The organism is Sorangium sp. So ce117, assembly GCF_051524395.1.
In the GTDB taxonomy this organism is placed as follows: Bacteria; Myxococcota_A; Polyangia; order Polyangiales; family Polyangiaceae; genus Sorangium; species Sorangium cellulosum_B.
Genome location: NZ_CP150309.1, coordinates 3,113,162 through 3,195,000 on the forward strand (window position 1 = coordinate 3,113,162; position 81,839 = coordinate 3,195,000).

Consider the following 81,839-nt stretch of genomic DNA (forward strand, 5'->3'; position numbering starts at 1 on the left):
CCGCGGTCCTCGGCGTGCAGCAGGAACACGAGCCGGAGGATCGCGGTGAGCAGGCCGCCGTGGAGGTGCTCCGGGCCGCGGGCGAGCGCGTCCTCGAGCGCGCTCGCCCCGTCGCGCTCGGCCGCGTCCTCGAAGCCGCGGAGCAGGACACCGAGCGCGTCGAAGGCCCGATCCGCGAGCGCGCCCGCGACGTCTGCCTGCTGCGCCCTGCTGTCCCCGGGGACGGGCTGATCCATGCCGAGCGCCAGGAGTGTACGCGAGCGCCGGGCGCTTTGCTGCAGGTTCTACCTGCGCGCGGCGTTCAGGGCTTGATCTTCGCCGCGAGCGCTCGGGCGACCGCCGGCCTCGCCTTGATCGCCTGCTCCCAGCGCGCGAGGTTCGGATAGGGCTCGATCGCGACCCCCATGCGCGCGGCCCCGGAGATCCACGGAAACGTGGCGATGTCCGCGATCGAGTACTCGTCGGCGAGGTACTCGGACTCGGCGAGGCGGCCGTCGAGCACCTTGTAGATGCGGTCCTGCTCGTTCTGATAGCGCTCGATCGCGTAGGGGATCTTCTCTGGAGCGGCGCTGCGAAAATGGCCGAGCTGGCCGAGCATCGGCCCCACCGCGCCCATCTGGAACATCAGCCACTCGATGACGCGCGACCGGCCCGGCTCGCTCGCGGGCAAGAGCTTGCCCGTCTTCTCGGCGAGGTAGATGAGGATCGCCCCCGACTCGAAGACGGTGACTGGCCCGTTCGGGTGGTCGTGATCCTGCAGCGCGGGGATCTTCCCGTTGGGGTTGATGCGCAGGTACTCCGGCGTCTTCTGGGCGCCGGACCCGATGTCGATGGGCTTGATCTGGTAGGGGAGCCCGAGCTCCTCGAGGAGAATGACGGGCTTGTAGCCGTTCGGCGTGGTCCACGTGTACAGGTCGATCATGTGGTGCTCCCTCCCATCGGCGGTGCCCCCGGCACCCGTCCCGGTAGCCGCGGGCATGGTCCCCGGGTGACCCGCGGAGGTCAAGCGAGGGCTGGGGTCCTCGCGCTCCCCCTCGCGCGGCACGTCGATTTCACCGGAGTGAACCGTCCTCGCATGCCCTTCGAAATCCCGCCGCCGCTGCTCGAACGCCTGCGCGCTCGACGTCTTGAACAACGTCAGCTGCGGGCGACCCGCAGTGCTTCCGGCGCGCCGCGCGAGCAGGCGGGCGGCAACTTCATCGATTCCATTCGACACCTCTTCTCCGGAGCTTCTTCCGTCGATCAGGCGGCCGGGCAGTACGTCGCGGCCATGAACTCTTGGCAGGACGAGGTTGAAGACAAGTACGACGCGTTCTTGCTCGACCCCGGCATGGGACCGATGACCTACCTGACCTCCGACGGCCGCGTTCTCGAGGATCTTCGTGGCTGGGACGGCGATGGGATCGTCGAGGTCGGCGGTTTGCACGCACATTCCGCGCTGATCGCCGGCGCCCGGAAGACGGGCATCGTCGAGCTCCTCGAGCTGATCCCGCAGCCACCTCCGGGGTCGTCGGTCTGCTCGAAGTGCAACGGCAAACGCGTGGCTGAACCGGCCCCCGGATTCGGAATCGAGCTCCCCTGCAACGAGTGCGACGCGCGCGGCTGGATCGATGCTGGCTGACTCCCGGAGTGGCTCCGCGCTCCACGCCTCGCGCGCAGGTCGAGCCGAGCGCCTCACCGGCGAAACACGCGTGACGCCCTTGACGCCCTTGACCAGAGGGCCGGTTTGCTCTTCGTTTTCCCCGACCATGAAGCTCGTCATCCGCTCCGCTGGCGTCTGGGGGCATCCCAATCTCCGGACATGGGCGCCCGACGATCCCGACGCGTTCGCCGAGCTCGTGATGCTGGACATCGGGCCCAGAAAGGGGGCGGGCGCGGATTCCTTCACCCTCAGGGTGGCCACGCCCGCCGGGCTGGACCGGCTGGAGGCTCGCGATGGCATCCTGGCCACCCGCCCCCTTCTCGTGATGCGCCGGTACGACTTCGACGATCTCTGGCGCTGGCTCGAGCAGACCGTCGCGTCCTGCGAGGCCGAGACCTGGCCCGCCTGCGTCGAGAACCTCCGGCGCTACTTCGGCTGGGAGTACGAGAGCTACCGGGAGCCGTGACACGACGCGCGCTCTCGTGTTCGCCCCCGCTTCACGCCGCAGCGCCGGCGTTCGGCGCGCGCGGCGGCTCCTCCGGCCCGGCCGTCCTGCCGGCGCTCGCGGCCCCCGGAAAGGCGATCGCCGCCGGTGTCAGGCGCATCTACGCCACCGCGCTGGACACCATTTGCGCCTTGCGGCGCAGAGCCGGTCTGTGAGATTTTGTGTGGGCGAGGTCCCACAAGGTGACGAACTGGACAGCGCTGGTCCCGCGGCTTCGGTCGAATCTTCTGACCTTTGCGCCGCTTGTCCGAGGACAGAGAAATGAGGCTGACAATCTTTCTGGAGGAGTACGCGAAGCACACGGCGCTCAACATCGGGCAAGTGATGCAAGGCGTCCGGTACTTCTACTCTCATCCGGACTGTGATGATGTCGCGCCGCGAGGGACGTTCAAGCACTGTTTCTTGTCGATGTCCCTTCGAACGAAGCGAATCGCGAACGACCTCTTCTTCTCGGTGATTCCACCTCACTGGCATCACACGCCGGAGGAGCTCCGCGAGATGCGACCGATCCCGATCAAGAAGTGGTTCTTCTATGGATATTCAGCCTGGCAATTTGACGAGTCCGGGGAGGTCAGACCCGACCTCGACGGAACAGAGGATCGAAGATGGGATCCACGATGCCAGAAGCCACAGACTTGACGGGTGGAGCGCCTGACGGCGGTTTGCGGCGGACGGCGCTTCGCGCCGCCGCTGAAGCCGAGCGCCGGGCGGACCAGCGTGACGTGCGCTCGAACGCGACGCAGCGCGAGCGAGGGGGCCCACGGTAGGAGGACAGGGAACGTAGAGGTGCCCGGGGAGGCGCGCGAATGGCGAGAGAGTCCTGGTGGCGCTGGAAGGAGGTGCTTGCCGCTTTGACGATCAGCGTGGCTGGGCTCGCCATCGTCCTGAATGATCGCTCACCTGGCTGGCTCCGCGCAGGCGTCTACGTCCTTGCGGTTGTCGGACCGTTCCTGCCTCTGCTCGCGCTCATCCCGTGGCATTTCATTGCCAAGCGTCGCGGTCTCGTTCCCCGGAGTCGTGTCCCGTGCGTGGTGTCGCTCTCGGACGGGGCCCTCCATGTCAGGCGAGGCGACACGTGCTCGATCCATGCGCTGGGGATCATCGTGCGCGCGCGCTTCGCGCGGAATGACAACTGGACGGAGTCGAAGATGCTGGAGGACGCGCTGGGGCTCTTCGCGCTGGATGGACGCGAGATCGAGCGCCTGCCCGGGTCGGCAGCCGACCTCGGTGCGCTGCTGGTCGAGCTGGAGGCCCGCGGGATCCCGGTCGAACACGTCCACGTGAGCGCCCCGGCGGTGCTCGATTGAGGCCATTATCCATGAATGTACAACCCTACAAGCTCGGTTCGCTGGCACCCGATGACCGCTGGGTCGAGCATCGATACCCGGACGCGTGGGATCTCCAGCGCACCACGGGTCCCGATCGCCTGGTGCTCGCGCCGGCCGAACGCCAGATCGACCTCATCCTCGATCTCCTCCGAACGTTGGAGTTTCCGCTCCAGCCCGGAGACGACCCGTGATCGCGGTGGCTCTCGGTGTCGCCGACGCTGGCCGACCTGGGCCTGCTGCCGATGAGAGGGTGAGCGCGCGTCCCCGCTCGCGGCAGAGGCCCCGTTCGGCAGGAAAGGGGAGGCGATGCTTTCATGGGCTGAAGTGAAGCCTCTGATCTCGCGGATCGTCGGCCCGCGACTTGCCGATCTCGGGTTCCACAACCCGGGCCGTGCCATGTGGCGGCTTCGCCCGTACTTCGTCGACGTCGTCTGGTTTCATTGCCCTCGCGCCGGCATCTTCCAGGTCGAGTTTGGCTGTGGGCTGCGCAAGGCCGTTCGAAACAATCCGGCTCCCTGGCATTGCCAGTTCCGCACGCAGCCGGGGCATTCGTTCAACTGGGAGGAACTACCCTGGTCGTTTCGCCTGTCGGAATCGGAGCAGGTCGAGGTGCTTCGGCTATTGGCCCCTCGGGTCGTGGCAGCCGCAAGGCGGTGGTTCGCTCACTTCGACACGATCGAGAGCGCCATCCGCGCGCTGGAGAGCAATCCGGTGTCGGGGCCGCGGAAAGTAGCGCTCTGCGCCCCAGGTAGTCCCGCATTCAACGAAGCGATGTCCGAGCTGCGCGTCGCTGCGGCCGGCGTGGCCGGACAACCCGCTGCGGCGGACGAGGCCGGGGCTCTGCATCGCCCTCGCCGCTGAGCGCGAACGTTGTCGCTCAGGATGAGCGGCGCGCGTGCCACCGCGTCGTGAACCGAGCAGCTACGGCTGCTCCCCCCCTCTGGCAGCGGACGCCCACGGGGAAGGCCGCGGCTTGCCCTCGCCGGCGCCGAGCGCGCCGGCCCCCGCGAGCTCGCCCTGCGGCGGCGCGCCCGGCAGCGCCGCGCGGGCGCCGCCTTCGGCCTCGAGCGACGCGGCCGCGAAGAGCTCCTCCGGCGAGAGGATCCGGTCGATGTCGAGCAGCAGGAGGAGCCTTTCGCCCACCTTGCCGAGGCCGATGAGCTGGCCCTGGTGGGCCCGCGCGCCGAACGGCGGCGGCGGCTCGATCGCCGCCGCGTCGAGGTCCACGACGTCGCCCACGGCGTCGATGAAGAGGCCCATCCGGGTGAGCTCGCCGTCGAACTCCGTCTCGACGATGAGGATGCAGCTCCGCCGCGCGATCACCGACGCCGGGAGCCCGAGCCGGACGGCGAGGTCGATGACCGGGATCACGCGCCCCCTCAGGTTGAGCACGCCGAGCACGGCCTGCGGCATCCTCGGCACCCGCGTGATCGCGGTGATTTCGACGATCTCCCGCGCGCGGAGGATGTCCAGCGCGAGCTCGTCGCCGCCCACGAAGAACGAGATGTACTGCGACGATCGAGGCTCCGGCGCGGCGCTCACGGGACCTCCGCGCGCGCGGAGGCGGCCCGACCCGCGCCTCGCGGCGGAAAGCGCTCGAGCTCGGCGTCCTCGTGCAGCGCCGCGGGGGAGCGCAGGGCCCCGTTCGTCCTGGCCCGGGCGAGCGTCGCGAGCACGGCGGCGCCGTTCGAGGCGCCCGGCGAGGCCGCGGAGCCCTCCCGGGAGGGCGGCGGGAGGCGCCGCGCGTCGCCCGCGCCGGGGGCGCGCGGCACGCGGGGGCGCTCGGGGAACGCGAGCTCGTCGCCCACCTGGAAGAAGCGCAGCATGCCCGAGAGCGCATCCGCCTGGGCCGCGAGCTCCTCGGCCGTGCTGGCGAGCTCCTCGCTGATCGCGGCGTTGCGCTGCGTCACCTCGTCGACGCGGCGCATGGCGCTGTTCACCTGGCCGACCGCGTCGGCCTGGCTGAGCGAAGCGGTCGCCACCTCCTGCGTGAGCGCCGAGGTCTGGCGGATCGAGGGCGCCATCTCCTCGAGCAGCCGCCCCGAGCGATCGGCGACCTGCACGCTCGCCGACGCGAGCGCGCCGATCTCCTTGGCGGCGGCCTGGCTCCGCTCCGCGAGGCGGCGGACCTCGCTCGCGACCACGGCGAAGCCGCGGCCGTGCTCGCCGGCCCGGGCCGCCTCGATCGACGCGTTCAGCGCGAGCAGGTTGGTCTGGTACGCGATCTCCTGCACGATCGAGACCTTCTCGGCGATGTCGCGCATCGCGGCCACGGTGCGCTGGACCGCCGCGAGGCTCTGCTCCGCGGCGGCCGCGGCGCCGGTGGCGAGCTCGCCGGTCTGCTGGCTGCTCTCGGCGTTCTTCTGGATCGAGCCGCTCACCTCCGAGAGGCTCGCCGACGTCTCCTCCACCGCGGCCGCCTGCTCGCTCGTGCCCTGCGACAGGTTCTGCGAGGTGGCCGAGATCTGCGTCGAGGCCGCGGCGAGCGACTCCGCGCCCGTGCGGATCTCCAGGAGGACGGTCGAGAGCTTGTCCGCCATCTCCGCCATCGCCTCCTCCAGCTGCCCGAGCTCGTCGCGGCCCGAGGCCACGCCCCGGTGTCGCAGATCGCCGTCGGCGATCCGCCTGGCGAGCCCCACGGCCGAGCTCAGCGGGCCCGTGATGCTGCGCGAGACGAGGACGCTGACGAGCACGCCGACCGCCAGCGCCACGAAGGCGATGAGGCCCATGTCCCGCGAGGCGCGCTGCGCGTCGCCGCTCAGGGACGCCTGCAGCACCTCCATGTCCCTCGTGCTCGCCTGGGCGAGGCCCTCGGCCGACTCCTCGAACCGGTGGATCTCGTCCTTGTAGCCGGTCATCACGGCGTTCGCCGCCTGGGCCGTGGGCACCTGCCCGGCGAGCGTTTCCTGCATCACGCGGCGAAAGCCGACGATGTAGCTCGCCAGGTCGCGCCGCATCGCGGCGACCGACTCCCGCTCGTGGGGCAGCGTCACGAGGCGGTCGAGCTCGTCCAGCCGGCGCTGGATCTGCGCCTCGATCTCGTTCCATTTCTCCTGATACCCCTGCTGGACGGGGCGATCGCCGATGCTGAGGAAGCAGTCTTTCTCGTAGCGGCGGAGCTCCATGAGGTCGCGCTCGATCTGCGTCGCGATCGCGAGCTCCCGGACGTCCGACACCAGGATCTCGTGTGTCTTCTCCGCGACGGAGGTCAGGCCGAGGTGCCCCGAGATCGCGATGGCGACCATGAGCATCGCCATGAACGCGAGCGAGAGCGAGAGACGCAGCGCAATCCTGAGCCGGTTCATCGTGTCCTCCCCTCCGGATCCATCGCCCTTTCCCGCGCCTCCGAGGGGGGAGCCCGCCATCGAGCCCTGGGCGCGAGCGCGCCGCCGCCGGCGCGGCCGCGGGTGAGGTCGTGCATCAGCGCGTCCACATCGAGGATCAGCGCGAGCCTGCCGTCGGCGAGGGCCGTGGATCCGGTGATGCCCCGGGTGCGGCGGAAGAGCCGGCCGAGCGGCTTGATGACCGTCCTGCCCTCGCCGTCGAGCGAGTCGACGACGAGGCCGGCCTGGCCCCCCTCGTGGGCCACCACGACCACGCTCTCGCGGGCCGGCGCAGGCCCGGAGAGCCCGAAGAGGTCGCGGACGCTGGCCCGCGCCGCGATCCGGGCGCGGCTCATCCCCGCGCCGTCGTCGGAGACGCGGAGCGCGATGCCGCCGCCCTCGTGCGTGGCGCGCAGGGTGATGGTCCCGCGCGCGTCCTTGCCGCACGCCTTCCGCACCTCGGGCGGCTCCAGGCCGTGATCGATGCCGTTGCGGATGAGGTGGGTCAGCACGTCGCGGAGGCGCTCGATCACCGCGGTGTCCACCTCGACGTCGCCGTGCACGACCACGAGGCGCGCGAGCTTGCCGTGCGACCGGGCGAGATCGCGCACGGCGCGCTCGTACTGCCGGAACCAGGGGCCGACAGGCACCATGCGCGCGCGGCGGATCGCCTCCTCGAGCCTGGTGTTCAGCCGATCGAGCTCCTCGAGGCCGTCCCGCAGCGAACATCTGCATGAGCGCGGCCCGCTCGGCATCCATCGCGATCACAGGGGCTGGATGGCGGCGCTGCCGTCGTCCGTGCGGAAGATGAGCTTCCGGCCCTGGCTGCCGCCCGTGTCCTGCTGGACGACCCGGATCCCGGCGGCGCGCAGCACCATGACCCCGACCGCCACGTTCTGGTGTCCGAGGTGCGAGTCCCGCTCCCGGAAGGCGGAGATCATGCAGGCGCCGCCGACGATCCGTGCCTGGAGCGAGCGGGGCGTGGCGCCGAGGGCCGCCAGACGATCGAGGAGCTGCTGAAAGGCGGTGTCTCCGAAGCGCCCGAGCGGCAGCGTGAGGTTGGGGCAGCTGGGGAGCACGTAGTGGTTCATGCCGCCCACGCCGAGCGCCGGCTCCCAGAGGCAGATCGCGACGCACGAGCCGACGATCGTGGTGATGATCGTCGGCTCGCCCGACGCGAAGACGTTGCCCGGCGTGAGGTAGTGGGGCTGCGGGCTGCTCGGGGGGGGCGCGCTCAGCCGCGCTCGTCCAGCGCCGTACCGCTGCGACGGGGGCTTGAGCATCGTCATCGCATCTCCAGGGCGCCGCAGCGCTCCCGCCCCGCGCAGAACGGCTCGGCCGCCAGCGTGCCGAGCGCTTCGAGGAGACACTTGTCGATCGGCCCGAGCTCGGGTTTCTGCGAGAGCAGGTGGAAGACGGCGATGACGCCGACCACGCGCTCGTCCATCGTGAGCGGGACACAGGCCATGACGTCGCCCTCGCCGCGCGCGCAGGGGGCCTGGGGAGCGGCCGGGTCGCTGCCGAGCGCGGCGCCCTGCCGGAAATACGGCTCGATCCGCCGCGCCACGCGCCCCACGATGCCCTCTTCCGGCGCTACCAGGACGGCGGACGACGGAGCGACGCCGTAGGCCGCGACGACCCTCGCCGCCCCGCTGCCGTCGATCTCGAAGACGGCGATCTCCTCGGAGCCGACGAGGTTCGCGATGATGTCCTGGAGGGCGCGGCACGCCTCCTCACGGGTCCGGAGCGGCAGGAGCCGGCGGCTCGCGACATAGAGGCTCGCGAGCTGCGAGCGCTGCTGTTCCTCCTCGGCGCATCGATCGGCGGCGAGCGCGAGCGCCGCCTCGGCGCGGACGGCGCGGGCCTCGAGGCGCCCGCGGGCCCTCCGGACCCGGACGAGCAGCCGGCCGAGCGCGCGGGCGCGCCGCGCGAGCCGCTTCTTCTGCCCTTCGAGCGCGCTCACGTGCGCTCGTGACGATCGCTCGCGGCGCACCGCGTGCTCCACCCCGCGTTCCGCTTGTCCATCACGCGACATGTCGGTCTTCACCTCATTCGCCTAGACAGCTCTTGACCTTCTCGAGGAGCTCCAGGGAGTCGATGGGCTTCGTGATGTAGTCGGAGCAGCCACAGCGAAACCCCTCTTCCCTGTGCGAGACCTCGCCTCGGCTCGTGACGAGGACAATGGGCGTCTCCCGCGTCGCCTCCTCCGATCGCAGCCTCCGGCAGGCCTCGAATCCATCCATGGCAGGCATGATCACGTCGAGCAGGATCAGATCAGGTCGCTCGGCGAGCGCCCTGGCCACCGCCGCGCTGCCGTCCTTGGCAGTGACCACGTCATAGCTCTTCCGGAGGATCATCTGCTCCATCATCAGGACGGTCTCCGAGTCGTCCACCAGCAGGATCTTCTTTCGAGACACCACCGCCTCCCCTCGCAGGCAACGAAGGCCACTCGAGCGCTCGCCCGCGCGGCTCGCACGCCCCCTCTCCCCAAGGGGCGTCGCCTTTGCCCAAGGTACGCTCGGGTCACGCCTCAAGTAAACATCAATCGAGGCAAGAACACTCGGACATACAGCATCTTTCTATTGCGCTGGCGGGCCGGCAGGCCGGCCCGCCGGCCCCGACCTCCTCGACAGCGCGGGTGCGAGGGCTGGACGCCACCGCGAGAGCGTCGGTGTCTGGCGGAGGCGCAAAGACCCTTTGGAAGAGGACGCAACAAAGCCATCGTGTTGTACGGCCGCTTACGACGTGGGCGGACACGCCAGAGCTCCGGGCTCCCCTGGGTCGGGAGACGGTGTTCTCTGGTGAGCGCAGGCGCTCAGTTGCAGCGTTCGACGTGGACGTGCCCGCACGTGCGCCGTGGCCAGATCGAAGCGCCGCGAGCCGTCAGGGGCGGAGGTGATGGAGCAGGCGCGCCCTGCGTCGCCTCAGGGCAGTGGCCTGGCAGCGTTGGCTCTCTCGACGAGCTGTCGAGTCGCAGCGTCGACTTCTTCGAACGTCATGAATGAGCCCGCTTCATGGCGCGACCGGCTCCCAGCGGGCCAGCGGCCCTCCGGGAATGACGCCTCCCGAGAGGGGCACGCTCGATCTCACGGCGAACGCGCCGTCCAGCGTGTGAAGGACGCCGGGCCCCGGGCGGTGGAAGCGCGGATCGACGGCCAGCCCGCGCGCGGCCCACTCCGCTGGTGTGTAGACAACGATGTCGTCTCGATCCGGGCGCGTGAAGGCGGGAGCGTAGCCGCCCAGATGGATCAGGGGCGCCGCGCCGCCCGCGAATCCGTCCTCGATCTGCAGCTCGATCGGGTCGTCCGCCGCGTAGATGACGAGCGCCCGAAAGCGCGCCCCGGCCGCCACGCTGACCAGGGTCGCCTCCTCGAGGGCCAGACAGAGGAACGCGTCGGGGTTGTCCGCGGTGATCTGCACGGTCCGCGGGGCGCTGTCGCCGCCTCGGCCCAGATAGCTTTGCACCTCCAGCTTGTCCGGCGTCGCGGCCGCGAGGGTCACCTGGTCCACGTCGGAGTCCGGCTGTACGAAGCGGCCGGTCGCGCCCGCGTAGCCGTTGAGACCGAGCGCGGCCGCGGTCGAGCGACAGGCTTGCACGCGGGCGGCGGCCTCGTCCGCGTCGGTCGCCGACAGCGCGAGGAGCGCGCCGTCGGCGCCGATCTCGATGCCCAGCGTGGCCGGGGGCAGCGGCGCGAGCTCGGTCACCGCGCCGTCGGCGAGGCTCACCGCGAACAACGTGTCGCGCAGCACGAGCACCCGCTGGTTTGCGGCGTCGAAGGCGAGATCCGCCGCCCCGGCCAGCCCCGTCTCGAACCGCGGCACCACCGTCTTCGCGGCGGGATCGATGCTGAGCAGAGAGAACGACCTCGGTCCACCGAGCGCGTAGAGCCGGTTCGTCGCCCCATCCCAGGTGAGCGGACCCACGGCGCCGCTGCCATCCACGGCGTCCTCGATGGCGCCGGTCGCGAGCGAGTAGGACGAGATCGACCCGGCGCGGTTGACGAAGAGCGCCCGCGGGGTCGCGCCGCCCGACAGCCCCGTGACCTCGAGCTCCGCCAGCGGCAGCGCGCTGCCCGAGCCCGGATCGAGCGTGGCGAGCACCGAACGCCCCTCGAAGGAGCCCGCCATCACCAGCGTTTCGCTCGCCGTGGGCGTACGGCCGCACGTCCCGCCGGCGCCCTGCTCGAAGTTCGCGGCGCAGAGGTCACAGCGCTCCCCCGTGTATCCGAGGACGCAGACGCAGCGCGCGAAGCCGATCGAATCGTCGCAGCTGCCGTGCTCGCCGCAGCGGACGCCGGCCCCGTCGCAGGAGGGCAGGCAAGCGCCCGTCGTTGAATCCTGCAGGTAGCCTTCGGCGCAGCTCGCGCAGCCGATCCCGCCGTACCCCTCGGCGCACCCGCAGCGGGCGCCTGTCTCCGTGTCGACGCAGATCTGGTTCGTGCTGCAGGTGAAGCCGGAGGCCGCGCACGTGGGCACGCAGCCGGTCCCGCTGTCCCGATAGCCGAGCGCGCAGCGCGAGCAGTCGTCCCCGGTGTGCCCCGTCGGACATTCGCACAGCGCCGTGCCGCCCGCGTCCGAGCAGCGGCTCGGCGCCTTGCAGTCGAGCTGGGCCTCGGCGCAGGTGGGGCGGCAGTCGCCGTTCGCGTCGTTGTCCTGGTAGCCGCTCTCGCACTGATCGCACAGCCGACCTTCGTACAGCGCCTCGCACGCGCATTCGTCTGCGCCGGCAGCCGCGACGCACGTGCCGTGCGGACCGCACAGCTCCGGGTTGACGGCGCAGTCGAGGGGGATGAGCGCGCAGCGGTTGCCGACCTGATTGTAACCGGACGCGCACGTCGTGCACTCGGTGCCGACGAACCCCTCGGTGCACACGCAGGTCGGGCCCAGAGCCGAGCTGACGCACTCCTGCCGGGCGCTGCACATCTCGACGCCGCAGCTCAGAAAGCCCGAGACCGAGTCCTCGCACCCCTGAACGGAGAGGAGCAGGAGCGGCCAGGAGACGCGCAGGGCCCTCATGGCACCTCCGCTACCCACGCAAGCGCGTTGCCCGCTGGCTCGTGCGCGAGGCGAACCTCGAGGGTGGCCTGAGACGCCCAGTCCATCAGCGCGAGGGTGGCGGCGCGCCGTTCGGGGAAGTTCGTGATGCTGTCGAGGGCCAGCGCCTCCCACGAGGCCGTGTCGTGCTCGGTGATGCCTTCGAGCGGCCCCGAGACGCTGAGTCCCTCGTCGGTGTGGACGATGAAGCTGTAGCTCGCGTCGGCGGGGCGCGCCGTCGCGTCGACGCTCACCGCTCGGCCCGGCGCGGCGACAAGGAGGAAGCCGGCCCGGAGGCTCGCGGACAGCGCTATCTCGAGCTCGGCCGCCCCGCCGCCGTCGTCGACGACACACACGGCCGCGTCGGGGTGGTCGACGGCGATGGTCACCGCGTCGATCGGCCGGGTGCCCAGATCGGCCACGATCAGCGCCGGATCCGCGCCCTCGTACGCCAGCGTGAGCGGCGCCGTGCTCCCGCCGCTGGCGTCGACGACGCGTTTCGCGTGCCACGCGGGGACGGCGCCGAAGCGCGTGAGGGCCCCGGCGCAATACCGCAGGAGTCGATCCTCACGGCTCTCCGCCTCGCTGCCGAGCAAGTAGGCGCGCGCGCTTCCGGGATCGAAGGCCATGGCGAGCCAGTCGGAGCCCTGCGTCCGACCGACGAGCTCCGGCGCGGAATCAGCGAGCTCGAAGGCCGCGCCCGCCTCGTCCAGCCCGAGGATCCTCGCGCGGCTCGGGTCGTACTCGAGCGCGCGAGCGCCTACCGCCGAGAGCTCCTCGGCCTGGAACGTCTCGAGATCGATCTCGTGAATGGCGTTCGCCGACGCGGAGAGCGCCCTGTTTCCGGCTGGATCAAGCGACAGCGCGCTCCCGAGATCGGCGTCCGCGCTCGTGAGATCCGTGACCGCGCCGGAAGCGAGGTCGAGGGTCGCCAGGCGCCCGCCGTTCAGCGCGAACACGCGACCGGAGCCCGCGTCATAGGCGACGTCGGTCACGGTGCTCGGCACGCTCGCCAGAGGGCGGAACGACCAGCCGGGCGGGACGAGCGCGCCGAGGACGCGCTCGGAGCCGACGACGGACAGCGTCAGCAGCGCTGGCGCCGAGAGCGCGGCGACGCACTGGCCGGCGTCGTTGGGCGTGAGCCCTGGCTCGCAGCGCTCGCAGCTGGCGCCCGTGTGCCCCGGATCGCAGCGACAGGCGGCCCCGCTCGCCGTCTCCTCGCAGACTCCCGCCTCACCGCAGTCGACGTCGGGGGCGTTGCAGGTCGGGACACAGTCGGACCCGACCAGCGCGGGCCGGTAGCCCTCCTGGCACGGATTGCATTCAGGCCGGTCGTCTCCCGGCGCGCAGGTGCAGATGCGGCCTTCGCCGCAGCTGAGCGGCGGGGCCTCGCCGCCGTCGTCTGCACACCCGACGACCAGCGCCAGGGTCATCGCCCAGAGCCCGTAGCGCAACGTCATTTCCCTATCCCGACGGTGACCATGAGCCAGAACCTCCACGCGCTGTAGTCGTACGTCTGCTTCGCTCGCCAGCTCGGCCCCTCCGCGTCGATCCCGAACAGCCGATAATCGACATGCTGGACAAGGAGCTCGGCGCCGATGGTGTTGAGGCGCGACGTGCGGAAGACAGGGCCGGCCTGGAGTCCGTAGATCCAGCTGAAGCGGGTCGGATAGGTCACGTCGCACTCGCTGACTTGCCCGCTGGCCCGCAAGTCATCACACAAGCTCTCGTAGGCCTCGCCGTCCCTGCCTTGCGCGCTGCCGTCGTGCGCGAACAGGAACTCCGGACCGGCGAAGGCGCCCAATCGGAGCGCGAGGGACTCCGTCACGGGGAGCGCGGCGCCGAGCATGAACGGGGTCGCGAACTCCCAGCCGATGCCCCGCTCCGGCACGGTGGGCTCTCGTCCTTCGAGGGTCGTGCCCGTGGTGAACCAGAAGCCAAACCCGAGGCTCACGGGCTCGGGCCCGAACATCAGATCGAAGCCGAGCAGCACCGGCGTGTGATCGTCGACGTCCTCCCTCCCGGCGCGCAAGGACAGCGGGCAGCTGCCGGCGCACTGGCCCTGAAAGTCCAGCGTGCCGCTCCCGTAGGCGCCGTAGCCGAAGCGAAACACGGACAAGGGCACGCTCCGCGGCTTCCTCTTCACCGGAGCCGCTGGCTTCGACGGCGCGCCAGCGGTGGGGGCCGGCGGGGGAATGAACGGTGGTGGCCCGGGCGGGTAGGGCTGGGACGGATAGATATACGGGTACGGATACGGATACGGATACGGATACGGCTGGGCGGCGCTCGGAGGAGGCGGCGCGGGCTGCGCCGGTTCAGGCTGTGCGGGGGCGGGCGGCGGAGCTTCCGCGGGCGCGGGCTGCGGCGGTGGAGGCGGCGCGGCCGCGGGCTGTGCCGGTGCAGGGGGCGCGGGGGCGGGCTCCATGGCGCTGGAGTCGGGGGCCTGAGCGAACGCCCGCGCGCTCATGATCAAGCCGAGGCACTGCACGTGCCAGAAGACCCCCCTTCGCGAGGTGCGCCGCCGTCGGGTTTTCACCACTTCCTCATCCTACACCGGTTTCCGCCCGCCTCTACTACATGCCGATCAGAGCGGCGGTCACCCGCACAGGAGACGGGCCCAGATCGGCGTTTTCGGCGCGCAAGCGCACTCTGGTGCGCTGAGCACCGAAAACGTCGAGGTGGGCCCGTATCCGAAGCGGGTGACCGTCGCTCTAGAGCTCGGGCGCGAGCTGAAGCAAGCGCCAAGCCAGCGCCGTATCTGCTGCAAAACCCGCCTCGCGCCTCGCGAAGACCACGACATCCGTGTCGTTGGCTCTCTCGACGAGCTGTCGAGTCCCAGCTTCGACCTCTTCGATCGTCATGGAGGCCCACGCTACCCTGTTCGACGCTGGAACCTCGGTATCCTGGGTGAGCTCGGCCTGGCGTGCTCTGTTCGGCGCCCCGCGTCGCGGCCCCGGAGCTTGGCCGAGCGACCGGCCGGTGGTACCAGGACACGATGGACGTGAGAGCTCGGGCGCCCTCCCAGGATCCTGCGCGCACGGCGCTGCTGATCATCGACATGCAGAACGACTTCCTCGCGGAGGGAGGCGCGTTCTCGAAGCGCCACTGCGATCCGCACCAGCTCGCGCAGACCGTGGCCTGGCTCGCGCGCGCGGCGCGCGCGCAGGGGCGGGTCGTGGTGTGGGTGACGTCGGTCTACGGCGAGATCGACGCGGCGCCGGACGCGCTCCGCGGGCAGACGCACACCGGCAGCGCGTGCTGCGCCCGCGGCACGTGGGGCGCCGAGCTGTTCCCGGCTCTGGTCCCGGTGCGCGCCGAGCGCCCCGCGGGGACCGCGGAATGGCATGTCGAGAAGCGCTGGTATTCGGCGTTCCGTGAGACCGAGCTGCACGCCCGGCTGGCGCAGGCGGGCGTGACCGCCGTGGTCCTGTGCGGCGTCGCGACCAACGTGTGTGTCCTCGCCGCCGCCCGCGACGCGCGCGGGCTCGGCTATGACGTCGACATCCTCGGGGACGCGACCGCAGCGGGGACCGCGGGCAAACACGCCGTGGCGCTGCGCGAGATCGAGGGCCTCGGCGGCCGGCGCCGCAGCTGGGCCGACCTGCTCTCGGACGGACCCGGGCCGGTGCACATCGCCGGCATCGGCGCGGGCGAGACGGCGCTGTGGTGCGGCGCCCTCGACGAGCGCCTCGCCGGGGACGCCGGCGCCTTCGCCGCTGTCGAGCGCGAGGTCGCCTGGACGACGATGCGCCACCGCGGAGGGGAGGTGCCCCGCCTGGTCGCGATCCAGGGCGAGCGCTCGCCCGACGGCGCCATGCCGCTCTATCGCCACCCGGTCGACGAGCAGCCCGAGCTCTGCCCCTTCACCCCCGCCGTCGACAGCATTCGCAGGGAGGTCGAGCGCCGCGTCGGACACCCGCTCAACCATTGCCTGCTCCAGCTCTACCGCACGGGACGCGACTGGATCAGCGAGCACTCCGACAAGACGCTCGACCTCGTGCGCCCGTCGTTCATCGTCAATGTCTCGCTCGGACGACAGCGCACCATGGTGCTCCGGCCCAAGCGCGCCGAGGACGGGAGTGCTGTACAGAAGGTCCCTCTGCCGCACGGCTCGCTGCTCGTCATGGACCTGGAGACGAACCGCCGTTTCTATCACGCCATCCGGCAGGAGGGGGACACGGAGGGCGAGGGCGGCGGCCCGACGTCGCCATCGCGCATCTCGCTCACGTTCCGGCACATCGGCACGTTTCACGATCCGGCGACCGGCGCTGTCTGGGGCGTCGGCGCGCCCGCGTCCGATCGCCCCGAGGCCGAGGCGCGCGCCCGAGCCCGAGCCGCGGTCCCCGAGCCGGAGCGCGAGGCGGCGGAGCGCGGCGAGGCAGAGCGGATGTTGCAGCTCTTCCGCGCCGAGAACGTCGACCCCACCTTCGATGTCGCCGCGTACCGCCCGGGCTTCGAGGCGCTCAACTTTCGCACGCTCCGCGCGTCGCACGAGCCCGGGGGCGACCGATGAGCGCTCAGCGCACGGTGTACTTCGTGAACGGCTCGATCTCGAGCTGGCGCGTCCTGATGGCGGCTCACGAGAAGGGCCTCGCCTTCGAGGCGCGCCGCCTCCGCGTGATGCGGGAGCCCCGCGAGACGCGCACCCCGGAGTTCCTGGCCCTCAACCCGCGGGGCCAGGCCCCGGTGCTCGTGGAGCCCGACGGCACCGCCATGAACGAGTCCCTGGCGATCCTGACGTACCTCGAGCAGCGGTATCCCGACCCGCCGCTCCTCCCGCCGCTCGCCGAGCCCGGGGCGCTCGCCCGCGCGCTCGCCTTCGCGCAGGAGTCCGAGGCCACGGCGTGTGTCTACGATCCGCTGGAGAGCCTCTTCGAGGCCGGCCCGGAGGCCGTGTCGCGGGACCGGCGAGCCGCCATCCTGGGCGCGCTCTCGGGCGTGGAGCGGGAGCTCGCGCTGTGGGACGCGCGGGCCCAGAAGACACGGTTCATCGCGTCGGACGCCTTCACGCTCGCCGACTGCGCGTTCTACCCGGTGCTCGCCTACATGCAGCGGCGCGGGCTGTCGCTCGCCGGTCATCCGGCGCTCGACGCCTACGAGCGCCGCGTGCGCGGTCGCCCCTCGGCGGTGGCCTCGTACCCCGAGGGCTGGTCTCACGACCGGGCGCGCCCGGACCTGTTCGCGCAGGCGCGGGCGCTCGCCGCCACGACGTAGCGCGGCCGCCCCGCTGATCGTCGAGTCGTGGAAGCTGCTGAGCGTGATCAGACAGAACAGCCGATGATCGCTCTGCCCGACCGTGCGGCCAGTGCTCGAGGACCGCGCCGGGCGGGCTCATGGGCGGCGTAGGCAGCTCTCCGGATCGCGACCCGGGGACGAAACGTGATGACGAGCGTGCCGTCCTGCTTGTAGCCCCGCGTCTCGAACGAGACGATCCCCGTCGCGTCGCCTTCGCGGACGAGCTCCTTTGCGAGCACTGTGCTCTCTCCGTAGACCGTGTCGCCGTGGAAGACCGGCGCGACATGGTGAACACCGATGTGAACGTGAACATGAACGTTTACCTGAACTTGAACGTGGTCGTGGTCGTCAACGCTGGGACGAACTTCAACCGTGCGGCCCTTCATCTGGGCTGAAGTCGGCTATTCTCACTGAATCTTCCGGTGCCTGTCATTCGACCGGGGCTCACCGACTCAGATCGACCGCCGTCCCATTGCGCGGTGAGCCGAATAGTTGCACCACCTTGTTCTTGACATGAAAGCGCGCACGGACGTCTTATTGCGCCGCGATACCATCTGCCGTTCCGGTGAGTGTAGATCCAACCGATGAACGTTGATCATGCTCGCTCCAGGAGGTCCATCCATGCGAACGCTTGCCGCTCGAACCGCCCGCGTTGCCCTCGGTCTTTGCCTCACAGCCGCTGCCTGCGGGCAGCCCGAGCCGAACCTGTCCGGGCAAGGAGGTGCGGGCGGCTCTGGCGGCGAGGGCGCGACCAGCAGTGGCGAGACGACGTCGAGCTCCAGCTCGGGCGTCGGCGCGACGTCGAGCTCCAGCTCGGGCAGCGACGCGACGTCGAACTCCAGCTCGGGCGTCGGCGCGACGTCGAGCTCCAGCTCGGGTACGGGTCCGGACGAAACCCCTGTCGAGAACGAGAGCGCCGATTGCGAAGTTGCTGCGCTGCCGGAAGCAAGCGCTCTACCCAAGATCTCCAGGTTGCCCGACCCGTTCACGAAGCTCGACGGAACCAGTGTTTCCACCAGAGCAGAATGGCGCTGCCGGAGGCAGGAGATACGCAAGCAGGCCGAGAAGTACATCTACGGCGAGAAGCCGACGCCTGACGTGGTGACCGGCACCGTCACCGAGAGCAAGGTCTCTGTGCATGTGGAGGCCCAGGGCAAGAAGATCGACTTCAGCGCCGACATCGTGCTGCCCTCGAAGGGGGAAGCGCCCTTCCCCGCGATCATCAACGTGGGCGGGAAAGGCGGGTTCGGCGGCATCACGCTAGGTGAGAGCCGCATCCTGGATCAAGGCGTCGCCGTCATCTACTACAACCACAATGAGATCGGCAGGGAGGGCACCGCGGAGCAATCCAGGGGAAAGCCGAACCCGGGGAAGTTCTATGATATCTACGGCGGCGATCACTCCGCGGGTCTCTTGATGGCATGGGCCTGGGGCGCCAGTCGGATCCTCGACGTCCTCCAGGCGTCGGGGGGCGACATCATCGATCCGACCGGGATCGGCGTCACGGGGTGCTCGCGCAACGGCAAGGGGGCCTTTGCCATCGGCGCCTTCGATGATCGGATCGCCTTGACGATCCCCCACGAGACGAGCACCGCCGGAGTCCCGGCCTACCGCATCGCCGACGTGCTGGGCAAGGAGCGGACGGACCACAACTACTTCGGGCTGAACTGGCTCAGCAACAATTTCGAGCCATTCGTGTTCAAGAACAATGCCTCGAACGCCGTCAAGCTCCCGATCGACACCCACGCCCTGATCGCGATGATGGCGCCGCGCGGCCTGCTCGTCCTCGAGAACCCGCACCAGGCTCAGATGGGCGCCCCCGCCGGTCATACGGCGACGGCGGCCGGAGCAGAGGTCTACAAGGCGCTGGGCGTCGAGAAGAATGTCAGTTACCACTCGAAGGTCGCCGAGACGGCGCATTGCTCTTACAAGAACGAATACACCGATCTCCTCGCCAAGAATATCGCCAGATTTCTGAAGCACGAGGGCGAAGCGCCCGGGGAATTCGTCGTGGGCTCGGGCGGCTCACTCAGCATGGCGGACTGGGTGGACTGGCAAGCCCCAGCGCTGGAATGATGGCGCTGTTAGGAGCGCGAGGCCCCGATCGAGCCGATGGCGCCGAAGCGCGGAGCAGGCTGTCAGACACCGCCTCGGAGAATCTGAAGTCACCCACAGCCTGACCTGGGCGGCGCCCGGCTCCGCAACCGCGTGAGTCCGATGGATTCAGGGTGCTTGAGCCGGCGCGGTCGTCGCGAGGGGTGGCTCACCGGAGCGCGCCTGCGCTCTGACGCCGCTGTCATGCATCGTGCCGGAATGGCGCCTCGATGCGCGCCCGAACCAGACGAAGCCTGCGTCGCGGCGTTGGCACTGAAGCTGCACGCTGCGCGGCAGGACGCGGGGCGAGGACGTGTCGCGATCCTGCGCGAACCTGTCCGCCCGACGTTCGAAGGAGGGATGGCATGAACCGATTCTTTGGCTTCATCATGACGGTCGCGTCGGGCATCGTGATGGTCGGCTGCGCAGAAATCGGCGCGAGCGACGTGGGCTCTTTCGACGGCTCCGGCGAGTTCGGCGCGACGCCGGGGGGCGTGAAGGATATGGGCCTCGCACGGGGCCTCGTCGAGAACGGCAGGGTGCCGCCGGCCGAGGCGTTCGTCGTCGAGGCGATGTTCTCGGAGCACGATTTGCCGCTCGAGGGCGCGCCGTGCGCGACGCTCCTCTGCGTGCGCGCCGCAATGGGGATCGCCCCGGACGCGCAGGGCGAGAGCGCCGCGTGGGTGCAGGTCGGCATGTCGTCGACGATCGATCCCGAGACGTTCAAGCGGCCGTCGATGGCGATCGTCGCGACGGTCGACGTATCCGGCTCGATGTCGTGGGGCTACGGCGATGGCGAAGGCGGGATGCCCGCGGCGATCGCCCACTCACTCCTCGGGAACGTGGCGAGCAGCCTCGACGCGAACGACCGCTTCGCGCTCGTCACGTATGGCTCGTCGGTCAGCACGCCGCTCGACTGGACGCAAGGGGACGACCCCGAGATCAAGGAGACCATCGACGAGCTCTCGGAGAACGGCTCCACCAACATGGAGGCAGGCCTCATTCGGGCGTACGAGCTCGCGCGCGAGGCGAAGGGCACGGCCGACGAGGTCCGCGTCATGCTCTTCACCGACGTTCAGCCGAACGTGGGAGCCACCGGCGGCAGCGAGTTCGAGCGCCTGGTCGCGGAGGGCGCGGAAGACGGCATCGGGATCACCGTCTTCGGCCTGGGCCTGGGGCTCGGCGTCGAGGTCATGAACCGGATGTCGCACCTGCGCGGAGCCAACGCCTTCAGCCTGATGAACGCCGACGAGGTAGGGCTCTTCATGGAAGACAACTGGCCGTGGATGGCGACGCCGATCGCCCATGATCTCAGCCTCGTCGCGACCCCTTCGCCGGGCCTCTCTCTCACCCACGCGTATGGCTTCCCCACAGGGGAGGCCGGCGCGACGTCGATCGCCTCGCTCGACGTGGCGAGCGTGTTCCTCAGCAAGCGCAAGGGGGCGCTGCTCCTGTCCCTCACGCCGGCGTCGCCGGAGGAGATCGCCGGGTCGGCGGTGGAGGTCGCGCTCAGTTACGTCGACCGCTCGGGAGAGCCGGTCACGAGCTCCCTCTCGGCGCGTTATGACGGCGAGGCGCTCGACGAGCGCGGCGTGGTGATGCCGCAGGCGAGCGTCGACAAGACGGTGGCGCTCGCGCTCCTCGTGCAAGCGATGCACGACGCGGCGCAAGCGTACGGCTCGGACCCCGCCGCGGCGATTGCCACCCTGGAGCCCGCGCTCGAGCGCTTCGCGGCCGACGCGGCGGCGATCGGAGACGCCGGCATCGACGCGGAGGCGGCGTTCTGGCCCGCGCTCCTGGACCTCATGAAGGCGGACGCCCCTCGAGGAGATCTTTATGGTGATTTCAGCGACAACTGACGCTCTCCGTCGGCTCGCGATACGGCGCCTCGTGCCTGCATCTGCATCCCCCGAGCGGTGACGACCGCGGCCACGAGCGCGACGATCGTCGTGACCAGGAGCGGCGCGGCGCCGTCGCCGGACATGTGCGCCCGGGAAACGTTGTCGAGGTGGATGCCGAGGTGCGCAGCGCACGCGACGAGCACGCTGCCGCCGGATCGGAGGTGCAGCGCCGTCATCAGCACGCTGAGCGACGTGATGAACACGAGGCTGAGCGCCGACGACCACCAGGGGACGCCCGGCAGACACAGGGCGGGCAGGTGCCAGAAGGTCCACGCGACGCCGAGGACGAGGCTGGCGCGCACGGGTCCCTGCGCCGGAAGGAGCCGCCGGAGGGCATAGCCGCGCCATCCCAGCTCCTCCCCCAGCGGGGCGAGCACGGCGATACCGCGGTGTTCCGGTGTGACAGGCGTATATAGGAGCGTCGCCGGAAGGCTCCCGCCGGCGAGCGCCAGCAGCGCGAGGCCGAGGAGGTGCAGCGCCGCCGGCATGCACAGCGCGAGCGGCGCGTAGCCCCAGCCCGCAGGGGCGGGGTGGGGTGACAGGAGCCCCGAGAGCCCCGCTCGGCCACCCTCCTTCCAGGCGCACACCACGGCCGCGAGCGAGGGGCCGACAGCGCCGAGCACGAGCGGCGCCATGGCGACGCCGGGAGGAATGTCGGCGCCCCACTGCTGGAGCAGCAGGGGCAGCTGGCAGAGCCATGTGATGGCGTACGCGAGGACGAAGAACCGGGCCACGGAACGAGGCATGGACCGGCGGGACAGCGGCGCGCGCAGGATGTTCCGCGCGCGACTCGCGACGGAGAAAGTCGCCCCGCTCGACACGAAGGCCGGGATCGGGTCGCAGGGGGCCGGGCTCCGCTCGGAGCTCCCGTCCCGAGCGCGAGCCTCGCGCCGCCGCATGTGTAGTCCGCTGTCAACCCCGCAGCACGAAGTCGATATCGCCCGTGTCTGCGTAGATCCCTGGAGGAGGTGATGCGCCGGCACGCGGTGCCCTGGATGCGCCGTGGTCACGAATGTGCGGGACGGCCGTCGTCAAGGCGCCTTTGCGACGCGCTGGCGCCGTCGACGGCTGTAATCGTTTGTCATCGTCGCTGTGACGGCACCTGTGATAGGCGTGTTTGCCGGGCGATCGGATCTGCACCTTGCCCCCGTGCGCTCCGGTGCGAGCGCCCCGAGACCCAGGAGGAACCATGCGCCGTCGCGGCAAAATTGGCTTCTTGTTATTCCGTACGCTTGGCTTGTTACTCGGCTGCGTGCTGCTGCCCGATGCGGCGCACGCGGCCACCACCGCGATCACGTACACCATCGGCCACGCGGACTGCGGCGTGAACAGCTTCGCGCTGTACATGAACGGCGCGCTGCTCGACACCGTACCCAGCTCGAACGACTGCGGCTGCAACAGCACGCCGCTCCAGGTGAGCATCACCGATCCGGCGTTGCTCGAGCTCTACAACCCCGCGAGCTGTAACGACTTCCAGGTCGAGACGGTCGGTGACGATACCGTGGCGTGGGGCCACGTGCGCGTCGACGTCGCGTCGGACGAGGGGGCGGCGTCAGCGTGCCTGTTCGACGGCGACCCGGCCAACGCCAACCCGAGCTGCGCCGATCGGGAGCTCTGCGGCAGCTACACCTTCAACGTCGGCTCCGTGGGGCGTGCGGACGTGGATGGCGACGGCCTCGCGGTGGGCGCGGGCCAGGGATGCGACAACTGCCGCGCGACCGCCAACCCGGATCAGGGCGATGTGGATGGCGACGGGTTCGGCGACGCCTGTGACGCCTGCGCGGGGCCCGGGGGGTATGACAGCGACGGCGATGGGCTCTGCGATGGCGCGGACAACTGCTACTACTACAACCCGGACCAGAGCGACGGCGACGGCGATGGCGTGGGCGATGCCTGCGACGGCTGCGAGGGGCCGGGGGTGTCTGACAGCGACGGCGATGGGCGCTGCGACCGCGCGGACAACTGCCTCTACGCCTACAACCCGGATCAGAGCGACGGCGACGGCGACGGCGCGGGCGACGTCTGCGACAACTGCGCGGAGGCGCCGAACCCCGGCCAGGAAGACGGCGATTGGAACGGCCGCGGCGATGCGTGCGATGCCTGCTACGCCGCCGGGAGCACCGACTGGGACGCCGACGGGGTCTGTGACACGGCCGACAACTGCGTGGGCTATACCAACCCCGACCAGGCGGACAGCGACGGCGACGGGACCGGCGACGCCTGCGACTACTGCGCAGGATCGGGTTCGTACGACAGCGACGGTGATGGCGCCTGCGATGGGGCAGACAATTGCTACTACTACAACCCGGACCAGAGCGACGCCGACGGCGACGGCGTGGGTGATGCCTGCGATTACTGCGCGGGGCCGGGGGTGTCTGACAGCGACGGTGATGGCGCCTGCAACGACGCGGACAACTGCTACTACGCGTACAACCCGGACCAGAGCGACGGCGACGGCGACCGGGTGGGCGACGTCTGCGACAACTGCGCGGAGACGCCGAACCCCCGCCAGGAAGACAGCGACTGGAACGGCCGAGGCGACGCGTGCGACGCCTGCTACGCCTCCGGGGTTTTCGACTCGGATGGCGACGGGGTCTGCGACACGGTGGACAACTGCTATTATGCCTCCAACGCCGACCAGGCGGACAGCGACGGCGACGGGGTGGGCGACGTCTGCGATAACTGCGCGGAGACGCCGAACCCCGGCCAGGAAGACAGCGACTGGAACGGCCGAGGCGACGCGTGCGACGCCTGCTACGCCTCCGGGGTTTTCGACTCGGATGGCGACGGGGTCTGCGACACGGTGGACAACTGCTATTATGCCTCCAACCCCGACCAGGCGGACAGCGACGGCGACGGGACCGGCGACGTCTGCGATTCCTGCGCAGGATCAGGGGCGTACGACAGCGATGGTGATGGCGCCTGCGATGGCGCAGACAACTGCTTCACCTATTACAACCCTGACCAGCGCGACACGGACAGCGATGGCATCGGCGACGTCTGCGACTACTGCGCAGGATCGGGGTCGTACGACAGCGACGGCGATGGCTCCTGCGATGGTGCAGACAACTGTTATTATTACAACCCTGACCAGAGCGACGCGGACGGCGACGGGATCGGGGACGTCTGCGACTACTGCGCAGGATCGGGGTCGTACGACAGCGACGGCGATGGCTCCTGCGATGGTGCAGACAACTGCTATTATTACAACCCTGACCAGAGCGACGCGGACGGCGACGGGATCGGGGACGCCTGCGACTACTGCGCGGGCCCGGGGATGTACGACAGCGACGGCGATGGGCTCTGCGACTCGGCGGACAACTGCTACTATGCCTCCAACCCCGACCAGAGCGACGCCGACGGCGACGGCCTGGGCGACGCCTGCGACAACTGCGCGGAGGCGCCGAACCCCGGCCAGGAAGACAGCGACTGGAACGGCCGAGGCGACGCGTGCGACGCCTGCTACGCCTCCGGGAGCACCGACTCGGATGGCGATGGGGCCTGCGACTCGGCGGACAACTGCTACTATGCCGCCAACCCTGACCAGAGCGACGCCGACGGCGACGGGGTGGGCGACGCCTGCGACAACTGCGCGGAGACGCCGAACTCCCGCCAGGAAGACAGCGACTGGAACGGCCGAGGCGACGCGTGCGACGCCTGCTACGCCTCCGGAGATCCCGACTGGGATGCCGACGGAGTCTGTGACACGGTAGACAACTGCGCGGGCTACACCAACCCCGACCAGGCGGACAGCGACGGCGACGGGCGCGGCGACGTCTGCGACTACTGCGCAGGATCGGGGTCGTACGACAGCGACGGTGATGGCTCCTGCGATGGGACAGACAACTGCCACTACTACTACAACCCGGACCAGAGCGACGCGGACAGCGATGGCATCGGCGACGTCTGCGACTACTGCGCAGGATCGGGATTGTACGACAGCGACGGCGATGGGCTCTGCGACGGCGCGGACAACTGCTATTACTTCTTTAACCCGGATCAGAGCGACGCCGACGAGGACGGCGTGGGCGACGTCTGCGACAACTGCGCGGAGACGCCGAACCCCGACCAGGAAGACAGCGACTGGAACGGCCGAGGCGACGCGTGCGACGCCTGCTACGCCGCCGGGGAATCCGACTGGGACTCCGACGGGACCTGCGACTCGGCGGACAACTGCGTGGACAACACCAACCCCGACCAGGCGGACAGCGACGGCGACGGCGTGGGCGACGCCTGCGACTCCTGCGCAGGATCGGGGGCGTACGACAGCGATGGAGATGGGCTCTGCGACGGGAATGACAGCTGCCCGTTCAGCTACAACCCCGACCAGGCGGACAGCGACGGTGACGGCGACGGCGACGCCTGCGATCCCTGCGGCGCGATCATCGACAACGGCAACGTCCAGCTCGGCGTCAACTGCGAGGGCCACCTGAACCACCCGTTCCCCGGGGATCCTCTGGGCTTCGGGTACCTGGGGCTGCGTTACCTCCCCACGACCAACCCGTCGGTCGAGCCGGGCGCGCAGGCCGAAGGGTGGGGCGTCGGCGACGCCACCTCCGGGGTGACCGGTTACGCGAACGTGTCCCGGGACGGCGGCGCCGTGAACATGACGGTCCTGGGCTTCTCGTCCACGGGGAGCACCGCTGTCTCCACGGTCCAGGTGGGCTCGACGTTCATCGTCACGCACGACTACCGCCCGTCGGCGCTGACGCCCTGGCTCTACGAGGTGGTCGTGACCATCGACAACATCAGCCCGGATCCGGTGGATCTGCGTTACCGGCGCGTCATGGACTGGGACGCCTATCCCACGCCGTTCGACGAGTACGTGACCATCGACATGGGGACGGCCTCGGAGCTGTTCCGCACGGACACCAATGGATTCAACAGCGCCAACCCGTTCTCGTTCAGTAGCTATCAGCCTGGCCCGGTGACCGACGCGGGCCCGACCGATCACGGCGCGCTCTTCGACTTTGACTTCGGCGAGCTCGCGCCCGGCGAGAGCAAGGTCTTCAAGACGTTCTACGGCGCCGCCGGCACCGAGGACGACGCCCGGAGCGCCCTGGCCGCCGTCGCGGCCGAGGCTTACTCGTTCGGCCAGCCGAACACCTCCGGCGGACCGGAGCTCGGGGAGCCGAACACGTTCGTCTTCGCTTATGCGAGCGTCGCCGACGCGCCTGTCTGCGGCGACGGCATCGTCGACGACGGCGAGGAGTGCGACGACGGCAACACCGACGGCGGCGACGGCTGCGACGCCGACTGCACCGTCGGCTGCCCCGACGCGGACGGCGACGGCTATTGCGATGTAACCTGCGTGACGATCCGGCGGGGCGTCCACGGCCAGGTGGCGGACGCGACGATCTGGGCGCTGTACCCGAGCTACAACGAGGGCGGCTCACCCTACCTCCACACGGGGCTGAGCAGCGGCGCGGAGAAGAACGCGCTGTATCGCTTCGCGCTCGACTCCATCCCGTACGGCGCCACGGTCGAGTCGGCCACGTTCAGCACGACGCTCTACAGCTCCGGCACGGGCGAGATCCGGGTGCACCGCGTCAACGGCGCCTGGGAGGAGTCCACGGTCACCTGGAGCGGCTTCGCCGACGGCTTCGAGCCGGCTGTCGAGGCGACGTTCGTCGGGGCGTCGTCGGGCGTCGCGACCGTCGACCTGACAGCGCTCGTCCAGGCGTGGGTCGACGGCGTGCACCCGAACCACGGTCTGCTCCTGGAGGAGGACCTGACGGCGCTCACCAGCTACCGTTCGAGCGAGCACGGCATTGTGACCGACCGCCCCTCGCTCGAGGTGTGCTTCTACTGACCGCCCTCTGACCCTGGCCGCTTCCGCCGCCGGCAGCGACCGCCACCGCGGCCAGGGTCATCTCCGATCGTCGCCAGGGGCTCACCGCCCGCGCGTGCGCCCGAGCAGCGAGCGCAGGATCTCCTCCGCATGCGTCCACAGCAGCGACCCTCCCGCCTCCGGGAGCACGCGCCGCTCTGCCGCGCTCAGCCGCCCGGCGAGCGACGCCCCGAAGTCCGGCGAGTGCACAGCGCTCGTGTCCCGCGCGCCGTACCACAGGTCGACCGGCGCGCGGATGCTCGCCGGATCGAACGGCCACGGGCTCATCGTGAGCACCGTGTCGCGCGCGTAGCCGGCCGGCCCCTGCGAGAACGCCTCATCCATCGCGCGCCGGTAAGCGCGCTCGAACACCGGGGCGGTGTACACCGCGCGGTCGACGTTCGCGAGCGTCGAGATGACGAAGCCCCACATCGCCTCGGCGCTGAACCCGGCGAAGAACGCCTCCGCGCGCCCAGCGTCGGTCGCCACCAGCTCCACGAGCCGCCGCACGTCCTGCGCCAGCGCATCGGCGAACACCGGATTCGCCAGCTCATCGGTCCCCGCGACCACGGCCACGCCCGCCACGACGCCGGCCGCGGCGCAGGCCAGGGCGAACGGCGCGCCCGCCGAGAACCCGACGGCCGCCACGCCGGACAGCTGCCGCGCCTCGAGGAAGCGCCGTATGTCCTGCGCCCAGTCGCCGAGCGTGCGGCCCGGGGCCTGGTCCGACGCCCCGAGCCCCGGGCGATCCACGGAGATCAGCCGCACGCCGAGCCCATCGACGACGTCACCCCCGAACCCCATCGACCGGCCCGTGGCGCCGCCGGGGCAGAGCAGCACGGGGATGCCGTCCTCCGGTCCCCACTCCGCCCAGCCCAGCCGCCGGCCGTCTGGAAGCGCCGTCTTCCCGAGCCGGACCGGCTCCACCACGCCGCTGATCATGGCCCCAAGGTAGTTGACCTGCACCGACGATGCCAGGCGCTCCGCGCCGCTCGACGGCGGCGGTGCGCGGTGCGCAGTGCGCGGTTACGGATGGATGTTGAGCTCGTAGACGCCGGATTCCTCGAACGCGCCGTCGACCGCGATGACGATGGTCTGCCCTGCGTCGAGCGACACCGTCACCTCCGACGTGAACAGGTGCAGGTCCTCCCCGTGCACGTCGTCGCTGCACGCGATCTCCTCGCCGTAGCAGTTCCCGTCGAAGACGGCGAGCACGGTGTCGTAGTCGGAGCCGACCGTGTCGATCGTGTACGTCCCCGCCTCCGGCGCGGTGAACAGATAGACCACCTCAGGCGCGTCGATGCCGCCGCAGCTCGCGTCCACCTTGGCGAGGCTCCCCTTGGTCGTCCCCGTCGCGGTCTGGGAGGCGAGGGGCGCGAGCTCGATGGGCTTATCGCACGTGCCGGTGCCGTCGAAGAGGTCCACGTTGAGCATGTAGTCGCCCTCCGCGCCGTGGCTGTCGACGCTGATCAGGGCGGTCTGGCCGGCGTCGAGCCACACGAGCTTGCTCGAGTCCCTGCTATCCTTGACGCAGGCCATCTCGTCGCCTTTGCACCCGCCGTCGCGCACGGACAGGATTGTATCGACCGTGGAACCCACGGTGTTCATGCGGTAGAAGCCATCTACAGGCGCGGTGAAGCTGTACGTCGCCTCGCCGCCGGGCACCGTGGCGCAGGAGGGCGCCAGGAGATCGGGATAGCCCTCGGTGCTGCCCGTGACCGACTGCGGGACCACGGCGTCGAGCGCGAAGAGAGGGCACGGCGGCGCCTCCCGCTGGGTGATGTTGAGCGTGTAATCGCCGCTCGCCGACACGCTGTCCACGGAGACGATCACCGTCTGGCCGGCGGAGAGGAACAGGCTCGCCCGCGAGTGGGTGACGACCCCCGCGGGGTCCACGTTGTCATTGCACCTGAGCGAGGGGCCAGAGCACGAGCCCTTCAGCACGTCCAGGACCGTATCGAGCGCCGAGCCCTCCGTGTCGAAGATGTAGAGCGCGTCGGCCGGGGCGGTGAAGCGATAGGTCGCCTCGGGGGCCCCGCGAGAGGCGCAGTCCGGCGCGAGGTGATCCGCGAGATCCGCGGTCGTGCCCGTGACCGTCTGCGGCACCATCCGGCCGAGATCGATGAGCGGGCACTGCACCTCGTCGACCTCGAGCCGGTAGTCGCCCGTCGGGCCCGCGGTGTCCACAACGAGGATGACCGTCTCGCCGGCCGCGAGCGAGAGCGTGATGAGCGCCGGCTCGAACAGGCCGTCGACGCACGCGACGAGATCGCCGGCGCACGAGGCGCGGCGCGCCTCCATGAGGACGGGGAAGCTCGAGCCGCTCGCGTCGAACGTGTAGATGCCCTCGCGCGGCGCGGTGAAGCCGTAGGTCGCCTCGCCCCCGGTCGAGAAGGTCGCGCAGGCCGAGATCAGGTTGCGGAGGTGCTCGTTGTTCCCGGTCACCGTCTGCGGCAGGGTCGCGCCGATCTGGACGCCCGGGCACGGAGGGGCCTCGACGATCTCCAGCGTGAAGCTCGCCAGCGGGCCGGCCGGATCCGCCACCGCGACGAGCACCGTCTGACCGGCCTCGAGCGTCGCGAACGCGTTCGACTCGCCGGCGCCGTAGCGGCAGTAGAGCGAGCGGCCCGTGCACGCGCCGCCGTCGCGGAGCTCGACGATCAGGTCCGACGGGGCGCGCCCGCTGAACACGTACGTGCCGTCCGACGGGGCCGTGAAGGTGTACGTGGCGTCCGGGGTCGCGCTGATGTCGCAGTCGGCGGACACCGTGTCCTCGCGCAAGACGGTCGTGCCCGTCACCGTCTGCGGGACGACGGGATCGAGGGCGGTCGGCGCGCACTGGACCGGCCCGGGCTCGGCCACGCGGAGCGTGAAGTCGCCCTGCGCGCCGCGCGCGCCGCTCACCACGACGAGGATGCGCTCGCCCTCGGCGAGATCGACGGAGATCTGCGACTGGACGCTCCCCGCGTTGTCGTTGCAGGCCAGCTCCTCGCACGTGTCCGCCCGCAGCGCGCCGAGCGCCGTGTCGTACGGGGCCTCGAAGGTGTCGAACAGGTATGTCCCCGCGTGAGGCGCCGTGAACAGGAACGCCTGATCGGCCGCGCCAGGCCCCGAGCAGGTCAGCCAGCGGCCGTCGTCGGCGCCGGTCGTCGTGCCGCTCACCCGCTGCGGGACGGCGGAGCCGATGTCCTGGGAGGGCTCCGCGCTGCACGCGCAGGTGCCGCCCTCGCAGGGGCGCCCGGGGTCGCAGGCGCGATCGCACCGGCCGCAGTGCTGCGGATCTGCCGCGAGATCCACGCAGCTGCCGGCGCAGTCGGTGAGGCCCGGGAGGCAGGCCTGCCGGCAGACGGATCCGGAGCACGCGCGGCCCGGTGGGCACGGCGCGCCGCACTTGCCGCAATGGTCCGGATCGGTGCGCGTGTCGACGCACTCGTCGCCGCAGCGCTTCACGTAGCGGCCCTCGCGGCACTCGGATGGCCCGTCGCCGCCACCACCGTCACCGCCGCCACCTCCGCCGCCACCGTCACCGCCGCCGCCGGTCCCCAGCGGCTCGCAGGCGCCCTTCACGCACGCCTCCCCGGCCCGACATTCCTGGCCGCACGCGCCGCAGTGCTCCGGATCGGCGTGCAGCGCCACGCAGGCCCCGCCGCAGACCGAGTAGGGAGCCTCGCAGCGCGGCGCCGGAGCGTCGTCGTCGCCGCCGCACGCCGGGGCCGCCGAGAGGAGCGCGGCAGGCAGCCAGAGCGCGGCCCTCGAGAGCGCGCGCCCGAAGCGAAATCCGTGTCTGTTCATCGAGATCCCCCTGCGGCACGCGCCGTCGACGCTCGCGGGCCGGCGGAGAACGCGAGCGCCTCTCCGACGTTCGGCTCCCGGGCTCCGCGCTGGTGGTTGATGGCTGACGTGGCCGCTCCGCTCATCCGACCCTGTCGTCGAGGCCTCGCTGCGCCGGCCGGCGACCCGACGGCACCTCGGCCGGGTAGGCCGCTCCACGATCGTGCCTCACGTCGCGAAGCGAGGTCAAGGCGCGCCGTCCGGCAGGCTCTTCGGTAGTGCTGGCCCGCGCCCCAGCCCCAGCTAGAGAGCGACAACCGCGCCACCCCTTGCTAGAACCGCCCGCATGTCGCGGCCCGCGCGCCCTGAAGTCCTCGCTCCCGCCGGTGATCGCGCCGCCATGGAAGCCGCCGTGCGCGGCGGGGCCGATGCCGTCTACTTCGGCCTCCGGGGGGGCGCCGCGGGCGGCGGCGCGGCGTCGCCCTTCAACGCCCGCGCGCGGGCCGCGAACTTCGACGCGGCGGAGCTCGAGGAGGCGGTGCGCTTCCTCCACGCCCACGGCGTGAAGGGCTACGTCACCCTGAACACGCTGGTGTTCGACGACGAGCTCCCGGCGGTCCGCGGCGCGATCGAGGCGTGCGCCGCGGCCGGCGTCGACGCGGTCATCGTCCAGGACCTCGGGGTGATGCGCCTCGCGCGGGCGCTCGCGCCCGGGCTCCCGATCCACGCCTCCACGCAGATGACCTGCACCGACGCGGCCGGCGTCGAGCTCGCGCGATCGCTCGGCGCCGCGCGCGTCATCCTCGCCCGGGAGCTCTCGCTCGACGACATCGCCGCCATCCGCCGGGCGACCGACGTCGAGCTCGAGGTCTTCGTCCACGGCGCGCTCTGCATCGCCTACTCGGGGCAGTGCCTGACGAGCGAGGCCATCGGCGGCCGCAGCGCCAACCGCGGCGCCTGCGCCCAGGCCTGCCGCCTGCCGTACCGCCTCGTCGTCGACGGCGCGCTGCGCGACCTCGGCGACGCGGCCTACCTCCTGTCGCCGGAGGATCTCGACGCCACCGACGTCATCCCCGACCTCGTCGCGCTGGGCGTCGCCTCGGTGAAGATCGAGGGGCGCCTCAAGGGCCCGGAGTACGTCGGCGCGACCGCGCGGCTCTACCGCGCCGCGATCGACGCGGCGCTCGGCGAGGGGGCGGGTCCGGGGCCCGCGGAGCGCGAGGCGGCGCTCCAGACGTTCTCGCGGGGCTCGGGCCCCGGCTTCCTGCGCGGCGTCGACCACCAGCGCCTCGTCGACGGCCGCACCTGTGATCACCGCGGCATCGAGGTCGGCGAGGCGCGCGGCGCCGCGCGCCGGCGCGGCCACGAGGTCGTGGTCGTCCGCGCCGCCCGGCCGCTCGCGCGCGGCGAGGGCATCCTCGTGGAGGGCGGGTTCGCCGGCGAGGGCGAGATCGGCGGCCGCATCTGGGGCCTGTGGGCGGCTGGCCGCGAGGTCGAGCGCGCGCCCGCGGGGGGCGACGTCGAGGTCTGGCTCGGCCCGGACCGGCCGCTGCCGGAGGACGTGCTGAGCGGCGCGCGGGGGCTGCACGGGCGCCGGGTCTTTCGCACGAGCGACCCTGCCGGTGCGCGCGCGGTCCGCGAGGCGCTCGACCGCGCCCAGCGCCGGGTGGCGATCGACGTCCGCCTCGAGGGCCGCGTCGGCGAGCGCCCGCGGCTCTCGGCGGCGACGGAGGGCGGGGCGTCGGCCTCGGTCGAGCTCGACACCCCGCTCGGCCGCGCCGATCGATCGCCGCTCGACGAGGCCACGCTGCGGAAGCAGCTGGATCGGCTGGGCGACACGCCGTTTTCCCTGCGCGGCGTCGGCCTGTCGCTCGACGGGCCCGCGCTCGTGCCGCCGTCGGCGCTCAACCGCGCCCGCCGGGCGCTCGTCGCGGCGCTGATCGAGGCGTCGCACCGCCCCCATCCGTCGGCGCCGCTCTCGGCCGAGGGGCTCGTCGCCGGGGTCGCTCCGCCGGACGCGCCGCCGCCGGCGCCGGGCCTCTTCGTGCTGTGCCGCAACGTGGCGCAGGCGCGGGCGGCGCTCGACGCCGGCGCGAGCGGCGTCTACCTCGATTTCCTGGAGATGGTCGGCCTCGGCGCCGCGGCGCGCGAGCTGATGGCGGCCGGGGCCTCCGTCGGGGTGGCGCCCCCGCGGATCCGCAAGCCGGGCGAGGAGAAGATCGACCGCTACCTGCTCTCGCTCGGGCCGGCGGCGATCCTGGTCCGCGGCCTCGGCGCGCTGCTCGACGAAACGTCGGGCGTGCCCCGGATCGGCGATTTCTCGCTGAACGTCACGAACAAGCTGGCCGCGCGCGAGGTGCTCTCGCGGGGGCTCGCCGCGTTCACGCCGTCGTTCGACCTCGACGCCGCCCAGCTCGAGTCGCTGCTCGACTCGCCGTTCGGGCCGTTCGCCGAGGTGGTTGTGCACCACCCGATGCCGCTCTTCCACATGGAGCACTGCGTGATCGCGGCGACGCTGTCCGAGGGCAAGGATCACCTCACCTGCGGCCGCCCGTGCGACCATCACGCGCTGTCGCTGCGGGACCGGGCGGGCATGGATCACCCGCTCGAGGCGGACGTGGGGTGTCGGAACACGGTGTTCCACGCGGCGCCGCAGAGCGCGGCGCACCTCGTGCCGAGGCTCGCGAGCTGCGGCGTGCGGCGGTTCCGGATCGAGCTGGTGCGGGAGGACGCCGAGGGGGCGCGGCGGGTGGTGGAGGCGTACCGGCGGCTGCTCGCCGGGGAGGTGGCGCCGGCCGAGGTCGCGCGCGGGCTGCGGGCCGAGGGCAGCTACGGGGTGGTGCGCGGGTCGCTGCGCGTGCTGCAGGCGTGAGAGGAACGGCCATGGGCCAGCGGGGGCGACGAGCGGCGGTCCGATCAGAACACGAGCACCTCGCCGCCTGACGCGAGCTGGCACGCGCCGTCCTGGGGATCACCGCCGGTGCGAAGGATCTCGGACGGGTCCGGCTCACGGTAGACGCCGGAGAGCGCGATGTCGACCATGCGCAGGATCGCGCGATCGAGCTTTGTGACGAAATAGCAGGGGATCGTCGGCTCCTTGTGCGCCCCGCCAACCCCGGAGTCGTCCGTCAGGAAGAGGTATCGGCCGCCCGTGAGCTGCGCGGCAGAGCGCATGCTGAGCTCGGTGAGCTCATCCACGCCGCTCGACGCGACGGGATAGACAGCCACCCCGAGGTCCTTCAGGGCTCGTATCCCGCTCGCCATCGCCGCGGCGTTCTCGTTGTGGTGGGGCGCGTCCGCGACCCAGAAGGCGAGGCGCGCGGTGTCGCCGCCCGTGCGCCAGGAGAGGTCGGCCGCCTTGGAGAGCGCCATGTCCGGCGCCTCCGGGAAGTCGCCGCCGCCGCCGGCTGCCTGCTCGGCGAGCTTCTCCTGGAACTCGTCGGGATCGGAGCGGAAGTCGAACCACCGGACGATGTAGTCGTCCTCGGTGTCCTTGTACACGACGAGCGACCAGCGCTGCTCGGCGTTCGGGTACCTGGCGAAGATGGAGTCGGAGAGCGCGATGAACTCCGTCTGGAGATACGTGATCTCGTCGCTCATGCTACCGGTCGTGTCGATGACGAGCGAGACGTCGAGCGTCTCCTTTTTCCCTGGAGGCGCCGCGAAGAGGCTGTGCGCGGCCTGGTGATCGGCCTCGGTGAAGGGCAAGACGCCCGGGAGCGGCTGCGAAGAGAGCGTGCTCCGGTACGAGAGGAAGAAGTCGAAGTTGCGATTGTCGTCCCAGACGCCCGCGGTGAGCGTGCCAGGATCGATGCTGGCTCCGCCGCCTGCTCCGCCTCCGCCGCCTCCGCCGCCTGCGCCTCCGCCGCCTCCTGTGCCCAGGCTTCCGCCGGGGGAGCCTCCGCTCGGAGGACCGCTTTCATCCGACACACCTCCCGAAGCGGCTGAGCCGACAGCAGCGCCTGAGCCGAAGCTCGTGTCGGGGTCGACGCCTGGGTCAGCGCCGGCGCCCCTCCCGGGGATCTCCCCGTCACCGCCCTCTGCTGAGCTCGATCCGCCCGAGCACGCTCCCAGCGCGAGAAGGCCTCCCACCATGAAAGCGAAGCGGAAACAGGTGTGCATGTGGATCTCCTCGGCCGCCAGGGTCGTCACGCGCCGACGTCGGACGCGGCCGGGGATGCCTCGATGCACGGCGCGTACCGGGGCTAGAGACGAGTGATTTCATGTGCTTACGTGGCTGCGCGTGGTGCGTTCTGTGCCAAGGCGCGCCGGGGCGCGCCGAGGAGCAGCAGGCGCGCGCCGCTGGGATCGCCGCCGAGGTCGTGGGTGATGTCGACGTGCCGCGCTGCGCGGGGTGGGTGCACGGCGAACACCTGTCGACAGCCCGAGGCGCCCGGCCTGGCGCCACGCCGGGGACCTGCTCCCCGCGTTAGACCCCGTAGAAATCGTAGAACTCCTGCGCTGGAGCGTGGACTGCGAGCACCTGGAAGGGGAAGCACTCCTCCAGGCGATCGAGGCTCGTGCGCTGCGCAAGAGACCTCAGGAATGGACGGGTCATGGATTCCTTGACCTGGCCGTGATGATCAAGGAACTGACCCCAGAGCGTCATGCTCTGGTATCGGCCGGGAACCACGCGAGCGGACGAGCCGTACGCCGGCGGGAACAGTCGGCGGTACGCGTCGAGGTTGTAGAGCCACGAGCCGCCGGTCACCAGGTTGACCTCGCTCGCCGTTCGTTTCATGTGCTCGACGAGCGCCGACAGGTCAGCCCGCCGCCGCTCGACCCGCGCGGCGCCGAGAGGCGAGCTGCCGTCCGTCTCCGCGTTCCGGAAGTGCAAACGAGCGCGATCGACGCTCGACAGGGCGTAGGAAAAACATCCACAGGTCGCGACGACGGGCGGCGCGGTCGTCGCCTCGGGATCCTTCAGATAGAAACGGTACGTCCACTCGCGGCCCGCTTCCCCGCCTTCTGCGCCCGCCAGGCCGGCTACATAGGCCTGCCACGCCTCGTTTTGCGCGTCGAACTCGCGCCCGAGGCCGAACCGGACATAGAGGTTCGTGTACTCGAAGAGGGCGCTTCCCAGCGACATCCCCGACAAGGCCCGCACCTTCTCCGCGAACGAGAACTGCAGGTCGAAAAACGCCTTGGAGAACACCACGCTCGTCGTCGGCCTTCGGGGTTCAGCGTTCAGCTCTTCGGAGGTGCCGACCTGAGCGTCGCGTCGAACAGCGCGAGCAATGTCTGGTAGTGGCGCTCGGAGGCGGCCTGGTTGTACACCGCTGAATCGGAGGGGACCCAGCTCGAAAGAGCGGGCTGTATGCCGCGGCCGTCCTGGTACACGAGCACCGCGGGCCAGGGACCTTTGCCAGCGTCGGGGCGGAAGACAGACGCTTCGGTCTGGCCATCCCGGGTCTTCAACGTGGCTGTAGCTCGTGACATCTGTTCCTCCTGCGTTTGGCGTGTGGATTACTCTCCTCCTCTCGCCTTGGCAAGCACAGTTGTCGCTCTGCGCCTCGAGCAGCGGAGTTGCTGATCTGCTGCTCCCCAGGCAGCAGCGTCGCGCTCCGAAGACGTCGTGTGAGCGTTCACATGCCCGATGTCAACTCGAAACGGCCGCCAGCGACCGTCCTCGCGCCCCGATGGCAGACAGGTCTCCTCCGGAGCGTCGCGTCAAGAGGGGCGATCGCGGTAACGCGCCCGCGCCTCTTGCCGCGGCGCTCCGGAGGAGCCCCGCCAGCCTCGCGCTCCCTCGGGCTCGGGGACCTTGCGGACCGGTCGATTGGAATTGACGCTGCCCATGTGATCGTTCACATTGCTGCCGAGGAGTATCCTTGTCGCTGCGCCTTGCTCGGGCCGCCACGCGTACCGAGGCCTTCTTCGTCTGATCGATTTTTGCACCAACTCCGTTCGCTCGGTCGTCGCGGAGGCGATCGCCGAACGATGGGGATTGGCATCGAGCCGAGGGTGCTCCACCAGAGAACACCGCATCCGCGCTTGTTCGGCGGCTGTCGTGACATCTCGAGTGCTGTTCACCGGAGATGATTCCTTCAAAGATCCGGCGGTGCTGGCGACGCTGCCGGAGGACAACCGTCGGGGCGGCGTGATCTATGTTGAAGAACATGAACCCACAAAACCACGTGTCACGGAGGATGTTCCTGGCCATCCTGGGCTCGGCGTCCGTCGCCGCCGGCTGCTCCCGCGAGGAGAGCGACGCCACGCGCGCCGCCCAGAAGCCGGCGTCGGGCGCCGATCCCGCGGGGCGGAAGCCGAAGGCGCTGACCGAGATCGTGGTCGGCTTCTCGCAGACGGGCGCCGAGAGCTCCTGGAGGATCGCGCACAGCAAGTCGATCCAGGGGGAAGCGGAGAAGCGCCACGTGCAGCTCCTCTTCGCAGACGGTCAGAACGTGCACAACAACCAGGTGAACGCCGTCAACGGGTTCATCACCAAGGGCGTCGACGTCATCGTCATCGCGCCGCAAGAATCCGTGGGCTGGAAGCCGACATTGAAAGAGGCCAAGCGCGCCGGGATCCCGGTGGTGCTCACGAGCCGGGGCGTGGACGCCGAGGAAGATCTGTACGAGACGGTGATGGTCGCGGATTTCGTCTGGGAGGGGCGGCGGGCAGGGGAGTGGCTCGCAAAGCAGACGAACGGCAACGCGCGGATCATCGAGCTCGTGGGCACGCCGGCGGCGGACGTGGCGGTGATGCGCAAGACCGGCTTCGCCGAGGCCATCGCGAAGCATCCGGACATGAAGATCATCGCGAGCCAGAGCGGTGACTTCACGCGCACCAAGGGAAAGGCCGTGATGGAGACGCTGCTCTCGGCCCACAAGGGCGAGATCAACGCCGTCTACGCTCACAACGACGACATGGCGCTCGGGGCGATCCAGGCCATCCAGGCGGCAGGGTTGAAGCCCGGGCAGGATATCCAGGTGATATCGATCGACGCCGTGAAGCCGGCGTTCGAGGCCATGATGGAGGGGAAGCTGAACGCGACGGTCGAGTGCAACCCCCTGCACGGCCCCCTGCTCTTCGATACGATTGACAAGATCGTGCGTGGCGAGAAGGTGCCGAAGCGCACGATCGTCCCTGGCCAGATCTTCGAACGCGAGCAGGCGGCGGCGGCCATCGGCTCGCGGCCCTACTGAGGAGAGATCGGCGCCGGCGCCCCGCTGGGGCGGCGCGGGCGCCATCACGCTCGTGAGCTCGCTCGTCCGCGGCGCTCACGTACGGAGCAGCAGCCGCATGCCTGTCTCGAAAGCCTTGCTCTCTGTCGAGGGCCTCAGCAAATCCTTCCCCGGAGTTCGCGCTCTGCACGACGTGCACGTCGAGGCGCGCGCCGGCGAGATCCAGGCGTTGATGGGGGAGAACGGGGCCGGCAAGTCGACGCTGATCAAGCTGCTCACCGGCGTCTATTCTCCCGACGCCGGGACCTTGCGCCTCGGCGGCGCGGTGATCCGGCCGACCTCTCCCCGACACGCGGAATCGCTGGGGATCAGCGCGGTGCACCAGGAAATCAGCCTGATCCCGCACCTCTCCATCGCGGACAACATCATGCTGGGCCGGCAGCCTCGGTCCTTCGGCCTGATCGACGGGCGCGCCGTCCGCGCGAAGGCGCGTGAGGCCCTCGCGCGCCTCTCGCTGGACCTCGACGTGTCGCGATCGGTGGCGGCGCTGCCCACCGCGCTGCAGCAGATGGTCGCGATCGCCCGTGCGCTCGCCGTGGACGCGCGGATCCTGATCCTGGATGAGCCCACCTCCAGCCTGGATGAAGCGGAGACGCTGCGGCTCTTCGACGTCATGCGGGGGCTGAAGGCGCAGGGGTTGGCGATCCTCTTCGTGACTCACTTCCTGGATCAGGTCTACGCGGTCAGCGATACGATCACGGTGCTCAGGAATGGCTGCCTGGTGGGGCAGTACGCGAGCAGCGAGCTGCCTCGCCTGGAGCTCGTCCAGGCGATGCTGGGCGTCAAGCTCGGCGCGAAAGACAGGGCCGCGCCAGCCGGCCCTGCCGGTCCGGGAGGGGGGGCGAGCGCCGCGGAGCCGGCGCTCGCCGCGCGCGGCCTCGAGAGAAAGGGGGTCATCGGACCCATCGAGCTCGCGCTGCGGCCCGGCGAGGTGGTGGGGCTGGCGGGGCTGCTCGGCTCTGGTCGAAGCGAGACCGCCAGGATGCTCTTCGGGATCGAGCCCGCCGATCGCGGCGAGCTCGCGGTGAACGGGCGTGCGACCGAGATCAAGACGCCACGGCACGCGATCCGGGCCGGCCTCGCGTACTGCCCGGAAGACCGCAAGGTGGATGGCATCATCCCGAACCTCTCCGTGCGAGAGAACCTCCTGCTCGCCTTGCAGGCCTCCCAGGGGGCGCTGCGGGTGCTCCCGCGCCACGAGCGGGAGCGTCTGGTCCAGCACTACATTAAGACCCTGAGCATCAAGACGCCGTCCCCGGAGACGCCCGTCAAGCTGCTCTCGGGCGGCAACCAGCAGAAGGTGCTGCTCGCGCGCTGGATGGCCATGCAGCCGCGGATCCTGCTGCTCGACGAGCCCACGCGCGGCGTGGACATCGGCGCCAAGCTGGAGATCGAGGCGCTGGTGAAGTCGCTCAGCGAGAAGGGGGTCGCCACGGTCTTGATCTCGTCGGAGCTCGAGGAGGTCGCGCGCAACTGCTACAGGGTGGTGGTCCTGAGAGACCGCAAGCAGCAGGGCGAGCTCGTGGGAGAGTCCGTGACGCCTTCGTCCATCATCCAGGCCATCGCCCATCAGAAGGAGGCGCCGCCCGATGCTTGAGAAGATCACGGAAGCGGCGCCCACCAACGCCAACCCCACGGGCATCGGGATCCTCCTCTTCACCGCGTGCGCGGGCGCCCTGCTGCTCCTGCGCAGGCGCCGCGAGGCCTGGCCTTTGCTCGGCCTCCTGGCGCTCCTTCTGTTCAACTCCGTCCTGTCCAAGAACTTCTTCTCCATCGTCGAGCGCGACGGGGCCTATTACGGGACGCCCATCAACCTGCTCAACCAGGGCTCGGAGGTGATGCTCCTCGCGATCGGCCTGACCCTGGTGATCGCCGTCAGGGGCATCGACCTGTCGGTCGGCTCGGTCATGGCGCTGTCCGGCGCCACCTGCGTGATCCTGATGAAGGAGGCTCACTTCGGGCCGCTCCTGGCTGCGTTCGTGTCCCTCGCCGTCGCCGCCGGCGTCGGTCTGTTCAACGGCGCGCTGGTGACGGGGCTGAACATCCAGCCCATCATCGTGACCTTGATCAGCATGGTCGGTGTCCGCGGCGTCGCCATGCTCATCACCCACGCCGAGCCCGTGACGCACACGGACGCGACGTTTGCGTTCATCGGCAACGGTCACGTCGGCGGCTTGCCGTTCTCCATGGTGCTGGTGGCCGCGGTGTTCGTCGTCGCCGCGCTGCTCTGCCGGAGGACGGCGCTCGGTCTGTTCATGGAAGCGATCGGCGACAACGAGCGGGCGAGCCGGCTCGCGGGCGTCGGCGACCGCCGCATCAAGCTCTGGTTGTACGGCTTTTCCGGCCTGTGCGCCGGCATCGCCGGGCTCGTGGCCGCCTCGTACATCTCCACGGCCGATCCCGATCGCGTGGGGCGCCTGCGGGAGCTGGATGCCATCTTCGCCGCGGTGATCGGCGGTACGGCGCTCACCGGCGGGCGCTTCTATCTGGGGGGCACCCTGATAGGAGCGTTGTTGATACAAACGCTCTCCACAACGATGTACATCCAGCACGTCCCCTCCGAGATCGAGCCGATGCCCAAGGCCGGCGTGATGCTGCTCAGCTGCCTGCTGGTCTCGGAGGAGTCGCGCCGGCGGCTCATCGAGCTGCTCGGGCTCAAGCGGGGGCAGTAGCGATGCTCAGCTGGGATCGGCGGGATCTGCCGCTCGTGGTGACCGCGGTCCTCCTGATCGCGCTCTACTCGGGGGTGCTGGTCTGTTACGACGCGGCGCGGAGCCTGCGTTTCCTTGTCGACCTGATCAAGGGGAACGCGGCGATGGGCCTCTGCGCGGTGGGCATGACCTTCGTCATCCTGTCGGGGGGGATCGACCTCTCGGTCGGCTCCGTCGTCGCGCTCACGACGGTCCTCGTGGGCACGCTGGTGGCGGGTGGTTGCCACCCGCTGCTGGCGTTCTGTATCGGCCTCGCGGTGTCGGTCGCGTTCGGCGCGATGACGGGGCACCTGATCCATCGCTTCTCTCTGCCCCCGTTCCTCGTGACGCTCGCGGGCATGTTCTTCGCCCGCGGCGCGGCGTTCCTCGTCAGCATGCAGCCCATCGGCATCGATCACCCTGCGCTGGACTGGATCGTCGATGAGCTCGGCTTCGCGCTGGCGATCCCGGGCCTGGACCGCACCTGGGTCCCGGCGACGGCGCTCCTGTTCCTTGTCGTCCTCGTGCTCGGCGTGGTTGTCGGCCGCAGCACGAGCTTCGGCCGGAACGTCCTGGCCATCGGGGGGGACAGGCAGGCGGCGCTGCTCATGGGGGTGCCGCTGGGCGCCACGACGGTGTGTCTGTACGCGCTGTGCGGCCTGTGCGCGGGCCTCGGCGGGGTCACGACGGCGCTGATCGACAGCGCCGGAAAGCCGAACATCGGCGCCGGCCTGGAGCTCGAGGCCATCGCCTCGGTGGTGATCGGTGGAACGCTGCTGACCGGGGGGGCTGGCAGCGTCGTCGGCACCGTGATGGGCGTGATGATCACGGGCATGGTGCGGGCGGTGATCAACCTGGATGGACGGCTGCCGTCGCCCTGGCACCACATCAGCATCGGGCTGCTGTTGCTCGTCTTCATCGTCATGCAAGAGGTCCTGATCCGCTCGGCCCCCGCAGCCAGGGGGGTAGAGTACGGTCGTCATCGATGATGCTGGAGAACGAGGAGCGATAGAATGATCGAGGCCAAGCGAATTCTGGTCACCGGGGCGGCGGGCAAGGTCGGCCAGGCGTTCATCCGCAAGTTCCTGTCGAACCCCGCGTTCGAGGGGTGGAAGGTCCGTGCGCTGTGCCATAACCGCATGCTGGAGCGGTCGGCGCGCGTGGAGGTGCTGCGTGGGGCCATCGAGGACAGGACCGTCGTCAACGAGGCGACCGAGGGGGTGAGCCACGTGCTGCACCTGGCGACCAGCAAGGAGACCCCCGAGAGCATCATGGACGTGGCCGTCAAAGGCATGTTCTGGCTGCTGGAGGCGTGCCGTGTGAGCCCGGTGTTCGAGCAATTCATCCTGGTCGGGGGCGACGCCGGGATGGGCCACTTCTTCTATCCGCACCCCGTCCCCGTCACGGAGGCGCAGCGGCACAGCGCCTACCCGGGCTGCTACGCGCTGTCCAAGGTGCTCGAGGAGGTCATGCTCGAGCAGTACTATATTCAATATGAGCTCAACGGATGCTGCCTGCGCGCGCCGTGGATCATGGAGAAAGACGACTTCAAGGCGCAGCTATCCTTCGGTGACGACGTGTTCGGAGGGCCGAGGTGGCGCGATCTGGTCGGCACCGAGGCGGCGGAGGGGTACGTCCGCTCGGGCGCCGTGCCGGTGATGCTCGACCGCCGCGGCGAGCCGGTGAAGCGTAACTTCGTGCATGTGGACGATCTGGTCGCTGCGATCCTCAAGGCCATCAATCATGAGAAGGCTCGCCAGCAGACCTTCAACATCTGCATGGACGAGCCGGTGGACTACGGGGAGCTGGCGCGTTACCTGGAGGCGACGCGGGGCCTGCCGAGCGTGAGGGTGAAGACGCCCTTCCATTCGACTTGGCTGGACAACTCGAAGGCGAAATTTCTGCTCGGCTGGCGGCCGCAGTACGACCTGGCACGGCTCACGGATGCTGCCTTCGACCACGTGCGCGCGCCCGATGACCCGCGCGTCACGTGGTACCCCGGTTGATGGGCCCTGCCTCCCCGCGGAGGCCCCTCCCCGTGGTGGACGAGCCTCACGCCGACACCGAGCTTCGCTGCTAGGGGACGGGCCCGCCTACAAGCACCTTCGCCCGGCGGCCCGGCGTGCGCGCGTAGGCCTCCACGACGGCCCGCCCGACGCTCGCCGCGCGCCCGCGCTTCACCAGGGCCACGATCGCGCCGCCGAAGCCGCCGCCGGTCAGCCGGGCGCCGAAGACGTCCGGCTGCGCCCGGGCGCTCTCCACCAGCTCGTCGACCGCCGGCACGGACACCTCGAAATCGTCGCGCATCGACCGGTGAGACGCGTCGAAGAGCTCGCCAAGGCGGCCCAGATCCCCGGCGCGGAGCGCGGCCACGGCGGCGAGCACCCGGGCGTTCTCGGTCACGACGTGGCGCGCGCGCCGGTCGAGCGGCGCCGGCAGCGAGGCGATGCGCGGCTCGATCGACGCGCGCATCGCGTCGACGTCCCGGAGCTCCGGGACGCCGAGCGCCGCGGCCGCGCGCTCGCACTCCGCGCGCCGCGTCTTGTAGTCGCCGCTCGCGTGCTGGTGAGTTACCCCGGAGTCGACGACGAGCAGCTCGGCCTCCGCGGGCAGCGGGATGCGCTCGAACGCGAGCGTCCTCGTGTCGATGAAGAGCGCCGTGCTCTCGTCGGCGAGGCTCGCGGCCATCTGATCCATCGTCCCGACCGGCGCGCCCACGAAGTCGTGCTCCGCGGCGTGCGCGATCCGGGCGATCTCCACGTCGTCGATGGACAGGCCGAGCATCGACCGCAGGGCGCGGGCGAGCGCCACGAGCAGCGAGGCGCTCGACGACAGGCCGCTTCCGAGCGGTACAGTCGACTCGATCCTCGCGTCGAAGCCGGGGATCGATGCGCCCCGGCCGCGGAGGACCGCGGTGATGCCCTGAATGTAGTCGAGCCACAGTCCGCGGCGCGCCTCCTCGCCGGCGCGGAACGAGAGCTGGGCGCCGCCGTGCACGTTCGTCGTCGCGACCTGGATGAGCCTGTCTTCCCGGGGCGCGAGCTCGACGCGCGTCTTCTGCGGGATCGCGGTCGGCAGCACGTACCCACCGCTATAATCGGTGTGTTCGCCGATCAGGTTCACGCGCCCCGGCGCCTCTGCCAGGACCTTCGCCGGACGGCCGAACACGACCTCGAAGCCATTGCCCTTCACCGTCATCGCGGCGCACCCATGTTCACGGGGCGCAGGAAACCCAAATGTTTCGGAGGCGTCAAGCCACAACTGCGGGATCTGCGCCGGGTGTCGCCGTCCTTGATGACGAAGTCGAACGGCCGGTGCGCGTTGATGACGTCGCGGTGGTTCTTGATGTCCTGGTATGCCGAAGGGGGCGGCGAGCGAGTCACATGCTTCCAGGCCGACACGATCCTCTGAATCAGGAAACCTGCACCCGTGGAGGAGGAGACGGAATTGACAGTCAAGCAGACTGACGCCGACATCCCCAAGCCGCCGACCGCGGCACCTGCCCCGGATCGACGGGGCATTTGCTGACGCTCTACAACGTGCGTGGGGCGGCGGTGGCGAGCTTGGGGCGCGATCTGCGGCACACCGGCACGACGTGCCCGGGGCGCCCTATCGTGATGTCGCGATCTCGTGGACCGGCCCATTCCACTTTGGCTTGTTGCTGTGCCGCACCTCCTTCACCAGCTTCCTCGCCTTGGCCTCGTTCTCCAGCGCCTTGTCGGCCTCTATGCGGGCGAGCTTCAGCTTGGTCTCGGCCTGCTCCTGAGCCGCCACGGCTTCGTCGAGCTTCCGCTCGGCCGACCTGCGCTTCTCCTCGCTGAGCCGCAGATCACGCTCCGCCACGCTCCTCGCCCAGGCCTCGCTCGCGGCCTTCAGCCACGATTGCTCGTGCTGCACCATGATCGCCCAGTTCTCGCGGGTCACCTTCACGAGGCCCATCCCCGAGAGCACCAGCAGCGACAGGGCTGCGATGACCCCGGTGATGAACCGGTGCCGCCGACGCCGCCTGTGATCGGCCAGCCGGAGCACCTCCTCCAGGAAGAGCCGTTCTCGGTCAGGCAGCTCCCCCCGGTAGCGCTTGCGAAGGCCGCGAGCCTCCTCGGCCATCTCGCCGCGCCAGAGCATGTCCACGGCCCGGTCGCTCGAATCCCACAGCCTCGCGGCCGCGCGCAACCGCTCCAGGAACACCGCGTCCTCCTGGCTCTCGTCGAGCCAGCGCTTGAGCGTCGGCCACCGCTCGATCAGCGACTCGTGCACCATCTCCACCGTGCTGCCCGCGCGGTCGCTCCCCCTCTCGATCGCCAGGAGCCGCCCGTCGGCGAGCAGGCCCACCACCCGCTCGATCGCGCCTGGATCCCCGGGCAGCTAGCAGAGCTCGCTCAGGCTGGCCACGGCGCATGTCCGCTCCGGCGTCACCAGGCGCTTCAGGACCGCCCGCGCCAGCTTCGCCTGGCGCCAGCTCATCCCGGCCAGCAACGTGTCGGCGTGGCTGGCCAGCGCGCCCGCCACGCCGCCGAGCGCCTCGTAGCTCGCCCGCGTGAGCAGCCGGCGCTTGCGATCGCGCATCTCCCACAGCCTGGCCGCCGTGAACTGGAGCAGCGGCAGCGCGCCGTGCGTCCTCTCCAGCGCGTCGAGGATACCCTCGACCATCGCCGGATCCTCGATCTCGTGCCGCGCCGCCTCGATCGGCCTCACCAGCGCCTCGCGCAGGTCCTCGCGCACCATCGGCCGGAGGAACACGAGGCCACGGATCATCGCCGCCATGAAGCGCTCGTGCCCCGCCAGCCGCTCGATGAAATCCGACCGCACCGACAGGACGAGCCGCAGCGGGGACGACGCGTCGTCGGCGATGCCCTCGAGGCACGCGAGGAACGCCGCGCGCTCGTCGGCAGGGGCGCCGAGCGTGAACAGCTCCTCGAATTGATCGAGAAACACCACGAGGCGCTTCTGCGCGCGGACCGCGCACCCGCGGAGCGCGGCGCCGAGCAGGCCCGGCTCGGCGCGCAGCCGCTGGACCAGCGCCGCCCGCGCCGCCGCGGCGCCATCCGGGGCGAGCGCCTGGAGCTCGGTGCTCAGGGTCACGCCGGGGTTGGTGAAGAGCTCCGCGAGCGCCGCCATCGGCTCGCGCCCGGGCCGCACGATGAGCGCCTCCCAGCCCTCGCCGGATCGCTTGAGCGCCGGGATCACCCCGGCCCGCACGAGCGACGACTTCCCCACGCCCGACGCGCCCGCGATCGCGAGCAGCGGCTGGCTCCGGAGGCGCGCGACCACACCCGCGACGTCCTGCGCGCGGCCGAAGAAGCGGTCGGCGTCGGCCTCCTGGAAGGAGAAGAGGCCGGCGAACGGGTTCTCGTCAGCGCCGAGGTGGAGCTCCCGGCGCCCGGGCAGGAGGGGCAAGAGCTCCGCCAGGAGCTCCTCGGCGGAGGCGTACCGCTCGGCTCCTCGCTTGCGCAGGCAGCGATCGATGATCGCGCCGAGCACGCCGACCTCCGGGTGGCGCGCGCTGACCTCGGGGAGCGGCTCGTCGAGGACCGGCACGCTGAGGAGAGCCTCCCCGCTGCACGGCGCGAGCGGGTGCCTGCCGAGCACGAGCTCGTGCAGCATGATGCCCACCGCCCAGATTGGCCTGCGCCTCGACAAGGAAGCGCTGGACCCCGAGGCTGCTCAGGCGGGTGAGGAGCTTGATCGCGACGAGGCGGGCGAGCCGCGTGTCGCGCGCGAGGAACACAACGCCCATTCCGCCCCGGCCGAGCTCGCGCAGGAGCTCGTAATGGCCGATGCGGGTGCCGGCCGAAAGCGGCGGCCTCGCCTGCGATCGCTGCGAGGGCGACGGGGCGGCCTCCGCGGTTGTCGCGTGGTCATCCAGCGCGCGAGCGGCCGCGCCCACGCCGCCGGCCTTGACCATCCACTCGGGTCATGCGGATGCCGCGGGACGGCCGCGCCCTTTGCGCCATGTACTTCGGCTGCCAGCGCTCGGGGAACTCCGGATGTCGGCTGAATGCCTCGGTCAGACCAAGAGGCGAGCACCTCGCTGCCTGACGTGAGCTCGCCGTGGTGGGGCGCGTCCGCGACCCTGACGGCCCGGGCGCGCCGCTCAGGCTCCCCGCAGCGCAGCGATCACAGGCGCGGTGTCGGGCCGCATGCCGCGCCACAGGGTGAAGCACTCGGCGCCCTGCTCGACCACCATGCCGAGGCCGTCGGCTGTCTGACCCACGCCGGCCGCGCGGGCGGCCTGCACGAACGCGGTCGGCTCCTTCTTGTAGGCCATGTCGTAGGCCAGCGAGCGCTCGCTCCACACGCCGGCGGGCAGGGGCGGCACCTCGTTGGTCATGGAGGAGGCGGAGCCGTTGATGATCACGTCGAAGGGCCCGGCGATGTCGGCGAAGCCGCCGCCGGCGAGCTGGACGGCGCCGGCGCGCGGGCCGAACTCGGCGGCGAGCTCCACGGCCTTGGTGGCGGTGCGGTTGGCGATGAAGATCTCGGCCGGCTGCTCATCGAAGAGCGGCAACAAGGTGCCGCGCACCGCGCCGCCCGCGCCGAGGAGCAGCACGCGCGCGCCCTCGAGGCGGCGGCCGAGGTTATGGGTGATGTCGCGCACGATGCCGAAGCCGTCGGTGTTGTCGCCGAGGACGGTGCCGTCGGCGCGCAAGGTGAACATGTTGATCGCTCCGGCGGCGCGGCCGCGCGGCGTCAGCTCGTCGGCCAGCGCAAAGGCCTCGAGCTTGAAGGGCATGGTGATGTTCATGCCCTTGCCGCCGCTCTCGTGGAACTCGCGCACGGCGGCGGCGAAGCCATCCAGCTCGCCGAGGATCGCGCCGTACACCATGTCCTGCCCGCACTGCCTGGCAAAGGCGGTCTGCAGCGCCGGCGATTTGGTCTGGGAGATGGGATTGCCGATGATGGCGTAACGGTCAGTCATGGGTGCGTCCAGGCCTCGGCGATGCGGGGCCACGCCCGCGAGCGCCGCAGATCTACGATAGTGTGCAGCGACTTGCCAAGAGCGCGCGGCGCCTCCGCGGATCCAAAGGCGCCCCCACCGCCGCGCCGCGCTCAGTCCTGGTAGCTCTCGGCCTTCGACGCCATCACCAGATTGAGCGGCGACGACCCCAGGAGGTCGCGCTCGATGGTGTCGCAGATGCGCGTGAGGGGCAGGTCGTTCGGCTCGTGGCCGAACGGGTCGTCGAGCTCCCCGCCGAGCGCCTCGATCATCAGGACGGGATACGCCACCAGCATCGTCACGACGGGCGTCAGCACCCCGAGCGCCTCGACGAGGGCGAGGGGCAGCGTGGCCAGGTAGAGCGCCACGCCCCGCTGGAGCAGCAGGATGTAGCCGAGCGGCGTGGGGGTCTTGAGGATGCGCTCGCAGCCCCCGAGGCAGTTGACGAGGACGCTCAGCTGCTCCTCGGCGCACACCGCCATGTTGCGCTCGAGGCTCCCGGCCCGGACGAAGGCCGCGAGGCGCTCGGAGACCTCCTGCGCCGCGCGGAGCGGCGGGTGAGGGTGCGCGGAGAGGGCCTCGATCTGCTCCGCCGGGAGCAGCCGGTCGATCTCGGGGCGCTCGGCCTGCCCGCGCAGCGAGCGCCGCGCGGCGTGGACGAACACCACCACCCAGACGGCGACCTCGCGCGCCGCGCCCGGGTCCACCGCGGCGTGCGCGTTCACGATGCGCTTGACGTTGCGGCTCGCGTTCACGATCGAGCCCCAGAGGGTGCGACCCTCCCAGAAGCGGTTATAGGCCGTGTTCGTCCGGAACGCGAGGATGAGCGCGATCACCGCGCCGGCGACCTCGTGAACGCCGATCGAGAGCGACACGCGGGGGACGAACCTGTGCGCGAGCCAGAGCGCGGCGGCGATGACCCCGAAGGCCAGCACGCGACGCATCACGCCCGGCGACAGGGAGCCCCGCGGCGAGACGAGCATCGGCAGCCAAGCGCGCCTGGTGTAGGGGATCATCGGGGCGACCCTCGTGGCGATGCCCTCCCGGAGCACCGGAAGGAGCCATGGACGTGAAGAGGCCTCAGCCTCTCATCGAACGTGCCAATCCTCGTGTGGCCCTGTCAGGATCGCCCTGATCGCCGGGATCCAGCGCGCGAAGCGCGTGGCTCACGAAGAGGAGCATCGCGCCTCCCTACCAGCGAGGTGCCTGTGTCGCAACGCCGCCGGGCGGCGCGGGCGCACGCGCGTCACACGCCAGACGGTCGGTCTCCGGTGGCGCCTGGCGCGGACGCGCTGGACGCGGGACACTCCGCGTCCGTCCAGGCAGAGCAGACCGCGGTGGTCCTGTGCGCTGGGTCGTCTGGAGCCGTCGATTGAAGTTCGTGTCCCCCATCGTCCTGTTCTGGGCGGCCTCCGCCCTGGCCTGGCTCGTCGTCGTGGCAGCGGCGAGGCGCCGCCGGGGCGGACTCTACGCGCGGTTCGTCGGCGTGCTGCTCGGCATCCACACCTTGATCTCGTGCGCTCTCTTCCGCCACGTCGGCCCGCTCGCGCCGGGGTTCGCCTACCTCCAGGGCGCGGTGTACCTGCACTTCCTCATGCTCTCGCGCCCTCGGATGCGGCCGCTCGCCTACCGCGCGCTCGTGAGCATCCCCGCGTCCTACTTTGTGGCGGCGATCTTCCTGTCGTTCCCGTGGGCCATCGCGAGCGCGCTCGGCGCCACGCCGTACGGCCTCTGGGTGCCCTTCGCGCTCGCCGTCGTCGGTATCCTCCAGTCGCTCACCGCCCGCCGCGAGGAGATCGAGCTCGTCGTCGACCGCGCCCCGGTCGACGGGCTGCGCCGCCACCCGCTCCCGCGCGAGGGGGCGCCCGGCGCGCGCCGGCCCCTCCGCATCGTCCAGATCACCGATCCTCACCTCGGTCCGTTCATGTCGGTCGCTCGGCTCCGCGGCATCTGCGAGCGCGCGGTAGAGCGCGATCCCGATCTCGTCGTGCTCACCGGCGATTACCTGACGATGGAATCGCAGGACACCGCGGATCACCTCGCCGAGGCCCTGTCCCCGCTCCGCGCCCTGGAGGGGCGTGTGTTCGCGTGCCACGGCAACCATGATCACGAGTCGCCCCGCCACGTCGCGACCGCGCTGGAGCGCGCTGGGGCGCGCCTGCTCGTGGACGACGCGGCGCTCGTCGAGACCGCCGCCGGGCCCGTCCAGGTCCTCGGGATGGACTTCCATTACCGCGATCGCGCCGAGCGCATGGCGGCGGTCTGCGCCCGTCACCCGCGCAGGAAGGGCGCGCTCCGGCTCGTCCTGCTCCACGATCCGGGCGCGTTCCGCCACCTCGGCGAGGGGGAGGGCGATCTCGTGCTCTCGGGCCACACCCACGGCGGGCAGCTCGGCCTGGTCAGCCTCGGAGGCTCCTGGACCGCCCTCCAGCTCTTCGTGAAGATGCCGGATCATGGCCTGTGGGCCCGCGGGCCCGATCGGCTCTACGTCCACCGGGGGACAGGACACTACGGGTTTCCCCTTCGGCTCGGCGTGCCGGCGGAAGAGAGCGTCCTCAAGGTCCACCTCGCCGGCGACGGCGTCTGACGGGCCAGGCGCCGTCGCCTCCCCGCAGCAGCGCTAGACCGAGCGCGCTTCCCCTGCGTCGGCCGGAGGCGGAGCGGCGGCCTCGTCGACCACCGGCATCAGGGGCAAGTCCACGATGAACATCGCGCCCCGACCCTCACCGGCGCTCTCGGCGCGAACCTCTCCGCCGTGCATTCTCACCAGATCCTGCACGATCGAGAGCCCCAGGCCGAGCCCGCTGTGCCAGCGGGTGGTCGAGCTGTTTGCACGGCGAAATTTGTCGAACACATGGGGGAGAAAATTCGCGCTTATCCCCTCGCCGGTATCGCTGATGCGGAGTTGAGTCTTCGCTCCCATCTCCTCCAGCGACACGGTCACGCGCCCGCCAGCGGGCGTGAATTTGACGGCGTTGCTCAGCAGATTGCTCACGATCTGCTCCAGGCGACCGCGATCGCCCCAGACCCGGCCGGTCGTCGAGCGGAGCGACAGCGAAATGCAGACGTCCTTCGCCTCCGAGGCCGGAGTTACAGAGTCGATGATCGCCTGGACGACCTCGGCCATGCTGACCGGCTGCCGCTTCAGGTCCACCTTGCCGCAGAGGATGGCGGAGACGTCGAGCAGCGTCTCGACGAGCTTCAGCTCGGCCATGCCGTTGCGCTCGATAACCTCGAGGCCGCGCTGCACCCTGGCTGCGTCAGGCTTGTCCGTGCGGAGAAGAATATGCGCCCAGCCGAGGATAGAGGTCAATGGCGTTCGCAGCTCATGGCCGAGCGTGCAGAGGAACTCGTCCTTCATTCGGTCGGCGGCCTCGGCCCTGGAACGCGCCGCCTGCTCGCTGGCCAGCAGCTTCTCCCGCTCTTCCTCCGCCCGCTTGCGTTCGGTGATGTCCGTGGAGATAGCGCACACCGCATAGGGCTTGCCTTCCGCGTCGAACAGGGGGCACTTGACCGAGATATAGGTGTGCATCCCGTCGCCCTGCGGCACCACCTCCTCGGTCTCCAGGGGCTCCTGGGCCTCCAGCACCCGCATGTCGAAAGAGCGGAATAGCTCGGCCTGCTCCGGGGGGAAGAGATCGTGGTCGGTCATGCCGACGATCGACTCGTTCGACTTGATCGACTTGATCGACTCGTTCGACTCCACCGTCGCGCGGAACAGCTGCCTGAAACGGCGGTTGCTCAGCAGGTATCGGCCCTGCAGGTCCTTCACGTAGACCATGGCCGCCGAATTGTCGATGATTGCCTGCAGCATGCCCTGGCTTTCGCGCAATGTCTCCTCGGCCCGCTTGCGCTCGCCGTTCTCTTGTTTCAGCAGATCGTTGGCCGCCGCAAGCTCGGCCGTGCGCTCCTCGACTCTCCGCTCCAGCTTGTCGTGGGCGCACCGCAGCGCGGCCTCCAATCGCTCGCGCTCCTCGATTTCCCGCCGCAATTTCACGTTCTGTGCCTCGAGCTCCGCGCGCATCGTATACAGCTCCAGGTGTGTCTTGATCCGCACCAGGACCTCGTCGAGCTCCAGAGGCTTGATAACGTAATCGACGCCGCCGGCCTCGAACCCGGCCACCTTGTGGGCCGTCTCTTCCAGCGCGGTCATGAAGATCACCGGAATGCCCTTGGTGCTTTCAGACGCTTTCAGGCGCCGGCACGTCTCGAAGCCGTTCATTCCCGGCATCAACACATCGAGCAGGATCAAATCGGGAGAAAGGAGCTCGGCCCGCTCCAGCGCATCTTCACCATCTTGAGCGACCGCCACCTGAAAGCCTAGCTCTTCGAGCTGAGCGGCTGTCGCGGCCATGCTTTCCGGCACATCGTCGACCATCAGGATGGTATGCACGGGACACCAGGCTCTGAGGTTGTGTTCATTGGAGACGATGGCAACGTAGCGCCAGCGTGAACCGGTCGCGACAACCTTCTGACACATCCGCCCACTATGGCTCTTCGCCTGGGCGCGCCCGCCATGGCCGTCGTTCGGGCTGCGCGGTCGGGGGAGCTGTCGTGATGCCGTACCGGAGCTGCGCCTGGAGCATACCGCGGAGCCGCTTGATCTGGAAGCTTCGCGCCACCGCGCGCACCTGCCCGCTCCACGCTCCGAGCTGCGCTGCTCCAAGGCGCGCGCGGCCGGGGCCTGCGAGAGCGCGGCGGCCGAGCGGGCAAGGATGTTCCGGAAGTCCATGGCCATCGGGCCGCGGTAGGCCATGCGGTCGAGGTCGCGCGTGACGCGCCTCCGGCGACCTCTGCGCAGCGAGCTGGGGCGTCCACCAGGTCGCGAGCCCGAAGCCGATCAAGCACGCGCGCGTCCGCTCGGCGTCGACCAGGACGTTGTCCGGCTTGATGTCCCGCTGGAGGACGCCGGTGCACCTCGCCCAGGCTGCGCGCAACCGCGGCGCCCAGGCGCAGCGCGCCCCCCACCGGCAGCGGGCCCTGGTCGAGCACGCGCGCCAGCGAGGTATCGACCCAGGGCTCCAGCACGGGGACCGGCTTCGCGAGCGCGCGCGGAGTCGGCGGCTCGCCGCAGGGAGCTCTCAGCATCGCCGGCGCGCCGCTCCTGGACTCGGCCGCTCGCGCGACGCACGTATCGGTGCGCAGGACCTCCCCCGTAACGTAGTCCATGTCGAATTCTCGACGATGCGATGGCGCTTGTCACTCGCTATCGTGAATGAGCTCGATCGCACGCGCTGGTGTCGAGGGTCTGGTCGGGAATGGCTGCGCCGCACAAGAGAGTTGTGCCGGACAGCGAGTCCATCAGCAGGGGGTGTGGAGGAGATCCCCCATCTTGCCGGAATGATGAGCCGCCAGGCGCGCCAAGGACGCCAGGCGCTCCGAGAGGGCTCAGGCCGTCTCGAGGAACTTGCGCACCTGGGACTCGATCGCGCTGCCGGGCACGATGAAGGGCTTGTCCGTGATATCCACGGAGAAGCTCTGAGCCGAGACGGCATACGTCCCCTTCACGGTCCCCGCCGGCGTCGGCACCGAGAAGTCGCCCTTGCCCTCGTTGCCCGTGAACTTGCCGCCGGCCTTCTCGATCGCCGTCTTGGCCTTCGCGACGATGTCTTGAGAGGATCCGCTGAAGGGGACTGAGAAGCTGTGCTTTGCCATGTCGTCTCCTGGGGTGCTCGATCGCCATCCTGGTACGGCGCGAGTGCGGCGGAGGTTAGTGCGGCCTCGCCACGGGTACCAGCGCGAACTTGCTGGGCCTCCCGCGCGCCGCAGGGCCGCGCGGGATCGCCGCGCGCCGCAGGGCCGCGCGGGATCGCCGCGCGCCGCAGGGCCGCGCGGCGATCCCGCGCGGCCCTGCGGCGCGCGGGATGGCGGGTGATGGCAGGCCGCGCGTCGCTGGCTGGCGAAGGTCGACGGGACGGCCGCCGCGCCGCCTCGAACCCGCGCGTCGGGGAGGATTGCGCTTGACAAGACGGACAGAATCGCCGCTTTCTATGCGCCGATTGCTCCCAGTCGTGAACCGAGGACTTATGAAGGACCTTTTTCTCAAGCCGTCGATCCTCCGCCGAGCGGGGCGGGTGTCCGCGCTCGCGCTCGCGCTCGGGCTGAGCGCTGGATGCGTGGTCACGCAGGGCCCCGGCGCGGGGGCCGCCCCTCCTGGCGGCGCGAGCCCCGGCGCGGGCGGTGACGCGAGCGCCGCGGGGGGCTCCGCGCCCGCGCAGACCAACCTGCTCAAGGCATCCAACTTCGACGACAACAAGAGCCTGCCCTGGACCACCTCGTTCACCGCGCCTGGCGCGGGCAGCGCCGAGGTGAAGAAGGGGGCCTATTGCGTCACGGTGACGAACAAGGGGTCAAACAACTGGGACGCCCAGTTCCGCCACCGGGAGATGGTGATCCAGAAGGGGCACAGCTACACCCTCGAGTACAAGGCCTGGGCGTCCTCGCCCACGAAGGCGCGCCCGAAGGTCGGCATGTCGGGGCCGCCTTACGAGGAGTACTGGTCGGACACCGTGATCCTCGGGACCGAGCCCAAGACCTTCTCCGGCAAGTTCACGATGGGGAAGGCCGATGACGGCACGGCGGAGCTCGCGTTCCACATCGGCGGCGCCATGGCGTCGGCCAAGGAGCCGTTCGAGGTCTGCATCGACGACATCCGCCTGGACGACCCGCAGTTCAAGGCCGCCGCGCCCGTGGCCGAGGCGACGGCGCCGAAGGTCGCCGTGAACCAGGTCGGGTATCTGCCCGGCGCCATCAAGATCGCCACCGTGAACAGCGCGGCGACCGCGCCGGTCGCCTGGGAGCTGCTCGACGCCTCCGGCAAGTCCGTCGCCCACGGCCAGACCAAGGTCTTCGGAAAGGACGGCGCCTCCGGCGATCACGTCCACCTCGTCGACTTCACGGCCGTCAAGGCGCCTGGCCAGGGCTACGTGCTCAAGGTGGGGGAGGAGAAGAGCTTCCCGTTCGACATCGGAACGGGCCTTTACCAGAAGCTCAAGTACGACGCGCTCGCGTATTTCTACCACAACCGGAGCGGCATCGAGATCAAGATGCCGTTCGCCGGCAAGCCCGAGCTGGCGCGCCCGGCGGGGCACCTCCACGACAAGAGCACGCGCTGCCTGAAGGACAGCGGCTGCGACTATGCGCTCGACGCGTCCCGCGGCTGGTACGACGCCGGCGACCACGGCAAGTACGTCGTCAACGGCGGTATCTCGGTGTGGACGCTGCTCAACTGGTACGAGCGCACGAAGCACATCGGCGCCTCGAGCGCCGACTTCGCCGACGGCAAGCTCAACATCCCCGAGGGCAAGAACGGCGTGCCCGACATCCTCGACGAGGCGCGCTGGGAGCTCGAGTTCCTGATGGGGATGCAGGTGCCGGAAGGCAAGCCGCTCGCCGGCATGGTCCACCACAAGATGCACGACGAGTCGTGGACGGGCCTCGGCCTCGCGCCGCACGAGGACAAGCAGGCGCGCTTCCTCCACAAGCCGAGCACCGCGGCGACGCTCAACGTGGCGGCCACGGGGGCGCAGTGCGCGCGCATCTGGAAGACGGTGGACGCGGCGTTCTCGGCGAAGTGCCTGAAGGCCGCCGAGCGCGCCTGGGCGGCGGCGAAGCAGAACCCGGCCCTCTACGCGCCGCCCGGCGGCGACAAGGGCGGCGGGCCCTACGACGACACGGACGCCAAGGACGAGTTCTACTGGGCCGCGGCGGAGCTCTTCGTCACGACGGGGAAGCCGGAGTACAAGAAGTTCCTGCAGGACTCGCCGCTCAACGCGCGGTTCCCGACGGAGATCGAAGGGGGCGCGGCGTCGATGAACTGGCGGGTCACCGACGGGCTCGGCCAGATGTCGATGGCGATCGTGCCCGGCCACGTGGACGCGGCGTGGCAGAAGGAGATCCGCGGCCGCATCGCGAAGGCGGCCGACCAGTACCTCGCCATCGCCGACAAGGAGGGGTACCGGACGCTCATCGCCCGGACGCGTGAAGGCAAGTACGACTGGGGCTCGAACTCGGGCGTGCTGAACAACATGCTCGTTGTGGCGCTCGCCCACGACTTCACCAAGCAGCCGAAGTACCTCGACGGTGTGGTGCTGGGCATGGACTACCTCCTCGGGCGCAACCCGCTCGGGCAGTCGTACGTGACCGGCTACGGCGACAAGCCGCTCGAGAACCCGCACCACCGGTTCTGGTCGCACCAGGCGAACAGCAAGTTCCCGAAGGCGCCGCCCGGCGCCGTCTCCGGCGGCCCGAACTCCTCGCTCCAGGATCCCCATTCCCAGAGCGCCGGGCTCAAGGGGTGCGTCCCGCAGCGGTGCTTCGTTGACAACATCGAGGCCTGGAGCGTGAACGAGATCACGATCAACTGGAACGCGCCGTTCGCGTGGGTGACCGGCTTCCTCGACGAGAAGGCGAAGCCGTAGCCGCGTTGGCCTGAGGGCTCCCGGCGGCCACGGTGCGGCCGCCGGCGCGCCGGTGGTACCATCCGCCTGGTCCACGTGGAGCTCCGACCCGACGCCGTCATCGCGGACAAGCTGCACCTGCTGAGGCCTCTCGGGCAGGGCGGGATGGGCGTCGTGTGGGCGGCGCGGCACCTCGCCCTCGACACCGACGTCGCGGTGAAGTTCATCCGCCCCGAGCGGGCGGCGGAGCGTCCTGCCCTCGTCGCGCGCTTCCAGCGCGAGGCGAGGGCCACGGCGCGGATCGCGCACCCGCACGTGGTGCAGGTCATGGACTACGGCGTCGTCGACGGCGCCGTGCCGTACCTCGTGATGGAGCTCCTGCGCGGGTTCTCGCTGGCAGAGCTCCTCGAGCGCGGCGGCCGCCTCAGCTTCGCCACCGCGAGGTCGCTCGCGCGGCAGGTGGGGAGCGCGCTCGAGAGCGCCCACGAGCTCGGCATCGTGCACCGCGACATCAAGCCCCACAACGTCTTCATCACGGAGGGGGGCCAGGGATACCCGCTCTTCGTCAAGGTGCTCGACTTCGGCGTCGCGAAGGTCGCGGGCGACGCGGCGGCGCCGGCGGCGAACCCCGCGCTCACCGAGACCGGGATGGTGATCGGATCGGCCCCGTACATGAGCCCCGAGCAGCTCGAGGGGAGCAAGGACGTCGATCTCCGCTCCGATCTCTGGTCGCTCGGCGTCATCCTCTACGAGGCGCTGACCGGCGCGCTGCCGTTCCAGGGCAGCTCGTTCGTCGCCGTCGGCGCGGCGGTCCTGAAGGGGAGGTTCCGCCCCGCAAGCGAGCAGAGGCCGGGCCTGCCGGCGTCGATCGACGACTGGTTCTCCAAGGCGCTCTCCGTCGATCCGACCTGCCGATTCCAGTCGGCGCGCGAGATGGTCGACGCGTTTCCGAGCCTGGAGGTCCGGACGGCGGACGTCGACGCCCCCGCGGGCCGCCATCACCCGGCCGCGTTCGCCACGACCGTGGCCGCGCCGGTCGCCCTTCTGGGCGCGCCCCACGGCGCCGACGAGCTCGCGAGAGAGCCTGTCACCTCAGCCACGCTCGCGAGCTCGAGCGCGCTCGCGGGCGACCCTGTGACGGCGGCCCCTGTCCCTGACACAGCGGCTGGCCACACCGTGCTCCACCAGCGCGCCGCCGAGCGGCCCGCGGCGCGGGGCCGCGGAGGCGTCGAGCGCGCGCGCGAGAGGCGCCTCCGCCGCGCCGCGCCGCTCGCCGCCGCCGCGTGCGCCGCGGGCGCGGGGGTGTACCTCTTCCTGCGCGAGCCGTCGGCCGGATCGGGCGGCTGCCCGGCCGGCATGGCGCTCGTCGAAGGCACCGAGTTCCAGATGGGCTCCGACGCCGACGCGGAGACGCCCAGCGACGAGACGCCGCGACATGGCGTGACCGTGGGTCGGTTTTGCCTCGACGTCACCGAGGTGACGGTGAAGGCCTACTCGGACTGCGAGGCCTGCGATCGCCCGCAGAAGACCGTCGAGTCGGAGGGGCTGACGCCCAGCGGCCGCTCCTTCTGGAGCCAGTTCTGCAACGGCCCCGAGGCGCTGGACCACCCCATCAACTGCGTCGATTGGTACCAGGCGAAGGCGTATTGCGCCGCCTCCGGCAAGCGGTTGCCCACCGAGGCGGAGTGGGAGCTCGCGGCGCGCGGCAAGGACGCTCGGACCTACCCCTGGGGCCACGCGCCTCCCTCGGGCGAGCGCCTCAACGCCTGCGGGCCCGAGTGCAGCCGGATGCTGACGGAGCGGCTGGAGAAGGTGGGGAAGGGGCCGTGGCCTCGCATGTACAACGACGGCGACGCGGCCCCGGCGACCGCCCCCGTCGGGCGATCGCCGGCCGGGAGATCGCCCGCCGGCGCCCTGGACCTGGCCGGCAACGTCTGGGAGTGGACCGAGAGCCATTATTGCCCTTACGACAGGGACGATTGCGACGACTCCCGCCGTGTGCTCCGCGGCGGCGGGTGGGATACGGTCGAGAGCCAGTATGTGCGCTCCGCGCACCGCCGCCCGAGCGCTTCGACGGCGCGCGGCTGGAGCATCGGCTTCCGCTGCGCCAAGGCACCGTAGGTCCGCGGGTCGGAGCTCCCGGAAGCATGTCGACTTGAAGCTCGTGCGTCGGCTGGAGTTTGGCTCGGGGGCGGTGGCGATGCGGTAGGAGCCGAGAAGGTAGCCACCCGGGCCCTCGAGTTCACCGGCGACATCGATCCAGCTGAAGCTGGAGAGACTGAAGTTTCCTGACATCCACAGAAGCGCTTGGGCTTCCTGCCCGCCCAGCTTGTGCCGGGGCACACGCCGTCGAGCGCCTTCCGTTCCCGGGGGTGGAGCCTCATGACAGGCGAGTCGCCGCGCGGTGCGCCCGCGTCGCCGGCGACCACGAGCACGCGCGCGATGGAGGCAGCATGAAAACGAACCGGACTCGCCTGGGGATCTCTGCGCTCTTTGCCATGGCTTCATTCGGGCTCGCGATCGCGGGCTTCGCCGACACGACGGAACGCACGGAGGACGAGAGAGACGTGGACTGGAGGGCCTGTCAGCAGCTCCATGCCCGCGCCTCCGGCCAGGTGGAGCGTGTCCGGGCCGCTTACCGGGCATGCGCTTCCGACAACGATTGCGTCATGGTCGATACGAGCACCGAGTGCGGCGGCACCTGTGGTGAGGTGGTCAACCGGGCGGGCGTCCACCAGATGAGGCGCCTCATCGTCCACCTCGACGCGACCGTATGTCGCGAGCATCGGAGGATGGGCTGCCCCTACGGCACGCCTGCGTGCCTCGCGTCCAGGCCCGTCTGCGCCGCCGGTGCGTGCACGTTCGCCCCTCTGTAGGGGACGTCGCGCGACCCGGCGTCACCGCGCCGGCGCGGGCCGCTCCGGCGCGCTCAGACCTCCAGCGCGCTCTCGACGATGCGATGCACGAGGCCGTACTCCTGGGCCTCGCGCGCCGTCATCCACAGGTTGCGCTCGGTCTCCTGCGCGATCTTGGCGGGCGCCTGCCCCGTCGCCGCCGCGAAGATGCGGTTGAGCCGATCGCGCGCGGCCAGGATCTGGGCCGCCTCGATCTCGATGTCCGACGCGGGGCCGCGCACGCCGCCGAGCGGCTGGTGCAGGAGGAAGCGCGTGTTCGGGAGCGCGAACCGGTTCTCCCGCCGCGCGGCGACGAAGATCAGCGCGCCCGCGCTGGCGACCCAGCCGGTGCCGATCACCTTGACCTCGGGCCGGATGAAGCGAATCACGTCGTGGATCGTGTCCCCCGACTCCACGTGCCCGCCCGGCGAGTGGATCAGGATCCGGATCGGCTTTTCGCCGTCATCGCTCGCGAGGGCGAGGAGCTGCGCGGTGGTCGCCTGCGCCAGCTCGCTGGTGATCTCCCCGAAGATCAGGACGGTCCGGCTCCTCAGCAGGCTGCTCTGGATCTTGTCGGGCAGCGCGCGGGGGAGCGCTTCTTCGTTCGGCGTGGAAGCCGGCGTGGAATCTGGCGTGGAATCGAGGCGCGTCATGGCCCCGAGCTTCCGGCGGCCCTCGCCCGCGCGCCATGACCGCGAGGCGCGGAGTCATGCTCGCGCGTCTCGATCCGCGCACGAGCGCTGGACGAGCGGCCTCGGCGCGGGCAACCATGGGGCATGGCGGACGAGACGGAGGGGCTGCTTCCCCGCGGCGTGGTGGTCTCCCGGCATCTCGGCCACCCAGGCGCGCCCTGGCGCGCGGGCGCGGGCGATCCGCCGAGCCTCCACGTCGTCGTGCAGGGCGCCTTTCGCCTCTCGCAGGACGGCGTGTGCGCGCTGGAGCTCGACGCCGGCGACGTCGTGCTCCTCGGGTTCGGCCCGCGCGGCGCGGGGCCCCGCGAGCAGAGCCTCCGCTGCGTCGCGCCGCCGCCCGGGCGCGCGCCCGCCGAGGCGGAGCTGATCTCGGCGACCTACGCCGCCGCGCCCGGCGGGGCGCTCGCCGCGCTCGCGCCCGTGGTCCACCTGCCTGCGGGCGAGGTGCGGCGCGCGCCGGGGCTCTCTGCGGTCGTGGGCCTGCTGCGCGCCGCGCTCGCGGAGGCTTCCCCGGGGCAGGCCCAGCTGGCGCGCTCGCTGCTCGAGCCGCTGCTCGCCTACGCGCTGCACTGCCACGAGCATGCGCGCGAGGGGCGCGCGGCGCGCGCGCTCGACCGTCGCGGCGCGCGCGCCTTCGACCGTCGCGTCGCGCGCGTGCTCCGGCTCATGCAGGAGAAGCCGGCCGAGCGCTGGAGCGTCGAGGCGCTCGCGAAGGCGGCGGGCCTCTCCCGCGCCGCCCTGGCGCGGCGGTTCCTCGCCGAGCTCGGGGTCCCGCCGCTTCGCTACCTCGCCGAGCTCCGCATGCAGCGGGCGGCCGAGCTGCTCGCCGAGGGCGACGGCTCGCTGGCCGCCGTGGCGGCCGAGGTCGGGTACGACTCGGAGTTCGCGTTCAGCCGCGCGTTCAAGCGGCACACGGGCGAGGCGCCGGGCGCGTTCCGCAGGCGCAGCCGCTCCGAGGGGGCCGCGTTCCGCCTGCCGCCGGTCCGCGCCGCGGCGTGACGTCGGCCGCGGCGATCCGAACGTCCCAGGCGTCGTCCTCGACATGCGGCGGCCGCGGCGCGACACGATGAGCACGGTACGGCGCTCTCGGCGTGGCAGGGCTGTTCCGGGGTGGGGGGCACGCCTTCCTCTCCCTCACGTCGTCTGCCGGCCGCCAAGAAACTTTTCTTTGAGTATCGTCCTCCGCGATGTCGAGAACGCCGCGTGGGTTCCGACTCCTCTGCGAACGCGCGCCCGATGCGGGGCGCGCACGCTGAAAGGGAGCTGACGATGAAATACCTCCTGATGATGCACGTGCCGACCCGGGAGCCCTACGCGTTGATGAGCTGGCCGCCCAAGGACCTGCAGGCGCACCTCGCGTTCCTGAACAGCTTCAACCAGAAGCTCCGCGAGTCGGGCGAGCTCGTGGGGATCGAGGCGTTGACCTCGCCCGACCAGGCCAGGCTCGTGCGCGCCGGCAAGGACGGCAGGCCCATCACCGACGGCGTGTTCCCCGAGACCAAGGAGTTCCTCGCCGGGTTCTGGGTGGTGGACGTCGGGAGCCCCGAGCGCGCCTACGAGCTCGCCGCGGAGGCGTCCGCCGCGCCCGGGCTCGGCGGCGAGCCGCTCAACATGGCCATCGAGGTGCGGCAGGTGATGAGCGGGAGCGAGCTCCCCAGAGAGCTCCTGTGAGCTCCCCCTGTTTTGGCCGGTTTTGCGGATGAGCTCTTACTGGCGGGTGCGCTCGCCGATGGTCAGGAGGACGCGGCAGCCGGCGCGCTCGCCGCTGCGGACCTCGAAGGCGTGGCCGCCGTCGCCGGCCAGGGCCCAGTGATGAAGCGTGAGCGGGCCGCAGCTCTGCGCCGGCGGGTCGAGCAACGCGGTGTTGCCGTGGACCGCGAAGGTCCAGGTGCAGCCGTCGCCGTCGGTGGCGGCAGCGGCGTGCGGGCCGGTGCGCTCGATCGCGATGCTGCCGAGCTGGGGCTCGTAGCTCGGCGGCAGCGGGTTGCCCTCGGCGTCGGCGCAGGCGACGGTGGCGACGTTGGTGCGGGTGACCGGATCGGGCGGGACGTAGGCCCACGAACCGACGAACGAGGCGGCGGGATCGTCGTCGGCATCGGGGTCGACCCAGGTGCGCTTGCCGGCGGCGAGCACGAAGTCGCAGTCGGCGCCGCCGGGGCGGTGGCTGATGGCGTCGACGACCTCGGCGGCGCCGGCGCCGTCGCGGGCCAGGGTCCAGCCGGTGATGGTGTAGCTCGATCCGATGACCGGGTTATCGCAGGTCGCCTCCGTCGATGCGAAGCGCGCGTGCTCGTGGTCGGCCTCGCGGAAGCTCCACGAGCAACCCTGATCGGTGCGGCCGGCGAGCGTCTGGTCGCCGTCACGGGAAAGCACCAGGTGGCCGATCTGCGGGATGTCGACTTCCACCGCCGGGGCGCCGCCCTGGGCCGGGCAGGACAGGTGAGCCAGGTTGGTGCCGCTGGCGCGGTCGGGCAGATCGTAGTTCCAGGTGCCCTCGAAGCCCGAGGGCGACGAGGATCCGTTGCAGGCCGAGAACAGCGGGAAGAGAACGAACAGGATGAGATTGCGCATGGTGGCCGGCAAGACCACGCAGCGGGTCGTCGTGTGACATCCGGGCCGATGTCACATCGGCGCCGGCCGCGCTGTCCATGATCGAGGCAAGCCAAGAACCATGAAATCCGACGTCGAGATCCACCGCCGCTTCCTGTTCGCGATCGCCTACCGCATGCTCGGCAGCGCGGCCGACGCCGAGGACGTGGTGCAGGAGGCCTACATCCGCTACCTGGCCGTGCCCGAGGCCGAGGTCGAGTCGCCGAAGGCCCTGCTCGGCACCATCGTCACGCGGCTGTCCCTCAACCTGCTGGACTCGGCGCGCCGCCGGCGCGAGACCTACGTCGGCAGCTGGCTGCCCGAGCCGATCTGGAGCGAGGCCGACGCGCTCGACGCCTCCTCCCCCTTGGCCCGCTGGCAGTCGGTGTCGATGGCGTTCCTGGTGCTGCTGGAACAGCTCTCGCCGCTCGAGCGCGCGGTCTTCGTCCTGCACGAGCTGTTCGACTACGACTACGCCGAGATCGGACGGGTGGTCGAGCGCACGCCCGCTGCCTGTCGCCAGCTCGGGTCTCGTGCCCGCGAGCACCTCGATCGGCAGCGGCCGCGGCTTCCGCCCACCCCCGAGGCCCACCGCGAGCTGGTCGCGCGCTTCGCCCGCAGCGTGGGCTCGGGCGATCTGCGCGGGCTTGTCGACCTGCTCGCCGAGGACGTCGTGCTCGACGCTGACGGCGGCGGGCGATTTCCCGGCGCCGTGCTGGCGCCGTTGCGCGGCCGCGAGGCGGTGGCGGGCTTCGTCGCCTCGACGCCGCGGCTTCCGGCCGGCCCCTTCGACGCGGCGATCGGCGACATCAACGGTGAGCCGGCGCTCCTCCTGCGCGCCCGCACGGACGCAGCGATCCGTGTCGTCATCACGCTCGAGGTCGACGGTGGCGTGGTGCGCGCCATCCGGGCGATGGCCAATCCCGACAAGCTGCGGTGGCTCAACGCTAGCCGCGATCGTTGTTGAGCGGGTAGGAAGTCCAAGCGTCCGATGGGACGCTCATCCCGAAAGGAACAGTCTCGATGAAAACGGATCGCGAAGGCCAGAGCATCGCTGCATCGAACGAGGCGCCCCGGGGCGCGCGCTTCATCCACGCCGCGGGGGCGGCGCTCCTTGCGGTGTATGTGCTGGTGGGTTGCTCGAACGAGCTCGACGTCCCTGCCGGCCATGGCGGCAGCGGCGCTGGCGGAGGGAGCGGCGGTGAGGGCGGCAGCGGCGCTGGCGGAGGGAGCGGCGGTGAGGGCGGCGGCGGCGCTGGCGGCGGCGCTGGCGGCGAGGGCGGCAGCGGCGCTGGCGGCGGCGCTGGCGGCGCTGGCGGCGGCGCTGGCGGCGAGGGCAGCGGCGCTGGCGGCGAGGGCAGCGGCGCTGGCGGCGAGGGCAGCGGCGCTGGCGGCGAGGGCGGCGGCGTCACGGTGTCGGCCGAGTTCTTCGACGACTTCAGCTACAGCGGCATCGCCGACGACGGTCTCAGGAGCCGGTGGTGGGTACGGACGACCGACGGAGCGCCCGGGGTCGCCGGCGCACAATGGCTCTCGTCCAATGTGTCGTTCATCGACGATCCCGATCTCGCCTCGAACAGGCTGCTGCGGCTCCAAGCGACCTCGCGTGGATCGGGAGCGAGCACCTCGCACGCGGAGATCCAGTCCAACGACGACAGGTTCCGCTTCGGGACCTACTCCGCCAGGGTGAGATTCCGCAACACGCCCCTGACCGGGACCCGGCACCTCGGCGACAAGCTGGTCGAGACGTTCTTCACGATCAGTCCATGGATCAACGACCCCGAGGTCGATCCCAACTACTCGGAGCAGGATTTCGAGTACATGCCCAACGGCGGGTGGGGGCAGGGCGATACCAGCACGCTGTGGCTGACCTCGTGGGAAACGGCCACGCTCGAGAATACGAAGTCGAACCAGGTCGCGGGGGACCAGTCGGGCTGGAAGAGGCTCCTCCTCCAGATCGACGCGTCCGGTATCCATTACTACATCGACGGCGCGCGGCTCTGCACGCACGACGCAACCTACGTCCCCGAGACGGATCAGCACATCGACTTCAACCTATGGTTCGACGAGCTCGCCGCCGGACAGACCGGCCCGCGGACGTACGCCGAGGACGTCGACTGGGTCTACTTCGCGAAGGACGTGCTCCTGTCGCAGGCCGAGGTGGACGCGCAGGTGGCCGGTTTCCGGGCGTCATCGCTCGCCCTCGTGGACACCCTGCCGTAGACGATCGATCACGTTGGAGTCCCTAAGAAATCAACAGAAGGGAAGCGAAACCGCAAGGGGCGCGAGAGGCGCAAGGGGAAGACCAAAACGACCTCGCCTCTGGTCCCTTGCGCCCCTTGCGGTTTCTCTCTTTCCCGCATTCCTGTCGGCTACAGGCTGCGTCGTGTGACGTCCTGAGCCGGAGGGACGCTCAGCCCTTCCCGCTCGTCGTCCCAGGCAACCGCGCTGATCTTCCAGCCGGCGGGCGTCTTGACCAGCTGGATGGACTTCGTGCCCCTCGCCTCGAAGCGCTGCCCCGAGAGCAGCCCGGACTTGCGATACACACAGAAGCGCTGCGCGATGCTCCCGAAGAGGTCCGTCCTCCCCCAGACCTCCTCCTCGGAGAAATCGACCAGCTCCCCGCTCGTCAAGAGCTTCTCCCTGGGCTCGATGAACGAGCGCAGGTCGTAGATCGTCGGTGGTTCTCCGCAGGTCTTGATGATCACGCCCTCCGCGAGGAAGAGCGCGCGCAGCGCGTCGAGGTCCGGTCGCACTCCACCCTTGTTGCCAAAGGCCTGAAAGAACGCGTGTACGACGGCGTCGATGGCGCGCTCGTCCTCGCTGCGGGTCATGGCAGGCCGGCCTCCATCCAGGGGTCTTCAGAGATCACCTACGAACGCCCGACGATCGCAAAAATTCGGCGCGCCGGCGTGCGCGGCGAGGCGCGCGTGCAGCGAGGAAACGAGCGCGCCTCCCGTCCATCTCCAGCCCCAGCGTATACCAGACATGGGGGCTTGCCGGAAGCCCCCAGGCATGCCGCACCATGCTGCACCATGAAGATGCCGAAGCACGCCGTGGTGATCGCGGGTGGAGGTCCGACGGGGCTCATGTTGGCGGCCGAGCTAGCGCTGGCGCGGATCGACGTCGCCGTCGTCGAGCGGCGCGAAAACCAGGACCTCGCCGGCTCGCGCGCGGGCGGTCTGCACGCACGCACGATCGAGGTCTTCGATCAGCGTGGCGTCGCGGAGCGCTTTCTCTCACAGGGGCAGGTGATGCAGGTCGCCGGCTTCTCGTTCATCCCTCTCGACATCAGCGACTTCCCCGTTCGCCACAACCACGGGCTCGCGCTCCGCCAGAACCGGATCGAGCGCATCCTGGCCGACTGGGTCTCCGAGCTGCCGGTGAAGTTCTATCGCGGGCGTGACGTGACGGGGTTTGCGCAGGACGATACGGTCGTCGACGTCGAGCTGTCTGACGGCGCGACGCTACGAGCGAAGTATCTCGTCGGGTGCGACGGCGGTCGCAGCCTGGTCCGCAAGAGGGCGGGCATTGACTTCGCCGGGTGGGACGCGTCGACGAGCTACCTGATCGCGGAGGTGGACATGGTGGACGAGCCCGCGTGGGGCGTCCGCCGCGGCGAAAAGGGCGTCAACGCGCTGGGTAAGCTGGAGGACGGAAAGCGTGTTGGCGTCGTGCTCGTGGAGCCGCACGTCGGCAAAGCTGACAAGCCGACGCTCCAGGACCTGCGCGATGCGCTCGTCGCGGTCTACGGCACCGACTTCGGTGTTCGCAACCCGACCTGGCTATCCCGATTCAGCGACATGGCTCGGCAAGCGGCGTCCTACCGAGACCGGCGTGTCCTCCTGGCGGGCGACGCGGCGCACGTGCACGCGCCGGCAGGTGGACAGGGACTCAACATCGGCGTCCAGGACGCCGTGAACCTGGGATGGAAGCTCGCCCAGGTGGTGAGCGGCACGTCGCCCGACAGCCTGCTCGATACCTATCACGCCGAGCGGCACCCCATCGCTGCCCGCGTGCTGCGCCTGACCATGGCACAAACCGCGCTCGGTCGCGGCGACGATCGAACGGAGGCCCTGCGCGAGACCGTGACCGAGCTGCTCAAGATGGACGAGCCTCGCAAGCGCTACGCCGCAATGATGTCTGGCCTCGACATTCGCTACGACCTCGGTGAAGGACACCCGCTGCTCGGACGTCGCATGCCCGATCTCGACCTGGTCACCGAGAGCGGACCGCTGCGAGTATTCACGCTGCTGCACGAGGCAAGACCGGTCTTGCTCAACCTCGGCGAGCCGGGGGCCTTCGACATCACTCCCTGGGCCGCTCGTGTTCGCCTGCTTGAAGCTCGCCCAGCTGGTGTGTGGGAGCTCCCGGTGCTCGGCGCGGTACCTGCGCCGACTGCTGTCTTGATTCGACCCGACGGACACGTCGCGTGGGTCGGAGAAGGGACGGACAACGGCCTTCGCGACGCCCTCACCACCTGGTTCGGCCCGCCCACCCAGCGGAGCGCCACGGCGTGAAATGCCCCGGCAGCGAAGCGCACGAATGCGCTCGACGTCGACAGTGAGCGGTATAACGAATCCCACGACGAGGAGCACATCGAGTGCTCAACTTGCAAGGGGCGTCGGAGCCGGTCCGGTCAGGGGCGGGCTCGCTGCGGCCCCTGGAAGCACACCACCCTGTCGGTCGCCACGCCATCGCCGTCCGCCGGGTGGGCGCAGGCGACGAGCTCGTCGTGCCCGCACCCGCTCACCTGGAACACGTCGAGATCGTCGAGCCTCTTCCTCGTCTCCGCGTCCTTCTCGGCGCGGTCTGCGTTCCACTTGGCGAGCCGTCCCGGGTCGTCCTTCACCTCGGCCGGCGGGGCCTCCTGCGATCGGCCGCCGAGCACGACCGTGCCCCACTTGACGTCGGTACGCGCGCGCACCTCGACCCTGTCCTCCGGGCAACTATACCTCTTCGCGAAGTCTTCGCCGGCGCCTGTCTTGAGCCGCTTGCAGCCGGCGCTGGAGAGCATGGCCAAGATAACCAAGGGGTAGATCGAGAGCACCGCTCGCATTGTCCAAGGCTACACGAGCCAGTCTGCAGGCGGCAACTCGATCTACCAGCATGCGGCGCGCATCGTGCGAGAGGACCGCATACGGTGCGGAGCTGCGCGGGCACGGCGACGACCCGCGTGCGTGGCGCCTCGCGCTCGAGCGCGCGCAAGAGCGGCGGGAGCAGCCACACCTCGGCCGTGTCGGAGAGCCCCAGGCGGAGGGGGCGCTCGCACGTCTTCGGGTCGAAGGTCGGCGGCGCCAGCGCGGCCTCGATCAGGGCGCCAGGAAGCTGAAGGCAGAGGCGAAGAGAGAGGCGGTCCGGGGCAAACGGTGATCACGTGATCACGTGATCACGAGGGGCGGTGAGCGTGAGCGCCGAGGAGGCTGCGGGTGAGCGGCCCCCCGTCGACGAGCAGCTCGTGCAGCGCCTCCTTGAGGTGCTCCTCGTCGACCGCCGTGCCGCGCCCCGCGTCGGCCGCGAACAGCGCCGCCCGCCTCAGGAGCTCGCGGATGAACGCCGCGCTCACGCCCTCGGTCCGCGCGATGAGCGGCGCGAGGTCGTCGCTCTTGAGCGAGAGGCCGCGCCCGTAGAGCGCGAGCAGCTGCCGCCGGCAGTCGGCGTCCGGCAGCGGGATCTCCACGGCGAGATCGATCCGCCCTGGCCGCGCCGCCAGCGCCGGCTCCAGGGCCTGCGGGCGGTTGGTGGTCAAGACGAAGATCACGTCGGTGTCCTCCGCGAGGCCGTCCATCTGGTTCAGGAGATCGAAGAGCAGCGGTGAGCGGCAGCTCGTGTCCGCGCTCTCGCGGTCCTGGGCGATGATATCGACGTCCTCGAGCACCACGAGCGAGGGCTGGAGCGACCGCGCCATCGCGCAGGCCTCCTTGAGGAGCTTCACCCCGAGCCCGGTGAGGAGCAGGGTGGTGCGCTCCCGCATCTGGCCCGCCAGGTACATCGCGGTCAGGGTCTTGCCGGTGCCCGGGGGCCCGTAGAGGAGCAGCCCGCGCTTCAGGTGTCGCCCCGAGCTGAGCAGGATCTCTCTGTGCCGGGAGAAGCCGATGGTCGACCGCTCGAGCCGCGCGAGCAGCGCCGCGGGCAGGATGAGCGCGTCGCGCTCGATCCGCGGGAGGCTCTGGAGCTCGATCTTGGTCGCGGCCGAGAAGCCGTCCGAGGTCTCGCTCAGGGTGACGACGCGGCTGCGGTAGACGTTGAGCCGGCGCATCAGGACGCGGAGGTCGGCAAGGAGGCGCTGGGCGCGCTCGTTGTCCCCCGCCATCAGCTCGACGGTGAGCTGGCTGCGCCGGAACCCGGCGTCGCTGGGGCCGCGCACCAGGAGCGCGAAGCGGTCGCCCCCGCGGGCGAAGAGATAGAGGCCGCCGACGACGCAGGCGAGGAGGCGCTCCGCGTCGAGGTGGACGTTGCGGTACTGCACGGGCCCCTGCGAGGGCGGCGGTCCGCCGATCCCGGGCATCGCCGGGGGCGGCGAGAGGAGATCGGGAAGGCTCACCCCCCGGAACATGTCGCCGCCGGAGACTCCGAGCAGCTCGGAGGTGAACCCGCCGTCGCGGAGGTGGGTATCGATTGCGAGCTGGAAGTTCGGGTGGTCCGAGGCCGGGAACTCCTCGGCGACAACGGGGAGGGTGCGGGGGTCGGCGCCGAAGTGCCCGCGGAGGCGGCCGAGGAAGAACGGCTCCTGCGCGGCCTGGGCCGCCGCCATCGCGCCCATCAGATCCGTGAGGGAAGGCGTGGGGGTTTGGGGCTTGTCGTTATCCATGGTAGTGTCGCCAGCGTGGGGTGGACAATCTCACACGAATGAGTGAACTCGATGTTCCGTTCCTCGAACGCCGCCGTTCCAGAACGCCTCCTGACATCGTTCCGGCCATCTTCGCATACTCCGGACGTAATCCTCAGGGTCGCGGCGGCGTCGTGCCCACCTACGCCGCGTCGAACCCGAACGCCATCGGTTCCCACGTTGGATCGCGCGCGGGGGCTGCCGTTCGGGGCTGCGAGGCGGGCCGGAGGTTTGGGTGTCACAAGAGAGCGCCACGACGAGCGAGGCGCGAATACGCCCTGGTATCTCACAAGCGGGATCTTCGGCGGAGGAATCAAAGCCGCGAGCCGGGCCATGAACTCCATTGGACTCATGACGCGGTGAGTGCGTCCCCGCCGAGGTGTCTTCCGCAAGTACGCTATACGCCCATCGGGCAGGAGCCCGATTCGATCGAGTGAAGGCCGGGCGGGAGCAGTACCGCACGAGGCGGTCTTCTCGAAAACTCCGTCGATTGCCAGCGTGTGAAAATGGACGTGAACGTTCAAGCTCGAGCCGAATCTCTGAGGGAACCCGACCGAGCCCGTTCGTGCGCCGGCGATGCTCGCGAGCCGCGTGGTCACGCGGGCGATCTCCTCCGCGAAGATGCGCTCCATCGCCGCGAGGACGTCGGACCTTTTGGCCGCAAGCGCACGCAGCTCAAACGGCTGCTCGGCGAGACCACGCCCGAGCTCGCGTCGTGACCTCTGCTGTGGGCTGAATCGCTTGCCCCGACAGGGGTCTCGCGACAGCGTTGCCGTCGTGAAGATCCTGGTGCTGGGCGGTTCGATGTTCCTGTCCAAGGCGGTCGCGGCGGAGGCCGTCGCCCGCGGCCACGACGTCACGTGCGCCAACCGTGGCACCTCCGGGTCAGTGCCCGAGGGCGCGGCGCTCGTGCGTTGGGACCGCTCCGAGCCGGTGCCCGCCGACCTCGCGGCCACGGCGTACGACGTGGTCGTCGACGTCGCCCGGGTGCCGTCGTGGGTGCATGCCTCCGTGGACGCCTTCCCCGACGCGCACTGGGTCTTCGTGTCGACCGTCAACGTCTACCCGGACCCTCACGAGCCGTTCGGCACGCCCGCCACGTCGCCGCTGCGCGAGCCGCTGACCGAGGACGTCGACCCGAGCTCGAGCCCGGAGGCGTACGGCCGGATGAAGGTCGCGTGCGAGCAGACCGTGCGCGCGGGCGCCGCGTCGGCGACGATCATCCGGCCCGGGCTCATCGTCGGGCCGGAGGACCCGACCGGCCGGTTCACGTACTGGCCCGCACGGTTCGCCGGCGGCGGCGAGGCACTGGCCGGCGGCAGCCCGGACGACCGGCTGCAGGTGATCGACGTCCGCGACCTGGCGGCGTGGATCGTGACCTGCGCCGAGCAGCGGACGACCGGCGACTACGACGGCGTCGGCGAGGTGCTGCCCGCGGGCGAGCTGCTCGCCCGGGTGGCTGCCGGCGTCGGCGCGACGCCGGAGCTGACCTGGGTGCCGCAGGAGCTCCTGGAGGAGCAGGGCGTCGAGCCGTGGGCGGGCCCGGGCTCGCTGCCGCTGTGGCTGCCCCGTCCGCTCTACGACGGCATGGCTGCACACGACCCCGCCCCGTCGTACGCCGCCGGACTGACCCTGCGACCGGTCGCGGACACCGCCCGCGACACCCTCGAGTGGCTGCGGGCGACGCCGGACGCCGTCGTCACGGGGATGACCCGGGAGCGCGAGGCCGAGGTGCTGGTGGCCACCCGGAGCTGACCGACCCGGCCTCCACTAACGTCGCGACATGAGCCCGAGCCCCTCCCGCCTGTCGGCCGCCGAGCTGATCGACCTCGTCCTCGACGAGGGATCGCATAGAGCTCTCGCCCGTGTCAGGCCCCGCGGGAACGGCGCCGGGCGAGCCGTCTATCGCGCATCAAACACCCGCTGTGGGGCATCCCGGTGCCCGTCGACCCCGGCCAGCACACGATCGAGGCCGCGGCGCCGGGGCGGGCGCCGTTCACGAAGACGGTGGAGCTCACCCGGGCGGGCGCCTCGGAGACGGTCGCCGTCCCGATCGGAGACCGGAGCACGAAACGGTCCCGCTGAAGTCCGCGACGTGGACCTCGCTCCCATTATCCTGCCTTTAGTCGGAGAGGCCGAGCCGGGGAGCTCGATGTCCAGTTGCGCCGGCCAGCGGCCACCTGTTCGACGATCGCAGGGAGAGCCACATGATGAGTCCACCGAAGCAGCGCCTCGGGCGCCTGTTGCTGCTCACGATATTCCTCGCCGCCCGCGCGGGGGGTGGTCGAGACGCCTGGGCCGAGCCGGCAGCGGCGCACGCGCGGTCCAGCGGCGCGGCGCAGCCGCTGCCCGCGGGCACGCCAGCGCCGACAGCCGCCGTGCCGCAGGTCCGCGGCCCGGCCTTGGCGCCCGTCGCGGACGCGGCGGCGCCGACACCGCCGGCCCGCCCGCTGACCCGGCTTAATAACCCGGGGATGCTGCTTGGGGGGTTCGTGTCGAGCTTCTTCGGCGTTATCAACACGTTCATCGGGATCGCGTCCATCACGGATGACACCAGCGCTGGCGACCCGGCCGACGACCCCTACGGGACCGAGGAGATCAACAACACCGTCGGGAAAGGGTTCCTCGTCCTCGGGATCGCCGGCCTCGGGGCCGGCATCCCGCTCGCCATCGTCGGCGGCCGCCAGGTGCCCATTCCGCCCGAAGAGCGCCGCGTCCCCACCACGCCCGAGATCGTGCTCGGCCCTGGGTACGCCGGGCTCCGCTGGTCGATGTGAGCTCCTGCGCGGCGCGGGGCGCGCTGGCCCGGGCTCACTCCGGATCGACGCGGTACACCGTGCCGCCGAAGTCGGCGACGTAGACTTCGCCCGCGCTGTCCTGCCCGAAGCCGGCGATGCTGAAGCCGAGCAGGGTCGTGAGATCCTGGCCATTGCCGATGGCCGAGTGGCCGGGGCCGTAATCATTGCTGTTGCCGCCGTCGCCGAGCCCGAGATAGAGGAATCCGTCGCGCGGGCTGAACTCGATGGACCCGCCGTTGTGGTTGGTCTGCGGCTGCTCGTGCTCCAGGTAGGTGGCGACCGGGGTCGGATCGGCGACGTCCGGGGTCTCGCCGCGCCTGAACTCGACGACCCGCGTGTCGCCCTCCGTCACCTTGTCCGAGTAATGCACGAAGAAGCGGCCGTTCGCCTCGTAATCCGGGAAGGCGAGCCCGAGGAGGCCGCGCTCGCCGCCGTAGGCGATGAGCTCGCGGATATCGAGGAACACCGCGGGCTCGGGCGCGCCGTCCTCGAGCACGAAGATCTGACCGGGCTGCGACACGACGAAGAGCCGCGTGGGATCCCCCGGCGCGGACTTCAGGAGCAGGCGGATAGGAAACCATAGAGCTCTCGCCCGTGTCGAGCCCCGCGGAAACGGCGCCGGGCGAGCCGTCTATCGCGCATCAAACACCCGCTCGCCCCGTCGCAGGGCCCGCGCGCCGTGCATTGGGTGCAGCTCTGGCTCGACGACCGCGACGTGCGTTCGCCATGACGGGCTCGGGCCGGGTGCCCACCTACGCCGCGTCGAACCCGAACGCCATCGGTTCCCACGTTGGATCGCGCGCGGGTGCTGCCGTTCGGGGCTGCGAGGGCAAGTTCAGATGATCGAGGATGCGGCGCACCACCGCTGAGTCGGTGTTCGTGGAAAGCACGCGCATCCGCCGTTCGCATCTCGGGCAGCGGAGCGCATCGAAGCCGAACGAACGCTTCATGAGCACGGTCCACTCGACGTCGCGCGACGTTGCGAACAACTCCCCTTCGAGCAGCCGCCCCACGACGCGCGAGGCGCGAACACGCCATGGTATCTCACAAGCGGGATTTTCGGCGGCGGAATCAAAGCCGCGAGCCGGGCAAGCCGATCGAGGCAACCGCTACGACGACAAATCCCCCGCGCGCTCGGTCGAGAGCGGCAGCTCGACGCAGAAGGTCGAGCCCCGGCCGACCTCGCTCGACACGCGAATTCGGCCGCCGTGCGCCTCGACGATGGTGCGGGTGATGTAGAGGCCGAGCCCGAGCCCCCCGTAATGCTTCGACGAGACGCCGCGGCGAAATCGTTCGAAGAGCTGCGCCTGCACTTCGTCCGAGATCCCGATCCCACGGTCGGTCACCGAGAGCCGCGCGACCCGATCTTCCTGGGTGATGGTGATGTCGATCGGCTGGCGTTCCCCGAATTTGATCGCATTGGTGAGGAGGTTGGTCACGACCTGCTCCAGGCGGTGCGGGTCCCACCGGCCGATGACCGGCTGCTCCGCGCGCACGGCGACCACGCTGCCTGACTGCGCGATCTGATCGCCGAGGTGGGCGACGAGCTCGTCGACGAGCGCGCGCAGCTCGACGGGCGCCGTATACAGCTCGAGCCTCCCCGCCTGGATCCGGGAGACGTCGAGCAGCATATCGATGAGGTCGGTGAGGCGCTTGACCTGGCGGCCAGAGAGGGCGACCGCGGATCGCACGCGCTCGACGTCCATGCCCCGCGCGAGCCTTTTCCCCAGCGATTGAATGGCGAGCTGCAGGCTGGTGAGCGGGGTGCGGAGCTCGTGCGAGGCGATAGAAAGGAGCTCGTCCCGCAGGTGCACGGCCTCCTCCGCTGCGGTGCGCGCCCGCCGCTCGTCCAGGAGGAGCTGATCGCGCTGCTGCTCGGCGCGCACGCGCGCGGTGATGTCGCGGAAGCTCCAGACCCGCCCGACCACGCGCCCGCCGAGGCGCTGGGGCTGCGAATAACGCTCGAAGACGCGCCCGTCCACGAACGGGATGGCATCGAAGCTGGACTCCTCGGGCGAGGCATAGAGAGCGCGGATCCTTTGCAGAAACGCCTCGGGATCGAGGACCTGGTCGCAGACGAACGTACGGAACGTGTCGTCCGACCCGGTGGAGAGGATCTCGTCCGGGATGCGCCACATCGCCGTGAACCTGTGATTCTGACACAGGACGCGCTGCTCGTCGTCGACGACGAGGATGCCGTCCGCCGTCGATTCGAGCGTGGCCTCGAGGAGCGAGAGGGAATGGCGGAGCACCTCCTCGGCGCGCCGTCGCTCCGCGTTCTCCTGCTGCAGATCCGCATAGAGGCGCGCATTTTCGATGGAGTTGGCCGCCTGGGCGGAGAGCAGCCGGATCACCTCGACGCGATCGGGGGTGAAGGCAGAGCGGGTGAGGTCGTTTTCGAGATAGATCACGCCGGCGAGGCGGCCCTTGTAGACGATGGGCGCGGCGAGCGAGGAGCGCGGCGCACCGCCGGCGAAGTAGGGATCGCGCCCGAACGGCCCGTCGATCGCGAGGTCGTCGAGCAGGACGGTCTCGCGCGTCCGCGCCACGTACGTGAGGACGCTGGCCGGCAGGTCCTTGCGGCCCTCGAGGGGCGCCGCGCCGCGCACGTGGACCGACGCATCCCGGACGTGGTGCTCGGCCACGACGACGAGCCGTCCGTCACGCAGGAGCAGGAGGACGCCGCGCCGCGCGCCGGCGTTCTCGACCATGATGCGCATGAGCGCGTCGAGCAGGCGGTCGAGGACGATCTCGCCCGAGATGGCCTGAGAGGCCTTGAGCACCGAGCCGACGTCGAGCGCGGCGCCGGCCTGCGGGCTCCTCTCGCCGCGGAGGCTCTCGCCCGGGACGAGGTCGGGGTACGCGTTCTCGAGGCGCCGCATCGCCTCCGTCGCGCCCCAGCGGCCGTACGCCCTGTGCGCCTTAGTCAGGTAGGCGCCGGCGATGGTTTCCTTGCCGAGCGCGCGGAAGCAGAGGCCCGCGAGCTCGTTGCCGAGCGCCTCGTCGTGGAGATAGCCGCCGCGCTGCGCGAGAGCGATCGCCTCGTCGTAGCGGTCCCCGGCGGCGCGCGCGTCGCCGCGGACGCGCTCGAGCTCGGCGAGGAGGAGGGCGCGGCGGTGCGCCAGGTTCTCCGGGCAGAGGTCCGCCCAGCGCGAGAGTTTTTCGGCGGAGACCTCGGCGCGGGCGAGGAAGAGCGCGCGCTCCGCTGGGGAGACGGCGTCCGCCGCCTGCGTGAACGCGATGCCTGCGTAGCAATGGAACGCGGGGTTGCCATGCCAGGCTGCCACGGCCGGGATTTCGATGTTCGGCAAGAGCGCAGCGCGCGCCGCTTCCTCGAACGCCCCCTGGAAGACGCAGAGAATGACGATGTAGAAGTGGGCGAAGAAGAACGAGGCCTGGTTGTCGATGCGGCGGGACTCCTCGATCACCTCGTCGATATCGACCCACGCCCCCTTGAGCGTGGCGGGGCGCTCGGTCTCGACCGAGAGCTGGTGCGCGATCTGTCCGACCGCGCCGACCGCCCAGGTGATGGCATTGAACTCGTCGAGCTTGCGCATCGGCTGGTAGCTCCGCGCCTCGGCGAGGAGGTCGGAGAGCGGGAGGCCGCGCAGGAGGCTGTTCGTGATGCCATTGGCCGTGTTGTAGAACGACCAGATGTACTGGCCCGTTTCGAGCCCGGCGTGCATCCCGGCGACCAGCGACGCCTTGCAGGCGGCGTAGCCCTCTCGCCAATGCTGCACGAAGGCGCCCCACATATTGCGGAGCATCGCCTCGGACTTCTTGTCCGTGTAGCGGTCCGCGAGGTCGATGGCGGCGCGGCCGAAGCGGTAGCCGAGCGCGATGTCGCCGCGGGCGCAGAGGAGCATCCCGAAGTTCATGCAGCCGAAGATCGAGTTCTTCGAGAGCCCGTGGCGCAGCGTGTTCTCGAGGATCTTCGCGACCGTGATGCCGAGGTCGTTCGTGGCCAGGAAGTAGCAGGGGAGAAAGAGCTCCTGGAGCACGTCCTGCATGGCGAGGATCTCCGGGTCCGCGAGCGGCGGCAGGCCTGGCAGCGCCTCGATCGTCCTTTCCCGGACGAGATCCATCGTCGCCCGCACCTGGGTGTCGAGCATGGCGTCGTCCGGGAAGAGAGGCAGGTCGATCCCGAACGGGCGCAGGGCCTCGAGCCCCTCCGCGAGCGCGGCTGGCAGGTCGTTCTTGAGCACCTGCACGTTCATCTTGAGCCGCAGCACCCCGGTGCGATCGAGCCGGCTCGCGGCCCGCTCCAGGCCTTCGGAGAGGATCGCGAGGGCGTCGTCATGCTGGCCGCAGAGCGAGAGCATCAGGGCGGCTCTCTTCGCGTATTCGAGGCGGAGCGGGTACTGTGACGCCCAGGCGTCCTCCGGAAGGTGCAGGAGGCCGAACTGCAGGTAGCGCAGCGCGGCGCCGAAGGCGGCCGAGTTCTCGGCGCGGCATGCGGCCTCGAGGCTCATGCGGGCGAGGTGCAGGCGCTCCGCGGGGTCCGACACGAGGTCGCCTGCGCTGTTCAGGTGGCCGACGACGTCGAAGAGGCTCTGGCTCTCCGAGAGGTCTAGCTTGCCCGCGAGCAGCCGGCCGATCCGGAGGTGGAAGGCGGGTCGGTCCGCCTCCGGGATCATCGCGTAGGCGCCCTCCTGGACCTTGTCATGGGCGAAGCGGTAGCCGCCGCGCCCGGCGATCACGAGCCCCTCGCTCACGGCGGGATCGAGGCGGGCGTACGCGTCTTCCGGCGAGCACTCGTTCACCGCGGCGAGCACGTCGAGGTCGAACCGGTTGCCGATCGCCGCGGCGAGGTTGAGCGCCTTTACCGTCGCTGGCGGCAGGCGCGCGATGGTGCGCACCATGAGGTCTGCGACGTTGTCCGTGTACCCGAGTGCGTCGATCGCGGCGAGGTCCCAGCGCCAGCCTGATCCGGCTGCGTACGCGAGGACGCCGCGGTCGTGCAGCGGCCGGACGAACTCCTTGACGAAGAACGGGTTGCCGCCGGTCTTCTTCTGCACCGCATCGGCGAGCGGCCCACAATCGCTGCGCTTGAGGCTATCCGAGAGCATCTCGATCAGGTGCGGGCGCGCGAGCGGGGCAAGGACGATGTTGCGCACGACGAGCCCGGCTTGCTTGAGCTCCTCGATCGCCAGGACGAACGGGTGCCCGGGCGATACCTCGTTGTCACGGTAAGCGCCGCAGAAAAAGAGGGCATCGAGCGAGTCGTCGGCGAGGAGCGCGCGGAGCAACCCGAGGCTCGCGGGGTCAATCCACTGAAGATCGTCGAGGAACAGGACGAGCGGGTGTGTGCGCCGCGCGAACACCGAGACGAACAGCAAGAAGCACCGGTTCAGGCGGTTTTGCGCCTCGATCGGGCCGAGCGCCGGGACGGGCGGCTGCGGGCCGATCACGTGGGAGAGCGACGGGATGACGTCGCAGACGACCTGCGCGTTCGGCCCGAGCGCCTCGAGGAGCGCGCTCCGAAAGCGGAGGATGCGCGCATCGCTCTCGGTGAGGATCTGCCGCACGAGGCCGTCGAACGCCTGGATCACCGTGCTGTAGGGCGCGCCGCGGTTGTATTGGTCGTCTTTGCCGCTCGTGAAATAGCCCTTCTGCCGCGCGAGTGGCTTCAAGATCTCGTGTACGAGCGAGGACTTCCCGATCCCCGAGTAGCCGGAGACGAGGACGATCTCACGGGACCCCTCGAGCGCGCGCTCGAACGCTGCGGTGAGCGCCTCGATGTCATGCTCGCGGCCGTAGAGCTTCTGGTGGATCCGGAAGAGGTCCTGACGATCGCGCTGGCCCGCGACGAAGGGCGCGATCGTCCCCGTACCGCGCAGGGCCTCGCGGCAGTGCTCGAGGTCGGCGAGCAGGCCCTCGGCGCTCTGGTAACGCTCCTCGGCGTTCTTCGCGAGCAGCTTGAGCACGATGTCGGAAACGGCCTCGGGGATGGTCGGATCGACGCAGGACGGCGGCGTGGGCGCGAGGGCGAGGTGCGCGTGAATGAGCTCCATCGGGTCCAGGGCCTCGAAGGGGCGCCGACCCGTGAGCATCTGGTACAGAATGACGCCGAGCGCGTAGAGGTCGGTCCGGTAGTCGACGCCGCGGTTCATGCGGCCTGTCTGCTCGGGGGAGACGTAGGGCAGCACGTCGGCGATGACCGCCGGCGCGTAGAGCCGTTCGTGCGCGTGGGTGATCTCGGCGTCGACGCCGAAGCCATTGATCTTGACCGCGCCGCGCGCGCCGACGAGCACGTTCTGCGGGCGCAGATCGCGGTGGACGAGCCCGGCCACGTGCACCGCGGCGAGACCTTCGGCGAGCGCGGCCGCGAGATCGAGCGCCTCGCCGACCGGCATCCTGCGTGACGGGCGCGCGGCGAGGATCCGCGCGAGATCGCGGCCCGGGAAGTCCTCGAGGACGACGATCAAGGAGCCGGCGAGCGCCTCGACGCCGCGCAGGGCGACGAGGCGGGGCGAGGCGAGGCGCGCGATGCGCTCGTACTGGTGCTTGAAGCGCGCGACCTCGGCGCCGGTCGATCTTTCCGCGCACAGGATCTTCAGCAAAACCGGGACGCCGTCGCCCTCGTGGTATGCGCGGTACAGGGCAAAATCGGCAGTTTCCTCGATTTTCTCGCGGAGCGCGTAGCCTCTCTCGACGATCATCGAAAACCTTGCTCGCTCGCTCGTCAACGCGACGCACTACGACCAGTTACTTATATATTCCAAAGGGTGTGACTTGGCACCGGCGGAGTTTGGCCCACGATGCGAGGGGTGCTCATCGAGCCCGTCGATGTACAGATGTTGGTCGTCGGATCGTACAGCTCGGATGACTCCTACGGGCTGCACGCCCTCTCCGCCGATGATGAGCCCGCGAAGCTGTTGCACACCGAGACCCTCGCCTGCCTCTTCGAGCTCAGAATTGGACCTGGCGGGATTTCCGACGTGCGGAGCCAGGCGCGCTCACTCCCCTTGCTGAGTGCGCTTGAGGAAGCGCAGCAGCTTGCCGCGCGAGACGCCGAGCCGCTCCGCGGCCGACGTCACGTTTCCTCCGGCGGCCGCGAGGGCGGACTCGACGCGCTCCTGCGTGAGCGCGGTCTTCTGTTCGTCCGGCGCTTTCCCCAGCGCCTCCTCGACCGCCCACAGCCGCAGCCCGGGCTCGTGATCGAGGCGGCGCACCTCCGCGAGGGCCGCGTCGAGCCCGCGCACGTTGCTCGCCCAGGGATCGAGCAGCAGCCGCTCCATGGCCTCGACCTCGACCGCTTCGGCCGGGAGCGCGACGCCCGCGCGCCGCGCGAGCTCGCAGGCCACGCTGAAGAGGTCCTCGCGCCGCTCGCGGAGCGCCGGCACGTGGATGCGGGCCATCGCGAGCCGCGCGAACAGGTCGCGCCGGAACGCCCCGCGCTCCACCATCTCCTCGAGGTCCCTGTGGGTGGCGGCGACGACCAGCACGTTCACGTGGACCGGCCGCTGCGCCCCGACCGGCAGCACCTCGCGGTTCTCCAGGAGCCGCAGCAGCTTCGCCTGGAGATCGGGATCGAGCTCGCCGATCTCGTCGAGGAACAGCGTCCCGCCGTCGTGGGCCACGACGATCCCGGGCGCGGCGCTGCGCGCGTCCGAGAACGCCCCCGCCACGTGGCCGAACATCTGGGACTCGAAGACGCCGCGGGCGACGCCGGCCACGTTCACCGCCGCGAACGGCGCCGCGCGCCCGAGGGCCGCCGCCGTGGCGCGCGCGACGAGCTCCTTGCCCACGCCCGTCTCCCCTTCGATGAGCACGTTGCCGGGGCGGCTCCGCGGCAGGCCCGCAAGCGGCTGCGCGACGCCGCGCAGGCCGTACGGCCCGACGAGCCCGCCCACGGGCGGCGCCGGATCGAGCGGGCCGAGGAGCTCCTCGCGGAAGACGAACAGCACCCGCCCGAGCCTCAGCACCGCGCCGTCGTCGAGCGGCGTGAGGTCGCGCGGCGCGAGCCTCGACCCGTTCACCCACGTGCCGTTGCGCGACCCGACGTCCGCGACGCGAAGCGCGCCGCCGGCGCGATCGATCCGCAGGTGCTTGCCTGACACCTCCTCGTCGGCGAGGCCGCGCTCGGCGAGCCAGGCGCGGCCGATGACGGTCCCGGAGTCGGGCAGCGCGAACGCCATGGGCCGCGGGAACGCGCACACGAGCGCTGGCCGGCGCCTCCCGGCCTCGGGCCGCACCGGGCTCCGGTGATCGAGGGTGCTCGACACGTCCTTGGCCATTCTCCTCGCAGGGTGCCATGCACCTCCGGAGCGTGGAAGCGCCGCGCTGGGGGGCGACGGTGATGTCGTTCGCCCGGAGAGCAGCGCAGCTCCCCGCAGAGAAGCGCGGCTTCAGCGCCTCAGAGAGACCGCCCGTCGAACCCGCACATCGGGTCTCCCGGGTTCGTGCACTTGGGCTGCTGGGGCCCCACCCCCACCTGCGGTCGCGTGCCCGGCGCCGCAGGTCGGGCGAGCGCCTCCCGCAGGTGGGCGAGCGCGCTCTCGTAAGCGCGGAGCGCGCCCTCGTCGGCGCCCGGCGTCCTCGCGCGCGCCGCGGCGACCTGGGCCGCCGCCGTGGCCTCGGGCCGCCGCCGCTCCGCGGCCCATGCGGCGAGGTCCGCGTGGCGCCGATCGAGCGCCGCGATCCTCTCGAGCGCGTCGAGCCGTGTCTCCAGCGCGTCGAGCGCGTCCCCGAACGCCCGCAGCCGGTTGTGGTCCAGCGCCCGCGGATCGAGGGCGCTCCGCGCCGCCTCCGCGGTCGCGCGTGCCTCCTCGGCGTCGCTGGCGAGGGGCCGGCCGCGCAGCGCCGCGTGGCGCCGGTCGAGGGCCGCGAGCTCGGCCGCCCTCGCGCTCTCGCGTTCCTCTGCCAGCGCCGCCTGCGCATCACGGAGCCGCTGGGCCTCTTGCTGGAGGCTCGTCACGTGCTGCGCGGCCCCGTAGGCGGCCGCTGCGCCGCCGCACAGCGCGAGGCCGAGCGCGGCGGCGAGCGCGTGCGTCAGGCTGCGGCGCCGTCCCTCGGCGCGCGCGCGGGCGACGGCCAGATCGTGCGCGCGCGCCGCGTTATCCGCCTCGAGGCGCGCCTTCGCCTCGGCCTCGATGCGCGCCACCTCGAGCGCCGCCCGCGCCCGCGCTTCCGCGCGCGCCTCCGCCTCGGCCTGCTCCCGCTCGCGCCGCGCCTGCGCCTCTGCCTCGGCCGTGGCCCGCGCCGCCTCCGCGGCGCGCCGCCGCGCTTCCTCCTCGCGCTGCTCGCGGGCTTCCTTCTCGCGCGTTCTTGCGCGCTGGAGGTGCTCCTCCCGCACGCGCGCCTCCTCGAGCTTCGCGAGCTCCGCGAGGGAGAACGTGACGGACGTATCGGAGGTATCTCGGGTCATCATCGGCATCGGGGCTCCTCTCCGAGCGCCCCCGTAGCAGCCCGCGTGCCGACGATATCCAATGTAAATTCAGCTACTTATGCCCGCGATTCGGCCCGAGCGGGCGATCGCGATCGCGCCCGGCGCCACCGATCGCGATCGCGATCGCGCCACCTCCGCGCGCTCCAGGTGGACCCGCGATCGCGGGGCGTCCCTGGGCCTCTTCACGATCCGCGCGGCCGGCTCCCACGGTAGGCCCGAGGGGAGGGCAGCCCGGAACCACCTCCCCCGCGCCGACCCGCCGAACCGCCGACCCGTGCGCCCCCGCGCGACGAGGAACTCCTCTTCAGCTCGCCCGCCTCGTCCCAACCATCCCCCGACCGCAATTGCGCTCTCGACCATTAGCGTTGACAGCCGTGAGGTGCCCGTATAGGGTGCGCCTCTCGCGAACCGGCGGAACAGTCGGCCACCTCGGTCGACCGCCCTCTGGCACCGTGACCTCCTCGATCAGCTCGGCGAAGAACACCCGCCGAAGACTCACCAAAAAGAGTCGAAAGAGAAGGTTGACAGGTTCGCGAAGGGGCTCTAGATAGGGCCCCCCGCGTCGGCGGAGGCGGAGAGTCGGCGAGCGAAGCTCGCGCATCTCCTAGCCGCTCGACGGGCGCTCCTCAATCGAGTCGACGGCCGTGTCAGCATCTCCCGCGAGGGATGGCGCTGAGGCGGATCCGCTCCTCGACAGGGGCGCACCAAGGTGAGCGGCTCGCCAGGCGAGCTCCCTTGCCTGCTCGGTCCTTGAAAACTGTGTTGTGTGC

The 81,839-nt window shown here is 70.6% G+C and carries 64 protein-coding genes and 1 pseudogene (1 of these 65 cut by a window edge); 29 read left to right on the forward strand and 36 right to left on the reverse strand.

Annotated features, from left to right (window positions below):
• Positions 1–236, reverse strand: partial view of a DNA methyltransferase gene (locus WMF46_RS11830; protein ID WP_437985711.1) — the start only. The gene continues 3,103 nt to the left of window position 1, outside the view; 236 of the gene's 3,339 nt are visible here — the first part of the coding sequence; its start codon is at positions 234–236; the stop codon falls past the left edge of the window.
• Positions 237–301: 65 nt separating this feature from the next.
• Positions 302–922 carry a glutathione S-transferase family protein gene (locus tag WMF46_RS11835; RefSeq protein WP_437985712.1) on the reverse strand — a complete coding sequence of 207 codons (621 nt, stop codon included), beginning with the start codon at positions 920–922 and terminating at the stop codon, positions 302–304.
• Between the two features lie 153 nt (positions 923–1,075).
• On the opposite strand from WMF46_RS11835, the gene WMF46_RS11840 reads away from it, so the two are divergent.
• The 6 genes from WMF46_RS11840 to WMF46_RS11865 all read left to right on the forward strand — a co-directional run bounded on the left by WMF46_RS11840 (position 1,076) and on the right by WMF46_RS11865 (position 4,336).
• Complete coding sequence (locus tag WMF46_RS11840) at positions 1,076–1,621, forward strand: hypothetical protein (protein ID WP_437985713.1); 546 nt, start codon at positions 1,076–1,078, stop codon at positions 1,619–1,621.
• 127 nt (positions 1,622–1,748) lie between these two features.
• On the forward strand, positions 1,749–2,108 hold the full coding sequence (locus tag WMF46_RS11845; protein ID WP_437915805.1) for an immunity 8 family protein: 360 nt from the start codon (positions 1,749–1,751) through the stop codon (positions 2,106–2,108).
• A gap of 300 nt (positions 2,109–2,408) precedes the next feature.
• Entirely contained in the window at positions 2,409–2,786 is a 378-nt protein-coding gene (locus WMF46_RS11850) for a hypothetical protein (protein ID WP_437717141.1), read from the forward strand.
• Positions 2,787–3,175: 389 nt separating this feature from the next.
• Positions 3,176–3,454, forward strand: coding sequence for a hypothetical protein (locus WMF46_RS11855; RefSeq protein ID WP_437985714.1), 279 nt, complete (start codon positions 3,176–3,178; stop codon positions 3,452–3,454).
• Positions 3,455–3,465: 11 nt separating this feature from the next.
• Complete coding sequence (locus WMF46_RS11860) at positions 3,466–3,666, forward strand: hypothetical protein (RefSeq protein WP_437985715.1); 201 nt, start codon at positions 3,466–3,468, stop codon at positions 3,664–3,666.
• Positions 3,667–3,799: 133 nt separating this feature from the next.
• A complete protein-coding gene (locus WMF46_RS11865; RefSeq protein ID WP_437985716.1) occupies positions 3,800–4,336 on the forward strand; it encodes a hypothetical protein in 537 nt (178 codons plus the stop codon).
• A gap of 60 nt (positions 4,337–4,396) precedes the next feature.
• Here WMF46_RS11865 and WMF46_RS11870 read toward each other — a convergent pair whose 3' ends face one another.
• The 10 genes from WMF46_RS11870 to WMF46_RS11915 form a co-directional block, all read right to left on the reverse strand.
• Entirely contained in the window at positions 4,397–5,017 is a 621-nt protein-coding gene (locus WMF46_RS11870; protein ID WP_437985717.1) for a chemotaxis protein CheW, read from the reverse strand.
• A complete protein-coding gene (locus tag WMF46_RS11875) occupies positions 5,014–6,780 on the reverse strand; it encodes a methyl-accepting chemotaxis protein (protein ID WP_437985718.1) in 1,767 nt (588 codons plus the stop codon). The genes WMF46_RS11870 and WMF46_RS11875 overlap by 4 nt, the downstream gene beginning before the upstream one ends.
• Complete coding sequence (locus tag WMF46_RS11880) at positions 6,777–7,553, reverse strand: chemotaxis protein CheW (protein WP_437985719.1); 777 nt, start codon at positions 7,551–7,553, stop codon at positions 6,777–6,779. Before WMF46_RS11880 ends, WMF46_RS11875 begins: the two co-directional genes overlap by 4 nt.
• 9 nt (positions 7,554–7,562) lie before the next feature.
• Positions 7,563–8,087 carry a chemotaxis protein CheD gene (locus WMF46_RS11885; protein ID WP_437908577.1) on the reverse strand — a complete coding sequence of 175 codons (525 nt, stop codon included), beginning with the start codon at positions 8,085–8,087 and terminating at the stop codon, positions 7,563–7,565.
• Positions 8,084–8,761, reverse strand: a complete 678-nt coding sequence (locus tag WMF46_RS11890; RefSeq protein WP_437985720.1) for a GAF domain-containing protein — start codon at positions 8,759–8,761, stop codon at positions 8,084–8,086. The genes WMF46_RS11885 and WMF46_RS11890 overlap by 4 nt, the downstream gene beginning before the upstream one ends.
• 85 nt (positions 8,762–8,846) lie before the next feature.
• Complete coding sequence (locus WMF46_RS11895; protein ID WP_437299247.1) at positions 8,847–9,215, reverse strand: response regulator; 369 nt, start codon at positions 9,213–9,215, stop codon at positions 8,847–8,849.
• Positions 9,216–9,810: 595 nt separating this feature from the next.
• Complete coding sequence (locus tag WMF46_RS11900) at positions 9,811–11,814, reverse strand: hypothetical protein (protein ID WP_437985721.1); 2,004 nt, start codon at positions 11,812–11,814, stop codon at positions 9,811–9,813.
• Positions 11,811–13,292: a calcium-binding EGF-like domain-containing protein gene (locus tag WMF46_RS11905; RefSeq protein ID WP_437985722.1), complete on the reverse strand. Its 1,482-nt coding sequence runs from the start codon at positions 13,290–13,292 to the stop codon at positions 11,811–11,813. The genes WMF46_RS11900 and WMF46_RS11905 overlap by 4 nt, the downstream gene beginning before the upstream one ends.
• Positions 13,289–13,957 (reverse strand): hypothetical protein, encoded by a 669-nt coding sequence (locus WMF46_RS11910; protein ID WP_437551994.1) that lies wholly within the window; start codon positions 13,955–13,957, stop codon positions 13,289–13,291. The genes WMF46_RS11905 and WMF46_RS11910 overlap by 4 nt, the downstream gene beginning before the upstream one ends.
• Before the next feature lie 586 nt (positions 13,958–14,543).
• A complete protein-coding gene (locus WMF46_RS11915; RefSeq protein WP_437985723.1) occupies positions 14,544–14,693 on the reverse strand; it encodes a hypothetical protein in 150 nt (49 codons plus the stop codon).
• A gap of 134 nt (positions 14,694–14,827) precedes the next feature.
• Between WMF46_RS11915 and WMF46_RS11920 the strand changes: the two genes are divergently transcribed.
• Both WMF46_RS11920 and WMF46_RS11925 read left to right on the forward strand, forming a co-directional pair.
• Positions 14,828–16,345 (forward strand): isochorismatase family protein, encoded by a 1,518-nt coding sequence (locus tag WMF46_RS11920; RefSeq protein ID WP_437985724.1) that lies wholly within the window; start codon positions 14,828–14,830, stop codon positions 16,343–16,345.
• Positions 16,342–17,046, forward strand: coding sequence for a glutathione S-transferase family protein (locus WMF46_RS11925; RefSeq protein WP_437985725.1), 705 nt, complete (start codon positions 16,342–16,344; stop codon positions 17,044–17,046). Before WMF46_RS11920 ends, WMF46_RS11925 begins: the two co-directional genes overlap by 4 nt.
• Positions 17,047–17,093: 47 nt before the next feature.
• On the opposite strand, the gene WMF46_RS11930 is transcribed toward WMF46_RS11925, so the two are convergent.
• Entirely contained in the window at positions 17,094–17,453 is a 360-nt protein-coding gene (locus tag WMF46_RS11930; RefSeq protein ID WP_437985726.1) for a hypothetical protein, read from the reverse strand.
• A gap of 235 nt (positions 17,454–17,688) precedes the next feature.
• Between WMF46_RS11930 and WMF46_RS11935 the strand changes: the two genes are divergently transcribed.
• Complete coding sequence (locus WMF46_RS11935) at positions 17,689–19,143, forward strand: glucuronyl esterase domain-containing protein (RefSeq protein ID WP_437985727.1); 1,455 nt, start codon at positions 17,689–17,691, stop codon at positions 19,141–19,143.
• Between the two features lie 383 nt (positions 19,144–19,526).
• Positions 19,527–21,020 (forward strand): vWA domain-containing protein, encoded by a 1,494-nt coding sequence (locus tag WMF46_RS11940; RefSeq protein ID WP_437985728.1) that lies wholly within the window; start codon positions 19,527–19,529, stop codon positions 21,018–21,020.
• Here WMF46_RS11940 and WMF46_RS11945 read toward each other — a convergent pair.
• A complete protein-coding gene (locus WMF46_RS11945; protein ID WP_437985729.1) occupies positions 20,996–21,808 on the reverse strand; it encodes a CPBP family intramembrane glutamic endopeptidase in 813 nt (270 codons plus the stop codon). The genes WMF46_RS11940 and WMF46_RS11945 overlap by 25 nt on opposite strands.
• A 506-nt stretch (positions 21,809–22,314) precedes the next feature.
• Here WMF46_RS11945 and WMF46_RS11950 point away from each other — a divergent pair.
• Positions 22,315–26,874: a thrombospondin type 3 repeat-containing protein gene (locus WMF46_RS11950; RefSeq protein ID WP_437985730.1), complete on the forward strand. Its 4,560-nt coding sequence runs from the start codon at positions 22,315–22,317 to the stop codon at positions 26,872–26,874.
• A gap of 81 nt (positions 26,875–26,955) precedes the next feature.
• On the opposite strand, the gene WMF46_RS11955 is transcribed toward WMF46_RS11950, so the two are convergent.
• Entirely contained in the window at positions 26,956–27,834 is an 879-nt protein-coding gene (locus tag WMF46_RS11955; RefSeq protein ID WP_437985731.1) for an alpha/beta fold hydrolase, read from the reverse strand.
• Positions 27,835–27,918: 84 nt separating this feature from the next.
• Positions 27,919–30,684: an MXAN_6577-like cysteine-rich protein gene (locus WMF46_RS11960; protein WP_437985732.1), complete on the reverse strand. Its 2,766-nt coding sequence runs from the start codon at positions 30,682–30,684 to the stop codon at positions 27,919–27,921.
• 379 nt (positions 30,685–31,063) lie between these two features.
• Here WMF46_RS11960 and WMF46_RS11965 point away from each other — a divergent pair, with 379 nt between their 5' ends.
• On the forward strand, positions 31,064–33,535 hold the full coding sequence (locus WMF46_RS11965) for a DUF3656 domain-containing U32 family peptidase (protein ID WP_437985733.1): 2,472 nt from the start codon (positions 31,064–31,066) through the stop codon (positions 33,533–33,535).
• Positions 33,536–33,579: 44 nt separating this feature from the next.
• On the opposite strand, the gene WMF46_RS11970 is transcribed toward WMF46_RS11965, so the two are convergent.
• The 3 genes from WMF46_RS11970 to WMF46_RS11980 form a co-directional block, all read right to left on the reverse strand.
• Positions 33,580–34,593, reverse strand: a complete 1,014-nt coding sequence (locus tag WMF46_RS11970) for a vWA domain-containing protein (protein WP_437985734.1) — start codon at positions 34,591–34,593, stop codon at positions 33,580–33,582.
• 499 nt (positions 34,594–35,092) lie between these two features.
• A complete protein-coding gene (locus tag WMF46_RS11975) occupies positions 35,093–35,821 on the reverse strand; it encodes a hypothetical protein (protein ID WP_437985735.1) in 729 nt (242 codons plus the stop codon).
• 29 nt (positions 35,822–35,850) lie between these two features.
• Positions 35,851–36,102, reverse strand: a complete 252-nt coding sequence (locus WMF46_RS11980; RefSeq protein WP_437985736.1) for a hypothetical protein — start codon at positions 36,100–36,102, stop codon at positions 35,851–35,853.
• Positions 36,103–36,782: 680 nt separating this feature from the next.
• Between WMF46_RS11980 and WMF46_RS11985 the strand changes: the two genes are divergently transcribed.
• From WMF46_RS11985 to WMF46_RS12005, 5 genes are all read left to right on the forward strand, one after another.
• On the forward strand, positions 36,783–37,811 hold the full coding sequence (locus WMF46_RS11985; RefSeq protein ID WP_437985737.1) for an ABC transporter substrate-binding protein: 1,029 nt from the start codon (positions 36,783–36,785) through the stop codon (positions 37,809–37,811).
• A 97-nt stretch (positions 37,812–37,908) separates the two neighbouring features.
• A complete protein-coding gene (locus tag WMF46_RS11990) occupies positions 37,909–39,447 on the forward strand; it encodes a sugar ABC transporter ATP-binding protein (protein ID WP_437985738.1) in 1,539 nt (512 codons plus the stop codon).
• Positions 39,440–40,522, forward strand: a complete 1,083-nt coding sequence (locus tag WMF46_RS11995) for an ABC transporter permease (protein WP_437985739.1) — start codon at positions 39,440–39,442, stop codon at positions 40,520–40,522. The genes WMF46_RS11990 and WMF46_RS11995 overlap by 8 nt, the downstream gene beginning before the upstream one ends.
• A 2-nt stretch (positions 40,523–40,524) precedes the next feature.
• Positions 40,525–41,529, forward strand: a complete 1,005-nt coding sequence (locus WMF46_RS12000; protein WP_437985740.1) for an ABC transporter permease subunit — start codon at positions 40,525–40,527, stop codon at positions 41,527–41,529.
• A 24-nt stretch (positions 41,530–41,553) separates the two neighbouring features.
• Positions 41,554–42,546, forward strand: coding sequence for an NAD-dependent epimerase/dehydratase family protein (locus WMF46_RS12005; RefSeq protein ID WP_437985741.1), 993 nt, complete (start codon positions 41,554–41,556; stop codon positions 42,544–42,546).
• 70 nt (positions 42,547–42,616) lie between these two features.
• Here the strand turns inward: WMF46_RS12005 and galK are convergent, their stop codons facing one another.
• From galK to WMF46_RS12025, 4 genes and pseudogenes are all read right to left on the reverse strand, one after another.
• Positions 42,617–43,738 carry a galactokinase gene (gene galK, locus WMF46_RS12010; RefSeq protein ID WP_437552013.1) on the reverse strand — a complete coding sequence of 374 codons (1,122 nt, stop codon included), beginning with the start codon at positions 43,736–43,738 and terminating at the stop codon, positions 42,617–42,619.
• A 411-nt stretch (positions 43,739–44,149) separates the two neighbouring features.
• A pseudogene (locus WMF46_RS12015) lies at positions 44,150–46,144 on the reverse strand (nSTAND1 domain-containing NTPase).
• Between the two features lie 490 nt (positions 46,145–46,634).
• A complete protein-coding gene (gene aroE, locus WMF46_RS12020; RefSeq protein ID WP_437987885.1) occupies positions 46,635–47,459 on the reverse strand; it encodes a shikimate dehydrogenase in 825 nt (274 codons plus the stop codon).
• A 131-nt stretch (positions 47,460–47,590) separates the two neighbouring features.
• Complete coding sequence (locus WMF46_RS12025) at positions 47,591–48,493, reverse strand: bestrophin family protein (RefSeq protein WP_437985742.1); 903 nt, start codon at positions 48,491–48,493, stop codon at positions 47,591–47,593.
• 365 nt (positions 48,494–48,858) lie between these two features.
• On the opposite strand from WMF46_RS12025, the gene WMF46_RS12030 reads away from it, so the two are divergent.
• On the forward strand, positions 48,859–50,064 hold the full coding sequence (locus WMF46_RS12030; protein WP_437987886.1) for a metallophosphoesterase: 1,206 nt from the start codon (positions 48,859–48,861) through the stop codon (positions 50,062–50,064).
• Positions 50,065–50,097: 33 nt separating this feature from the next.
• On the opposite strand, the gene WMF46_RS12035 is transcribed toward WMF46_RS12030, so the two are convergent.
• Both WMF46_RS12035 and WMF46_RS12040 read right to left on the reverse strand, forming a co-directional pair.
• Positions 50,098–51,957 carry an ATP-binding protein gene (locus tag WMF46_RS12035; RefSeq protein ID WP_437985743.1) on the reverse strand — a complete coding sequence of 620 codons (1,860 nt, stop codon included), beginning with the start codon at positions 51,955–51,957 and terminating at the stop codon, positions 50,098–50,100.
• 908 nt (positions 51,958–52,865) lie between these two features.
• Positions 52,866–53,132, reverse strand: a complete 267-nt coding sequence (locus WMF46_RS12040) for a hypothetical protein (RefSeq protein ID WP_437552019.1) — start codon at positions 53,130–53,132, stop codon at positions 52,866–52,868.
• 371 nt (positions 53,133–53,503) lie between these two features.
• On the opposite strand from WMF46_RS12040, the gene WMF46_RS12045 reads away from it, so the two are divergent.
• The 3 genes from WMF46_RS12045 to WMF46_RS12055 all read left to right on the forward strand — a co-directional run bounded on the left by WMF46_RS12045 (position 53,504) and on the right by WMF46_RS12055 (position 58,752).
• Positions 53,504–55,897, forward strand: a complete 2,394-nt coding sequence (locus tag WMF46_RS12045; protein ID WP_437985744.1) for a glycoside hydrolase family 9 protein — start codon at positions 53,504–53,506, stop codon at positions 55,895–55,897.
• 75 nt (positions 55,898–55,972) lie between these two features.
• The gene (locus WMF46_RS12050) at positions 55,973–57,997 is read left to right on the forward strand and encodes a bifunctional serine/threonine-protein kinase/formylglycine-generating enzyme family protein (protein WP_437985745.1); all 2,025 of its coding nucleotides are present in this window, start codon (positions 55,973–55,975) and stop codon (positions 57,995–57,997) included.
• 332 nt (positions 57,998–58,329) lie between these two features.
• Entirely contained in the window at positions 58,330–58,752 is a 423-nt protein-coding gene (locus tag WMF46_RS12055) for a hypothetical protein (protein ID WP_437985746.1), read from the forward strand.
• A 53-nt stretch (positions 58,753–58,805) separates the two neighbouring features.
• Here the strand turns inward: WMF46_RS12055 and WMF46_RS12060 are convergent, their stop codons facing one another.
• Positions 58,806–59,423: an ATP-dependent Clp protease proteolytic subunit gene (locus WMF46_RS12060; protein WP_437985747.1), complete on the reverse strand. Its 618-nt coding sequence runs from the start codon at positions 59,421–59,423 to the stop codon at positions 58,806–58,808.
• A gap of 123 nt (positions 59,424–59,546) precedes the next feature.
• Here WMF46_RS12060 and WMF46_RS12065 point away from each other — a divergent pair, with 123 nt between their 5' ends.
• Both WMF46_RS12065 and WMF46_RS12070 read left to right on the forward strand, forming a co-directional pair.
• Positions 59,547–60,461, forward strand: coding sequence for a helix-turn-helix domain-containing protein (locus WMF46_RS12065; RefSeq protein ID WP_437985748.1), 915 nt, complete (start codon positions 59,547–59,549; stop codon positions 60,459–60,461).
• A gap of 270 nt (positions 60,462–60,731) precedes the next feature.
• Positions 60,732–61,133 (forward strand): YciI family protein, encoded by a 402-nt coding sequence (locus WMF46_RS12070; protein ID WP_437985749.1) that lies wholly within the window; start codon positions 60,732–60,734, stop codon positions 61,131–61,133.
• A gap of 36 nt (positions 61,134–61,169) precedes the next feature.
• Here the strand turns inward: WMF46_RS12070 and WMF46_RS12075 are convergent, their stop codons facing one another.
• Complete coding sequence (locus WMF46_RS12075) at positions 61,170–62,033, reverse strand: hypothetical protein (RefSeq protein ID WP_437985750.1); 864 nt, start codon at positions 62,031–62,033, stop codon at positions 61,170–61,172.
• A gap of 100 nt (positions 62,034–62,133) precedes the next feature.
• On the opposite strand from WMF46_RS12075, the gene sigJ reads away from it, so the two are divergent.
• Together sigJ and WMF46_RS12085 are read left to right on the forward strand one after the other, a co-directional pair.
• Complete coding sequence (gene sigJ, locus WMF46_RS12080; protein WP_437985751.1) at positions 62,134–63,018, forward strand: RNA polymerase sigma factor SigJ; 885 nt, start codon at positions 62,134–62,136, stop codon at positions 63,016–63,018.
• A gap of 56 nt (positions 63,019–63,074) precedes the next feature.
• Positions 63,075–64,274, forward strand: a complete 1,200-nt coding sequence (locus WMF46_RS12085) for a glycoside hydrolase family 16 protein (protein WP_437985752.1) — start codon at positions 63,075–63,077, stop codon at positions 64,272–64,274.
• A 149-nt stretch (positions 64,275–64,423) separates the two neighbouring features.
• On the opposite strand, the gene WMF46_RS12090 is transcribed toward WMF46_RS12085, so the two are convergent.
• Positions 64,424–64,885: a DUF4440 domain-containing protein gene (locus WMF46_RS12090; protein ID WP_437985753.1), complete on the reverse strand. Its 462-nt coding sequence runs from the start codon at positions 64,883–64,885 to the stop codon at positions 64,424–64,426.
• A gap of 207 nt (positions 64,886–65,092) precedes the next feature.
• Between WMF46_RS12090 and WMF46_RS12095 the strand changes: the two genes are divergently transcribed.
• The gene (locus tag WMF46_RS12095) at positions 65,093–66,571 is read left to right on the forward strand and encodes an FAD-dependent monooxygenase (RefSeq protein WP_437987887.1); all 1,479 of its coding nucleotides are present in this window, start codon (positions 65,093–65,095) and stop codon (positions 66,569–66,571) included.
• 119 nt (positions 66,572–66,690) lie between these two features.
• On the opposite strand, the gene WMF46_RS12100 is transcribed toward WMF46_RS12095, so the two are convergent.
• The 3 genes from WMF46_RS12100 to WMF46_RS12110 form a co-directional block, all read right to left on the reverse strand.
• A complete protein-coding gene (locus WMF46_RS12100) occupies positions 66,691–67,068 on the reverse strand; it encodes a hypothetical protein (protein WP_437985754.1) in 378 nt (125 codons plus the stop codon).
• Positions 67,069–67,440: 372 nt separating this feature from the next.
• Complete coding sequence (locus WMF46_RS12105) at positions 67,441–68,862, reverse strand: AAA family ATPase (protein WP_437985755.1); 1,422 nt, start codon at positions 68,860–68,862, stop codon at positions 67,441–67,443.
• Positions 68,814–69,512: a transposase gene (locus WMF46_RS12110; protein WP_437987888.1), complete on the reverse strand. Its 699-nt coding sequence runs from the start codon at positions 69,510–69,512 to the stop codon at positions 68,814–68,816. The genes WMF46_RS12105 and WMF46_RS12110 overlap by 49 nt, the downstream gene beginning before the upstream one ends.
• A 145-nt stretch (positions 69,513–69,657) precedes the next feature.
• Here WMF46_RS12110 and WMF46_RS12115 point away from each other — a divergent pair, with 145 nt between their 5' ends.
• From WMF46_RS12115 to WMF46_RS12125, 3 genes are all read left to right on the forward strand, one after another.
• Positions 69,658–70,635 carry an NAD-dependent epimerase/dehydratase family protein gene (locus WMF46_RS12115; RefSeq protein WP_437985756.1) on the forward strand — a complete coding sequence of 326 codons (978 nt, stop codon included), beginning with the start codon at positions 69,658–69,660 and terminating at the stop codon, positions 70,633–70,635.
• Between the two features lie 183 nt (positions 70,636–70,818).
• Entirely contained in the window at positions 70,819–70,965 is a 147-nt protein-coding gene (locus WMF46_RS12120; protein ID WP_437985757.1) for a hypothetical protein, read from the forward strand.
• Between the two features lie 122 nt (positions 70,966–71,087).
• Positions 71,088–71,657 (forward strand): hypothetical protein, encoded by a 570-nt coding sequence (locus WMF46_RS12125; RefSeq protein WP_437985758.1) that lies wholly within the window; start codon positions 71,088–71,090, stop codon positions 71,655–71,657.
• Positions 71,658–71,691: 34 nt separating this feature from the next.
• Here the strand turns inward: WMF46_RS12125 and WMF46_RS12130 are convergent, their stop codons facing one another.
• From WMF46_RS12130 to WMF46_RS12150, 5 genes are all read right to left on the reverse strand, one after another.
• Positions 71,692–72,249 (reverse strand): PQQ-dependent sugar dehydrogenase, encoded by a 558-nt coding sequence (locus tag WMF46_RS12130; protein ID WP_437987889.1) that lies wholly within the window; start codon positions 72,247–72,249, stop codon positions 71,692–71,694.
• Positions 72,250–72,430: 181 nt separating this feature from the next.
• The gene (locus WMF46_RS12135; protein ID WP_437985759.1) at positions 72,431–72,628 is read right to left on the reverse strand and encodes a hypothetical protein; all 198 of its coding nucleotides are present in this window, start codon (positions 72,626–72,628) and stop codon (positions 72,431–72,433) included.
• 159 nt (positions 72,629–72,787) lie between these two features.
• Positions 72,788–78,340 carry an AAA family ATPase gene (locus WMF46_RS12140; protein ID WP_437985760.1) on the reverse strand — a complete coding sequence of 1,851 codons (5,553 nt, stop codon included), beginning with the start codon at positions 78,338–78,340 and terminating at the stop codon, positions 72,788–72,790.
• 297 nt (positions 78,341–78,637) lie between these two features.
• Complete coding sequence (locus tag WMF46_RS12145; RefSeq protein WP_437985761.1) at positions 78,638–79,918, reverse strand: sigma 54-interacting transcriptional regulator; 1,281 nt, start codon at positions 79,916–79,918, stop codon at positions 78,638–78,640.
• Positions 79,919–80,037: 119 nt separating this feature from the next.
• Positions 80,038–81,051, reverse strand: coding sequence for a hypothetical protein (locus WMF46_RS12150; protein ID WP_437985762.1), 1,014 nt, complete (start codon positions 81,049–81,051; stop codon positions 80,038–80,040).
• Positions 81,052–81,839 lie beyond the last annotated feature (788 nt).

Bases quoted from the DNA above. Each gene is read 5' to 3' on its own strand.
- WMF46_RS11835 (WP_437985712.1), bottom strand. From the start codon at position 922: ATGATCGACCTGTACACGTGGACCACGCCGAACGGCTACAAGCCCGTC.
- WMF46_RS11840 (WP_437985713.1), top strand. From the start codon at position 1,076: ATGCCCTTCGAAATCCCGCCGCCGCTGCTCGAACGCCTGCGCGCTCGA.
- WMF46_RS11845 (WP_437915805.1), top strand. From the start codon at position 1,749: ATGAAGCTCGTCATCCGCTCCGCTGGCGTCTGGGGGCATCCCAATCTC.
- WMF46_RS11850 (WP_437717141.1), top strand. From the start codon at position 2,409: ATGAGGCTGACAATCTTTCTGGAGGAGTACGCGAAGCACACGGCGCTC.
- WMF46_RS11860 (WP_437985715.1), top strand. From the start codon at position 3,466: ATGAATGTACAACCCTACAAGCTCGGTTCGCTGGCACCCGATGACCGC.
- WMF46_RS11875 (WP_437985718.1), bottom strand. From the start codon at position 6,780: ATGAACCGGCTCAGGATTGCGCTGCGTCTCTCGCTCTCGCTCGCGTTC.
- WMF46_RS11880 (WP_437985719.1), bottom strand. From the start codon at position 7,553: ATGCCGAGCGGGCCGCGCTCATGCAGATGTTCGCTGCGGGACGGCCTC.
- WMF46_RS11885 (WP_437908577.1), bottom strand. From the start codon at position 8,087: ATGACGATGCTCAAGCCCCCGTCGCAGCGGTACGGCGCTGGACGAGCG.
- WMF46_RS11900 (WP_437985721.1), bottom strand. From the start codon at position 11,814: ATGAGGGCCCTGCGCGTCTCCTGGCCGCTCCTGCTCCTCTCCGTTCAG.
- WMF46_RS11905 (WP_437985722.1), bottom strand. From the start codon at position 13,292: ATGACGTTGCGCTACGGGCTCTGGGCGATGACCCTGGCGCTGGTCGTC.
- WMF46_RS11915 (WP_437985723.1), bottom strand. From the start codon at position 14,693: ATGACGATCGAAGAGGTCGAAGCTGGGACTCGACAGCTCGTCGAGAGA.
- WMF46_RS11920 (WP_437985724.1), top strand. From the start codon at position 14,828: ATGGACGTGAGAGCTCGGGCGCCCTCCCAGGATCCTGCGCGCACGGCG.
- WMF46_RS11925 (WP_437985725.1), top strand. From the start codon at position 16,342: ATGAGCGCTCAGCGCACGGTGTACTTCGTGAACGGCTCGATCTCGAGC.
- WMF46_RS11930 (WP_437985726.1), bottom strand. From the start codon at position 17,453: ATGAAGGGCCGCACGGTTGAAGTTCGTCCCAGCGTTGACGACCACGAC.
- WMF46_RS11935 (WP_437985727.1), top strand. From the start codon at position 17,689: ATGCGAACGCTTGCCGCTCGAACCGCCCGCGTTGCCCTCGGTCTTTGC.
- WMF46_RS11940 (WP_437985728.1), top strand. From the start codon at position 19,527: ATGAACCGATTCTTTGGCTTCATCATGACGGTCGCGTCGGGCATCGTG.
- WMF46_RS11945 (WP_437985729.1), bottom strand. From the start codon at position 21,808: ATGCCTCGTTCCGTGGCCCGGTTCTTCGTCCTCGCGTACGCCATCACA.
- WMF46_RS11955 (WP_437985731.1), bottom strand. From the start codon at position 27,834: ATGATCAGCGGCGTGGTGGAGCCGGTCCGGCTCGGGAAGACGGCGCTT.
- WMF46_RS11960 (WP_437985732.1), bottom strand. From the start codon at position 30,684: ATGAACAGACACGGATTTCGCTTCGGGCGCGCGCTCTCGAGGGCCGCG.
- WMF46_RS11965 (WP_437985733.1), top strand. From the start codon at position 31,064: ATGGAAGCCGCCGTGCGCGGCGGGGCCGATGCCGTCTACTTCGGCCTC.
- WMF46_RS11980 (WP_437985736.1), bottom strand. From the start codon at position 36,102: ATGTCACGAGCTACAGCCACGTTGAAGACCCGGGATGGCCAGACCGAA.
- WMF46_RS11985 (WP_437985737.1), top strand. From the start codon at position 36,783: ATGAACCCACAAAACCACGTGTCACGGAGGATGTTCCTGGCCATCCTG.
- WMF46_RS11990 (WP_437985738.1), top strand. From the start codon at position 37,909: ATGCCTGTCTCGAAAGCCTTGCTCTCTGTCGAGGGCCTCAGCAAATCC.
- WMF46_RS11995 (WP_437985739.1), top strand. From the start codon at position 39,440: ATGCTTGAGAAGATCACGGAAGCGGCGCCCACCAACGCCAACCCCACG.
- WMF46_RS12000 (WP_437985740.1), top strand. From the start codon at position 40,525: ATGCTCAGCTGGGATCGGCGGGATCTGCCGCTCGTGGTGACCGCGGTC.
- WMF46_RS12005 (WP_437985741.1), top strand. From the start codon at position 41,554: ATGATCGAGGCCAAGCGAATTCTGGTCACCGGGGCGGCGGGCAAGGTC.
- galK (WP_437552013.1), bottom strand. From the start codon at position 43,738: ATGACGGTGAAGGGCAATGGCTTCGAGGTCGTGTTCGGCCGTCCGGCG.
- aroE (WP_437987885.1), bottom strand. From the start codon at position 47,459: ATGACTGACCGTTACGCCATCATCGGCAATCCCATCTCCCAGACCAAA.
- WMF46_RS12025 (WP_437985742.1), bottom strand. From the start codon at position 48,493: ATGATCCCCTACACCAGGCGCGCTTGGCTGCCGATGCTCGTCTCGCCG.
- WMF46_RS12035 (WP_437985743.1), bottom strand. From the start codon at position 51,957: ATGTGTCAGAAGGTTGTCGCGACCGGTTCACGCTGGCGCTACGTTGCC.
- WMF46_RS12040 (WP_437552019.1), bottom strand. From the start codon at position 53,132: ATGGCAAAGCACAGCTTCTCAGTCCCCTTCAGCGGATCCTCTCAAGAC.
- WMF46_RS12045 (WP_437985744.1), top strand. From the start codon at position 53,504: ATGAAGGACCTTTTTCTCAAGCCGTCGATCCTCCGCCGAGCGGGGCGG.
- WMF46_RS12055 (WP_437985746.1), top strand. From the start codon at position 58,330: ATGAAAACGAACCGGACTCGCCTGGGGATCTCTGCGCTCTTTGCCATG.
- WMF46_RS12060 (WP_437985747.1), bottom strand. From the start codon at position 59,423: ATGACGCGCCTCGATTCCACGCCAGATTCCACGCCGGCTTCCACGCCG.
- WMF46_RS12065 (WP_437985748.1), top strand. From the start codon at position 59,547: ATGGCGGACGAGACGGAGGGGCTGCTTCCCCGCGGCGTGGTGGTCTCC.
- WMF46_RS12070 (WP_437985749.1), top strand. From the start codon at position 60,732: ATGAAATACCTCCTGATGATGCACGTGCCGACCCGGGAGCCCTACGCG.
- WMF46_RS12075 (WP_437985750.1), bottom strand. From the start codon at position 62,033: ATGCGCAATCTCATCCTGTTCGTTCTCTTCCCGCTGTTCTCGGCCTGC.
- sigJ (WP_437985751.1), top strand. From the start codon at position 62,134: ATGAAATCCGACGTCGAGATCCACCGCCGCTTCCTGTTCGCGATCGCC.
- WMF46_RS12085 (WP_437985752.1), top strand. From the start codon at position 63,075: ATGAAAACGGATCGCGAAGGCCAGAGCATCGCTGCATCGAACGAGGCG.
- WMF46_RS12090 (WP_437985753.1), bottom strand. From the start codon at position 64,885: ATGACCCGCAGCGAGGACGAGCGCGCCATCGACGCCGTCGTACACGCG.
- WMF46_RS12095 (WP_437987887.1), top strand. From the start codon at position 65,093: ATGCCGAAGCACGCCGTGGTGATCGCGGGTGGAGGTCCGACGGGGCTC.
- WMF46_RS12100 (WP_437985754.1), bottom strand. From the start codon at position 67,068: ATGCTCTCCAGCGCCGGCTGCAAGCGGCTCAAGACAGGCGCCGGCGAA.
- WMF46_RS12105 (WP_437985755.1), bottom strand. From the start codon at position 68,862: ATGGATAACGACAAGCCCCAAACCCCCACGCCTTCCCTCACGGATCTG.
- WMF46_RS12110 (WP_437987888.1), bottom strand. From the start codon at position 69,512: ATGGAGCGCATCTTCGCGGAGGAGATCGCCCGCGTGACCACGCGGCTC.
- WMF46_RS12125 (WP_437985758.1), top strand. From the start codon at position 71,088: ATGATGAGTCCACCGAAGCAGCGCCTCGGGCGCCTGTTGCTGCTCACG.
- WMF46_RS12135 (WP_437985759.1), bottom strand. From the start codon at position 72,628: ATGAAGCGTTCGTTCGGCTTCGATGCGCTCCGCTGCCCGAGATGCGAA.
- WMF46_RS12140 (WP_437985760.1), bottom strand. From the start codon at position 78,340: ATGATCGTCGAGAGAGGCTACGCGCTCCGCGAGAAAATCGAGGAAACT.
- WMF46_RS12145 (WP_437985761.1), bottom strand. From the start codon at position 79,918: ATGGCCAAGGACGTGTCGAGCACCCTCGATCACCGGAGCCCGGTGCGG.
- WMF46_RS12150 (WP_437985762.1), bottom strand. From the start codon at position 81,051: ATGATGACCCGAGATACCTCCGATACGTCCGTCACGTTCTCCCTCGCG.